The organism is Rhodovulum sp. 12E13 (assembly GCF_003340565.1).
In the GTDB taxonomy this organism is placed as follows: domain Bacteria; phylum Pseudomonadota; class Alphaproteobacteria; order Rhodobacterales; family Rhodobacteraceae; genus HLUCCA09.
The window spans coordinates 55,818-148,110 of sequence record NZ_QPLK01000009.1 but is presented as its reverse complement, the minus strand read 5'-3'; the positions used below and the strand labels follow the sequence as shown (position 1 = coordinate 148,110).

Sequence of the window (92,293 nt, the reverse complement as noted above, 5' to 3'; positions counted from 1 at the left end):
CTGCGCCCGCGCGATCCGGGGCCGCGGATCGCCCCGCCAGCCGGCGACGAAGGCCGCCAGGTCCTCCAGCCGGCCGAGCGCGCCGGGCGGCTTGGTCAGCTCCGCCTGCCGGGCGCGGGCGGCGGCGGCGGCGGCGGCGGCGAAGGCGGGCAGCCGCGGGGCGAGGGCCGCCACCTCCTCGAGCGCGGCGATCACGGGCAGGCCGGTCTGCGGGGCATCAGGCGGGGAAGTGCTCATTCGGTTTCACCTTCAGCGGGTATCCGGCGACCGCGAGCCACACCTCGTCGCAGGCGGCGGCGACCGTCTGGTTGGTCCAGCCGGCCGCGTCTCGATAGGCACGGCCCAGCGGCGTCTCGGGCACGAGCCCCGCGCCCACCTCGTTGGTCACCAGCACCACCGGCGCGCGCTGGCGCCCGAGCGCCGCCGCCAGCGCCTCCGCCTCGGCCCGCCAGTCCCGCTCGCCGAGCATCAGGTTGCTCAGCCACAGGGTCAAGCAGTCGACCAGCCGCGGCGGGCCGCCGTCGCTGTCGTCGAGGGCCGCGACGAGAGCGCGGGGCGCGGCGACCGTATGCCAGTCGGGGCCGCGGCGGGCCTGGTGGCGGGCGATGCGCTCCGCCATCTCGGCATCCAGCGCCTCGGCCGTGGCGACGTAGACGGCCGGCCGCCCGAGCCGCAGCGTCAGCCGCTCGGCCAGCGCGCTCTTGCCCGAGCGGGCGCCCCCGGTGATGAGGATCGACTTCGCCATCGCGCCGTGTAAGAGCAGGTCCGCTGCGCGATGGAAAGCCCGATGTCTCCGATTGACCCACGCGATCTCGGTCTCCTGCACAACGGCCCGGCCGAGACCGGCGAGCGGCCCGGCGGCCGGCGCGACGTGTCCGCCCGGCTCGAGCGAGCGGCAGCGCTGGCCTGCGACGGGTCGGCGCCGTCGCTCACGTGGCCGCGCGGCGCGGGCGATGCCCGGTCGGTGGGGCCGCTCGACGGACGTGTCTGAGCGGTGGTCTTCGTTGCGGGGCATTTCGGCGAGTGGCTGCAGGGCCGCCTCGGCCCGGGCGGGCCGGTCGCGCTGGTGACGCTGGCCTGCCCTGTGCGCGGCGTCCGCGCGACGCTGGAGACGGGCGCCCCGCCGGGGCTCGACCGGCCCGACGGCCTGCTCGACGCATGCCGGGCGCGGCGCTTCCTCGCGGCACTGGGCCGCCCCCTGCCGGGGCGCGTGCGCCTGGCGGCCGACCTGCCGCCCGGCGGCGGGGCAGGCATGTCCACCGCGGCGCTTGTGGCGCTCGCCCGTCTCCTGGGCGCGGAGGAGGAGCGCGTCGCCGCCGCCTGCCTGTCGGCCGAGGGCGCGACCGACCCGCTGATGCGCGCGGCCCCCGACGCGGTGCTCTGGGCGCCCCGGCGGGCCGTGGCGCTGCGCGCCCTGCCGCGCCCTCCGGTGGCCGAGATCGTGGGCGGTTTTCTCGGGCGACCGGAACCGACCGACCCGGCCGACACGCGCTTTCCCGACATCGCCGACCTCGCCGAGGACTGGGCGGCGACCCTCGCGCCAGACCGGCTGCGCCTCCCTGCGCGGCTTCGGGATGCGCCGGGGCGCAGGCAGGCGCAAGATCATCGGGGCGGGGGCGACGCCGGGACGATCTCCGCGGATCGACTGGCGCGGCTCGCCCGCATCGCCTCGGCCTCGGCCCTCCGAACGACCGCCCTGCGCGGGCCGGGCAACGACCCCACGGCAGCGCTCGCCGCCCGGCTCGGCGCGCTCGGCCATGCCCGGGCGCATACCGGCTCGGCGCGGGCGTTGATCTTCCCGCCGGGAGGGGTCCCCGCCGGGGCGGAGGCGGCGCTGCGCGGGGCGGGCTATGCTTGCGTGCTGCGCTTCCGCACGGGGGCGACGTGAGCCTCGCGGCGGCGATGCTGGTCGCGCTGGCGATCGACGCCGCGCTCGGCTGGCCCCCGGCGCTGTTCCGCCGCATCGGTCACCCGGTCACGTGGCTCGGACACCTGATCGCCGCGCTCGACGCCCGCCTGAACCGGGCCGACCGGAGCGAGGCGGCACGCGGGCGCGCCGGCGCGGTCACGGTGGCGCTGGTCGTGGCCGCGGCTGCGCTGCCCGCGCTGGCGCTGCAGGCCGCCCTGCCGGCAGGCTGGCTCGGCATCGCGCTCGGCGGCCTGCTCGCCTGGCCGCTCGTGGCCGCGCGGTCGCTCCACGCCCATGTGGATGCGGTCGCGCAACCGCTCGGGGCCGGGGAACCGGAGAGCGCCCGCGCGGCGGTCGCGATGATCGTCGGGCGCGACCCGGCGCAGCTCGACTCCGCCGGCCTCGCCCGCGCGGCGCTGGAGAGCCTCGCCGAGAACGCCTCCGACGGGGTCGTGGCGCCGCTGTTCTGGGGCGCCCTTCTCGGGCTGCCCGGCATCGCGGCCTACAAGGCGGTCAACACGCTCGACTCGATGATCGGCCACCGGACACCGCGCCACGCCGCCTTCGGCCGCGTCGCGGCCCGGCTCGACGACGCGGCCAACCTGGGTCCCGCGCGGCTGACCGGGCTCCTGATCGCGCTTGCCTCCGGCCAGCCGCGGGCCTCGCTCCGCACCATGGCGCGCGACGCGCGACACCACCGCTCGCCCAATGCCGGCTGGCCCGAGGCAGCGATGGCCGGCGCGCTCGGCGTGCGCCTGTCCGGCCCCCGTGTCTATGCCGACCGGGTGGCCGACGAGCCCTGGCTCAACGCGGGTGCGCCAGATCCGGCGCCGGGCGATGTCCGCCGCGGCCTGGCGGTCTATCTGCGGGCGATGGCGCTGGCGGCGGCGGCGCTGCTGGCCCTGGCGCTGGCGGGAGCGGGATGATGCGCATTCACGGCGGCGATCCGGGCGAGGGCATGGCGCGGCACGGCGGCACGCCCGAGGACTGGCTCGACCTCTCCACGGGCATCAACCCGGTGCCCTACCCGCTGCCCGACATTCCCGCCCGCGCCTGGGCTGCCCTGCCGGCGGAGCGGGAGATCGCCGCGGTGGAAGACGCCGCCCGCGCCGCCTACGCCACCCCCGCGCAGGCCGTCGCGCTCGCGGGGGCGCAGGCAGCGATCCAGCTCGTGCCGCACCTCGGCAGGGGCGGCGCGGCGCGCGTGCTCGGACCGACCTACGAGGAGCACGAGGGCGCGCTCGTCGAGGGCGGCTGGCAGGTGACGCAGGTGCGCGAGATGGCAGCGCTCGCGGGCGCCGATCTCGCCGTGGTGGTCAACCCGAACAACCCTGACGGGCGGCGGCATGCACCCGGCGAGCTGCGCGCGCTCGCCGGCCGCGTGGGCCTGCTGGTCGTCGACGAGAGCTTCGCCGACGCCGAGCCTGCCCTGTCCCTTGCCGCGCGGCTCGGCCCCGAGACGGACCGTCTTGTCGTCCTGCGCTCTTTCGGCAAGTTCTACGGTCTGGCCGGCCTGCGCCTCGGCTTCGCGCTCGCGGGCGACGCGCTGGCCGAGCGGCTGCGGATGCTGGCAGGCCCCTGGCGCATCAACGGGCCTGCCGTGGCGGTGGGGCGCGCGGCGCTGGCCGACACGGGCTGGCAGGATGCGACGCGCGCCCGTCTCGCGCAGGACGCCGCGCGGCTCGACAGGCTGGCGGCGGGGGCGGGGTGGCGCCTTGTCGGGGGCACCCCCCTCTTTCGCACCTACGACGTCGGCGACGGCACGGGGGCACAGGACCGGCTTGCGCGTGCCCGTATCTGGACCCGCGCCTTCCCCTACGCGCCGAGCTGGCTGCGACTCGGCCTGCCGGGGACAGAGGACGGCTGGGTGCGGCTGGCGCGGGCGCTGCGGGCATGACCCCTCACTCGGCCCCGCCTGTCGCCATCCATTCGGCCACGCCGGCGCCGACCGCGTCCCACACGGCGCGGCCAACCGCCTCTCCCACCGCGGTATGGGTGCCGGCATAGGGCATCGCACCGGGCGGGCAGGCCAGCACGATGCAATCGGTCCCCGTGCCCGTCGCCACGCCAGTCTCCATGACATGGCCCGCCTCCGTGACCGCCGCCGTGCGCGCCTGCACCGCAACGCTCAACGCCTCGACCTGCGCGGCCTCCGTCAGGGTGGCGTCGGTGGCGCAGACGAGGTTGATCGTGCCCCATGCGTCCGCCGCCGCGGCCCGGCGGCGCCCCACCCGCTCGGCATTGGTCAGGCCCACCGTCGCGCAGCAGGCGGCCCGGACGCCGTCGACCTCGGCCTCGGCCAGCCGGTAGCGCGCCACGTTGCGCGACGTCAGCAGCCCGACCGCGCCCTCCGCACCGCGCGCGGCGAGCTCCTTGCGCAGCCAGGCGGGAGCATCGAGGTCTTCCGTCAGGTCGGCGTCGCGCACCTCGCGCCAGAGCACCCGTGCGGCCGTGACGAAGCCGCCCCCGGCCGGCGCCCAGCTCAGGCAGCGCAACGGACCCGGCAGGCGCACCTCGAGCCACGGCCGGTCGAGCGCGACGTCGAGGCGCCACGCCGTCCGGGGGTCTCTCGCCATCGCCGGGGTCTCGCTTGCCATGCCCGCACCCTGCGACGCGGGCGCGGGCGCGGCAACGGTGCGCCGGCAGAGCGATGCGGCCAATAGCGCCGGCGACAGCCCCCTTTCGCGCCCATGCTTGTCAGGCTATGCTGACACTGCTCCGGTTCGAGCGGGCCGTCTTTCGGGTCGCTCGATGAAAAGGGAACGCGGTGCGGCGCTTGCCATGCAAGGGCCAAATCCGCGGCTGCCCCCGCAACTGTGAGCGGCGAGCGATGCCGGATTACGCCACTGGGGCGGCCCTCGAGGCCCCCCGGGAAGGCCCGGAGGAGCGACGACCCGCGAGCCAGGAGACCTGCCGGCGCGATCACCCTGTCCGGGCGCGGGGCGCGACCCAGACAACGGAAACCTTCCGTCGTGGTGATGAAAGTCGCCGTCCGCGGAAGGGGTGCGTCCCCTCCAACGACACGGAGAAACGAATCACGGCGCGTCCCCCGCGCCGGGAGGATGCACATGCACAGACTGCTCGCCCTGACCGCGGCCCCCCTGGCCCTGTCCGTCTCGCCTGCCATCGCGCAGGACCAGCCCTTCGCCCTCGACGAGATCGTCGTCACCGGCGCCTTCACCGCCCTCTCGCCGCAGCCGCTCGCCCGCACCGGCGCGACGGTCGACCTGCTCGAGGGCGAGACGCTCGAGGCGGCGCCCACCTTCGCCCTCTCGGACACGCTCGCCACGTTGCCGGGCGTGTCGTTTTCCTCGAACGGCGGGCTCGGCTCCAACACCACGCTGCGGATCCGGGGCCTCGATACCTCCTACATCGCCGTTCGGATCGACGGGATCGACGTCACGGACCCGGCAGGCACGCAGACCGCCTTCAACTTCGGCGGCCTGACGAAAGCGGGCCTCGGCCGGGTCGAGGTGATCAAGGGCTCGCAATCGGCGCTCTACGGCTCCGAGGCGATCGCGGGCGTCGTCGACATCGCCACCGCCCGCTCCGACGAGCTGGGCTTCAGCGGCCGGCTCGATGTCGAGGCCGGCAGCTTCGAGACCTATTCGGGTACCCTCGGCGTCACGCAGCGCACCGAGCGCGGCCAGCTCTCCTTCACCCTCGACCGCACGATCACGGACGGCATCTCGACCCGCGCGGGCGACGACGAGGATGACGGCTTCCAGCAGACCTTCGCCACGCTGACGGGCGATTTCGACGTGTCCGAGACCGTCACGCTCGGCTTCTCGGCGCTCTGGCGCGACGCCGAGCTGGAGATCGACCGCTCGGCGACCGACAATTCGGGCATCACCTACGCGATGCAGCGCGGCGGGCGCGTCTTCGCGCGTGTCGACGCCTTCGGGTTCGACCACGAGCTGTCCTACGCGGTCTTCACGTCGGACCGCGAGGACCCTGGCGGCTTCACCCGCGAGTTCGAGGGCGACCGCCGGCAGCTTTCCTATGTGGGCACCGGCGACCTGGGCAGCACCACGCTGTCCTTCGGTGCAGACTGGACGGAGGAGACGATCGCGACCGACAGCGTGTCGGGCGAGGACGCGACCGTGGCGATCTTCGGCGAGGCCGTGCTGCGGCCCACCGAGACGCTCGACCTCGCGGTCTCGCTGCGCCACGACGACAGCGACGATTTCGGCGGCCAGACCACCGGGCGCCTCGCCGCGGCCTGGCAGGCGACGCCCGAGACGACCGTGCGCGCCGTGGCCGGCACCGGCTTTCGCGCGCCCTCGCTGTTCGAGCGGTTCTCGGCCTTCGGCGACCCCGACCTCGAGGCCGAGGAGAGCCTGAGCCTCGAGCTGGGCGTCGAGCGCCGCTTCGGCGACGACAACGTCGTCAAGGCGACGGCCTTCTACACCGAGATCGACAACCTCATCCGGTTCGACCCGGGCGCCACCGCCTGCGGCACGGGCTTCGGCTGCTACGCGCAGGTCGAGGGCACGACGCGCACGCGCGGGCTGGAGCTGTCGGGCCGCTACGCGCTGGCGCAGGGCCGCGCGGCGCTGTTCGGCGCCTACACCTACACCGACGCCGAGACCGAGGCCGGCCGCCTGCCGCGGGTGCCCCGCCACGACCTCGTGCTCGGCATCGAGGGCGAGATCGCCGACCGGCTCACGGGCCGCTTCGACGTGCGGCACGTGGCCGACGTGGAGGCGTCGGAATTCGCGCCGGCGGACAACAAGGTGGGCGACTACACGCTGGCCAATCTCGGACTCGCCTACGCCCTGAGCGACACCGTCTCGGCCTCTCTGCGGGTCGAGAACCTGTTCGACGCCGATTACGAGACGGCGGGCGGCTTCAACCAGCCCGGCCGGGCGGCCTATGTCGGCCTGTCGACCTCGTTCTGAGCGCGCGGGGCGGCGGCCCCTCCGGGCGGCGGGCGTCGCGCTCGCCGCCCTGGTGGCGCTTGCCGGGCCCGGGCGCGCCGATGCCCCAGAGCGCGTCGTGTCGGTCAACCTGTGCACCGACCAGCTCGCGCTGATGCTGGCGGCCCCGGGGCAGCTCGTGTCGGTCAGCCGTCTGGCGCACGACCCGCGCAGCTCGGCCATGGCCGAGGCGGCCGCCGCCCTGCCCGCCAACAGCACCCTCGCCGAGGACGTGTTCCTTCACCGCCCAGACCTCGTGCTCGCCGGAACCTTCACCAGTCGCGCGACCGTCTCGATGCTGCGCCGGCTGGGCGTCGAGGTGGTGGAACTCGCCCCTGCCTATGCGCTCTCCGATGTGCGCGACCGGCTGCGCGCCGTCGGCCGGGCGCTCGGCCGCGAGGCGCAGGCGGAGCGGGCCGTGGCCCGCTTCGATGCCGATCTCGCCGCGCTGCGCACCGAACTGGCCGAGAGGCCGCGCGCCGCGCTCTACTACGCCAACGGATACACCAATGGCGACCGGACCCTGGCGGGAGCCATCGTCGCGGCGGCAGGCTTCGCCAACGTGGCGACCGAGCTGGGCCTCGCGCAGGGCGGGTACCTTTCGCTCGAGGAGCTGGTGATGGCGGCGCCCGATCTCGTGGTGACGGGCCGGGCCAGCGCGGGCGCGTCGCGCGCCGAGTCGGTGCTGACCCATCCCGCCCTCTCGGCCACCGGCGGCGGGCGCGCGTCGACGACCGACCGCGACTGGATCTGCGGCACCCCGCACGTGCTGCGCGCGGTCAGGCAGATGGCCGAGGCGCGCGCCGCGCTTGAGGCCGCAACGGACGAAACATCAGGGAGACACCGATGACCGACGAGACCGAGGCCGAGCGAGACGCGCGCCACGCCGAGAAGATGCGGCGCATCAAGGCCGCCCGCGCCGAGATGATGAAGACCAAGACCGAGGAGAAGGGGCTCGTCATCGTCCATACCGGCAACGGCAAGGGCAAGAGCTCGTCGGCCTTCGGGATGATCCTGCGCTGCGTCGCCTGGCAGATGCCCTGCGCGGTGGTGCAGTTCATCAAGGGCACGTGGGAAACAGGAGAGAAGAAGATCCTGCGCGAGCGCTTCGCGGACGAGGTCACCTTCGTCGTCTCCGGCGAGGGGTTCACCTGGGACGTGCAGGACCGCCAGCGCGACATCGCCGCCGCCCGCGCCGGGTGGGAGCGGGCCAAGGCGCTGATCCGCGACCCGGCGATGCGCTTCGTGCTGCTGGACGAGATCAACATCGCCCTGCGCTACGACTACCTCGACATCGACGAGGTGGTGGACTTCCTGCAAACCGAGAAGCCGCAGATGACCCATGTCTGCCTCACCGGGCGCAGCGCCAAACCCGAGCTGATCGCCGCGGCCGACCTCGTGACCGAGATGAGCATGGTCAAGCACCCGTTCGAGGACGGGGTGAAGGCGCAGAAGGGGGTGGAGCACTGATGGCCGTCACCGGTCGCCTTCCCCCGGCGAGCCCCTGCATCGGACACTGCGTGATGGACAGGCAGGCCGGGCTGTGCACCGGCTGCGCGCGCACCCTGGACGAGATCGTGCGCTGGGGCGCCGCGGATGAGGCCGAGCGCGCCCGCGTCTGGGCCGACCTGCCGGCCCGCGCCGCCCGCCTGCGCCTGACCCTGCGCCGACTCGACTGGCGCGGCGCGGAGTTGCTCGACGCGGTGGCGCAGCGGCTCGCCGGCGGCTGGACGCTCCGGGCCGGGCCAGCCGACGCGGCGGCCGAGATCGCCGGCCCCGTCGAGGAGACCGCCCGGAGCGACTCGGCCCTCACGCTGCGCACCGCCACGGCCATCCTGCGCCTCGAGGCGCCGCACTGGCTCGCTGCGTTCGAGATCGCACCGGCGGGTTCACGGCCCCGCCTCGCGCTCGCCCTGCCGCAGGGGCGCGCGGGCCCCGCCACCTCTGCGCAGGCGGACGGCCGCCACGTGGTCGCGGCGCCGCCCCTGCGTGCCGAGGTGGATGCGCCCTCGCTCGGCCACCACGCCGCGCCCCTGCCCAAGGGCTGGGCGCGCATCGCCACGCTCGACCCGGCCTGACCGCATGGGCCGCGCGCTGATGATCCAGGGCACCGGCAGCAATGTCGGCAAGTCGCTCCTGGTCGCCGGCCTGTGCCGGGCGGCCCGCCTCAGGGGGCTGTCGGTCGCGCCGTTCAAGCCGCAGAACATGTCGAACAACGCCGCCGTGACGGCCGATGGCGGCGAGATCGGCCGGGCGCAGGCGGTTCAGGCGCAGGCCTGCGGCCTCGCCCCCCATACCGACATGAACCCGGTCCTGCTCAAGCCCGAGACCGACACCGGCGCGCAGGTCGTCGTGCAGGGGCGGCGCCTCGCAACGGCCGAGGCGCGCGATTACGGCGCGCTGCGGCCGATGCTGCTCTCCCGCGTGCTCGAGAGCTTCGGCCGCCTCCGCGCCGCGCACGACCTCGTCGTGGTCGAGGGGGCCGGCAGCCCGGCAGAGGTGAACCTGCGCCCGCGCGACATCGCCAACATGGGCTTCGCGCGGGCGGCCGACGTGCCGGTGATCCTCGCCGGCGACATCGACCGGGGCGGCGTGATCGCCCAGATCGTCGGCACGCAGGCGGTGCTCGACGCAGGCGACGCGGCGCAGATCGCCGGCTTTCTCGTCAACCGTTTCCGCGGCGACCCGCGGCTGTTCGACGACGGCTACGGCCTGATCGCCGCGCGCACCGGCTGGCGCGGCTACGGCGTGCTGCCCTGGTTCGCCGATGCCTGGCGCCTGCCGGCCGAGGATGCGGTCGACCTCGCCCGCCCGCCCCGCGCCGAGGGGCTGCACGTCGTCTGCCCGGTGCTCTCTCGCATCGCCAACTTCGACGATCTCGACCCGCTCGCACAGGAGCCAGCGGTGCGGCTGACAATGCTCGGACCGGGCCGCGCGCTACCCGGCGACGCCGATCTCGTCGTCATCCCCGGCACGAAGTCGACGCGCGGCGATCTCGCCTTCCTGCGTGCGCAGGGATGGGATGTCGACATCGCCGCCCATGTCCGGCGCGGCGGCCGGGTGCTGGGCCTGTGCGGCGGCTACCAGATGCTCGGCCGGCGCGTCGCCGACCCCGAGGGCATCGAAGGCCCCGCCGGCGCGGATGCCGGCCTCGGGCTGCTCGACGTCGAGACCGTGATGACCCCCGACAAGCGCCTGACCGAGGTGTTGGCGATCCACGCCGCGACCGGCGCCTCCTTCCGCGGATACGAGATCCATGTCGGGCGCACCGACGGCCCCGACCGCGCCCGCCCGTTCGCCCGCGTCGAGGGGCGGGCCGAAGGCGCCGTCTCGGCCTGCGGCCGCGCGGCGGGCAGCTACCTGCACGGCATGTTCCGCGACGACGGCTTCCGCGCGGCCTATCTCGCGGGCTTCGGCGCGGCGGCATCGGGCCGCTACGACACCGACGTCGATGCCACCCTCGACGGCCTCGCCGGCCACATGGAGGCCCATCTCGACATCGGCGCGCTCCTCGCGGCGGCCCGGTAAGGCGGCGGGCGGCACGTCGGCAGCCGACCGCACCGAAGGACGACACCCTATCTCCAGGGCACGGCGCATCCCGCGAGGCCGACCAGGATCGGCGGGTCGCATCTGCGGGATGATCGCAGGCGATCGCCCGGACGGGGCCACGCAGGGCGCGGGCCTCTCGCGCGGTGCACCCGGCAGGCGGGCAGGGTCGCGCACGCGGCGTGCGCGCCTCCCTCTCGTGACAGGAAGGCCATCCTGATGTCGGCTCCCCTTCGCATGGCCCGGTGCTCCGTCCGCCCCACGACCGGAAGACTGGCAACCGACCTGCCTCTGCGCCGCGCAGGGCCTCGTTGGGCTCGAAGCGCCCGCCGGGCCGCGCAGACCTGCCCCGAGCGTGGACTGATCGATACGGCCTCGCCTTGCGCATGTTGGCCCGATGGGGTGCGCGCCGCCGCAATTGCCCCGTGCCCCCCGGATCGGTAAGACAAACCGACCAATCCGGCGGAGGGAGGCGCAGGCGTGGCCGTCATCACCAATATCGACGATCTCAAGCGCATCTACCGGCGGCGCGTGCCGAAGATGTTCTACGACTACGCCGAGTCGGGCAGCTGGACCGAGCAGACCTTCCGCGAGAACTCCTCCGACTTCTCGCAGATCTATCTGCGCCAGCGCATCGCCAAGGACATGTCGAACCGCACGCTGGCCACGCAGATGGTGGGCCACGACGTGTCGATGCCCGTGGCACTGGCCCCCGTCGGGCTGACCGGCATGCAGTCGGCCGACGGCGAGATCAAGGCGGCGCGGGCGGCCGAGAAGGCCGGCGTCCCCTTCACCCTGTCCACCATGTCGGTCTGCTCGATCGAGGAGGTGGCGCGCAAGACCACCAGGCCCTTCTGGTTCCAGGTCTACACGCTGAAGGACGACGACTTCATGCGCCGCCTGATCGCGCGGGCAAAGAAGGCCGGCTGTTCGGCGCTGGTCATCACGGTCGACCTTCAGGTGCTCGGCCAGCGCCACAAGGACGTCCGCAACGGCCTGTCGACCCCCCCGAAGCTCACGCCGAAATCCATCCTCGACCTCTCGACGAAATGGCGCTGGGGGCTCGAGATGCTGGGCACGAGGAACCGCTTCTTCGGCAATATCGTGGGCCATGCCGACGGCGTCTCCGACCCCGGCTCGCTCGCCTCCTGGACGGCCGAGGCCTTCGACCCGGCGCTCGACTGGACGCGCATCCGCCACCTGATGGACATGTGGGACGGCGGCCCGGTGATCCTCAAGGGCATCCTCGACGTCGAGGACGCCAAGGCCGCCGTCGCCGTGGGCGCCGACGCGATCGTGGTCTCGAATCACGGCGGGCGGCAACTCGACGGCGCACTGTCGTCGATCCGGGCGCTCCGGCCCATCGTCGACGCGGTGGGCGACAAGATCGAGGTGCATTTCGACGGCGGCATCCGCTCGGGCCAGGACGTGCTCAAGGCGATGGCCCTGGGCGCGAAGGGCACCTATATCGGTCGCGCCTGGACCTACGGCCTCGGCGCGATGGGGCAGAAGGGGGTGACGGCGGCGCTGGAGGTCATCAGAAAGGAGCTCGACGTGTCGATGGCCCTCTGCGGGCGCCGCGACATCCACGAGGTCGACCGCGACATCCTGCTGGTGCCGGAGGACTTCGAGGGGCGCTGGGCGGCGAACTGAGATCCTCGTTCAAGACCGGCACGCGACACCGGCACGCAGCATGCCTGTCCGGTATGGAAGGAAGCGGCCGGCACGGCCGAACGGGCGCCAGCGCCCCGATTGCCGCTTCCCTTCGCAAGCGATCCGGGCTATGCGCCCGGCTTCATCGTGAACCCTCGGGCATGCACCCTTGGAGGATGCCCGGCTGAAGGAGACAGACATGGCTGGAGAGATTCCCGATCTCGAAGCCCTGGAACGGACGGGGACAGGCAAGGGGGCCGCCCGTCAGGCTCGACGCGAGAACCTCGTTCCGGGGATCGTCTATGGGGGCGGCAAGGATCCGCTGCCCATCAACCTGCCCTACAATGCCCTGATCAAGCGGCTCAAGCAGGGCCGCTTCCTGTCGACGCTGTTCAACCTCAAGGTCGAGGGGCAGGAGGACGTGCGCGTGATCTGCCGTGCCGTGCAGCGTGACGTGGTCAAGGACCTGCCGACGCATGTCGATTTCATGCGCCTGCGCCGGACGAGCCGGATCAACCTGTTCATCCCCGTCGAGTTCATCAACGAGAAGGACGCGCCCGGCCTGCGCAAGGGCGGCGTTCTGACCGTGGTGCGCCCCGAGGTCGAGCTGATCGTGACCGCCGGCGACATCCCCGAGAAGATCGTGGTCGATCTCGCCGGCCGCGACCTCGGCGACACGGTGACGATCAGCCAGGTCGAGCTGCCCCAGGGGGCCAAGCCCACGATCGCGCGCGATTTCGTCATCGCCAACATCACCGCGCCGTCTGGCCTCGCCGCGGCGCAGGCGGAAGAGGCCGAGGAAGGTGCTGAAGGGGAGGCGGAGGAGGCCTGACCCCCCTCGCCCGCCGTCAGACGAGGGGGCGTGCCTCAGGGCGCGCCCCCGTTTCGTTTCAGGACAGGCTCTGCACCGATTCGAAGATCTCGAGCTCGGGCGGGCCGTCGTACATTTCCTTGTGCGCGCCCGCCCCGGCATGGGCGGCGCGGAATGCCTCCGACTTCGTCCATGCGGTGAATGCCTCCTCGCTCTCCCAAGCGGTATGGGAGGCGTAGAGGATGTGGCCGTCGCGCTCGGGCCCCTTCAGCAGGTGGAACGCGACGAAGCCCGGCACCGACTTGAGGTGGCTGTCGCGCGTCTTCCAGACGGTCTCGAACTCGGCCTCGTGCCCGGCCTTCACCCTGAAGCGGTTCATCGTCAAATACATCGCAAACCCCTCGTTCGACGCGTGGCTGGCCTCTCGGTAGCGCGTCGGCGCGAGGAGGGCCAGATGCCGCCCCCCGCTGCCCGGTCTGGCATCGCGCGGCACTTCGTTGCATGAGGGGGCCCGAGCGAGCCGGAGGGAGAGACGCCATGCGCCTGATCGTGGGTCTGGGCAATCCGGGCGGCCAGTATGCCCGCCATCGGCACAATATCGGGTTCATGGCGGTCGACCGGATCGCCGAGGACCACGGCTTCTCGCCCTGGCGGTCGAAGTTCCAGGCGCAGGTGGCCGAGGGGCGGCTCGGCGGCGACAAGGCGCTGCTTCTCAAGCCGCAGACCTACATGAACCGCTCGGGCAACGCGGTGGGCGAGGCGATGCGCTTCTACAAGCTCGAGCCGGCCGACGTGATCGTGATCCACGACGAGCTCGACCTCGCGCCGGGCAAGTGCCGGATCAAGCAGGGTGGGGGCCATGCCGGCCACAACGGGCTGCGCTCCATCCATTCGGCCATCGGTCCGGACTACCCGCGCGTGCGCCTCGGCATCGGACATCCGGGGCGGAAGGAGGCGGTGTCGGGCTACGTCCTGCACGACTTTGCCAAGGCCGACGCCGGGTGGCTCGACGACCTGATGCGCGGCATCGCCGACGGGGCAGACGCGCTCGCGGCGGGCGACTGGAGCCGCTTCCAGAACGCGGTGGCGCAGCGGGTGGCGCCAGCCCGTTCGGGCGGCGGCAACGCCGGCGACAAGGGCGGCGGCACGACGAAGGGCGCGGCGACGGGTGCGGCCGCCGGCGCGGCAGGCGGCGCGCGGCCGGACGACGGCCCCCCGGCTGAGCCGGAGACGGAGGACCAGCGCACGCCGATGCAGAAGCTGCTCGACCGGTTCCGCTGATGAAGCGCTGGCTGCGCCGGGCGGGCGTCGTCCTTCTCGCGCTGGCCGTCATGGCACTCGCCGGCGGCCTGTGGTTCCGCGAGGAGCTGTCGCGGCTCCATGCGGTGAACACGCTGTTCGACGAGGACAGCATCGTCGGCAACTTCTCGGCGATGGACTCGCTCTTCCTGACCACGCCCCTGCCGCGCGGCGACGGGCCGGTAACGCCCCTGCCCCCGGGCACCCCCCTCGTCCTGCCCGCCGTGGCCGAGGACTGGATCGCGGCGACCGACGTGACCGGCCTCGTCGTGCTCGACCGGGGTGCGCTGGTGGTCGAGCGCGCCCGCCTCGGCACCGCCCCCGACGACCGTCGCATCTCCTGGTCGATCGCCAAGAGCTTCCTCTCCGCGCTCTTCGGCCTCTCCGTGGCGCGGGGCGAGGTGGCGCTGGACGACCCCGTGACCGACCACGCCCCGGCCCTCGCCGGCTCGGCCTATGCAGGGGTGACGGTGCGCGACGCGCTGACCATGCAGTCTGGCGTCACCTTCGACGAGGATTACCTGGACTCGCGCTCCGACATCAACCGGATGGGCCGGGTCATCGCGCTGGGCGGCACGATGGACGGGTTCGCCGCCGCGCTCGAGGCGCGCGACCGACCGGCGGGGGAAGCGTGGGCGTATGTCTCGATCGACACCCACGTGCTGGCCATGGTGCTGCGGGGCGCGACGGGCCGGTCGCTGGCCGAGCTGATGTCGGAGCGGCTGATCGCGCCGCTCGGGCTCGAGGCCGAGCCCTATTTCCTGACCGACGGCGAGGGGGTGGCCTTCGCCCTCGGCGGGCTCAACCTGGCCCTCCGCGACTACGCCCGGTTCGGGCTGATGGTGGCGCAGGAGGGGCGGATCGGCGGTCGGCAGGTGGTGCCCGAGGCGTGGATCGAGGCGAGCACCACGCCACAGGCGGCGACCGCGCCCGGGGCGCTGCGCTACGGCTACCAGTGGTGGATCCCGTGGGACGGCCGGCCGGGAGAGGTGCTGGGGCGGGGCGTCTACGGGCAATACCTCTACATCGACCGGGTGCGCGACGTGGTGATCGTGGCGACCGCGGCCGACCGGGGCTTCCGCGCGCCGGGACGGCAGGCGGCGGCCATGGCGGCACTCCGCGCGATCTCGGACGCGCTTGAGGCTCGGAGGTGAGGCCCGGCGGCACCGGCGGACCGGGGGGCCAGCCCCCCGGAGCCCCCCGGAATACTTGCAGCAAGAAGAAGTGCGCGGACGCCGACAGGGTGGCCCGCGCGGCGCGGGTGCGGGCGGGCTTCGCCATGCAGGGGCGAGCCTGCGCGCGGCTGGGCTCGCCGTTCATGGCGCGGCTCATGGCGCTCTGTGCCGAGCGACTTGCGCCGGGCGGCGCGGTGGCGGACGCGGTACTGTTCTGGCCGGGCGATGCGGGGATCGCGGCCGACAACCCGATGCTGCGGCTTGCCGGCGGGTTGCACCGGCTGGTTCTGGCGGGGGCGGATGCGGACCTCGCGCGCGTCTACCCGCCGCACGAGGTGCCGGACGGGGCGCTGTGGTCGGCGGTGGAGCGGGCGCTCGCGCGCCACCAGGGTGCGCTGCTCGAGGCGCTCGGCCGGGCGCCGCAGACCAACGAGGTGCGGCGGGCGGCGGCGCTGATCCCGGCGCTCGGTATGGTCGCGGCGGCGACGGGCAGGCCGCTCGCGCTGTGGGAGCTTGGCTGCGCGGCGGGGCTGAACCTGCGCGCGGACCTGTTCCGGCTGGAGGCGTCGGGCAGGGCCTGGGGGCCGGCGGACGCCCCGCCCCTGCTGCGCCCCGGCTGGCAGGGGCCGGCGCCGGCACCCTGTCCTCTCGAGGTCATGGAGCGGCGGGGGGTGGACCTTGCGCCCTTCGACCCGGCCCTTCCGGAGGACCGGCTGCGCCTGCTCTCCTACCTCTGGCCGGACCAGCCGGAGCGGCGCGCGCTCACCGAGGCGGCCCTGGCACGCGCGGCGGAGGCGCCGGCCGATGTGGCGCGGGGCGACGCGGTCGAGTGGCTGCGGGCCGAGCTGCCGCGCCGGCGCGAGGGAATCGCGACGGTCGTCTTCCACACGGTGGCCTGGCAATATCTGCCCGAGGCGGCGCGCGAAAAGGGCGAGGCGCTGATCGAAGCGGCCGGCGCCCGTGCGACGCGCGACGCGCCGCTCGCGCGGATCGGGATGGAGGCCGACGGCCGGCGCACCGCCGGGCTGACGCTGACACTGTGGCCGGGCGGTGCGACTGTGGCGCTGGCGCGGGTCGACTTCCACGGGCGGTCTGTGACGTGGACGGGGCCGGTGGCGCTGCCGCGGCTGTGAGGCCCCTCGACAGCCCGCCGGGCGCCGCTAGTCTCGGGATGAAAGGAGGCGACCCATGGAAAAGGACCCCGCGGTCAACGTTTTCGGCGGCCCGCTCGCGCCGTGCTCGACCGATCCGGTGACCGGCTTCTTCCGCGATGGCCATTGCAATACCTGCGCGGCCGATCGCGGCAGCCATACCGTCTGCGCGGTGATGACGGCGGAGTTCCTGGCGCTGTCGAAGTATCTCGGCAACGACCTGTCGACGCCTCGGCCCGAGTTCCGCTTCCCGGGCCTGAAGCCCGGCGACCACTGGTGCCTCTGCGCGGCGCGCTTCCTGCAGGCACATGACGAGGGAGCGGCGCCGCAGGTCAACCTGGCGGCGACGCATCGCGGCGCGCTGGAGATCGTGCCGCTCGACGTGCTGGAACGACACGCGATCACGGCGGAGTAGCCGGCGCGGCGGAGCCAGCCGGGGCCGCATCGGCCGTGCCCGCATGCGCTCAGATATCGTGGCCGAGGGCGCTGGCGACGGTGAAGATGTCCTTGTCGCCGCGACCGCACATGTTCATGCAGATCACATGGTCCCGCGGCAGGCCCGGCGCCATGCGGGTCACGTGGGCCAGGGCATGCGACGGCTCGAGTGCGGGAATGATCCCCTCCATCTCGCAGCAGAGCTGGAACGCCTCGAGGGCCTCGGCATCCGTCACCGAGACGTAGCGCGCCCTGCCGACATCGTGCAGCCACGAATGCTCGGGACCGATCCCCGGATAATCAAGCCCGGCAGAGATCGAGTAGCCCTCGAGGATCTGGCCGTCGTCGTCCTGCAAGAGGTAGGTGCGGTTGCCGTGCAGCACGCCGGGCCGTCCGCCGGTGAGCGAGGCGCAATGCTCCATCTTCTCGTCGACGCCCTTGCCGCCCGCCTCGACGCCGACGATGGCCACGTCGGGGTCGTCGAGGAATGGATGAAACAGGCCCATCGCGTTGGAGCCGCCGCCGATCGCGGCGACGAGCGTGTCGGGCAGCCGGCCTTCCGCCTCGAGCATCTGGCGGCGGACCTCCTTGCCGATGATCGACTGGAAATCGCGCACCATAGCCGGGTAGGGGTGCGGGCCCGCCACGGTGCCGATGCAGTAGAACGTGTCGCGCACGTTGGTCACCCAGTCGCGCAACGCGTCGTTCATCGCGTCCTTCAGCGTGCCGCGGCCCGAGGTGACCGGCACGACCTCGGCGCCAAGGAGCCGCATGCGGAAGACGTTGGGCGACTGCCGCTCGACGTCGTGCGCGCCCATGTAGACGATGCACTTGAGCCCGAACTTGGCGCAGACGGTGGCGGTGGCGACGCCGTGCTGGCCGGCCCCCGTCTCGGCGATGATCCGGCTCTTGCCCATGCGGCGGGCAAGCAGGATCTGACCAAGCACGTTGTTGATCTTGTGCGCGCCGGTGTGGTTCAGCTCGTCGCGTTTCATGTAGACCTTGGCGCCGCCGAGCCGCTCGGTCAGCCGCTCGGCGAAGTAGAGCGGCGAGGGGCGGCCGACATAGTGGGTCCAGAGATGATCCATCTCGGCCCAGAAGCTCTCGTCGGTCTTGGCGCGCTCGTATTGCTCCTCGAGCTCAAGGATGAGCGGCATGAGCGTCTCGCTCACGAAGCGGCCGCCGAAATCGCCGAACCGCCCGTTCTCGTCGGGACCGGTCATGAAGCTGTTGATGAGGTCTTCGGGCATGTCGGGCTCCCTCCGCTGGCGCGCCAGAGGTATTGCAGCGCGGGCGTGCCGGCAAGCGCAAGGCGTTTCGAAACGCCTTGCACCACGCGGCTTGCGCGCCGCGTGACAAGCCGCGGCGCCGCGGCTTGGATCAAGGGCCTTCGAAGGCCCTTGCCTCAGGCGCGGACCCGACGGATCGGCAGACCGTTGCAGAACACGACGAAGTGCCGGCCGTTCTGCACCGCCTGGAAGCCCCGCCGCTCGACCTCGCGCAGGAAGGCGTCGCGGCCGACGAGGCGCTCGACGTCGCGCACCTGCCGCTTGACGACGCCGCCCTTGCGCGCCTCGCCAGAGGTGAACAGCTGCGTCAGCCAGATATCAGCGGTGATGTGCGGAGGAAGCGCGGCCATGACGAGACGCTCGCACATCATGGTGAACGCCGCGTTAACCCGGGGCGTCCGCCCGGGCGGCGCGCACGAAGGCGGCGATGCGTCCGGCATCCTTCACGCCCGGCGCGCGCTCGACCCCAGAAGAGACGTCGACCTGCCGCGCCCCGGTAAGGCGAATGGCATTGCCCACGTTGTCCGGCGTCAGGCCGCCCGCGAGCATCCACGGCTGCGTCCAGCGCCGGCCCGCGAGCAGGCGCCAGTCGAAGGACAGGCCGTTGCCGCCGGGCAGGTCGGCGTCACGCGGGGGCTTGGCGTCGATCAGCAGCTGGTCGGCCGCGTCGGCGTATTCGGCGATCTCGGGCAGATCCGCGGCGTCGGCGATGCCCACCGCCTTCATCACCGGCAGGCCGAGGCGGTCGCGGATCCCGGCCACGCGCTCGGGGCTCTCGCGGCCGTGCAGTTGCAGCAGGTCGAGCGGCACCGTCTCTACCAGTCCGTCGAGGAAGGCATCGGTGGCATTCACCGTCAGTGCGACCTTGGCCACGCCGAACGGCGCCTCGAGGGCGATCTCGCGCGCCCTGTCGAGGGGCACGTTGCGGGGCGAAGGATCGAAGAACACGAGGCCGACATAGCGCGCGCCGGCATCGGCAGCGGCGCGCGCGTCCTCGGGGCGCGTCAGGCCGCAGATCTTGACGGCGACGCCGCCTGCATCGGCCTGCGTCAATGGCTCAGCCGGCCTTGCGCGGCTTGTTTTCGATGAGCGCGAGCACGTCGTCCGACTGCTCGCCCTTCTCGCCTTTCAGTTTGGTCACCTCGCGCTTCAGGCTGCGCACCTGGTTCTGTCGCTTGGAAACCTCCTGCCGGTGCTTCGACTCGCGGATCCATTCCCAGATGAAGCCGATCAGCAGGCCGATGGCCACGCCCACGAAGGCGACGAAGTAAAGCGGCACCTCGAGCGACCAGGACCAGCCCGAGAATGTCTCGAGTTCGGGCGTCAGCAGCTTGAGGGTCACGAGCTGGCGGTTGGCCAGCGCGACCGCGAGCAGCACGGCGGCGAGCACGAAGAGGAAGGCATATTTGAGGAAGCGGATCATGGGCGGGCCTCGGGCGTCGTTCTTCTTGGTGGTTCGGTCAGGCGTCGGTGGTCTCGTTCAGCCGGTCGCGTAGCAGCTTGCCGGTCTTGAAGAAAGGCACATGCTTTTCGTCCACGTCGACCGCCTCGCCCGTGCGGGGGTTGCGGCCGGTGCGGGCGTCGCGCTTCTTGACCGAGAAGGCGCCGAAGCCGCGCAACTCTACACGGTCGCCCCGCGCCATGGCCTCGATAATCTCGTCGAAGATCGTGTTGACGATCTTCTCGACGTCGCGCTGGTAAAGGTGCGGATTCTCGTCAGCAATGATCTGAATGAGTTCGGAACGGATCATGGTTTCCCCCGTGCCGGCCGGTGAGGCCTAGGCGTTCTTGTTCACTATGCCGCGCGCAGACCATAGCCGGAAACGGCGCCCGCGGGAACGACGAAGCCACGCGCGCCTCGGGGAAATCCACAACTAAATGGCCGGAAACAGGCGACAAAAACCGTGATCTGCCGCAGGGGAAGGCTGCCGCGTGGAAATCGCCCCCACCAGGCGGATGGGGAGCGCACGCGATTCGCCGCCGTCGGCCGCCCGAAGGACGGGTGCCGCGCGACGGGCCGGCACCAAAGGAAAAGGCCCCGCGCCTGACGCGGGGCCCCTGTGAAATCGCCGGGCGGTGGCCTCAGCTCTTGTCTTCGCCCTTGAGCGCGGCGCCCAGGATGTCGCCGAGCGAGGCACCGGAGTCGGACGAGCCGAACTGCTCGACCGCCTCGCGCTCCTCGGCGATCTCGCGCGCCTTGATCGACAGGCCCAGCCGGCGCGACTTGCTGTCGATGTTGGTCACGCGCACGTCGACCTTGTCGCCCACCTGGAAGCGCTCGGGCCGCTGCTCGGAGCGGTCGCGCGACAGGTCGGAGCGGCGGATGAACGACTTCATGCCCTCGTATTCCACCTCGATGCCGCCATCCTCGATCGCGGTCACCTCGACGGTGATGATGTCGCCGCGCTTCACGCCGCCCACCGCGTCGGCGAACTTGTCGCCGCCGAGCGCCTTGATCGAGAGCGAGATGCGCTCCTTCTCGATGTCGGTCTCGGTGACGACGGCCTTGACCACGTCGCCCTTGCGGTAGTTCTGGATCGCGTCCTCGCCGCGCTCGTCCCAGCTCAGGTCGGACAGGTGCACCATGCCGTCGATGTCGCCGGGCAGGCCGACGAACAGGCCGAACTCGGTGATGTTCTTGACCTCGCCCTCGACCTCGGTGCCCTCGGGATGGGTCTCGGCGAAGACCTCCCACGGGTTGCGCATGGTCTGTTTCAGCCCCAGCGACACGCGGCGCTTCTGCGTGTCGATCTCGAGCACCATCACGTCGACCTCCTGCGAGGTGGACACGATCTTGCCCGGATGCACGTTCTTCTTGGTCCAGCTCATCTCCGAGACGTGGACGAGGCCCTCGACGCCTGGCTCCAGTTCCACGAAGGCGCCGTAATCGGTGATGTTCGTCACGCGGCCGGTATGCACCGAGCCGATCGGGAACTTCGCCTCGACGGTATCCCACGGGTCGGCCTGAAGCTGCTTCATGCCGAGCGAGATGCGGTGCGTCTCCTTGTTGATCTTGATGACCTGGACGCGCACCGTCTCGCCGATCGAGAGGATCTCGGAGGGGTGGTTCACCCTGCGCCACGCCATATCGGTGACGTGCAGCAGGCCGTCGACGCCGCCGAGATCGACGAAGGCGCCGTATTCGGTGATGTTCTTGACCACGCCATCGACCGCCTGGCCTTCCTGCAGGTTGGCGATCACCTCGGCGCGCTGCTCGGCGCGGCTCTCCTCGAGGATGGCGCGGCGCGACACGACGATGTTGCCGCGGCGACGATCCATCTTGAGGATCTGGAAGGGCTGCTTGAGGCCCATCAGCGGGCCCGCGTCGCGCACCGGGCGCACGTCGACCTGGGAGCCGGGCAGGAACGCCACGGCGCCGCCGAGATCGACGGTGAAGCCGCCCTTGACGCGGCCGAAGATGGCGCCCTCGACGCGCTGCTCGTCGGCATAGGCCTTTTCGAGGCGGTCCCACGCGGCCTCGCGGCGGGCCTTCTCGCGGCTGATCGAGGCCTCGCCGCGGGCGTTCTCGACCCGGTCGAGATACACTTCGACCTCGTCGCCCACCTCGATCTCGGGGGCCTCGCCGGGATTGGCGAATTCCTTGAGTTCGACGCGGCCTTCCATCTTGTAGCCGACGTCGATGATGGCCTGCCCCGCCTCGATGGCGATGACGCGGCCCTTGACGACCGACCCCTCGGTCGGCGTGTCGATTTCGAGACTTTCGTTCAGGAGGCTCTCGAATTCCTCCATGGATGCGTTCGCGGGCATGTGTCTGTTTCGGATCCTGGTTTGCGATGTTGCGGGCCGGGCGGTTGTCTCCGCCGGTCTGGAGATTGGTCTTTTCACGGGGCACCGGGAAAACACGAAGGGCCGGAGGGAGCCCCCGACCCTGCTCGTCGTCCCCGGCGTTGACCGCCTGCTTCTCTGACGCGCCGCTTTATACAGGCGCCGGCGCGGGGTGGCAAGCGCGGCCCGGGCGTATTTGGACCAGAAAGAAGCCGGGGACGCCGCGCTTGACCCAGCCGGCCGCACGCGGCTAGGGGCGCGGATCCGGAGAGAGAGCATGCCCGACAAGCGCCCCGACCGATCCCCACCGCCGAGCGTGCAGGCCGGCGCGCCGTGGCGCAACTTCCACGGCCGCCGCCACGGCAAGGCGCTGCGCGACAGCCAGCGCGCGTACCTGGAGCAGGATCTGGGCCGCCTGTCGCCCGGCCCCGTCACCTGGGAGGAGAACCCCGCGCGCCGGCCGATCGACCTCGCCGCCCTGTTCGGGGGGCGCCCGGTCTGGCTCGAGATCGGCTTCGGCGGGGGCGAGCACATGGTGCACCAGGCTGCGGCGCACCCGGAGGTGGGCCTGATCGGCTGCGAGCCCTTCGTCAACGGCGTGGCGATGCTTCTGGGCAGGATCCGCGAGGCGGGGGCCGACAACATCCGCATTCATCCCGGCGACGTGCGCGACCTGTTCGACGTGCTGCCCGACGCCTCGGTGCGGAAGTGCTTCCTGCTCTACCCCGATCCCTGGCCCAAGGCGAAGCACCACAAGCGCCGCGCGGTGACGCCCGAATACCTCGCGCCGCTCGCCCGTGTCATGGCGCCGGGCGCCGAGCTGCGTGTGGCGACCGACATCCCCGACTACGTGCGCCAGACGCTCGAGCAGGTGCCGCGCCACGGCTTCGACTGGACAGCCGAGCGGCCGGACGACTGGCGCCGCCCGTGGGACGACTGGGTGACCACGCGCTACGAGGCCAAGGCGCTGCGCGAGGGGCGGGTGCCGCACTACCTGACGTTCCTCCGGCGGCGTGCTCGGGGCTGACCCCCGACGCGGGCGGCGGTTCGCCGCGCGCCCGGACGGGGCACGGGGGAGACGCTCCGTGATAGGCTGAGCCACTCGCCGAGGGAGGGGGCGTCATGGCCGACATCCGCATCACCAATTGCCACGTGCACACCTTTACCGATGCGCACGTGCCGGAGTTCTTTCCGCATCCCGCCGCCTGGCCGCTCAGGCGCGTTCCCGGCCTCGCGCGCGGCGTCCGGGTCGCGCTCGCCTTCGCCGGGCAGGAACGGCTGGCCGAAGCCGTCGAGCGGCTGATCCGCTTTCGCCAGACCGGGGCGGCCGGCGCGCAGGCGCGCATCCTCGCCGAGATCGCGCGGCAATACCCCCAGGGCACCCGCTTCGTCGTGCTGCCGATGGACATGGCCCATGGCGGCTGGGGCGCGCCTGCGCAGGCCCTCGCCGCCCAGCACGACGAGCTCGCCGCGCTGGCGGCCGAAAGCGCGGGCCTGGTCCTGCCCTTCGCCACGGTCGACCCGCGCTCCGCGGACAGCGTGGCCGAGGCGCGGCGGGCGATCGAGACGCTCGGCTTCCGCGGGCTGAAGATCTATCCGCGCCTCGGCTTTCCGCCCGACCACGAGGCGCTCATGGGCACGCTCTACCCCCTGCTGGTCGAGCGCGGCCTGCCGGTGCTCAGCCACTGCTCGCGCGGTGGCGTCACGGGGCGGGGGCTGTCGGTGCGCCGGGCCGACGCCCTGACCGATCCGCGCGCCATGCTGCCGGTGATCGAGGCGCATCCCGCCCTGCGCATCTGCCTCGCCCATTTCGGCGGCCAGCGCGACTGGGACGCCTATATCCGCGAGGGGCTCGCGCCGGGCGACGCCGAGGCGCGGCGCCGGAACTGGCTCGCCTCGATCCTCGACCTGCTGCGCGCGCACGAGGGCGGGCCGCTCTGGGCCGACATCAGCTACACGCTGTTCGCCCGGCCGCACTACCTGCCGTTTCTCAAGGTGTTTCTCGAGGACGAGGCGGTGTGCGCCCGCACCCTCTTCGGGTCCGACTTCTACATGACCCGGCAGGTCGAGACCTCGGAGCGCGAGATCTCGGTGCGCCTGCGGCAGACGCTGGGCGAGGACACCTTCCGCGCCATCGCCGAGACCAACCCCGAGCGCTGGCTGGGCGAGAGGTAGGCCGCGCGCGCCGCCCGGATCGAGCCCGCGGCAGGCTGGATTCCGCCCACGCCCTGCGCTAGGGCGAGGCCCGCCCCCTCCGGAGGGGCCGAGCCCGCAAGGAGACGCCGCATGGCCGCGCACGGCACGCCCACGCCCCTGACCGCCCCCGCCTCGGGGCCCCTCACGGGCGAGGCCCATGTGCCGGGCGACAAGTCGATCAGCCACCGGTCGCTGATCCTCGGCGCGCTGGCCGTGGGCGAGACGCGGATCACCGGCCTGCTCGAGGGACAGGACGTGCTCGACACGGCGACGGCGATGGCCGCCTTCGGCGCCGAGGTCGTCCGGCACGGAGAGGGCCGCTGGTCGATCCACGGCGTGGGCACCGGCGGTTTCGCCGAACCCGAAGACGTCATCGATTGCGGCAATTCAGGCACCGGCGTGCGGCTCGTCATGGGGGCGATGGCGACCACGCCGATCGCGGCCACTTTCACCGGCGATGCCTCCCTGCGCGCGCGCCCGATGGGGCGCGTGACCGAGCCGCTGGCCCTCTTCGGCGCGGAGGCGCGGGGGCGCGCGGGCGGACGGCTGCCGCTCACGCTCACGGGCGCCGCCCTGCCCGTGCCGGTCGACTACGCCACGCCGGTCGCCTCGGCGCAGGTCAAGAGCGCCGTGCTGCTCGCCGGGCTGAACGCCCCCGGCGCGACGGTGGTGACCGAGCGGGTGGCGACGCGCGACCACACCGAGCGGATGCTGGCGGGCTTCGGCGCCGAGGTGACGGTCGAGGATACCGCCGCGGGCCACCGTATCGCCCTCATCGGCCGGCCCGAGCTGCGGCCCCAGGCCATCGCCGTGCCGCGCGATCCCTCCTCGGCCGCCTTCCCCGTCTGCGCGGCGCTGATCGTGCCCGGCTCCGAGATCGTGGTGCCGAATATCGGCCTCAACCCCACCCGCGCCGGCCTCTACACCACGCTGCAGGACATGGGCGCCGACCTCACCTTCGAGAATCCGCGCGAGGAAGGCGGCGAGCCGGTGGCCGACCTGCGCGCCCGCTACTCGCCCGCGATGCGCGGAATCACCGTGCCGCCCGAGCGCGCCGCCTCGATGATCGACGAATACCCGATCCTCGCGGTCGTCGCGGCCAACGCCGAGGGGGCGACCCACATGCCCGGCACCCACGAACTGCGCGTCAAGGAAAGCGACCGGATCGACGCGATGGCGCGCGGCCTGCGCGCCTGCGGCGCCCGCGTCGACGAGACCGAGGACAGCTTCACCGTTCACGGCGCGGGTCCCGGCGGCCTTCCCGGCGGCGCCACGGTCGCGGCCCGCCTCGACCACCGCATCGCCATGTCGTTCCTGATCGCCGGCATGGCGGCGCGGGCTCCCGTCACCGTCGACGACGCCGGCCCCATCGCCACCTCCTTCCCCGATTTCCGCCCGCTGATGGAGCGCCTCGGCGCCCGCTTCGAGGCCGCGACGGAGGACGCATGACCCCCGTCCGCCCGACGCGCAGCGCCCCGCCCTTCTTCTTGCTGCAAATATCCCCGCCGGAGGCCGGCCGGCCGGCCCGGCCCGTGGAGCGGCGGGCATGAGCTTCACCGTCGCCATCGACGGCCCCGCGGCGGCAGGCAAGGGCACCATCGCGCGGGCCGTCGCGGCGCGGTTCGGGTTCGCGCATCTGGATACCGGGCTGCTCTACCGCGCCACGGGGCGGCGCACGCTCGACGGCACCGCGCCCCTCGACGCGGCGCGCGCCCTGCAGGCCGACGATCTGGCCGACGAGGCGGGCCTGCGCACGCAGGAGGTGGGGCAGGCGGCGAGCCGTGTCGCGGCGATCCCCGAAGTGCGCGCGGCGCTGGTCGACTTCCAGCGCGCCTTCGCCACGCGGATGGGCGGCGCGGTGCTCGACGGGCGCGACATCGGCACCGTCATCTGCCCCGACGCGGCGGTGAAGCTGTTCGTCACGGCCACCGACGACGAGCGCGCCCGCCGCCGCCATGCCGAGCTCGCGGCCAAGGGCCACGCCGTGACGCTCGAGCAGGTGGCGGCCGACCTGCGGGAGCGCGACGCGCGCGACCGGGGCCGCACCGACGCCCCGCTCAGGCCTGCACCCGACGCGAAGGTGCTCGATACCTCCACGATGTCGATCGACGAGGCCGTGGCCGCGGCCATCGCCATGGTGGCCGACGCGCGAGACGATCGCCCGGGCGCCTGACCCGGTTGCGGGCGGCGCGGCACGCCCCCCCCGAGCGGCGCGCATGGCCATCGAGGCGAGAGACCGGCAGCAATGGTCAGCGAAATGGCCGTCGCGCTGTCGAGCAAGAGCTGCCGGGCGCTCGCGTTGCGTGCGGCGCGATCGGCGCGAGTGAGGGCCCCTGCCCCGCGCGCGCGGCCTCGGCCCGTCACGGCGAGACACGGCCGTCGGCCACCGCCCGCGAGAGGGCGAAGGGCCTGCCGGAACGGCCGGGTCAGGAGGCGAGCTGCTCCATCACCTCGTCGGAGACCTCGAAATTGGCGGTGACGCGCTGCACGTCGTCGTCGTCTTCCAGCACCTCGATCAGGCGCATCAGCTTCTGCGCGCCCTCGTAGTCGAGTTCGGTCGTGTTGAGCGGCTTCCAGACGAGTTTCGTCGATTGCGCCTCGCCCAGACGCGCCTCGAGCGCGCTCGAGACGTCGTTGAGATCGGTGTCGGCGCAGTAGATCGTGTGGCCGTCAGCCGTGCTCTCGACGTCCTCGGCGCCGGCCTCCATCGCGGCCTCGAGCACCGTCTCCTCGTCGGCGGCATCGGCGGCATAGACTATCTCGCCCTTGCGCTCGAACATGAATCCGACCGAGCCGGTCTCGCCGAGGTTGCCGCCGTGCTTGCCGAAGGTCGAGCGCACGTTGGAGGCGGTGCGGTTGCGGTTGTCGGTCATCGCCTCGACGATGATCGCCACGCCCCCGGGGCCGTAGCCCTCGTAGCGGATCTCCTCGTAGCCGTCGCCCTCGCCGCCCTGGCTCTTGTCGATGGCGCGCTGGATGACGTCCTTCGGCACCGAGTTCGCCTTGGCCTCCTTCACCGCGAGGCGCAGGCGCGGGTTCTTCTCGGGGTCGGGGTCGCCCATCTTGGCGGCCACCGTGATCTCCTTGGACAGCTTCGAGAACAGCTTGGAGCGCGCAGCGTCCTGGCGCCCCTTGCGGTGCTGGATGTTCGCCCATTTGGAATGGCCGGCCATGATCGTCTCTCTCGCGATGCCTGAATTCGCGTGCATATAAGGCGCGGGGCGGGGCGAGGGCAATCCCGCCCGCCCCGCGAGGGCACGCGCCCCCACGACGAGGCCGCCGCGCGACGGCGCCGGGCCCGCCCCGCGCCCGGCGTCAGAAGCCTATGGCGCAGCCGTCCTTGCGCGGATCGGAGCCCGCCATGTAGCCGCCGCCGGGCAGCCGCCGGATGAGCTGCGCGCCACCGAAGCCGAAAGCGTTGTCGGGCGCCTCGACCACGATCTCGTGCCCCATGGAGGAGAGCGCGGCGCGCGTGGCCTCGGGCATCGTCTCCTCGCAGGCGACGGTGCGGCCCTCGACGAAGCGCCAGCGCGGCGCGTCGGCGGCCGATTGCACGTCCTGCCCCCAGGCCTGCGTGCGCAGCACCATCTGCACGTGGCCCTGCGCCTGCATCGGCCCGCCCATCACGCCGAAGCTCATGTCGGGCACGCCGTCGCGCATGACGAAACCGGGGATGATCGTGTGGAACGGGCGCTTGCGCGGCCCCACCTCGTTGGGGTGGCCCGGCTCGAGGGTGAATCCCGCGCCGCGGTTCTGCAGGCTGATGCCGGTACCGGGCACCACCACCCCCGAGCCGAAGCCGGCATAGTTCGACTGGATGAACGACACCATCATGCCGTCCGCGTCCGCTGCGGTCAGGTAGACGGTGCCGCCGTTGAGGGGCGCGCCCGCGCCGGGGTCGCCCGCGCGGTCCGGGTCGATCCCGGCGGCACGCGACCGCAGGTAGCCCGGGTCGAGCAGCGCCTCGACGGTGACGGGGCGCATCGCGGAGACGTCGGCCACGTAGGCGTACAGATCGGCGAAGGCGAGCTTGATCGCCTCGATCTGCAGGTGCAGGGCGCGCGGGTCGTCGGGTGTCATGTCGTGCACGCCGCTCGCCTCGAGCATCCCCAGTGCCATCAGCGCGGCGATGCCCTGCCCGTTGGGCGGGATCTCGTGCAACTCGGCCTCGCAGGTGCCGGTGCGGATCGTCTCGACCCATTCGGGGCTGTGGGCGGCAAGATCATCCCCGGTCAGCGCCGCGCCATGCTCGGCGGCGAAGGCGGCGATGCGCTCGGCGAGCGCCCCCTCGTAGAAGGCGCGGCCGCCGCTCTCGGCGATCAGGCGCAGGCTCTCGGCCTGGCCGGGATGGGCGAATCGCGCCCCCGCCTGCGGCGCCCTCCCGCCCGGCATGAAGGCCTCGGCGAAGCCGGGCTGGTTGCCGAGCGCCTCGGCCCCCTTGGCCCAGAGCGCGCCGATCACCGGGGAGACGACGAACCCCTCCTCGGCGTATCGGATGGCAGGCGCGAGCAGCGTGGGCAGGTCGAGCCGGCCGAACCGCTCCGACAGCGCCGCCCAGGCGCTGACCGCCCCCGGCACGGTCACCGATTCCCACCCGCGGAACGGCATCTCCGACATCCCGGCGAAGCGCTCGGGCGTCCAGCCCGCGGGCGCTGCGCCGGAGGCGTTGAGCCCGTGCAGGCGCGTCCCGTCCCACAGGATGCAGAACGCGTCCGAGCCGAGGCCGTTGCCGGTGGGCTCGACCACGGTCAGCACGGCGGCGGCGGCGATGGCGGCGTCGACGGCGTTGCCGCCGCGCATGAGCATCGACACGCCCGCCTGCGCCGCGAGCGGCTGCGAGGTGGCGACCACGTTGTCGGCCAGCACTGGCGAGCGCCGCGAGGCGTAGAGCGAGTCATGGCGGATGAACATCAGGCGGGTTCCTTTCGGTCGTCTGCCTTGCGGCGTGCGCGCATGTGCGCCCGCACCGACCAGGCGATGGAAAGCACGGCCAGCACGAGGAAGATCAGGCTGACGGGCCGGGTGAAGAAGAGCGACCAGTCGGCGTCGGTCATAAGCGCGCGGCGAAGGTTGGTCTCGGCGATGGGGCCCAGGATGACGCCCAGCACCAGCGGCGCGAGCGGGAAGTCGAGCGCGCGCAGCGCGTAGCCCAGCACCCCCACGGCGCCGAGCAGGTAGAGATCGGTCACCCGGTTGTTCAGCGCGAAGGAGCCGACGACGCAGCACACCAGCACCAGCGGCACGATGGCCCATTTCGGCACCTCGGCCACCCGCAGGAACGCGCGCATGAAGGTCAGGCACACGACGAGCATCAGCAGGCTCGACACGACCATGGCGAGGAACATGCCGTAGACCAGGTCGGCGTTGTCCATGATCAGCCGCGGCCCCACCGAGATGCCGTGCACCATGAGCGAGGCCATCAGGATCGCATCGACCGCCGAGCCGGGGATGCCGAGCGCGATGAGAGGGATCAGGCCGCCGCCCGCCGTGGCCGAGTTGCCCGATTCGGAGGCGACGACCCCCTCGGGCGTGCCGGTGCCGAACGTCTCCGGCGTCTTCGAGGCGCGCTTGGCCTGGTCGTAGGCGACGAGGTTGGCGATCGAGCCGCCCGCGCCCGGCAGCGCGCCGATCGCCACGCCCACGACCGACGAGCGGATCAGGTTGACCGGGCGCATCACCACGTCGCGCATCGCGTCCCAGACGCGAAAATCGATGCTGCCGGTGACAACCTTCTCGCCGCGGCGGATGGCGCCCGCATCCTCCACCTCGGAGGCGAGTTGCGAGATGGCGAAGATGCCGATGAGCACCACGAGGAAGGGAAGGCCCGCCTGCAGCACCTCGAGCCCGAAGTCGAAGCGCGGCTGCCCCATCATCGGGTCGGCGCCCACGGTGGAGATCGCGAGCCCGATCAGCGCCGCGATCAGGCCGCGCGTGGCCGAGTGGCCGACGAGGCTGGCCACGATCGTGAGCGCGAAGACGATGAGCGAGAAATATTCCCACGGTCCCAGCCGCACCGCGAAGACGGCGAGCGGGGGCGCGGCGACGATCAGGACCGCGGTGGATATCACCGTGCCGAGAAACGAGGCCCAGACCCCGATCGACAGCGCGCGCCCCGGCTCGCCCCGCCGGGCCATCGGGAAGGCGTCGAAGGTGGTGGCCACCGCCGACGGCGTGCCGGGTATGCCGAGCAGCGCGGCCGAGATCAGGCCGCCGGTGTAGCCGCCCACATAGACGGCCAGCATCACCGCGATGCCCTGCAGCGGGTCCATCGCGAAGGTCAGCGGCAGCGTCAGCACGATCGCCATCGTCACGGTGAAGCCCGGGATGGCTGCGGCGACGATGCCCGCGATGGAGCCCACCAGCATGTAGATCAGCGTCTCGGGCGACAGCACCACGGCCGCGCCCTGCAGGAAGGCGTCCATCTCAGCGGCCCCGCGGCAGGAAGACGTTGAAGACCTCGGCGAAGAGCCAGTTCAGCCCGTAGGAGAACAGGAGCGCCAGCAGCAGCGCGGTGCCCATGGCGACCGGCGTCTTGGGCGCGAGCACGCCCTGCATGACCGCGAGAAAGACGAAGGTCGCGGGTGCGAAGCCGACCACGGGCATCACGGCGAGGTAGAGGCCCAGACAGGCGAAGAGGAAGAAGACGAGCCGCCGCGACACCGCCCAGTCGCGGATATCGGCCGCGAAGCGGGCGTAGGCGGCGCGCGGCAGTCGGCGCATCGTGGCGACGATGGCGCCAAGGAGCAGCGCCATCAGCGTGCCGTGCACGATCATCGGAAAGGCGCCCGCGCCAAGCCGTTCGAAACGCGACACGGGCAGCCCTGCCGCCTCGACGAACAGCGCCGCCGAGACGGCGAAGAGCGCGACGTAGGCGACGAGCCGGGCGACCTCGCCCGACTCGCCCGTCCGGTCCCTTTCAGCCCCGACGTCGCTCACGGCGCCAGCACCTCGGCGAGGCGTTCCACCGTGCCGGCCAGCGAGGCGAGGTAGGCCGTGTAGTCCTCCTGCCCGCGGAAGGCGACCTCGGCGCCGGCGTTGTTGACCTGCTGGACGAAGGTCTCGTCTTCCGACAGCTCCATCAGCGCGGTCTCGAGCGTGGCCTGCGCCTCGTCGGGCGCCCCCTGCGGCATGACGATGCCGCGGGTGATCGTCAGCTCCAGATCGGCGCCGAGCTCGGTCAGCGTGGGGATGTCTGGGGTCTGCGCCATGCGCTCGGTCGCGCCGGTGGCGAGAAACTTGAGGTCGCCGTTCTCGGCGAACTGCAGCGACGAGGCGACGTCGCCGATGGCGAGATCGAGGTTGCCGCCCACCAGCGCGCGGATGCGCTCGCCCGTGCCCTCGTAGCCCACGTAGGACCACTCGATGTCGAAGGCCTCGGCGATCATCGCGGCATGCAGGTGCGGCACGCCGCCGAGCGTGACGCCGATCGTCAGGTCGCCCGGGTTCTCCTGCGCATAGGCCACCATCTCCTCGAAGGTCTCGAAGGGCGCCTCGTCGGCGGCGACGAGGTATTGCGGCGACGAGGTCATCAGGGCGATCGGCTCGAAATCCGACCATTCGAGCTCGGTCAGGCCCGTCACGGTAGCGGTCAGCAGACCCTCGTGGACCTGGCTGATCGTGTAGCCGTCGGCGTCGCGGCGCGAGGCCTCGCGCAGCCCCACCGTGCCGCCGACGCCGGGCATGTTGATCACCGGCATCTCGACGCCGAGATAGGGCGTGACGTTGTTGGCGACGATGCGCATCAGCGTGTCGCTGCCGCCGCCCGGCGACCACGGCACGATGAACTCGACGGGCTTCTCGGGGTAGTCCTGCGCGGCGGCGGGCAGCGCGGCGGCCAGGCCGAGGCCCAGCGCGACGGACAGTGGCTTCAACATGCTCATGGCGGTCTCCCTGCGATTGGGTGATTGTGGCGTGGAGCATGGGAAACCAGCGCCTCTGGCGAAAGCGAATTGTTCTGGTCTTTTTCACAAGCGGTGCTTACGAAACAACTTGTGGATCTGCGCCAGCTCGACACCCTGATCGCCGTCGCCGAGACCGGCAGCTTTGCCGCCGCGGCCGCGCGGGTAAACCTGACCGCTTCGGCGGTCAGCCAGCAGATTCAGGCGCTTGAGGCCGAACTGGGCGCGCAGCTCTTCGACCGGCGCACCCGGCCGCCCCGGCTCAACGCGGGGGGCGAGGAAATGCTGCGCACCGCCCGCCGGATGGTGCAGGAGATGGCCGAGACGCGGCTCGCGATCTCGGGCGGCAGCACGGCGGGCGTGCTCAGGATCGGGGCGATCCGCACGGTTTCGATGCAGCTTGCGCCCCACGCGCTCGCCGGCCTGAGCCCACGCTACCCCGATCTCGCCTTTGCGCTGACGGTCGGCGTGTCGGAGACGCTGATCGCCGACGTCGCCGCGCACCGGCTCGACGCGGCGCTCGTGGCCGAGCATGTCGGCCTGCCCGCCGGCCTGTCGTGGACAGAGGTGCTCTCGGAGCCGCTGGTGCTGATCGCGCCGCGCGGCACGCATGACGGGTCGGACGCCGAGATGCTGCGCCGCCTTCCCTTCATCCGCTACCGGACGGCGGTGCCGCTGGCCCGCCAGATCGAGACCGAGCTCGCCCGCCTCGGCGTCGCGCCGCGCGAGGTCGCCGTGGTCAACACGATGCCCGCGGTCGTCGGCTGCGTCGCCGCCGGCATGGGCTGCGCGGTGGTGCCCAAGCTCGCGCTGATGGACACCGCCGGCGACCGGTTCGTCGCGCGCCCCTTCGGCGAGGGGCGGATCACGCGGCGGCTGGGGCTGGTGGAGCGGCAGGTGTCGTCGCGCGCCCGCGTGCTCGAGGTGTTCCGGGCCGAGCTCGGTCGCTGCGTCGAGGCGGCAGGGCTCGACCGGCCGTCGGCGGCCCTGCCGGTCGACACGCTTGCCGGCGTGCCGGGCGGACGGTGACGGCGGGGCTGCCGCCGCTCAGCCCGCACGCCGGGCGGCCGTCGCCGCCCGTTCGAGCGCCTGCAGGAAGCGCGCCCGGTCGGCCCTGGAGAAGGCCGCGCCGCCGCCCCGGTGAAAGGGATCTGCCGCCCGGATGTCGGCCATCAGGTCGCGCATGGCCAGCCGCGCGCCGATATTGGCCTGCGTCAGCGCCTCGCCGTCATGCCGGATCACCTGCGCCCCCGCCTCGAGGCAGCGGGCGGCGAGCGGCAGGTCGGCGGTCACGACCACGTCGCCAGGCCCGCAGCGCTCCGCGATCCACCGGTCGGCGGCATCGGGGCCCGCGTCGACGACGACGAGCGAGACAAGCGGGTTCTCGGGCGGCCGGATCCCGCCGTTGCAGACGAGCACCATCGGCAGGCCGAGCCGGGTGGCCACCCGCTCCGCCTCCGACTTCACGGGGCAGGCGTCGGCATCGACGTAGAGCGTGGTCATCGGCATCTCCCGCCCCTGGCGCGGGCGAGGTTAGGCGGCCCGGTCGCCGATGGCCAGCCGATCGCGCGCGGCGCGTATCGCCTCAGGCCCGAAGCGGGCGCCCCCGCGGCCCGGCGATCAGCCAGACGAGCACCCCGAGGACGGGCAGGAGGATGATGGCGATCGTCCACGCGGCCTTGGCCGCGGTCGAGGCGCTCGACGTCAGGGTCTGATAGATCGCGTAGATGTCGAGCACGAGCACGACGAGTCCCAGGAGGAATTCCATGGCGAGGCTCCGATGCGTGTTGCGTCGGGGGGATCAGCGCGGCGGCACCGGCCCCTGTTCCGCACTGAGGCATCTGTGACCGCCGCGCGGCGCCCGCCTCTCGCGCGATTGCGCCGTGGCACCCATGTCGTATAGATCGTCCAGGCGCGAGGGGAGGCCACGACCATGCGCATTCTCATCACACTGGCCGCCGCCGTCGCGATCACGGTCGGGCTGGTGCTGGCGATCGTGACCGCCGGGGCTGCGCTCGCGGCAGGTGCACGCACGGCCGTCGAGCAGACGCCGGTGACCGCGGGCACCCTCTCGAAGGTGGCCTTCGCCGTGCTGTGGTGCCTCGTCTTCGGGGTCTCCGCCGGCCTGATCGGAGGCCCGTGATGGCCCAGCGCTTCGGCGGCAGATACTCGCCCGGCGGCTCTGCCGGCAAGACGTCGGGGGGCGAGGCCGGCGCGGCGCGCCTGCGCCCCTCGTTCGGCCAGCCCGTACGCGGGCGGGGGCGGCGCAACCTGCTCTACCTCGCGCCCCTGCCGCTGCTCGTCACCGCCTTCCGGCAGGATGCGGTGGGCATGGCGGTCGACCTCGCGGCGGCCGGCGTCATGGCGGGGTCGGTGTTCGTGCTGTCGGACGGCCTGCGTGCCGAGGATGCCTACCGCGAGCGCAAGGTTGCCAGGAAGCCGGCCGTCCCCCGCAAGATCGTCTCGGCCGTCGGCATGGGGCTGGGCGTGTTCCTGGCCGCCTTCGCCCCGGAGGTGCCCGCCCTCATCGAGCCCGCGCTCTACGGTCTGATCGCGGTGGCGCTCATGCTCGCGACCTTCGGGCTCGACCCGCTGAGAGACAAGGGGGTGTCGTCCGACGGCTTCCAGTCGGAGCGGGTGGCGCGCGCGGTCGACGAGGCGGAGGCGCATCTCGAGGCGATGGGGCTGGCCATTCACCGCGCGGGCGACCGGGCGCTCGAACGGCGGGTCGAGGCGTTCCAGACGACCGCACGACAGATGTTCCGCACGGTCGAGGAGGATCCGCGCGACCTGCCCTCGGCGCGCAAGTTCCTCGGCGTCTATCTCGTGGGGGCGCGGGACGCGACCGTGAAGTTCGCCGACCTGTATTCCCGCACCGCCGACGCACAGGCCAAGGCCGATTACATCGCCCTGCTGGACGATCTGGAGAGCAATTTCGCGGCGAAGACGGTAAAGCTGATGGAAAGCGACCGCACCGACCTCGACATCGAGATCGAGGTGCTCCGCGAGCGGCTGACGCGCGAGGGCGTGAAGCCGATGGAGTGAACTTCTTTCGGAAGACCCCCGGTTGTCCATCCACGGAGAGACCCCATGTCCGACACCGTCCGCCAGAAGGCAGAGGCCGAGCTCGAGGAAGTCGAGGCCGTCACCAAGGCCCTGTTGCCGGAACCCGCACCCGCCGAGGCGGTGGTGCCCATGAAGGAGGCCGACGCGCAGGTGAGCGACGCGATCCGCAAACGCATGGACGAGATCGACATGGCCGACACGAACTCGATCGTGGCGTTCGGCTCGTCGGCGCAATCCGAACTGCAGGAGATCAGCCAGTCGATGCTCGCGGGCGTCAAGAACAAGGATGTCGGCCCCGCCGGCGACAGCCTGCGCGAGATCGTCTCGACCATCAGGGGCTTTTCTGTCGACGAGCTCGATCCCAACCGCAAGCGTTCGTGGTTCGAGCGGATCTTCAATCGCGGCGGAAATTCGATCTCGGAGTTCATGTCGAAATACGAGGATGTGCAGCTTCAGATCGACCGCATCACCGACACGCTGCTCGGCCACGAGCACACGCTGATGAAGGACGTCAAGTCGCTCGACGTGCTCTACGAGAAGACGCTCGCCTTCTACGACGAACTCGCGCTCTACATCGCCGCCGGCGAGGAAAAGCTGTCGGAGCTCGACGCCACGACGATCCCCGCCAAGGAGGACGAGGTCGAGGCGGCGGCCGAGAACGACCAGGTGATGAAGGCGCAGGAGTTGCGCGACCTGCGCGCCGCCCGCGACGACCTCGAGCGGCGGGTGCATGACCTCCGGCTGACGCGGCAGGTGACCATGCAGTCGCTCCCCTCGATCCGGCTGGTGCAGGAAAACGACAAGTCGCTCATCACCAAGATCAACTCGACCCTCGTCAACACCGTGCCGCTGTGGGAGACGCAGCTGGCGCAGGCGGTGACGATCCAGCGCTCGTCGGAGGCGGCCAAGGCGGTCAAGGAGGCGTCGGACCTCACCAACGAACTGCTGACCGCGAATGCCGAGAACCTTCGGCAGGCCAACAAGACGGTGCGCGAGGAGATGGAGCGCGGCGTGTTCGACATCGAGGCTGTCAAGCAGGCCAACGCGACGCTCATCGCCACGATCAACGAGAGCCTCGCCATCGCCGACGAGGGCAAGAAGCGCCGCGCCACCGCCGAGGCCGACCTGCAGAAGATGGAGGCCGAGCTGCGCGATACGCTCGCGTCCGCCAAGGCACGTGCGACCGGGGGCGGCTCCGGCGACGCCGCCGCCGCGCCCGCGCCGACCGGCTGAGGCGCATGGGCGAGGGCGTGCTCCGGGCGGGATGGGCGGCAGCCGTCGCGCTGGCGCTGGCGTCGTGCACGCCGGCCCCGGTCGGTGTGTCGCCCACGCCACCCTCGCGCCCCGACCGCGCCGCCGAGGCGTCTCTCCCCGCGCCCGAGCGCAGCTCCGAGAGCCGGGCGCTCGCGCGCTATTACGCGCGGGTTCAGTCCGACCTGTTGGCGCAGGGGCTGTTGCGCACCGACGGCGGGGGCCGCGACACGCCCTTCGACGCGCGGATGCTGACCGAGAACTTCGTGCGCATCGCGCTCTTCGACGAATATGTCGAGAACAACGGCGCGATGGTCGCGCGCCAGACCGAAAGTGACCTGCGCCGCTGGACGGGGCCGGTGCGGCTCGAGATCGAGTTCGGCGAGACCGTCCCGCCATCTCAGGCCCGCGATGACCGCGCCGCCCTCTCGACGCTGGCCGCGCGGCTGTCGCGCGTGACGGGCCACCCTATCCGCGCTGTGCGCGACGGCGGCAACTTCCACGTGCTGATGCTGCACGAGGACGAGCGGCGCGGTTATGCCGACCGCTTGCGTGCGCTGGTGCCCGGGATCGGGCAGACCGCGCTGCGCACCATCACCGACATGCCGCGCTCGACCTTCTGCCTCGTCTTCGCCTTCTCCGAGGGGGCGAGCCGCGAATACGTGCGCGCGGTGGCGGTGATCCGGGCGGAGCACCCCGATCTGCTGCGCCTGTCCTGCCTGCACGAGGAGGTGGCGCAGGGCCTGGGGCTGGCCAACGACAGCCCGGCGGCGCGGCCCTCGATCTTCAACGACGACGAGGAATTCGCGCTGCTGACCCGGCACGACGAGCTCCTGCTGCGGATGCTCTACGACGACCGGCTGCGCCCCGGAATGCAGTCGCACGAGGCCGCCCCGATCGCCCGCGCCATCGCCGAGGAGCTGGTCGGGGGCGAGACGTGAGGCGGCGCACGGGGGGCGCATGACCGCCGCGCTCGCCGCGCTGCCCATCGCCGTGGTTCTGGCCGGCATCGGCGCGCTGCGCCTGTCGGCGGCCCGTGCGGGCGGCATCGGCCTCGCCGTCGCCGCGGTGCTGGCGCTGACGATCTTCGACCTCGGCGCGGCGGCGCCGGGGGGCCGGGGGCCGGCGGCGGGCGGCACGCTGGCCGAGGCGCTGCACGCGACGGGCGTGATCCTCTGGGTGATCCTGCCGGCGCTCGCGCTGCACGAGTTCCAGCAGGCGACCGGCGCGGTGGGCCGCATCCGCGACGCGCTCGGGGGCCTGACCACCGACCGGCGGATGCAGGTGATCCTGATCGCGTGGTTCTTCGGCCTGTTCATCGAGGGCGCGGCCGGCTTCGGCACGCCGGTGGCGCTGGCCGCGCCGCTGCTCGCGGGCCTCGGCTTTGCACCCGCCCGCGCTGTGGTGCTGGCGCTTCTGGGCCACGCGGCGGGCGTGTCGTTCGGCGCGGTGGGCACGCCGACGCTGACGCAGGTCGCGCTGTCGGGCCTCTCGGGGCGCGAGATCGCGCTGACCGTCACGCTGATGCACGCCGCGCTGGGGCCATTCCTGCTGCTGGTCGCCCTCTGGTTCGCCGCGCCGGGGCCGCTGCGGCTGCGCGATATCGGCTGGGCGCTCGTCGCGGCGCTCTGCTTCTTCATTCCCTCGGTCGCGCTCGCCGGCCTGATCGGGCCGGAACTGCCGAGCCTTGGCGGTGCGCTGATCGGGGGGGCCGCCTTCGTCGCGCTGCTGGTCCGCTTCGGCCCTCGCACCGAGGCGCGGCGGCCGGAGGGCCTCGCGGCCGATCTCGCCCCCTATCTCGCGATCCTCGCACTCGTGCTCCTGACGCGACTGGTCGGCCCGCTGCAGGAGGCGCTGTCGGGTCTCGCGCTGGCGTGGGAGCTGCCGGGCGGCTTCTCGGGCGCCTTCGCGCCGCTCTATCACCCCGGCACGCTGCTCTTCGCCGGGCTGATCGGCGCGGCGCTGGCGACGGGGCGCGCCCGCGCGGTGCCCGGCGCCGTGACGGCGGCGGCAGCCCGCCTCGGCGCGGTCGCGCTCGCGCTCCTCGCCATGCTGCTGCTGTCGCGGCTCATGGTCCATGCGGGCATGATCGCCGCACTGGCCGACGCGGCGGCCGAGGCGGGGCGCTACTGGCCGCTCGTCGCGCCCTTCCTCGGCGTGCTCGGGACGTTCGTCACCGGCTCGGCCACCGCCTCGAACATCCTGTTCACCGAGCTCCAGCTCTCGGCCGCAGAGACGCTGGGTCTCGCGCCGGTGACGATGGCCGCGGCGCAGGGCGCCGGTTCGGCCATCGGCAACGTGGTGGCGCCGCACAACATCATCGCGGGCGCGGCGACGGTGGGCCTTGTCGGCCGCGAGGGCACGGTACTGGCGCGGACGCTCGCGCCGGGGCTGCTCTATGCCGCCGCGCTCGGCGGCATCGTCTACGTGCTGGCGTCCTGAGCGCCCCGTCGACGCGGGGCAAGGCCGTTGGAACGGCCTTGGCAACGCGCTTCCAAGCGCGTTTTCCCCGGTGGCCACCGGGGTCTCGCCGGGCCGCATCCGGGCCGCTATAGTCGTGGCGAACGCATCGAGGGGCGGCACCCATGGGCATCTTCGACTTCCTTTCCGGCCAGTTCATCGACGTCATCCACTGGACCGACGACACCCGCGACACGCTTGTCTGGCGGTTCGAGCGCGAGGGCCACGAGATCAAGTACGGCGCCAAGCTGACAGTGCGCGAGGGGCAGGCGGCGGTCTTCGTCCATGAGGGGCAACTGGCCGATGTCTTCACCCCCGGTCTCTACATGCTCGAGACCAACAACATGCCGGTCATGACGACCCTGCAGCACTGGGATCACGGCTTTCGCTCGCCCTTCAAATCGGAAATCTACTTCGTCTCGACGGCCCGCTTCACCGACCTCAAGTGGGGCACAAAGAACCCCATCATGCTGCGCGACCCCGAGTTCGGGCCGACGCGCATCCGCGCCTTCGGCACCTACACGATCAAGGTGACCGATCCCGCCCTGTTCCTGCGCGAGATCGTCGGCACCGACGGCGAGTTCACGATGGACGAGATCCGCTTCCAGATCCGCAACATCATCGTTCAGGAAGCCTCGCGCGTCATGGCCTCGTCGGGCATCCCCGTGCTCGACATGGCAGCCAACACCGGCGACATGGGCCGCCTGATCGCGGCGGAAGTGTCGAAGGTGCTGGCCGAATACGGGCTGGTCATGCCCGAGTTCTACATCGAGAACATCTCGCTGCCGCCGGCGGTCGAGGCCGCGCTCGACAAGCGCACCTCGATGGGGCTCGCGGGCGATCTTGGCAAGTTCACCCGGTACTCCGCCGCCGAGGCGATGAGCCAGGCCGCCCAGCAGCCGGGCGGCGGGGCGGGCATGGGCGCGGGCCTCGGCATGGGCATGGGGGTGGCGATGGCCAACCAGCTGTCGGGGCAGATGGCGCAGCCGGGGCCGTGGGGGGCACCGCAGGGCTCGCCCGCGCAGGCCGCCCCGCCACCGCCCCCGCCGGTCGAGCATGTCTGGCACGTCGCCGAGAACGGCGAGACCGATGGCCCCTTCAGCCGTGCCGACATGGGGCGGATGGTCAAGCAGGGGCGCCTCAGGCGCGAGACGCTGGTCTGGACTCCGGGGCAGGACGGCTGGCTGCCTGCCGAGGACGTGCGCGAGCTCGCCCAGCTCTTCACCGTGCTGCCGCCCCCGCCCCCGCCCCCGCCGCCATCGGGTGCCTGACACCTCATGAGCACGACCGGAACGGACCACGCGACCGCCGCCGAGGCCGAGCGTCTCTTCCCCTGCGACGCATGCGGGGCGGCGATGCGCTTCGACCCCGGCCGCGGGATGCTCGTCTGCTCCCATTGCGGCACGGAGCAGGAGACGAGCGGCGGCCCGTGGCGCCGGGCCACCATCCGCGAGCTCGACTTCGAGGCCGCCCGCGCCCGGACCCTGCCCGAAATCGAGCAGGAGGAGACGCGCGTCCTCTCCTGCACGAATTGCGGCGCGCGGGTCGAGTTCGAGCCCGGCCTGCACGCCGCCGAATGCCCGTTCTGCGCCACCCCCGTGGTGACCGGCGCGGCGACCGACCGGCACATCAAGCCGCGCGCCGTCCTGCCCTTCCTGCTCGACGAGCCCGCGGCGCACGAGGCGATGGAGACATGGTTCGGCCGGCTGTGGTTCGCGCCCTCGGGGCTCAAGGACTATGCCCGCCGGGGCCGGAAGATGACCGGCATCTACGTGCCGCACTGGACCTTCGACGCCGACACCAAGAGCGCCTATCACGGCGAGCGCGGCACGGTCTACTACGAGACCCGCACCGTGACGCGCGACGGCAAGCGCCAGACCGTGCGGGTGGCCAAGGTGCGCTGGACACCGAAGAGCGGCCGGGTGGCGCGCTTCTTCGACGACGTGCTCGTGCTCGCCTCGCGCTCGCTGCCCGAGAGCTTCGCCCGCGCCCTGCCGCCGTGGGACCTCGCCGCGCTCGAGCCCTACAACCCGGAATACCTGGCGGGCTTTCGCGCCGAGGCCTACACGATCGGGCTGGAGGAGGCGTGGGACGACGCCCGTGCCCGGATGGACCGCACGATCGAGCGCGACGTGCGCTTCGACATCGGCGGCGATCGCCAGCGGGTGCACCGGATCGACACCGACGTGTCCGGCATCACCTTCAAGCACGTGCTGCTGCCGGTGTGGGTGGCCGCCTACCGCTATCGCGGCCGGTCGTTCCGCTTTCTCGTCAACGGCCAGACCGGCCGGGTGCAGGGCGAGCGGCCGTATTCGGGGTGGAAGATCGCGCTGGCCGTCGCCCTCGGTCTGCTTGCGGCAAGCACGGTCGGCTACCTGATCGCCGTGAGCGAGGGGATGGCTCCGGCGCCTGGCGGTTTCTGACCCGCCCTGCCCCGGCGACGCGAAGAGCCGATCCGCCGCGCCGGTGCGTATTTGCGACAGAAAGAAACCCAGGCCCGATAACCCCGAATTAACCGTGATGCGCGAATGTGGCGGGGCGGTACAGGCTGGCGAGCCGATGACCGTACAGGAAGAAGCCGCCCCGGCCCGCGAGCCCGTCCGCCTGTAAAGCGGGGCCGCCGGTCGGGGCGCACCCTCCAGGGTTTCTTTCTGTTCCAAATACGCAAGCCCACCCCGCGGCGGCGCCGTCGCCCTCTCCGGCGCGCCGCGGGTCGGGCCGCCCAGGGCGTGCCTGCCCAGGCCGATCTGCGGGCTTGCATGCCCCCGCCCGAACTGCCTCAATGGCAGCGGGAGGGCGAGCCGCATGATCCTTTGCTCGGGCGAGGCGCTGATCGACATGCTCCCGCGCGAGAGCGCGCAGGGGGAGCCCTGCTTCGCCCCCGTGCCCGGCGGGGCCGTCTTCAACACCGCCATCGCGCTGGCCCGGCTCGGCGCGCCGGCCACGCTCTTCACCGGCCTGTCGCGCGACCTCTTCGGGCGCCGGCTCGCGGCGGCGCTGGAGGCCGACGGGGTGGATGCAGGATTGGCCGTGCGCTCCGACCGGCCCACGACGCTGGCCTTCGTCGATCTCAGCGACGGGCAGGCCAGCTACGCCTTCTACGACGAGGCGACGGCGGCGCGTGCGCTCACCACGGCAGACCTGCCGGACGAGGCCGCCCTCGCCCCGGTGCGGGCCGCCTTCTTCGGGGGCATCTCGCTCGCGGCCGAGCCCTGCGGCGAGGCCCACGCCGCGCTGATGACCCGCCTCGCCCCCCGCGCGGTGACCATGCTCGACCCCAACGTGCGTCCCACCTTCGTCGCCGACGAGGCCGCCTACCGCGCGCGGATCGGCGCGATGCTGGCGCAGGCCGACATCGTCAAGGTCTCCGACGAGGATCTAGGCTGGCTGATGGGACCGGGCGACGCGACAGACCACGCCCGCGCCCTGATCGGCCGGGGCGCGCGGCTCGTCTGCGTGACCGAGGGCGCGCGCGGCGTGACCGCGCACCACGCGGCGGGCCACCTGCACGTGCCCGCCCGCCGCGCGCAGGTGGTCGACACGGTGGGTGCCGGCGACACGTTCAACGCCGGCCTGCTGGCGGGGCTCGACGAGGCGGGTGCGCTGACCAAGGGCTGGTTCGGCACACCCGACGAGGACGTGCTGGAGGCCGCCCTGAAGCTCGGTGTCGCGGCGGCCGGGGTCACCGTCTCGCGCGCGGGCGCCAACCCGCCGACGCGAAGCGAACTCGCATGAGGGCGCTGATCCAGCGCGTCTCCCGCGCCGAGGTGCGCGTGGCGGGCGAGCGCGTGGGCGCCACCGGCCCCGGGGTGCTGGCGCTCGTCTGCGCGATGCAGGGCGACAGCGGGGCCGAGGCCGACAAGCTTGCCGCCAGGCTCGCGCGACTGCGGATCTTCCACGACGAGGCGGGCAGGATGAACCGCTCGCTGATCGACACAGGCGGCGGCGCGCTGGTGGTCTCGCAGTTCACGCTGGCCGCCGACACCTCGCGCGGCAACCGCCCCGGCTTTTCCGCCGCCGCCCCGCCCGAGGAGGGCCAGCGCCTCTACCTGCGCTTCGCCGAGGCGCTGGCCGGCCACGGCGTGCCGGTCGAGACGGGCCGCTTCGGCGCCGACATGGCGGTGGAGTTGATCAATGACGGGCCCGTGACGATCTGGCTGGAAATCCCGCCTGCCGGGTGAGCAACCGCCCGCAAAACGGGCACGACACCCGCGCGACCGCCCATCACTCAGGCAACCGCCGCCCGAAAATCAGGCGCGCCTTGCAGCCGGGCGCGAGCGAAGACAACCTGCTCCCATGTCCGACGCCCCGCGCTTCTTCGACGAACTCGCCGCACCGGGAGGGGCCCCGCGCCCACCCTACGCGGGCTACTGCGCGTGGTTCGACGGCGAGGACATCGCGCGCCTGCGCCGCAAGGCGGCCGATGCCGAGAGGTTCTTCCGCCGCACGGGCATCACCTTCAACGTCTACGGCGCGGAGGAGGCCGACGAGCGGCTGATTCCGTTCGACGTCGTCCCCCGCATCATCTCGGGCCGCGAATGGGCGCGGCTGACGCGCGGGATCGAGCAGCGCGTGCGGGCGATCAACGCCTTCCTGTACGACATCTACCACCGGCAGGAGATCGTGCGCGCCGGCCGCATTCCCGAGCGGCTGATCGCCCGCAACGAGGCGTTCCTGCCCCAGATGATCGGCCTCGCGCCGCCGGGCAACGTCTATACCCACATCGTCGGCGTCGATCTGGTGCGCACCGGCGAAGACGAGTTCTACGTGCTCGAGGACAACGCCCGCACCCCCTCGGGCGTCAGCTACATGCTCGAGAACCGCGAGACGATGCTGCAGATGTTCCCGGAACTCTTCAGCCATATCCGCGTGCAGCCGGTGCAGGACTATCCCACGCGCCTCGCCCGCTCGCTCGCGGCCTGCGCGCCAGCGGGCTGCCCGGGCCGGCCGGTGATCGCGGTGCTCACGCCCGGCATTCACAACTCGGCCTATTTCGAGCATTCCTTCCTCGCCGATCATGCCGGCGCCGAGCTGGTCGAGGGCAGCGACCTGCGCGTGGTCGACGGGCGGCTCGCGATGCGCACCACCCGCGGCTTCACGCCGATCGACGTGCTGTATCGCAGGGTCGACGACGCCTTCCTCGACCCGCTCAACTTCCGCCCCGACAGCGTGCTGGGCGTGCCCGGCATCCTCGACGTCTACCGCTCGGGCGGCATCACGCTGGCCAACGCGCCGGGCACCGGCATCGCCGACGACAAGGCGATCTATTCCTACATGCCCGACATCGTGGAGTTCTACACGGGCGAAAAGGCGCTTCTGCCCAACGTGCCGACATGGCGCTGCTCGGAGCCCGACGCGCTGAAATACGTGCTCGACAACCTCTCCGAGCTGGTGGTCAAGGAGGTGCACGGCTCGGGCGGCTACGGCATGCTCGTGGGCCCCGCCGCCTCGAAGAAGGAGCTCGCGGCCTTCCGCGCCAAGCTCCAGGCGCGGCCCGCCAACTACATCGCCCAGCCGACGCTCGCGCTTTCCACCGTGCCCGTGCTCACGCGCGCCGGTCTCGCGCCGCGCCATGTCGATTTGCGCCCCTTCGTCCTGGTCAGCCCGAAGGGCATCGACATCACGCCCGGCGGCCTCACCCGCGTGGCGCTCAAGAAGGGCTCGCTCGTCGTCAACTCCTCGCAGGGCGGCGGCACCAAGGATACATGGGTGCTCGAAGAATGACCGTGCCCGCCCCCCTGCCCCGCTCCGGGCTTCTTCTTGCTCCAAATATCCTCCCCGAAGGGCCGCTCCGGGTCGCAGCCCCCGGCCGGGGGGGAGGCGCCTGATGCTCGGCAAGACCGCGGGGGGCCTTTTGTGGATGTTCCGCTACCTCGAGCGGAGCGAGAACACGACGCGCCTGATCGAGGCCGGCTTCCGCATCGCGCTCACCCGTGCCTCGAACGCCGACGACGAATGGGCGAGCGTCCTCGACGCCTCCGGGGCGCGCGCCGCCCACGGGCAGCGGCACGCCACGGTCACCCAGGCCAACGCGGTCGACTTCCTGCTGCGCGACCCGGCCAACCCGTCGTCGGTGCTGGCCTGCATCGAGGCGGCACGGAACAACGCCCGCCTCGTGCGCACCGCCCTGTCGCGCGAGGTCTGGGAGGCGACGAACGAATGCTGGATGGAGGCGAAGCGGCTGCTCGCCCGTCCCGTGCGCGAGCGCGACCTGCCCGAGGTGCTCGCCGCCATCCGCCAGCAATCGGCGCTCGTGCGGGGCGCGCTGCACGGCACCATGCTGCGCAACGACATCTTCAACTTCGCCCGCATCGGCACCTTCCTCGAGCGCGCCGACAACACCGCGCGCATCCTCGACGTGAAGTATTACGTGCTCCTGCCCTCGATCAGCCAGATCGGCTCGCCCCTCGACAACGTGCAGTGGGAGAACATCCTGCGCTCGGTCGGGGGCCTGCGCTCGTTCCGCTGGCTTCACGGGGCCGAGATCACGCCGCTCGGCATCGCGCAGTTCTTGATCCTCGACGGGCGGATGCCGCGGTCGCTGGCGTTCTGCACCGCCAAGATCGCGGCGAACATGGGCTATCTCGAGAAGGAATACGGCGCCCGCCATCCCGGCCACGCTCTCGTCGAGGCGCTACTGGGGCGGCTCTCGGCGGCCTCGACCGAGGCGATCTTCGAGGCGGGGCTGCACGAGTTCATCCTCGATTTCCTGTCCGACGTCGCGGGGCTGGCGGCGCAGATCGAAACCGACTACCGGTTCTACGGCTGACCAGATGCGCCTCTCGATCCACCATACCACGACCTACGGCTACGAGCGGCCGGTCTCCTTCGGGCTGCAGCAGCTTCGGCTGACCCCGAAGAGCCGGATCGGCCAGTCCGTGCTGACCTGGCGCACGACGGTCGAGGGCGGCCAGCGCGAGCTCGACTACGACGATCACAACATGAACCACGTGATGCTCGTGTCCTTCTCGGGCGACGGCCACGCGCTGACGATCACGTCGGAGGGCGAGGTCGAAACCGCCGATACCGGCGGCGTCGTGGGCAAGCACGCCGGCTTCGTGCCGCTGTGGTACTTCCGCATGTCGACGCCGCGCACCCGACCGGGGGCCGGCGTGCGCGCGCTGATCCGCGGTCTCGCCGCCGAGCACGACGACGACATCGCGCGCTTCCACGCGCTCTCCGCCCGCATCCGCGAGATCGTGCCCTACGAGACCGGGGCCACCCATTCCCATACCGATGCGGAAGAGGCCATCGCAATCGGCGCCGGCGTCTGCCAAGATCATGCCCACATCTTTCTCGCCTGCGCGCGCGCGCTGGGAGCGCCCGCGCGCTACGTCTCGGGCTACCTGATGGTCGAGGGGCAGGTCCGCCACGACGCGAGCCACGCCTGGGCCGAGGTGCATGTCGACCCGCTCGGCTGGGTGGGCTACGACATCTCCAACGGCATCTCGCCAGACGCGCGCTACGTGCGGGTCGCCACCGGTCTCGACTATGCCGAGGCGGCGCCCGTCACCGGGGTCCGTGGCGGCGGCGGCGGGGACGAGACGCTCTCGGTCTCGATCGAGGTGCAGCAGCAATAGGGCGCGGGCCGGCGTTGCGTGGAAGGAGGCGGGCGGGATGACCTACTGCGTTGGGTTGCGGCTGGACCGGGGGCTCGTGTTCATGTCCGACACGCGCACCAATGCGGGCCTCGACAACATCTCGACCTTCCGCAAGATGGCCTCGTGGGAGGTGCCGGGCGAACGGCTGGTCACGGTGATGACGGCCGGCAACCTCGCCACGACGCAGGCCGTCGTCTCGCTGCTCGAGGAGCGGTCGAAGGCGGCCGGCGAGCGGCACCCGAGCGTGCTCGAGCAGCCCTCGATGTTCCAGGTGGCGCGCGAGATCGGCCGCACCCTGCGCGAGGTGATCGCCGAGAACCGGGGCGACGGCCCCGCGGCCGAGAGCGCCTTCAACGCAACGATGATCGTGGGCGGGCAGATCCGCCCCGGGCCGCCGCGGCTGTTCCTGATCTACCCGGAGGGCAATTTCATCGAGGCCTCGGCCGACACGCCCTTCTTCCAGATCGGCGAGACGAAGTATGGCCGGCCGATCCTGGTGCGGGCCTACGACCCGTCCATGCCCTTCGCAGAGGCGGTGAAGCTCCTGCTGGTGTCGTTCGACTCGACCATCAAGGCCAACCTGTCCGTTGGGATGCCGATCGATTTCCAGATCTACGCCGAAGGCAGCTATCGCCGCGGTCCCGAGGCGCGGATCGAGGCGAACGACAGCTACTTCGCGGCGATCTCGGAGGGCTGGGGCGAGGCGCTGCGCAAGGCTTTCGCACAGCTGCCCCCCTTCGACCTCGACGGGATGTGATCCTTGCCCGGTCGGCGTGGCGCCGGGCACAACGCCCTTCGAAGGGCGTTGTGCGCGCCTGCGGCGCCGCGACCCGCCCGCACACGGCAAGCGCTGTCGCGACAGCGGCCGGCGGCACGCAGCGCGCGGAAGGCGTTTCGAAACGCCTTCCCGTCCGGCCCTCAGCCGCGGCCCACATAGGGCATCGTGGTCGCCATCAGGGTCATCGAGAGCACGTTCGCCTCGGCCGGAAGCGTCGCCATCATCCAGACGGACTGCGCCACTTCTCCCACGTCGAAGCTCGGCGGCTCGGCCTCTCCGGCCGCGCGGGCGCGCGCCGCGATCCCCTCGACGATCTCCGTCCGCGCGTTGCCGATGTCGATCTGGCCTGCCGCGATGCCGAAGGACCGACCGTCGAGCGACAGCTGCTTCGTCAGCCCCGTGACGGCGTGCTTGGTCACCGTGTAGGGTCCCGCCCCCTCGCGCGGGGCATGGGCCGAGATCGAGCCGTTGTTGACGATCCGCCCGCCCTGCGGCGCCTGCTGCCGCATCTGCGCGAAGGCCGCGCGCGCCGCAACCACCATGCCGCGCAGGTTGACGTCGATCGCCCGGTCCCACTCGTCCAGCGGCACCTCGTCGGGCAGGCCGGGCGGGGTGAAGACGCCCGCATTGTTGAACAGCACGTCGAGGCGCCCCGTCGCCCCCGCCAGCCGCGCCACGGCGCCCTCCACCGCCTGCGCCTCGGCGACATCCCCCGGCAGCACATGGGCGCCCGGCGCAGCCCCGGCCACCTCGCGGAGCGCCGCCTCCCGGCGGGCGAACAGGCCCACCTGCCAGCCCTCGGCAAGGAAGCGACGCGCGACCGCAGCGCCGATGCCGGAGGAGGCGCCGGTGACGAGGATCGTGCCGCTCATGCCTTCTCCTCCGGGGCATCCAGCGCGAGCGCCGGCGCCCGCTCAACCTTCAGATCGCCGGTGCCGAGCGCCGTGCGCGGGCGGGCGAGCGCGTAGCGGCGCACCCAGAGCAGCCGCTCCTCGGCGCGGGTGATCGCGACATAGGCGAGGCGCTTCCACAGCGGCTGGCCCGCCTCGACTCGCCCAGCCCGGGCGGCGGCGTAGAGATCGGGCGCGAAGACCTGAACATCGGGCCATTGCGAGCCCTGCGCCTTGTGGATCGTCACCGCCGCGCCGTGCAGAAAGCTCGCGCCCATTCGTGCGGCGGTGGGGATTACCGGCTCTTCCTCGCCCGGGCTCTCGATGCGGATGATCGCCGCGACCGACAGGCGCGGGTCTTCCGCCCCGATCACGTGCAGCCTGGCGAAACCCGGGTTGCGCCCGGGGCCCAGATAGACCACCTGAGCGCCCTTGATCAGGCCGCGCGCCTCCAGGTCGAGCCGCTTCTTGCGATGCTTGAGCGGCAGCTCGATCCCGTCGCAGATTAGCGGCTCGCCCGGGATCAGCTCGTCGGCCGGGGCGCCGTGGGCGGCCCGGAACGCCGAGATCAGGCGGATTCGCGTGGCGTTGCGCCAGACCAGAACCGGCGAGCGCGCCATCAGGTCGGAATCGACCCGCCCCGCCAGTTCGACGCGCGGATCGTCGGCCGCCGCGTCCTCGACCATCCGCTCGAACGTCTCGAACGTCAGGTCGGGGTCGGCGAGCGCGTGGGCGAGATCGAGGATCGGGTTGTCGCCCGCCTGCCGGTGGATGCGGTGCAGGATCAGCTTGCGCCGTTCGGGCAGGCCCTCGAACACCATGCGCGCCTCGCCCTCGCCCGCCCCCTTGACGGGCGCGAGCTGCGCGGGATCCCCGAAGAGCAGCAGCGTGGGGAAGATCTCGCGCAGATCGTCGAGGGCGCGCGCGTCGAGCATCGAGGCCTCGTCGACGAGGCCGATGTCGAGCGGCTCCTCCCGCCGCTTCCAGCCGGTGATGAAGTCGGAGCCGCGCAGGCCGGCGGCGGCAAGGGCGCCGGGGATCGAGGCGTGCTGGTCGTAGAACGCTTTCGCCCGGTCGAGGGCGACGTCACTCAACGCCTCGGTCTCGGGCCGCTCGCCCTCGCCCGCGAGCCATGCGGCGATCTTCTCGTATTCGGGGTCGTAGACGGGCGTGTAGAGGATGCGGTGGATCGTGGTGGCCGGAACCCCGCGCCCACGCAGCACCGAGGCCGCCTTGTTCGTCGGGGCGAGAATGGCCAGCGTCCGGCGGTCGCGGCGCCGCCGTCCCTCCCACTCGGCCGAGATCACGTCGACGCCCACCTCCTTCAGCGCGCCGGCGAGGCGGGCGAGCAGCAGCGTCTTGCCCGAGCCCGCCTTGCCGATCACCGCCAGCACCGTGTCTCGCCCCTCGGCCCGCGGGGTCACGCCGCCGGCGTCGAGATCGACGCCCGCACGCGACAGCGCCGCGCCGATCGCGTCCCACGCGGCGGACTGGTCATCGGAAAAGGCGAGGTCGGGGGCGGCGGCGGGCAGGGTCATGCGTCTGACCCTATCCCGCGCAGGGCCGGGGCGGAAGCGCCCGGTGGGCTCAGGCCGATTTCAACTCGGGCGCAGGCGCGGCCGCGCCGCCGAAGCTCTGCGCGACCCACCGCAGCGAGGTCGCCCGGTCGATCCCGAGCCGACCGAGGATCTTCGGCCACGCCTCCGGCTTCATCTCCCACAGGCCGACGCCGATCCGCTCGGCGCCGAAGCCCGCCGCGCCGATCACGTCGGGCTCGACCCCGTAAAGGCGATAGATCCGCTCCATCCGCCCGTCGAACACGCCGACGAAGTGTTCGAGCGCCGCCCGTGCCATCATCTCGCCCGCGCCCAGCACGAGCGCCGCGGCGGCCTTGCGCGCAGCCGGGCCCTCGGCCCGGGGCGATATGCAGAACCGGGTGCATTCCCAGATCAGGGGGCTCTCGATCCGCACGCCGCCGGTCAGGTGGGCGAAGTGGTCGTTGACCATCGTGCGCCCGATCGTCGGCAGGAAGCGCATCGAGCCGCCATGGGTGCCGTCGGGGGCCTCCCAGATCACGTAGAGCGGGTCGAGCGCGTCGTAATCGTCCTGCTCCCAGCCGCGCGCGTCGACCGAGACGTCCCAGCCGAGGCGGGTGCGGAACTGCTCGGCGCGGTCGCGGAACATCGTGTCTGCGAGACGGGGAAAGCGGGCGAGGTCGTGGGCATAGACGTAGCGCAGCATGGGCGGGCTCCTTTCCGGCGGGACGCGGAAAGGGTTAAGCCACCGACCGTTTCGGAAGCGGAACTGCGGCGCGCGGGGCGTTTACCCCCAGTTCACCGGCACACGCGCCGCGCCGGTCAGACCACGATCAGGCCGCGCGAGAGCGCCCGGGCCACCGCGTGGGTGGTGTTGAGCGCGCCCAGCTTGTGCCGTGCCGCCTCGATGTAGACCCGCAGCGTATGCTCCGAGATGTCCATCTCGGCCGCCGCCTGGGCGCGGTTGAGCCCCTTGGCGATATGGGTCATCGCGGCCAGCTCGCGCGGCGAGAGCGTGGGCGTCGGCATGTCGAAGTCGCGCTCGAATGCGAGCGCCTTCCGGTTGAACTCGTGCGCGGTGAGGATGAGGTCGCGCTGGTTCTCGGCGATGAACCGGGACCAGGCGGTGTCGTCGCAGCCGTCCGCGGTGGTGAACAGCGCGAACTGTCCCGCCGGCCCGCGGATCGGGATGGAGTAGCCCTGCGGGCCGACGCCGAACTCCACCGCCTCCTGCAGCATGGTGCGCGCGGCGCGCGACGACCAGTCGAGCTCCTTCCAGTCGACCGGATCGAAGCGCTGCAGGCAGCCGATGATCACCGGGTCCATGCGCAGGTAGTCGCGCTCGAGGTAGTGGTCGACCCAGGACTGGCTGTAGGTGCCCGCGCCGAACCGCTCGCCGCGGCTGTTCACCCAGTGATACACGACGTGCGAGATGCCCAGCCCGTCGCGCAGCGACTCGGTGGCGCGCTGCAGGCCGCCGACATCGTCGGCCGCCTGCACGATCTCACATGCCGTCTCGAACTCCCTTCGCATCGCCCTCGAACGCACCCATCCCCAGCACGACCGGACGTACCCTTTCCCGCCGGGCGATTTCTTCCACCGCGACCTGTTGCGCGTCGTCGAGCCGCTCGGCGAGATCGAACAGCCCGTTGTCGCGCGCGAAGGTCCGCAGGTCCGTCAGCACGTCGAGTATCCAGTCGTTTCGCATGACACTACGCTTCCCGAGAGGTTAACGAAAGATGAACACAACCATAGCAGGAGCGCATGACGTGCGGTATTCGCCGATCTGCACTCGCCATTTCGGGGGAGGCGGGCACGGACACGGCGCTGAAATTCCACGTGACGCCACGATACGTTAACGAAAGGACACGCCGAAACGACGACCGCCGGCGCCCCTTCGGGCGCCGGCGGCGACTCGCCTCTGCGGTGAAGTGCCGCTGGGTCAGCCACCGGCCTCGACCACGTCTTCCAGCGTGCGCAGGCCGGTGCGGGGCGCCTGCACCAGCACCGCCATGTTGCCCGGCTTGTGCTCGTTGCGCAGCATCTGCATGTGCGCGGTCGGGATCTCGGCCCAGGGAAAGACCTCCGACATGCAGGGGTCGATCCGCCGCTCGATCATCAGCTTGTTGGCGGCGGCGGCCTGCTTGAGATGGGCGAAGTGGCTGCCCTGCAGGCGCTTCTGGTGCGACCAGACGTGGCGCACGTCGAAGGTGCAGTTGTAGCCCGACGTGCCGGCGCAGATCACCACCATGCCGCCGCGCTTGCAGACGAACGACGAGACCGGAAAGGTCGCCTGCCCCGGATGCTCGAACACGATGTCGACGTTGTTGCCCTTGCCGGTGAACTCCCAGATCGCCTTTCCGAAGCGGCGGGCCTCGGCGAACCAGGCGGCATACTCTTCCGACCCGACTTCCGGCAGCGTGCCCCAGCAATCGAAATCCTTGCGGTTGATGACCCCCTTGGCGCCGAGGCCGAGCACGAAGTCGCGCTTGTCCTCGTCGGAGATCACGCCGATGGCGTTGGCCCCCGCCGCCACGGCGAGCTGGATCGCGAACGAGCCGATGCCGCCAGAGGCGCCCCAGACCAGCACGTTCTGCCCCGGCTTCAGCTCGTGCGGATGGTGGCCGAAGAGCATGCGATAGGCGGTGGCGAGCGTCAGCACGTAGCAGGCGCTCTCTTCCCAGGTCAGGTGCTTCGGCCGCGGCATGAGCTGCTGCGCCTGCACGCGGGTGAACTGCGCGAACGAGCCGTCGGCGCTCTCGTAGCCCCAGATCCGCTGCGTGGGCGAGAACATCGGGTCGCCGCCGTTGCACTCCTCGTCGTCGCCGTCGTCCTGGTTGCAGTGGATGACCACCTCGTCGCCGACCTTCCAGTTCTTCACCTTGTCGCCGACGGCCCAGACGATGCCCGCCGCATCGGAGCCGATGACGGCGTAGGGCGCCCCGTGGCCCCTGAAGACCGAGACCGGCTTGCCGAGACAGGCCCAGACGCCGTTGTAGTTGACGCCTGCCGCCATCACGAGCACCAGCACCTCGTGGCTGTCGATCTGCGGCGTGTCGACCACCTCGACCTGCAGCGCCTGGTCGGGGTCGCCGTGCCGCTCCTGCCGCAGGATCCAGCCATACATCTTCGGCGGCACGTAGCCCATCGGGGGCATCTCGCCGATCTCGTAGAGCTCCTTTTCGGGGGCGTCGTAGGTGGGAGCGTCGGTGTTCTGGTCGAGCGCCATGGGGGCCTCCTGATCGTCCTCTCGCCGCGATGCAGAATCGCGCGGGCTGTCGCGCCCTGATAGGCACAAGCGCGCAACAATGCAATCCTGATGCCGCTTCCTGCGAAACTTTATGTCGCCTCGATTTCCGGGCGCCGGCTCTCGGGCAGACTCGCCGCGCGCCGGGGCGTGACGGAGGCCGCGTAGAAGCGCAGCAGCCGCGCCTCGTCCGGCTGGGGAACGATGCCGTCGGGCCCCTCGCGGACCAGGCCGCGCAGGCGAGCCATCGCAAGGCCCTCGGCCACGACCGCTTCGGCCGGGTCGTCTGCCCCCGCCTCGGCGAGCCAGCGGCCGACGCCGGCCGTCAGCGCCGCGCGGGAAAGCGGACCGTCGGCCTCGGTCAGGGCGCGGGCGACGAGCGGCAGCGGCAGGCGCGGCATCGCCTCCTCGATCCGCGCCATGAGTTCGGCGGCGAGATCCTCCGTCCGTGTCGGCGCGTCGGCCAGCGCCAGCGGCCGGCCCATCGCCACGCCGGCGCGGCCGAAGCGGCGGAAGCGGCCCCGAAGACGCAGGCGCAACATCTTGAGCGCGAAGCCGAGCACGGTGGGGATGCGCGCCCGAAAGCGCCGCTCTCCGCTCGCGGAGGCGGCGAGCAGCACCCTGTCCTCGAGCACGCGGTCGTAGTTGAGCGCCACGGGCACGAAGACGGCCGCGCGACCGCCTGTCTCGGCCCCCTCGCGGATGTAGTTGAGCAGCCCCAGCTTTGGCGACCCGAGCCGCCCGTCGAGCGACAGCCCCCCCTCGGGAAACAGCGCCTGCGTGACGCCCGCCTCGGCCGCCATCTGCACATAGCGCGCCAGCACCCGGCGGTAGAGCTGCCCGCGCGAGCGGCGACGGATGAAATAGGCGCCCATCGCCCTCACCAGCGCACGCAACGGCCAGACCCGCGCCCACTCGCCCACCGCGTAGGACAGCGCCGAGCGCTCGGCCACGAGGTAGGTCACCAGCACGTAATCCATGTTCGAGCGGTGGTTCATCACGAAGACCACCGTCGCGTCGGCCGGGATCGCCTTGAGCGCGTCCTCGTCCACGACCTGCAGCCGAACGTCGTAGAGCGAGGTCGACAGCCATCGCGCCAGGCGGATCGCGAAGCCGAAATACGCCGCCGCCGAGAAGGCCGGCACGATCTCGCGCGCGTAGCGGCGGGCGCGCTCGAAGGCGACGTTTTCGGGAATGCGCTCGCGCCGCGCCTCGGTCTGGACCGCCGCCATCACCTCGCTGTCGTAGGAGAGGCGCATGACCATGTCGTGCCGGCGGGCGAGCTTGAACGGCTGGATGGGGGTGTGCAGGCGCCGGTTGAGCTCGGCCACAGCCCGCTCGGCCCGCCGCCGGAAGAACCAGCGCACCGACGGGAACAGGAAATGCGAAGCGAATGTCACCGCCGCGAAGGCGAGGATCAGGAGAAGCGCCCAGAGCGGCAGGGTGACCGGTTGCGTCATGCCGCGACGGTGGCAGGCGGCGCGGGCGACGGCAATGCCCGGCGTTGCGCGGACGTGCCCGTAGCGCCGGCGTATTTGAAACAGAAAGAAGCAGGGGCGGGGGAACGGGGCGGCACCAAGGACGAGACCCGCTGCGGCGGCCCGTTCGCTGCGGCGCGGCAGATTGACAATGGCAGATTGTTAGCCCTATCTGCCGCGCAAAGAAAGAATGTTGCGCAAGATGCGGAGGCGAGAGATGGCCAGCAAGTTTACCACCGAGGCGGGCGACAAGGACGACACGCGCGCCGACGCGGCCGCCGCCCGCGAGCGCGACAAGCCCTGGCTCTTCCGCACCTATGCGGGCCACTCGACGGCTGCCGCCTCGAACGCGCTTTACCGGGGCAACCTCGCCCGCGGGCAGACGGGGCTCTCTGTCGCCTTCGACCTGCCGACGCAGACCGGCTACGACAGCGATCACGAGCTTGCCCGCGGCGAGGTGGGCAAGGTCGGCGTGCCGATCGCGCATCTGGGCGACATGCGCACGTTGTTCGAGCAGATCCCCCTCGAGCAGATGAACACCTCGATGACGATCAACGCCACCGCGCCGTGGCTGCTCGCCCTCTATATCGCGGTGGCCGAGGAGCAGGGCGCCGACGTCGCCAAGCTGTCGGGCACGGTGCAGAACGACATCATCAAGGAGTATCTCAGCCGCGGCACCTATATCTGCCCGCCGAAGCCGTCGCTTCGCCTGATCACCGACGTCGCCGCCTTCTGCTACCGCGAGGTTCCGAAATGGAACCCGATGAACGTCTGCTCCTACCATCTTCAGGAGGCGGGCGCGACGCCCGAGCAGGAGCTCGCCTTCGCGCTGGCCACGGCGACGGCCGTGCTGGACGACCTCAAGGGCCAGGTGCCCGACGAGGATTTCCCGATCCTCGTCGGCCGCATTTCCTTTTTCGTGAACGCCGGCATCCGCTTCGTCGCGGAAATGTGCAAGATGCGCGCCTTCGTCGATCTGTGGGACGAGATCACGCGCGCTCGCTATGGCGTCGATAACCCCAAGTTTCGGCGCTTCCGGTATGGCGTGCAGGTCAATTCCCTTGGATTGACGGAGCAGCAGCCCGAAAACAACGTCTACCGCATACTTCTGGAAATGCTCGCGGTCACATTGTCGAAAAGGGCGCGGGCGCGGGCTGTCCAGTTGCCGGCGTGGAACGAGGCGCTCGGCCTGCCGCGCCCGTGGGATCAGCAATGGTCGCTGAGGATGCAGCAGATCCTCGCCTACGAGACCGACCTATTGGAATATGACGATCTGTTCGACGGCAATCCGGCGGTCGAGCGCAAGGTCGAGGCGCTGAAGGAGGGGGCGCGGGCGGAGCTGGCCAATATCGACGCGATGGGCGGTGCCATCGAGGCGATCGACTACATGAAGGCGCAACTGGTCAGCGCCAACGCCGACCGGGTGAACGGGATCGAGACGGGCCAGACCGTGGTCGTGGGCGTGAACAAGTATGTCGAGTGCGAGCCCTCGCCGCTCGTCGACGAGCAGGGCGGCATCCTCGTGGTCGACGAAGGGGTCGAGGCCGACCAGGTGGCGCGGCTGAACGCCTGGCGCGAGGCGCGCGACGACTCGGCGGTGACCCGGGCGCTCGAGGCGCTGCGCAAGGCGGCCGAGACGGGAGACAACGTGATGCCGCCCTCCATCGCGGCGGCGAAGGCGGGCGTGACCACCGGCGAATGGGCCGGCGTGATGCGCGCGGTCTTCGGGCAGTATCGCGGGCCGACCGGCGTGTCGCGCAGCCCCTCGAACAAGACCGAGGGTCTCGACGATCTGCGCGCCGAGGTGGATGCCGTGTCGGATCGGCTGGGGCGGCGGTTGAAGTTCATGATGGGCAAGCCGGGGCTCGACGGCCATTCCAACGGCGCCGAGCAGATCGTTTTCCGCGCGCGCGACTGCGGAATGGAGATCGACTACGAGGGCATTCGCCTGACTCCCGACGAGATCGTGGCCGCGGCCGAGCGCGAGGCGCCGCACGTGATCGGGCTGTCGATTCTCTCGGGCAGCCACATGCCGCTTATGCGCGAGCTGATGGACAGGCTGCGCGCCGCGGGCCTCGGGCACATTCCGGTGATCGTCGGCGGGATCATTCCCGAGGACGACGCGAAAAGGCTCGAGGCGATGGGCGTCGCGCGCGTCTACACGCCCAAGGATTTCGAGCTGAACCGGATCATGGGCGATATCGTGCAGCTCGCCGATCCGGGGCGCGTGGCAGCGGAATGACAGGTCGCCGAAAAGGGGACTTTCCGCGACGGGGCTAATTGTCTTTTCGGAATTTGCCGATATGTGGTCTCCCGCATGGAAGGGAGACCGATATGAAAATCGACCTCGAAAAGATGAGCCGCGAAGAGCTGACCGACCTGCGCGCCCGCGTCGACGCGGCGCTCGAGTCGCTCGCCGACCGCGAGCGCGAAGAGGCACGCAGGGCCGCCGAGGAAGCGGCGGGCAAATACGGCTTTTCGCTTGCCGAGCTTGGCGTTGCCCCCTCGGGCAAGGGCCGCGGCCGGCGCAAGGCGCGTTCGGCGGGCCCGGTCAATCCGCCGAAATACCGTCACCCGACCGATCCGAAAAAGACCTGGTCGGGCCGCGGCCGCAAGCCGGACTGGATCAAGGAAGCCGAGCAGCAGGGCAACCTCGAGAAGCTCGCGATCTGAACCCGGCACTGGCGGGCGCGACAGCGTGACACTCGCCAGACCGACCGTCGCTCACTCCTCGGCGAACTTGTCCAGAAGGTCGTCGAGGGTGTAGCGTGTGCCGACCGGCCCCGACAGGTCGGGATCGTAGTCGGCATCCGCCGGCAGGCAGCCGGGGCCGCAGACCAGCGTGGCGATCCGGTTGACGCCGTCGACATGCCACAACCGGCCGCCCGGCGTCGCCACCCAGCCGTCGACCCCCTCGTAGTGGTCGGCCTGCAGATCGCGGGCCGACGGCACCTCTGTCCACAGGTCGGCGTCGAACGCGCCATGGGTGTGCCACGAGGCGAGCGGCTCTCCCCACGCGGGCCACGGGGCCATGCAGGTCTCCTTGTCTCCGTCCTCGGCCGCCGTGGCGCGCAATTGCCCCGCCGAATCGCGGTAGATGTAGCCGCAGATCTCGATATCGTCGGCGATCGACCGGGGCTGGACCGCCGTGAAGAGCGCCAACACCAGGGCACGTTCGATGGGGCTGAATCCGGGCTCGTAGGTGAAGCCGGGCTCGGCCGGCACCAGTGCCGGCGCGGACGCCACCAGAGCGGCGACGCCCCATGCCCCTGCCAAAGCCCTTTTCCGCATTCCCACCGTTCCCGCGACGCGATAGCGGTAGGGTCGCATGCGGGCGGCGCCCGGGCAACGGGTTTGAGCGGGGGCGACAGATGACGATCCATATCGGGGCCGAAAAGGGGCAGATCGCCAAGACCGTGCTGATGCCGGGCGATCCCCTGCGCGCGAAGTGGGCGGCCGAGACCTTTCTGACCGATCCGGTCTGCGTCAACGAGGTGCGGGGGATGCTGGGCTTTACCGGCACCTGGCGGGGAAACCGGGTGACCATCCACGGCTCGGGCATGGGGATGCCGTCGCTGTCGATCTACGCCAACGAACTGATCCGCGACTACGGGGCGCAGACGCTGATCCGCATCGGCTCCTGCGGGGCGATGCAATCCGACGTGCATCTGCGCGACGTGATCCTCGCGATGACCGCCTCGACCCTCTCGACGCCGTCGCGCGGCATCTTCCGCGAGTTGAACTATGCGCCCTGCGCCGACTGGAGCCTCCTGTCGGCGGCGGCCAGGGCGGCCGAGGCGCGGGGCACGGGGCTGCATGTGGGCGGTATCTACAGCTCCGACGTGTTCTACGACGAGCGACCCGATCTCAACGAGGAGATGACGCGCCACGGCATCCTCGCCGTCGAGATGGAGGCGGCCGAACTCTACACCGTGGCCGCGCGCCATGGCCGGCGGGCGCTGGCCGTGCTGACGGTGTCCGACCACCTGCTGACCGGCGCCGCGCTCGAGGCGCCCGAGCGACAGTCGGGCTTTGCCGAGATGGTCGAGATCGCTCTCGAGGCGGCGTTTCCGGGCGCCTGAGCGGCCGCCGTTCAGCCGGCGCGCACCCGGGCCACGCGGTCGACCGCGGCGCGGGCGTTTTCGGCGATGGCCTCCCACCGTTCGGCGGCGATGTCGGCGCGCGATGCGATCCAGGTGCCCCCCACCGCGCGGACCTGCGGCAACGCCAGCCAGTCCTTCAACGTGTCCAAGGTGACGCCACCGGTCGGGTTGAAGCCGATGCCGGTATGCGCATAGGGACCGGCGATCGCCTTGAGCATGGCCGGGCCGCCCGCCGCCATGGCGGGGAAGAACTTCACCATCGCGCAGCCCGCCTCCAGCGCCTGCTCGATCTCGGAGGGGGTCATCACGCCGGGGGCGAAGGGCAGCCCGGCCTCGGCCGCCCGCGCGCGAACCGCGCGGTTCAGCCCCGGTGCGAGGCCGTAACGGGCGCCGGCCTCCCGCGCCGCATCGACCTGCGCGGGCGTCAGCACGGTGCCGGCCCCCACCAGCATGTCGGGGCGCTGCGCCGCAACGGCCGCGATCGCGTCGCGTGCGGCCGGGGTGCGAAAGGTGATCTCGGCCACGGGCAGCCCGCCCGCGGCGAGCGCATCGGCGAGGGGCAAGGCGTGGGCCGCATCGTCGATCTCGATCACTGGCACGACGCCGTGCCGGCCCAGCTCTGCAAAGGTGTCCATCGTGCCCTCCCTCGCCTGTCGGCCCCTGCTAGCGCCGGCAAAGCGCGAAGTCGACCTTGCTTCGCGCCGCGAGGGATCACCCGGGCGCGGCGACGATCCGGTTGCGCTGTCGGCCCAGCCCCTCGACCTCGGCCTCCATCACCTGACCGGGCCGCAGCCACGGCGTGTCGGCGCGGCCGAGCGCGACGCCGGGGGGCGTGCCCGTCGAGATGACGTCGCCCGGCTGAAGGCTCATCACGTGGCTGAGGTAATGCACCAGATGCGCGACGCCGTAGACCATCGTCTCGGTCGAGCCGTCCTGCATCCGCCGACCGTCGATGTCGAGCGTCAGGCGCCGGGCCTGCGGGTCGCGCACCGCGTCGGCCGTCACCAGCCATGGCCCTAGGGGCGCGAAGGTGTCGGCCGACTTGCCCTTCGTCCACTGGCCGGCGCGGTCCATCTGCCAGCCGCGGTCGGAGACGTCGTTGACCACGCAGTAGCCCGCCACATGGGCCAGCGCGTCGGCCTCGGCGACATAGCGCGCCTCGCGCCCGATCACGACGCCCAGCTCCACCTCCCAGTCGGTCTTGTCGGCGCCGGGGGGCAGGATCACGTCGTCGGCCGGCCCGCAGATCGCGCTCGTCGCCTTGAGAAAGACCACCGGTTCCGGCGGGACGGGCTGGCCCGCCTCGGCCGCGTGATCGGCGTAGTTGAGGCCGATCCCGATCAGCTTGCCGACGCGGCCGACGCACGCGCCGAGGCGCGGCGCTCCCTCTACCGCGGGCAGCGCGGCGGCGTCGAGCGCGGCGAGGCGCGCGAGCGTCTCGGGCAAAAGCGCCTCGCCGGCGATGTCGGCCACCTCGCCCGACAGGTCGCGCAGCGTGCCCGAGTCGTCGATCATGCCGGGCGCCTCCGTGCCCGCCTCTCCGTAGCGCACCAGTCTCATCCTGATCCCCTCCCCTGACGTTTCGACGGGCCTAGCGCCCGCCCTGCGCCGCCGCAAGGCGCCCGCTTGCGCCGGCTGCCGTCCCGCCTAGGCTGCACGGGCACAAGGGAGGGGCGCGCATGGCCGATATCGTCGTTCTCGGCGTCTTCAACGCCGATACCACCTACCGCGCGCCGCGGCAGCCGGCGATGGGCGAGACGATCCTGGGCGAGAGCTTCGCCCTGCGGCCGGGCGGCAAGGGCTCGAACCAGGCGGTGGCGGCCGCGCGGGCGGCGGGCCGGAGCGAGGGGCGCGTGGCGATGCTGACGAAGCTTGGCGACGACGCCTTCGCCGACCTCGCGCTGGCGACATGGGCGGACGAGGGGATAGCACCCCATGCGCCAAGGGTGCCGGGCGGGCAGACGGGGGCGGCCTACGTCTTCGTCGAGGCGGGGACGGGCGACAATGCCATCATCGTGTGCCCCGGCGCGGCGGCGACGATCACGACCGGCGATGTCGACGGCTGGGCCGACGTGATCGGGGCGGCGCGCGTGCTCGTCACCCAGCTCGAGCAGCCGGTCGACGCGGCGCACCGCGCGCTTCGGATCGCCCGCGCGGCGGGGGTGACGACGATCCTCAACCCCGCCCCCGCCGCCGCCTTGCCCCTCGGGATGCTGGCGCTCTGCGACGTGGTCACGCCGAACGCCACCGAGGCGGGCGCGCTCACCGGCCGTGCGGTAGAGACGCCCGAGGGGGCCGAAGAGGCGGCCGCCGCCCTTTGCGCAGCGGGGGCGGGCGCCGCGATCCTCACGCTGGGCGCGACGGGGGCGCTCGTGCATGACGGCGACACGGCAGAGCTGGTGCCCGGGATGAGCGCCGGCCCGGTGGTCGAGACGACGGGCGCGGGCGACGCCTTCACCGGCGGGCTCGCCGTGGCGCTGGCCGAGGGGCGCCCGCTGCGGGAGGCGGCGCGCTTCGCCACGGCGACCGCCGCGCTGTCGGTGACGAAGGCGGGCACGGTGCCGGCGATGCCCGCGCGGCCCGAGATCGACGCGTTGCTGTGCGGGGCCGGGGCGCGGCGATGCCAATGATGCCGAGCGGCGCCTCGGGCGCCGGCCGGGTGCCGCCGTGAGGCTGCCGGACCGCGCCGTTTGCTCGACTCGTCGGGTGCAGCCGGGCCAGAGCCCTGCCCGCCCCCCGCGGCGGTGGCTCAGGCGACCGGGGAGAAGGCGGCGCCGCCGCGCGGGTCGCCCTTGATGCGCATCTCGGTCTGCGGGAAGGGGATCGTCAGGCCGCGGGCGTCGAAGGCCTCCTTCACCTGGCGCGTGAGATCCCAGTAGACATCCCAGTAATCCTCGGCGCGCACCCAGGGGCGGGCGACGAAGTTGACCGAGCTCTCGCCGAGCTCGTTCACCCGGATCACCGGCGCGGGGTCGGCCAGCACCTTGGGGTGGTTGCCGATCACCTGCTCCAGTGTCTCCTGCGCAAGCTCGATCGAATCGTCGTATCCGATGCCGAACACCAGATCGACGCGCCGCGTCTCGGAGGCGGTGGTGTTGACGATCACGTCGCCCCAGACCTTGGAATTGGGGATCACGATCACCTGGTTGTCGGGCGTCGTCACGGTGGTCGAGACGACCGAGACGGTCTTCACCGTTCCGCCCACGCCCGCGACGGTGACGTAATCGCCTTCGTCGAAGGGGCGATTGACCATGATCATCAGCCCCGCAGCCAGGTTGCCCAGCGTGTCCTGCAACGCGAAGGCCACGATGAACGAGGCGCCGCCGACCAGCGCGAAGAGCGGCGTGATGTTCACCCCCAGCGCGGCCAGCACCACCATCAGGCCCACGGCGATCACGAGCCAGTAGACGACCATGGCGAGGAAGCCCTGCAGCAGCTTCGACAGGTTCGGCACCCTCTGGAACATCCGCCGCGCCCAGGCGCGCACGATCCTGGCCACGATCAGCAGGCCGAGCAGCGACCCCACGATCACCGCGATGCGCACGGCAAGCTGGATTCCGCCCTCGGGCGAGACGAGCCAGTTGAGCACGTTCGACACGATCTCCTCGGGCTCGAGGTTGGCCGTTTCCTCGACCGCGATGGCCGATCGATAGGTGCGAAGCGAATCGATCAGCGCGGGGTCGCCTCCCTTGGCCTCTAGGCTCGACACCACGGCCGCGTAGCGCTCGAATATGGCGCCGCGCGCCTCCATCAGCGCGGCGCGGCGCTCAACATCGGCCTCGCTCGCCGCGCCGTCGGCCGCGCGCACGGCGAGGCTCTGCTCGACCACGGCGAGCGTCGCGTCGCGCGCATTGGCACGCCACGCCTCGGCCAGCGCGGTCAATTCGTCGACCGTCAGCGGCACGAGGCGCAGCCGCAGCTCGTCCAGCGGGATCGCGGGGTCGTCGAGCCCCTCGGGATAGGCCGGTGCCTCGGGCGGCGCGTCGGATGCCTCTTGCGGGGCCGCCTCTGCCGGGGCGGGGGCGTCGGCCGGGGCCTCGGCCGGCGCGGCATCCTGCGCGAGGGAGGATGGCACGGGGAAAACCAGGAGTGGAACGAACAGGGCGCAGATCAGGGCGAGGCGATGCATGGCGGAGCCTTCGTGCGGGGGTGGGGGCTGCTTGCGTCTTTGCCGGCGCCCGGGCAGGTCGCTCTGCCGATCGCCATCCGGCGCCGCTTTTAACATGCCGTCGGGGAAGGCCAACCGCGATTTTTCAGGGGTGGGGCGACAGGCAGGGCGCCGCGAAAAGGGGCAGTGCGACGCCAGAGAGCCCGTCTCGGCTGTCACCTCGCGTGCGTCCGCGGCTCGGCGGGTTCGCGCGGCGCTGAAATCGTGATCGGCGTGCCGCTTTCAATGTCGCAACGACACACCACCTCGTCGTGCATGAGCCTGAGCGCGCGGCGCCGGGCGATACCATGGATGCCGAGGTCGTTGCGCCGGCGTCGCTCGAGGCGCGGGCGGGCGGGCGACCGGAACGCGGCCGCAACGCCGGCCTCGATGGGCGGGGGACGCCCGGAGACCTCAAGGCGCGGCGGGGGCGTCGACCGTGGGAGGAGACGCGGAATGACGATGACCATCCTCGAGCGCGACCTGAGCTTCGCCGTCCTGCCGATGGGCGACGGGGCCGACCGGCCCGGCGAGTTCGGCAACACGATGCGGGCGCATCCGCTCGCGCGGCAGGAGTTGCCCCTTGATCCGCGCTACACGCTCTACAACCGGCGGCTCACCGCGATGTCGATGGGCGCGGTGCCAGCCGACGAAGCGTATTGGCGCCTGCGCCGCCACGCCATCCTGCGGCACACCGCCGAGCTGCCGATCGAGATCTCCGGCCCCGACGCGGTGCGCCTGCTCAACCTCGTCTTCACGCGCGACGTGGGCAAGACGCCGGTCGGCCGCTGCAGCTACCAGATCGCCTGCTACGACGACGGCGGCATGATGCTCGACGGCATCCTCGTGCGGCTGGCGGAGGACCGGTTCTGGTACGGTCAGGCCGACGGCGACCTGACCGACTGGATGCGCGCCCATGCCCGCGGGATGGAGGTGCGCGTTTCCGACCCCGATATCTGGATCAGCCAGGTGCAGGGGCCGGAGTCGCTGCGCATCCTCGCCGACGCCATCGACGGCCCCTACCCCGACCGCTTTCGCTACTTCGACGCGACCCGCGTCACCATCGCGGGGCAGGAAGTGGTCGTCACGCGCTCCGGGTTCACCAACGAGCTGGGCTGGGAGGTCTATCTCGGCCCCGATATCGACGTCGCGGCGGTCGGCACGCGGCTGCTGGAGGCCGGCGCGCCCTACGGCCTGACGCCCGTCGCCATCGGCGGCGCGCGGCGGATCGAGGCGGGGCTGCTCAATGCCGGCTCCGACTTCGACGCCTCGGTGACGCCCTTCGCCGCGGGCCTCGGCGGCATGGTCGACCTGGCCAAGCCCGACTTCATCGGCAAGTCCGCGCTGGCGGCCGCCGACCGGCGCCAGCGGACATGGGGCCTGCGCGTGCCGGGCGGGGTCGCCCGGATCGGCGACGCGCTGTGGCGTGGCGGGGTGCCGGCAGGCCGGGTCTGCTCGGCGGCATGGTCGCCCTTCCAGACGTGCGGCGTGGCGATCGTCCGTCTCGACGACCCCGCGCTCGGCCCCGGCACCGCGCTGGAGGTGGCCTGCCGCGACGGAGAGGTCCGCCCGGCCGAGACCTGCCCGCTGCCGATGTACGACCGCGAGCGCAAGATCCCGCGCGGCCTGGCCGTCGAGCGCCCCGAGCGGCGATAGAGGCGCGGAGGCGGCATCAGACACGCCGGCCGCTCTCGGCGAAGTGCATCTCGTCGCCCGGCTCCCCGGCGAGGCCGCAAGTGTGGCGCCCTCCTGGGGGGATCGGGTGCGCGCCGTCCTGCCGGACGGTGATCGCCTGCCCGTCGAGCCTGCGCAGGTGGATCAGCGTCTCGGCACCAGAGGCTCGGCATGGGCCACGCTGCCGCCGAGATCCGTCTCGGTCTGGCGCACGATCCGCACATGCTCGGGCCGGATACCGAGGCGCGCGCCCGCCGAAGTGGCGCCTGGGTCGCGCCGCATCGAGGAAATCGGTGGGCGGCGAGCCGATGAAGCCCGCCACGAATTCCGTCGGGGGTTGGCATAGACGTCGAGCGGGCGCCCCAATCTGGGCAGCGCGGCCCGCATTCATGACCACTAACGGTCGGCCAGCGCCATCGCCCGCCCTGGTCGGGGGTGACATGGAGCGAGGTCACGCCGAGATCGCGCTGCAGCGTCCTGATCTCGAGCCGAATCTGCACCCGCAGCTTTGCGTCGAGGTTCGACAGCGGACCGTAGAACAGGACCACCGCAGGCTTGCACACGATGGCGCGCCGGCGCCCGCGCCGCTACCCGGCATTCAGCACGCGCCCGAGAGGCGATTCCGCGTTGCGTGCCTCCCGGTCGAGACGCCGCAGCATCGCGGCGAGCTCCGGCTCCTGCACGCGGCGCGCGGCGGCCTCGGGCGAAAACCACCGACGCTTGCGCTCGCCGCGCTCCTTCCATGTCCGCTTCAGCTTCTCCACCCGCATCGGGTAGACGCACACCCGGCAACGCAGCACCGACCCGTCGTCGAGCCGCTTGTCGTAGGTGTATTCCCCGATGCCCTCGCGGCCGACGAAGCCCTTGGCGCCGGCCTCTTCCAGCGCCTCGATCTCGGCGGCCTGCCACGGCTTGGCATCGTCCATCAGCCAGCCCTTCGGCACGATCCACCGGCCCGTATCGCGCGACGTGACCATGAGGACGGTGAGCCGGCCCTTCCTGTCTCGCGCGATGGGCAGCGCCGCCGTCTGATGCCAGTCTCGACACATCTGCATGACCTTGCCGCATCTCCCGCAGGGCCGGGGTTCCGCTGCCCGGCTTCCGAAACAGCGCAGTTATGCGGCCACGAGTCCCGCCAATCAACAACAACCGGTGCAATGGTTGGGAATTCCCGCGTTTTTCCACGCGAGAGGGGCGGACGCGATGGACGAGACAGCTCTTGCCGAAGACGAGGCGCTGCATCCGCGCCTGCGCAAGGACGGGCGCCGCGCGCAGATCGTTCTGGAGCTCCGGCTGCGCCCGCACGTCCGGGTCGGCGAACTGGCGCGACGCTTCGGCGTCCAGGCCGAAACGGGACGCCGCGACGTCGAGGCGCTCTCGGCCCAGGGGGTCGTCTCGCGCGCGCACGGCGGGGCGACGACCCCGGCGCATGGCCGCCGCCCCGGCCTCGACGAGCGCAGCGCCGCGCCGGTGGCCGAGCGCGAGCGGATCGGTCGGCGCGCGGGAGAGCTCGTGCGCCCCGGCGAAACCGTGATGGTCGACTCCGGCTCCACCACGCTGCAATTCGCCCGCTTCCTTGCCTGTCGCGGCACGCCCTGCACCGTGATGACCAACAGCCTGCCCATCGCCATGATGCCGGGCCACGCCGACGTCGACGTCGACGTGATCCTCTTCCCCGGCGACTACCTGCCCGACAAGGCGGCGACGGTCGGCACCGAGGCGGTGGATTTCCTCGAGCGTCACCGGACCGATCGCTGCATGACAGGCGCCTCGGGGCTGAGTGCCCACGGCCCGGTCGAGGCGATGCGCGGGTTGGTTGCGATCAAGCGGGCCATGATCCGCCGCTGCGGCGCCGCGCACCTGCTCGTCGACAGCGAGAAGGTCGACCGCCCCGGTCCCGCCAGGGTCGCCCCGCCGAGCGAACCCGGCAAGGCGGCGGTCAATGCCCGGCCCGTAGCCGCCCGGCGCGCCGCCCTCGACCGCGCGGTGGTCGGGATTCTGCCGGCCGAGGGAGCGGACCGGTGACCGGGGCGGCGACCGGCCAGTGACCGGGCCAGTGACCGGAACGGGGGCGCCCGCCCGGCTCATCGGCCCGTGAGCACGGCGCTCGGGTTGCGCTCGAGCCGCCGGGCGAGCGAACGCACGGCCTCTGCCGCGCGGCTGACCTCGCGCAGCGCCGCCTGCGCCTCGCGGTTGAGGCGGCCGGTCTCGCCCAGCGTCGCAAGCACCGCCTCGGCCTGGCCCAGCACCGACGCTGTCCGGTCGACCAGCGCGGGAAGGTCTTCCGCCGTCGCGGCCACGCTGTCGGCGGCGCGGCGAGCCGAGGCGAGCGTCTCGTTGACGTTTTCCACCGTGCCGCCCCCGCGCAGCTCGGCCAGCGCCGCCTCGACCTCGCGCAGCGCGTCGCCCAGCTGACCCGGCAGGGCGCGCGCGCCCTCGGTGCCGAGCACCTGGCGCGCCGCCTCGGCCAGCGCCGTCACCTCGTCCACCAGCGCCTCGACCTCGAGCGTCTCGGCACGCGCCGCCACCACGTCGAGACGCTCGACCAGCTCCGGCACGCCCTCCACCGAGAGGCTGACGTCCTCGGCCGCCTCGGCCGCGGCATCGAGCGCGGCGTTGAGGCGGTCGACCGACCCCTCAGATTCGATCCGGGCGAGAACGGCGCGGGCGTCGGTGGTGGCGACGTCGAGCGACTCGAGCGCCGAGCCGAGCTGGCCGGGCAGCGCCTGCGCCGCCTCGGTGCCGAAGATGCCGCGCGCATCGGACAGGAGTGCATCGGCCTGCGCCACGAGGTCCTGCAGCGCGAGCCCCTCGGCCTGGGCCGCGACCGTATCGATCCGCTCGATCAGGGCCGGCACCCCCTCGACCGCCGCGCTGACATCGCGCGCGGCAGTGCCGGCCTGATCCAGCGCGGCGGTGACGGTGGCCACCGTGTCCTCGGTGCGCACCTGCGAGAGCAGGGTCTCGGCCTCGCCCACCGCCCGGTCGAGCGCACCGAGCGTGTCCGACAGCTGCCCCGGAAGCGCCTGTGCCGCCTCGCTGCCGACCAGGCCGCGCGCGTCGGTCACCAGGGCGCCGGCCTCGTCGACCAGCTCCTGCAGGGCGAGCCCCTCGGCCTCGGCGGCGACGGCGGTCAGACGCTCCACCAGCTCGGGCACGCCCTCGGCCGCTGTCCCGATCTCCTCGGCGGCGAGACCCGCCCGCTCGACGGCGTCGACCACGCGGGCCACGCCCTGCCGCTCCTCGAGGTCGGCGAGCGCGGCCCGCAGGTCGGTGGCGATTCCGCCGAGCTGCTCGGGCAGGGCCTGCACCGCCTCGCTGCCGACGACGGCGCGCATCTCTTCCACCAGGCCCACCACCTCGCCGCTGGCGCGCTGGATCTCGCCGTCCTCGACCAGCGCGCGGGCGCTCTCGAGGAAGCCCACCGCGTTGTCGAGCACGTCCTCGACGGGCAGCGCCTCGATGCGGGCGATCAGCCCCTGCGCGGCGCCCGCCACGTCCTGCACCTCGGCGGGCGCCGTGGGCAGCACGGGGAAGGGCTGCGCCTCGCGGTCGAACGCGGCCGAACCGGGGGCGTCGATCTCGACAATCTCCACCTTCAGCCCGCCGGTGAAGAGCGAGGCGTTGGTCAGCCGGGCGCGCAAGCCCTCCTCCACCCGCTGCGCAAGGAAGTCGAGCACCTCCTCGCGCACATCTTCGGCCCCGTCCTCGGACACGTCGCCCATCGTCAGCTCGTCGAGCCGGATCGACAGCGTGGCGACCAGCCGCACCCGCCCGTCGCCGAAGCGCTCGGGGTCGACGGTGCCCGACAGGTCGACCACCTCGCCGATCTCGAGGCCCCGCAGCGTGACCGGCGCCCCGGTCGACAGGCCGGCCACGTTGTCCTCGAAAACGGCGGTCAGGTTGAGCCGCGGCACGTTGGCCTCTTCGGCGGCGAAGACCGAGGCAACCGCCGCGTCGCGGTTGGGGTAGATATCGAAAGCGGCACCCTCGGGCACCGGCTCTCCCCCCGACACGACCACCTCGAACGCGAGCCCGCCCCGCACCAGCGACGACAGCGAGGCGAAGTCGAGCGAGGCACCCTGCGGGCCGACGTTGAAGGAAAACCCCGACGCAGACCAGAACCGGACGAGATCGGTCAGCAGCCGGTCATGCGGCGCCTCGACGAAGGCATCGGCGAGCACGGTGATGCCGTCGGTGGCGATGCGGGGCGGCCCGACGTGACCCACCTCGAGCCCGCGATACAGGATCGGCGCGCCCTCGGTCAGCCCCCGCCCGTCGTCGGAGCGCAGCACGATGCGCGTGCCTTCCATGTCGGGGCGCGCGACGGGCACCTCGCGCAGCCCCTCGAAGCGGGTGACGAACTCGCCCGGATCGGCATCCCAGCTTCCCTCGATGTAGACGCCGGAGAGCACCGTGTTGAGGCCCTGCACCCCTTGCGCCGTCACCTGCGGGCGCACTACCCAGAATTCGGCGCTGTCGTCGACATAGGGCGCCACCTCCTCGTCGAGGCGGACCGTCACGAGCACGCGGCCCAGCCCCTCGGTGAAGCCGACCTGCTCGACCTGGCCAACCGCGATGTCACGGTAGCGCAGCTCGGTCTCGCCGGCGGCGATGCCCGAGCCGTTGGCGAAGGTGATCTCGATCGTGGGGCCGCGATCGGAATAGGCCTGCCACGCCATGGCCAGCGCGATCAGCAGCGCGCCGAGAGGCACCAGCCACACCACCGACACCCGCTCCCACAGGGAGCGGCGGGCGGGCTGAACCTCGGCCTCGGGCACGGGCCTGTCGGGGTCGGCCGGACCGCTCATTGGGGCGTTACGCTCATTCGGCCGCCGGCCGCGTCTCTGGGGCGCCTGCGGGCACCGGGGCCCCCTCGATGCGCTGCCGCGCGGCGGCGACGGTATCGGCGCGCATGCTGTCGTCCCGGGCATCGAGCGCGGCGACGCTGTCCCAGATCTGGCGGCTGTCGAAGCTGCGGGCGGCGAGCATGGTGAAGATGACCGAGAGGGCGAAGGCCAGCGCCGCCGGCCCCGGATTGATCTGAGCGACCACCGAGAGCTGGACCAGCGAGGCGAGGATCGCCACCACGAAAACGTCGATCATCGACCACCGCCCGATGAATTCCACCAGTTCGTAGAGCTGCATACGGCGCAGCGCCGGCCCCCGCCAGCCCCGCTGGACCGCGAGCGCCAGATAGCCGATCGCCGCGAACTTGCCGATCGGGATGGCCACCGAGGCGAACAGGATCACGAAGGCCACCGCCCACGCGCCGTGCAGCGCCAGGTCGACCGCGCCGCCGACGATGGTGTTGTCCTGCGTGCCGAACAGGGTGCGCGTTACCAGCATGGGGTAAAGGTTGGCCGGGATGTAGGCCATCAGGCCCGCCGTCCACCACGCCCAGACACGGCTCATCGACTTGGCGTCGCGGCTGACGAGACGCTGGCCGCAGCGGCCGCAGCGCGCGGTCTCCATCGGCCAGACCCTGGCGCAGTGCGGGCAGCCGACGAGGCCCGCCTCGCGCGCGCTGACGGCGCGGATGTCGAGATTGGGCGCGCTCACGGGGTCAGCCCTTTCGGCGTCTCGGCGGGCGAGGCGGCGTCGAGCGCCTTCCAGATCGTCCAGCGGCAGGTGAAGGTATCCTGCAGGAGCGTGATGAGCACCAGCGCCGAGAACATCCAGAAGGCCGGCCCGATCTCGACGCGGGCGAGGTCGACCACCTTCACCAGCGCGACGCCCACTCCGAGGATAAAGATCTCGGCCATCGACCAGGGCCGGAGCTCTTCCGCCCACCGGAAGGCGCGCCGCCCGCCGGGCAGCACCCCGCGGCCCGTGAGCAGGGGCGCGAGCGCGTAGGTGGTCAGCAGCACGCGCGCCATCGGGACGCCGATGATCGTGGCGGTTACGGCGAGCGACAGCCAGACGAGCTCGGGCCCGGAGAAGGCGAGCGCGGCGTCGAATATAGACGAGGCGTTCGAGAAGCCGCGCACCCGGATCTCGAGGAACGGCAGGAAGAGCGCCCCCACGAGCAGCACCAGCACCGCGAGGCCCAGCGCCACGATCTGCAGGATTGCGCCGGGGCGCGGCCGGATCAGCACGGTATGGCAGCGCGCGCAGGTCGTCCGCCCGCCCGGCTCGGGCTCGCGCACGCGCCAGAGCGCGTCGCAGGCCGGGCAGGCGATATAGTCGTCGAGGTCGTGGGGCGGCCGTGTCTGCGGCATGGTCCCTCCGGTGCGCTTGCACCGCAACCTAGTCTTCCCTGCGCCCAGATACAAAGACCGGTCCGGGGCCGGCGGCCGGAGTCGCAGGTCGATCGGTGCACGGCAATGCCGGTGCCGCGCGGGGAACGGGCCGGCGCTCTCCGCCGTGCGAACCGGCAACACCCGATCCGGCACAGGGTTGCGCCCCGTGCCCGGCGAATCCGGGCTGAACGGGGGGCCGGGCCGCTCGCGCCTTCCCCTGCCCCGCCCCTTCGTCTAACGCTGACGCCGAACGGCCGCCAACGAAGCCGGACGGGAGGAGAGGCCATGCACGACCACGAGCACGACACGGAGACGCCCGCGCCAGAGGCCCCGACGCCCGGCGTCGAAGATCCCGGCGCCTCGGCGGTCTCGCCGCCATTGCATTATCACGAGCATCCGCAACCGGGAAAACTCGAGATCCGCGCCACCAAGCCGCTCGCCAACGGCCGCGACCTCGCGCTGGCCTATTCGCCGGGCGTGGCCGAGGCGAGCCAGGCGATCCACGCCGACCCGCTCGCCGCGACGCGCTACACCGCACGGGGCAACCTCGTGGGCGTCGTCTCCAACGGCTCCGCCGTGCTGGGCCTCGGCAATATCGGCGCGCTGGCATCGAAGCCGGTGATGGAGGGCAAGGCCGTGCTCTTCAAGAAATTCGCCAATATCGACTGCTTCGACATCGAGGTGGGCGAGCCCGACCCCGAGAAGCTGGCCGAGATCGTCTGCGCCCTCGAACCCACTTTCGGCGCGATCAACCTCGAGGACATCAAGGCGCCCGACTGCTTCATCGTCGAGCGGATCTGCCGCGAGCGCATGAACATCCCCGTCTTTCACGACGACCAGCATGGCACCGCCATCGTGGTGGGGGCAGCGGCGACGAACGCCCTGCGCGTGGCCGGCAAACGCTTCGACGAGATCAAGGTCGTGAGCACGGGGGGCGGCGCGGCCGGCATAGCCTGCCTCAACATGCTCCTGAAGCTGGGCGTGCGGCGCGAAAACGTGTGGCTCTGCGACATCCACGGCCTCGTCTACGAAGGCCGCACAGAGGACATGACGGAGCAGAAGGCGGCCTATGCGCAGCAGACCGACCTGCGCACGCTCGATCAGGTGATCGAGGGGGCCGACCTGTTCCTCGGCCTGTCGGGGCCCGACGTGCTCAAGCCCAAGATGGTGGCAAAGATGGCCGATCCGCCGATCATCTTCGCGCTCGCCAACCCCACGCCCGAGATCCACCCCGACGCGGCAAGGGAGGTGAAGCCCGACGCGATCATCGCCACGGGCCGGTCGGATTACCCCAACCAGGTCAACAACGTCCTGTGCTTTCCCTTCATCTTCCGCGGCGCGCTCGACGTGGGCGCGACCGAGATCAACGACGCCATGCAGATCGGCTGCATCGAGGGGATCGCCGCGCTCGCCCGCGCCACGACGAGCGCCGAGGCGGCCGCCGCCTACCAGGGCGAGCGGCTGACCTTCGGGCGCGACTACCTGATCCCCAAGCCCTTCGACCCCCGCCTGATCGGCGTCGTGGCCTCGGCGGTCGCGCAGGCAGCCATGGACTCGGGCGTGGCGACCCGACCGATCGACGACATGGAGAGTTACCGTGCCCGCCTCGACGGCTCGGTCTTCAAGTCGGCCCTGCTCATGCGCCCGGTGTTCGAGGCGGCGCGCCAGGCCGCCCACCGCATCGTCTTCGCCGAGGGCGAGGACGAGCGGGTGCTGCGTGCGGCGCAGGCGATCCTGGAGGAGACGACCGAGCAGCCCATCCTGATCGGCCGCCCCCGCGTGGTGGAGAGCCGCTGCGAGCAGCACGGGCTGACGATCCGCCCCGGCCGCGACTTCGACCTCGTGAACCCCGAGGACGATCCCCGCTACCGCGAATACTGGGAGACATATCACCGGATCATGTGCCGGCGCGGCGTGACGCCCGACCTCGCCCGCGCGATCATGCGCACCAACACCACCGCGATCGCGGCCGTGATGGTGCAGCGCGGCGAGGCCGAGAGCATGATCTGCGGCACGTTCGGCCAGTTCCTGTGGCATCTCAACTACGTGCGCCAGGTGCTCGCGCAGTCGGGGCGGCGGCCGGTGGGCGCGCTGTCGATGATGATCCTCGAGGACGGGCCGCTGTTCATCGCCGACACGCAGGTGCACCAGACGCCCAGCCCCGAGGAGATCGCCGAGAGCGCCATCGGCGCGGCGCGGCACGTGCGTCGTTTCGGCCTCGAGCCCAAGGTGGCGCTCTGCTCGCACTCGCAGTTCGGCAACATGGACAGCGACTCCGGCCGTCGGATGCGCGCGGCGCTCGAGATCCTCGACGCGCGCGAGGTCAACTTCGAGTTCGAGGGCGAGATGCATGTCGATTCCGCGCTCGACCCCGCGCTGCGCGCGCGCCTGCTGCCCGACAGCCGGCTGGAGGGGGCCGCGAACGTGCTGATCTTCGCCACGGCCGACGCCGCCTCGGGCGTCCGCAACGTGCTCAAGATGAAGGCCGGGGGGCTCGAGGTGGGGCCGATCCTGATGGGGATGGGCAACACCGCCCATGTGGTGACCCCCTCGATCACCGCGCGCGGCCTGCTCAACATGTCGGCCATCGCCGGCACGCCCGTGGCGCATTACGGCTGACGTGGGATCGGAATTAATGACCACAAGTCATTCGTCCGGCGACGGGGCCGATTAACGCACGACAAACCCGATCCGCGATAAGCCCCGGTTATGCATTGTGCTTCATTGGCACGGTTTGACGCAGAGGGGGGCTGACGGTGGAAGATTTCATCAACAGGATCGGCGAGCATGCGCCCGACCCCATCCTGATTACCGAGGCCGCCACGATCGACGCGGCCGAGGACGGGCCGCGCATCGTCTGGTGCAACCCGGCCTTCACCGAGATGACGGGCTATACGCTCGACGAGATCGCGGGCCAGACGCCACGCCTGCTCCAGGGCCCCGACACCGATCGCGCCGAGCTCGACCGCATTCGCGCAGCTCTGGCGGGGGGCGCGCAGGTACGGGCGACGCTGCGCAACTACACCAAGGCGCGACAGCCCTACGACGTCGAGGTGTTCATCACACCGGTGCGCGACGCTGACGGCGAGACCACCCACTTCATGTCGGTCCAGCGCGACGTGACGGAGCGCGCCCGGCGCGAGCGCACCCTCGCCGCCCAGGCCGCCGCGCTCGAGGCCTCGCAGCGGCAGTTGCAGGAGGAACAGACGCGCCTCGCCGGGCTCGCCGCGGTGGCCGAGCACGCGCAGGAGCTGATCACGATCACCGATCTCGAGTTCCGCATCCTCTGGGCCAACCCGGCCTTCGCCGCGCGGGCGGGCTTCCCGGCCGCCACGCTGCGCGGCCTGCAGCACTGCGACATCGTCTCGAAGACGGGCGAGACCTACCCGTCGCGCCACGTGGCCGCAAAGGCCGTGCTGCAGGGCAGCTATCATAGCGGGCTCACCCGCAACATCGACCGCGAGGGCAAGACCTTCTGGACGGACGTGCGCATCTCGCTGCTCCGCGACGAGCAGGGGCGGCCGGAGCGCTTCGTCGTCATCGAGCGGGACGTGACCACCGAGGTCCGCCAGCGCGACGAGATGGCCCGCCGCTCGCAGGATGCCGCCCGCGCCGCGGCCGTCGACCCGCTGACCGGACTGCTGACGCGGCAGGGCTTCGAGGGGGCCCTGGCGCTGCTGTGCGCCGATTGCGAGATGCACGACCACGGGGTGGCGCTGCTGCTGGTGGATTTGGACCAGCTCAAGGCGATCAACGACACGCTGGGTCACGCCGCGGGAGACGAGGCGCTCGCCACTGTCGCCGGCCGGCTCGAACGGCTGTTCTCGCCCGACGTGCTCGTGGGGCGCGTCGGTGGCGACGAGTTCGGCATCGCCATGACGCTGCGGACCGACAAGCGCGACCTCGCCGCGCTCGGCGAGCGAATCCTGCACGAGGCCGGGCAGGCCATCGCCATCGGCGAGGCCGCCCAGCGGATCGGCCTGTCGGTGGGCTACACATGGGCGAGCCACGCGCCCTTCGACATCGGCCGCATGATGATCGAGGCCGATATCGCCCTCTCGGCCGCCAAGGCCGATCCGGCACGGCGCGTACACCCGTTCGACAGCGGCCTGGCCGCGCGCCAGTCCCGCCGCAAGACGCTGGCCGACGAGCTGCACGTCGCCGTCGAGAACGGCGACTTCGTATGCCATTACCAGCCTCAGATCGACGCGCAAACGGGCGCGCTGGCGGGCGTCGAGGCGCTTGTGCGGTGGGAGAACCCGCGCCTCGGCCTGCTCGCCTCCGACGAGTTCGTGCCACTCGCCACCGAGCTGTCGCTCGAGCACAGGATCGACCGTGCGGTGATGGAAATCGCCCTGCAGGACCGGGCGCGGTGGCTGGCCTACGGGCTCGCGGTGCCGAAAGTGTCGGTCAACATCTCTGCCCTGCGGCTGCTGCAGCCCGATCTCGACAGGGAGCTCGCCGGGCTCGACCTGGCGTCCGGCGCGCTGTCGTTCGAGCTGCTCGAATCGATCTCGCTCGAAGTCGCCGACGACCGCATCGCCTGGTCGCTCGACATGCTGCGCGAGCAGGGGATCAGCATCGAGATAGACGATTTCGGCACCGGCCGCGCCTCGTTCAACGGCTTGCTGCGCGTCGGGCCCGACCGGCTGAAGATCGACCGCAGCCTGATCGCGCCGGCCGACGTCGATACGACGCGCCGCCGGATCTTCGAGTTGCTGGTCGAGGCGGGGCGCACACTCGGCATCTCCGTGACCGCCGAAGGCGTGGAGAACGAGGAACACGCCCGCATCGCCCGGCAGGCCGGCTGCTCGGTCCTGCAGGGCTATCTCTACGACGGCCCCCTCGCCCCGGCCACGCTGCTCGCCCGCTACGGGCCGATGCAGATGCAATCGGTCTGAGCCCGGCACACCCCCGCGGTTGACACCGAACCGCAGCAACATCATTACCCCGGGACGCCAGAAAAATACGGCATATTACCCGGGAGGAGCGCATGGGCATCGCCGATACGGCAGAGGCGGCGGGAGAGAAGGCCGTGGGCCGGGTGCGGGAGGAAGCCGGCGGCGTCACGGAGGTGCTCGCCAACATGCTCGGCGCCACGATCCGCCCCGGCTGGCATGCCGGGGCGCTGACCGAGGGCGACGTGCTGCCGCCGCTCTGGCATTGGGCCGGCTTTCCCGAGGATACGCCGATGGAGCGGCTGGGGCCGGACGGTCACGCGGCGCCCGGCGCCTTCCTGCCCGACCTGGGCCTCGGCCGGCGCATGTGGGCGGGCGGCCAGCTGCGCTTCCGGCGCCCCCTCCACATCGGCGAACGACTGACCAAGCGGTCGGAGATCACCGGGGTGGAGTGGAAACGGGGCGGTTCCGGGCCGTTCGCCCTCGTCTCGCTCGAGCACGCCATTTCGGGCGAGGGGGGGCTGGCGATCGAGGAGAGCCAGCAGATCATCTATCTCGCCATCCCCGACACCTATCGCCCGCCCCGGCCGCGCCCCGCGCCCGAGGGGGCGGTGTTCGACGAGGTGGTGGCGGTCGATAGCGTCCGCCTGTTCCGCTACTCGGCGGCCACGTTCAACGGCCACAAGATCCACTTCGACCGGGAGTTCACCACGCGGGTGGAGAATTACCCGGGGCTGATCGTGCACGGCCCCCTCCAGGCGACGTTGCTGATCGAACGGGCCGTCCGGCACCGGGGCGGGGCGCTTCCCGTTTCGCTGTCGCACCGGGGCGTGCACCCGATGTTCGAGCACCACCCCCTGCGGCTGATCGGGGTGGACGAGGGGGCCGCGATGACCCTGTGCACCGCGACCCTGCCCGAGCATGGCGGGCACCAGGGCATGCAGGTCACGGCAGAGTGGGCCTGATGGGCATTCTCTCGGGCATGCGCGTCGTCGAGGGCTCGGCCTTCGTGGCGATCCCGCTGGCGGGAATGACGCTGGCGCAGATGGGCGCCGAGGTGATCCGGTTCGACCGGATCGAGGGCGGGCTCGACGCCGGCCGCTGGCCGGTGACGCGCGACGGGCGCTCGCTGTTCTGGGCCGGGTTGAACAAGGGCAAGAAGTCGGTCGCGGTGAACATGAAGTCCGAGGAGGGGCGGGACCTGGTCACCCGGCTCGTCACCGCGCCGGGCGAGGATGCGGGCCTGTTCCTGACCAACCTGCGCGTGCGCGGCTGGATGGATCACGCGACGCTCTCGGGCTACCGGCCCGATCTGATCACCGTCACCCTGCTGGGCGACCGGCACGGCAACCCGGCGGTCGACTACTCGGTGAACCCCGCGCTCGGCTTTCCGATGGCGACGGGGCCCGAGGGGTCGGACGAGCCGGTGGCGCATGTCCTGCCCGCGTGGGACTGTATCGCGGGCAACCTCGCCGTGTCGTCGCTGCTCGCGGCCGAGCGCCACCGGCTGAAGACAGGCGCGGGCCAGGAGGTGGTGCTGGCACTCAAGGACGTCGCGGCGGCCATGCTCGGCCATCTCGGGATCGTCGGCGAGGTGCTGGTGAACGGTGTCGACCGGCCAAGATCGGGCAATGCGCTCTACGGCGCCTACGGGCAGGATTTCGTGCTGGCCGACGGGGCGCGCGTGATGGTGATCGGGCTGACCGACCGGCAGTGGCGCGGGCTGGTCGCCGCGACCGGCACGGGCGAGGCGATGGAGGCGCTCGAGCGGCGGACGGGCCTGCCATTGAGGGACGAGGGCGCGCGCTTTCGCCTGCGCCACGAGATCACCGCGCTGCTCGCGCCATGGTTCGCCGCGCGAGGGCTGGCGGAGGTGGCCGAGGCGCTCGACGCACAGGGCTGCACCTGGTCGGAGTTCCGCAGCTTCGCCCGCGCGGTGCGGGAGGATCCCGACCTGTCGCCGGACAACCCGATGATGGCACAGGTGGAGCAGCCCGGCATCGGCACCTACCCCGTGCCGGGCACGCCGGTCAGCTTCGGCGCGCATCCGCGCGAGGCGCCGGCGCGCGCGCCGCTGCTCGGCGAGCACACCGAGGAAGTGCTGGCCGACGTGGCGGGCCTGTCGTCGGGCGAGATCGGGGCGCTGATGGATCGCGGGGTGGTGGCGGGGCCCTGAGACACCCCGCAGGCGCCGCAGACCCGCCGGCCCGCGCAGGCAGCGGCGCGGGCCGGCGGCCCTCCTCCTCCCCGTGGTCTCTCGCCTGACCCGCGCCTCCCGTGCGGGGGTCAGCGGCAGCGTCGGCGACGCGGGTCGGGGAGAGGGAAAACGCGCGGGCTGACCGACTTGCCAGTCTTGCCGCACGGCGTCGACGGGTTGGCGGGCGTCGCCTTCCTGTCTCCCATCCGGGTCTCTCCCTCCCCGGGCCGGCACCGCGCCGCCCGCAGGCGGAGAGGTGGCATGGGCCACGGCCACGCGCTCGCCGGATTTCGACGGGCCGCGTCGGATTCGTGCCGGGAGCGCGGCGTTTTCAGGCGTGCGAGCCATATCTGAGGGGCGAGGCGCGACAGACGCGACAGGGATGCCCCCGCCGCCGGGCCGCGGCGGACGGCGCGCCTCGCCTCAGGCCCCGTCGCTGCGATAGGCGGTCAGTTCCGTGCCGCTCCCGGCATCGGCCTCCGTCAGGTGGACGGCGTAGCCCCAGAGCCGCTGGACATGACGGAGCACGCGGCGCACCTCGAGCGGATCGAGCACCCGCCCGTCCTGCACGGAATGGCGCAGGTGCAGCACACGCTCGCCGCGCAGGTCGGCCCCGGTCACCTCGATCGCCGGCGTCTGGGCGGCAGGGTCGTACTGGTCGGCCAGCGCGCGAACGATCCGGCGATAGCCCTCGTCGTCGTGGATCGCCTCGACGCGCAGGGCTGGCGCTGCGGCATCGTCGCAAAGGGAGAAGAGGCGCCACTCGCGGATCAGCCGGGGCGAGAGATACTGGCGCACGAAGCTTTCGTCGCGGAAGTCGGCCCAGGCGCGGCGCAGTGTCTCGACGGGCCGCCCGTTGCCGGCGATGTCGGGGAACCACGCGGCGTCTTCCTCGGTGGGCTCGGTGCAGACGCGGACGATGTCGCGCATCATGGCAAAGCCCAGCGCATAGGGGTTGAGGCCGCCATAGCCCTGCGAGTCGAACGAGGGCTGTGCCACCACCATCGAATGCAGGTCGAGAAACTCGAGCATCGCGCCGTCGCCGATCCGGCCGCGGTCGCGCAGGCGCTGCATGATCTCGAAATGGCACCAGGTGGCGCACCCCTCGTTCATCAGCTTGGTCTGGCGCTGCGGCTCGAAATAGGTGGCCAGCCAGCGCACGATCCGCAGAAGCTCGCGCTGCCATGCATCGAGCAGCGGCGCATGGTTTTCGAGGAACAGCAGAAGGTTCTCCTCGGGCAGGCCCATCGCGCGCCGCTCGGCCGCCGCCGTGCCCTCTTCGGGCGGCTCCGCGCGGGAGGGCACGGTGCGCAGCCACAGGTCCTGCGCCTCGAGCCTTTGCTGCCGCGCCCGCTCGGCCAGTCGCGCGCGTGTCGCCACCGGGTCGGGCCGCTCGCCCCGCCCGGCGCGGTCGACCCCGTGGGAGAGGAGCGCGTGGGCCGCGTCGAGCACCTTCTCCACCGCCGGCCGCCCGTGCCGCTCCTCGCATTCCATGACGAAGCGGCGGGCGTGGCGCAGCTCGTCGAGCACGCTGTCGGCCTCTGTCCACTCGCGGAAGACGTTGTTGTGCCGGAAGAAGTGGTTGTGGCCGATGGCGGCGTGGGCGATCACGGTGGCCTGCGCGGCCATCGTGTTGTCCTCCATGATGTAACAGAGGCTCGGGTTGGAGTTGATGACGATCTCGAGCGCGAGCTGCTGGAAGCCCTTGCGGTAGAGCATCTCCTGCCGGGCGAAGCGCTTGCCGAACGACCAGTGGGGATACATCACCGGCATGCCGGTGGCGGCGTAGGCGTCGAGCATCTGCTCGGAGCTGACGACCTCGAGCCGCGTCGGGTAGGGGTCGAGGCCCAGCTCGCCGCGCGCGACCTCCTCGATGGCGTCGTGGGTGCGCGCGAGCGTCTCGAAACTCCAGGCCGGGCGGTCGAAAAGCAAATCGCCCGTGGCCGTGCCGGTGGCGGGCGCCTTGCTGCTCGCCGCCCGCTTCGCTGCCGCCTTTCCGGTCGCGGTGCGTGCCGTCTTTCTTCCGCGCTTCTCGCTCATTCGGCCACGCCCTCGCGGCGGAACAGGTCGCGGAACACGGGGAAGATGTCGCGCGGCTGGGCGATGCGGCGCAGGGCGAGCGCCGGGTGCATCTGCGCAATGGGGGCGTAGCCCTGCCAGAGATCGCTCTCGCGCGGGATGGCGAAGCCGGGCTGGCCGCGCTGCGACAGGATCTCGACATAGGCCATGTATTGCACCGACGGCAGGATATCGTCGGTAAGCAGCTCGATGCAGGTCTCGACATCGCCCGGCACGTCGTCGCCGTCCGACGCCTGCGCGACGTAGAGGTTGTACTCGTCGGGGGGAAAGCGCGCGTCGCGGATGCGGATCATCTCGCGCAAGGCCGACGAGACGACCGTGCCGCCGGTCTGCCTGTCCTCGAAGAAGGTGCGCTCGTCCACCTCCTCGGCGCGCTGCGTGTGGCGGATGAAGACGACCTCGACATGCTCGTAATGCCGCTCCAGGAAGAGATGAAGGAGCAGGAAGAAGCGCTTGGCCAGCCCCTTCATTTCATCGTCCATCGAGGCCGACACGTCCATCAGGCAGAACATGACGGCGCGCGCCACCGGCTCGGGCCGCCGCTCGAGCCGGTTGAAGCGCAGGTCCATCGGGTCGAGCCAGGGCACCGCGGCACGCTTGCGGCGTGCGCGGTCGAGCGCCTCGCGCAGCTCGGCGATGCGGGCCTCGCGCGACCGGCCGTCGGCGGGCACGATCTCGCCCGCCTCGAGCCGCGCCAGCTCGGCCTCGAGCTCGGCCACCGCTTCGGGCCGGGGCCGGCCGAGGGCGGCGCGGCGCACCATCGAGCGGCGCAGCGAGCGCATCAGGTTGAGGCGGCTCGGCGGGCCCGACGGGGTGAAGCCCGCGCGGTAGGGCTTCGAGCTTTGCTCGGCCTTGAGCTTCTTCTTCACGAGATCGGGCAGCGCGAGATCCTCGAACACGAGGTCGAGGAACTCGTCGCGCGTCAGCACGAAGGCGAACCCGTCCTCGCCCTCGCCCTCGGCGCTGCCCTCGCGGCCCCCTGCCCCGCCAGCACCGCCGCGGGGCCGGGGGATCGTGTCGCCCTCGCGGAACTCGCGATTGCCCGGCAGCACGCCCACGCGGCGGCCGGTGCTCTCGTCGCGGCGGAACTCGGGCTCGTGGATGTCGTCGCCAGGGATCACCACGCGCTCGCCCGAACTCGTGTCCTCGATGCTGCGCTCGAGAATGCTGTCGCGCACCGCCTTGCGCAGCCGCGAGCGGGCGCGGTCGATGAATCGCTGGCGGTTGCCGAGGTTGCGGCCCGACGGGTTCTGCCGGCGGTCGACGATATGCATGGAGCCGATCGGTCGTCCCTTTCCTTCACCCGGCGGAAGCGGCCCGGCGCGGGCGCGTCAGCCCGCGTCGCGCATCCGCATGTACCATTCCACCAGCCGGCGCACCTGGCGCTCGGTGTAGCCGCGCTCGACCATCCGGGCGAGGAAGGCGTGGTGCTTTTCCGCGCTTTCCTCGTCCTGCTTGGACTCGAACGAGATCACCGGCAGCAATTCCTCGATCTGGCTGAACATCCGCTGCTCGATCACGTCGCGGATCTTCTCGTAGGAGGTCCAGCGCGGGTTCTTGCCTTCGTTGTAGGCGCGCTGGCGCAGGGCGTATTTCACCACCTCGTTGCGGAAGTCGCGCGGGTTGCGGATGCCGGCGGGCCGTTCGGTCTTCTGCAGCTCGCGGTCGAGCACTTCGGGGTCGAAGAGCTGGCCGGTATCGGGGTCCTTGTAGTCCTGCCCCTCGACCCAGGCATCGGCGTAGGCGATGTAGCGGTCGAACAGGTTCTGGCCGTATTCCTCGTAGCTCTCCAGATACGCCTTCTGGATCTCCTTGCCGATATACGCGGCATAGCGCGGCGCGAGCTCTTCCTTGATGAGCGCCACGAAGCGGGCCTCCGTCTCGTCATCCATCTGCTCGCGGCGGAGCGCCTGTTCGAGCACGTACATCAGGTGCACCGGATCGGCCGAGATCTCGGTCGTGTCGAAGTTGAACGTCTCCGACAGCACCTTATAGGCGAAGCGGGTCGAGGTGCCCGACATGCCCTCGTCGATGCCGGCGGCGTCGCGGTATTCGAGCACGGTGCGCGCCTGCGGATCGGAGCCCTTGAGATCCTGGCCGTTGTAGATCTGCATCTTGGCGTAGAGCGACGAGTTCTCGTGCGGCTTGAGGCGGGTCAGCACCGAGAAGCGCGCCATCATTTCGAGCGTGTCGGGGGCGCAGGGCGCCTCCGACAGTTCCGACTGGGCGAGAAGCTTGCGGTAGATCCGCGCTTCCTCGTCGACGCGCAGGCAATAGGGCACGCGGATCAGGCTGATCCGGTCGAGGAACGCCTCGTTGTTGCGGTTGCCGCGGAAAGCCCGCCATTCCGACTCGTTCGAGTGCGCCATGATGATCCCCTGGAAGGGGATCGCGCCCAGGTTTTCCGAGCCGACATAGTTGCGCTCCTGCGTGGCGGTCAGCAGCGGGTGGAGCATCTTCTGCGGCGCCTTGAACATCTCGACGAACTCGAGCAGGCCCTGCGTGGTCAGGTTCAGCGCGCCGGAATAGGAATAGGCGTCGGGGTCGTCTTGGCTGAAGAACTCGAGCTTGCGGATGTCGGGGCGACCGACGAGCGTCGAGATGTCCTGGTTGTTCTCGTCGCCCGGCTCGGCCTTGGCCACGCCGATCTGGCGCAGCTTCGACGGGTGAAGCTGGACGACCGTGAAGCGCGAGATGTCGCCGTCGAACTCGTCGAGCCGCTTGATAGCCCAGGGCGAGCACATGCCGGGCAGACGGCGGCGCGGGATGCCGAATTCGCGTTCCAGACGCGCGCCGTCGCGCTCGGGGTCGAACAGGCCCAGGGGGCTTTCGTAGATCGGGCTGACGCGGTCGCCGGCCTTGAGCACGTAGATCGGCCGCTCTTCCATGAGCTGCTTCATCCGCTCGGCGAGCGAGGATTTGCCGCCGCCCACGGGGCCGAGCAGATAGAGGATCTGCTTGCGCTCCTCCAGCCCCTGCGCGGCGTGGCGCAGGAAGGCCACGAGCCGCTCGATCGTCTCTTCCAGCCCGTAGAAGTCGTCGAAGGCCGGGTAGCGGCGGATCGTGCGGTTCTGGAAGATGCGGCCCAGCCGGTCGTCCTTCGACGTGTCGACGATCTCCGGCTCGCCGATGGCGGCGAGCAGGCGCTCTGCCGCGCTGGCATAGAGGGACGGGTCGTCGCGGCAGGCGGCGAGGTAGTCTGGCAGACTCATCTCGCGCATCTGGCGGCGCGTGAAGCGGGTGTGGAACTCGTCGAAAATGGAGGGCTCGCTCATGGGCGATCGCTGCTCCGTTCGGGTTGCCTTCTGGTCGAGACGCGGAGCCGGCCGGCCTGTTCCAGGCCCCGTCCCGCCCTGCGCCTGGAGTCTGTGCGCCGCCGCCCCAAGGCGCGGCGGCTCGGTCGCGGACGCCCGATACCGGCACGCTGCGGAGTCACGGCACAGCCGTCAACTCACGAACAAGAGGGTAGCACGGCGGGGCCGTTCAGCAAGGCGCGTCCTCGACGGCCCGCCCGGTGCGACCGGGCCGGGCCGAGGGCAGCCTGTCCCGAGGCCGCGCGCGCGGCCACGCGCCCGCGCCGACGGTGATCGGAGCGAAATGCCCCCCGCCTGCGAGCGCGCGCGGTCCGAACGCCGGCCAACGGCCCGCGACTACATCGCCGAAAGGAAAAGGGCGCGCGTGTTCTCCGGCGTCATCGCCACCGGGTTGCCGCCGACGCTCGGGTCTGCAAGCGCCATCGTGGTCAGCTCGTCCACCCGGCTCGCATCGACCCCCATTGCGGCGAGGCCCGCGGGCATGGCGAAGAGCGCGTTCAGTTCCTCCACCCGCGCGGCGACGCCATCGAACCCGCCCGGAATGCCGAGATAGGCCGCCGCCTGCGCCAGCTTGTCCTCGATCGCCGGGCGGTTGAAGGCGAGAACGGCGGGCATCACCACCGCGTTCGTCGTGCCGTGATGGGTGTCGAACACCGCGCCGACCGGGTGCGAGAGCGCGTGGATCGCGCCCAGCCCCTTCTGGAAGGCGACCGCGCCCATCGCCGCGGCCGCCATCATCTGCCCCCGCGCCTCGATGTCCGCGCCATCGGCAAAGGCGCGCGGCAGGAACTCGTTGACCAGCCGCAGCCCCTCGAGCGCAATGCCGTGGCTCATGGGGTGGAAGTGCGGCGAGCAATAGGCCTCGAGGCAATGAGCGAAGGCATCCATTCCCGTGCCGGCCGTGATCCACTGCGGCATGCCAACGGTCAGCTCGGGGTCGGCGATGACGACCGAGGGCAGCACCTTGGGGTGGAAGATGATCTTCTTCACGTGGGTCTCGGAATTGGTGATGACGCTCGCGCGCCCCACCTCAGAGCCGGTGCCGGCCGTCGTCGGCACGGCGACGATGGGGGCGATGCCCGCGGGGTCGGCCCGCGTCCACCAGTCGCCGACATCCTCGAAATCCCAGACGGGTCGCGTCTGACCGGCCATGAAGGCGACCATCTTGCCGAGATCGAGCCCCGAGCCGCCGCCGAAGGCCACGACACCGTCGTGCCCGCCTGCGCGGTAGACCGTCAGCCCCGCCTCGAGGTTCCTCTCGGTCGGGTTGGCATCGACCTCGGCGAAAAGCGCCCGGCCGAGACCGGCGGCGTCGAGGATGTCGAGCGCGCGCGCGGTGATCTCCAGCCCCGCAAGGCCGCGATCCGTCACCAGCAACGGCCGCGCGATGCCCGCCTCGGCGCAGGCGGCGGGCAGCTCGGCGAGGCGGCCCGCGCCGAAGCGGATCGCGGTGGGGTAGGACCAGTTGGCCGTCAGGCTCATCCCTTGACCTTTCTCAGATGGTAGGAGCGTGGGCGCGTCACCGCGTGGTAGCCGAGCACCGACATCGCGCCGCCGCGCCCGGTATCCTTGCAACCCGTCCAGCACACCGCCGGGTCAACGTAATCGGCGCGGTTGAGGAACACGGTGCCCGTCTCGATCCGCCGGCCGAGGGCCAGCGCACGCTCGGGGTCGGCCGTCCAGAGCGAGGCGGTCAGGCCGTAATCGCTGTCGTTCATCAGCGCGAGCGCCTCGTCGTCGCCCTCGACCGGCATGATGCCGACGACGGGGCCGAAGCTCTCCTCCCGCATCACGCGCATCGAGTGGTCGACGCCCACCAGAACCTGCGGCATCAGGTAGGCACCGCCGTCGTCCTGCGGGAAGTTCTGCCGCTCGATCAGGGGCGTGGCGCCGGCTGCCACCGCCGCTTCCGTCTGCTCGCGCACGGTGGCCGCGAAGCGGGCGTGGGCCATCGGCCCCAGCGTCGTCTCCGCCTCGAGCGGGTTGCCGAGGCTAAGCCTGTTGACGAACTCGACGGCCCGTTCAACGAACCCGTCGTAGTGGCGCCGGTGGACGTAGATGCGCTCGATCCCGCAGCAGCACTGGCCCGAGTTGAACATCGCGCCGTCCATCAGCACGTCGACCGCCCAGTCGAGATCGGCATCCTCCATGACATAGCCCGGATCCTTGCCGCCAAGCTCGAGCCCCGTGGCGGTGAAGGTGCCGGCGGCGGCGCGCTCGATGGCGCGGCCGCCCGCGACCGACCCGGTGAAGTTGACGAAGTCGAAGGCGCGGGCGGCGATCAGCCGCTCGGTGCCCGCATGGTCGAGCACCACGTTCTGGAAAACGCCTTCGGGCACGCCGCCCTTGTGCAGCGCCTCGGCGATGCGCTCGCCCACGAGCAGTGTCTGGCTCGCATGTTTCAGAACCACCGCGTTGCCCGCGATCAGCGCGGGCACGATCGTGTTGAGCGCGGTCAGGTAAGGGTAGTTCCACGGCGCGATCACGAACACGACGCCCTGCGGCGCCCGCTCGATCCGCCGCTCGAACGTGGCGGAGCTTTCGGCGATCAGCGGCGCCAGCGCCTCTTCGGCGATGCCCGCCATGTACTCGGCCCGCTCGTCGATGCCGCCGAACTCGCCGCCGTAGCGCACCGGGCGGCCCATCTGCCACGCCAGCTCCTCGACGATGGCATCGCGCGCATCCTTCAGCGCGGCGACGCCCGCGCGCACCTTGTCGATGCGCTCGTCAAGCGGCAGGGCAGCCCAGCCCCCCTGCGCCGCCCTTGCCCGCGCCGCGGCGGCATCGGCCGCCTCGGTCGAGAGCGCCGGCCGTTCGGCATAGACCCGCCCGTCGACGGGCGAGACGCACTGGATCGTCCTGGTCATCGGTATCTCCCGTGGGGTCAGGCCCGCTCGAAACCACGCTTCACGTCCCAGTCGGTGACGACTCGGTCGGCCTCGGATATCTCCCAAAGCGCGGCGCGATGGTAGTGGTCGATCACCTCGTCGCCCATCGCCGCGCGCAGCATGGCCGAGCCCGCCATGGCCTCGGCCGCGTCGCGGAGCGTCCGGGGCACCTCGCGGGCGTCTTGCGCCTGATACATGTCGCCCGAGAGTTCCGGCTCGAGCTCGAGGCCCCGCTCTATGCCGTCGAGGCCCGCGGCGAGCTGGCCGGCAAGGGCCAGGTAGGGGTTGAGGTCGGCGCCGCCCACGCGGCACTCGACGCGCACGGCCTTCGTTCCCTCCCCGCAGACGCGGTAACCCGCGGTGCGGTTGTCGGTCGACCAGACCGCCTTGGTCGGCGCGAACAGGCCCTCGGTGAACCGCTTGTAGGAATTGACGTAGGGCGCGAGGAAACAGGTCGTCGCCGCGGCGTGCTCCAGAAGGCCCGCGAGGTAGGATTTCATCGTGGCCGACATGCCGTGCGGCGCGTCCGGGTCGAAGAAGGCCGGCGTTCCCCCCTTCCACAGCGACTGATGGACATGCGAGGACGATCCCGCCCGGTCGGTCGCGTATTTCGCCATGAAGGTGCAGGCGCGGCCGTGGGCGTTGGCGATCTCCTTGCAGCCGGTCTTGACGATGGCGTGCATGTCGGCGGTGTCGAGCGCATCGGAATAGCGCACGTTGATCTCTTCCTGCCCCGCCTCGGCCTCGCCCTTGGAATTCTCCACCGGGATGCCCGCGCCGTAGAGACCGTTGCGGATGGCGCGCATCACGGTCTCTTCCTTGGTCGTGCCCATGATCGCATAGTCGAGGTTGTAGCGCCCGAGTGTCTGCAGCTCGCGGTATCCCTCGTCCCACAGCGCGTCGAAGCTCTTCTCGAACAGGAAGAACTCGAGCTCGGTGGCGAACATCGCGTCGAATCCCATCTCGCGCGCCCGCGCCACCTGCCGCTTGAGCACCGCACGGGGCGCGTGGGGCACCTCCTCGTGGGTGTGGTGGTCGAGCACGTCGCACATCACCATCGCCGTGCCGGGCAGCCAGGGCACAAGGCGCAGCGTGGCGAGGTCGGGCTTGTGGACGTAGTCGCCGTAGCCCCGTTCCCAGCTCGACGCGGCATAGCCCGGCACCGTGACCATCTCGATATCGGTGGCCAGCAGGTAGTCGCAGCCATGCGTCTCGTCGTGGCCGCCATCGACGAAATGCGCGGCGTGGAAGCGCTTGCCCATCAGCCGCCCCTGCATGTCGGCGATGCAGGTCAGCACGGTGTCGATCTCGCCGGTGGCGACGGCGCCCTGGAGCGCCTCGAAGGTCAGGTTGGCGGGCATGCTGGGGTCTTTCGGTATCGCCGCGTCGCGCGGCCTCTGTCACGCGGAAGGGCGGAGCGCGCATGGCGCCCCGCCCCATGCTCTGCCGGAGCCGAGGCTCAGCGGTAGGGGTAGCCTGCGGCCTCCTGCGCGGCGGCATAGTCCTTGAAGATCTGCACCACGCGGCCGGCGCGATCCGACGAGGCGGCGATCTCGTCCCAGAACTCGGAGGCGTCGCGCACGACCTGCGCCCATTCCTCGGCCGGGATCGAGGTCAGCTCCATCTTCTCGCCCTGGGTGCGCAGCTGCGCCTCGCCGCCCCAGTACCAGACGGCTCGGTAGTAGTGTGACTGGTCGATCGTGGTGCGGTAGAGCTGCTGCAGGTGCGGCGGCACGGCGTTCCAGCTTTCCGTGTTGGCGAAGTAGGAGCCGAACCACGCGCCGGTGACCGAGTTGGTCAGGGCGTAATTGCACACGTCTGCCCAGCCGACCTCGTAGGCCTCGGTGAAGCCGCACCAGGCCACGCCGTCGAGCTCGCCGGTGCGCATCGCCACTTCCACGTCGTCCCACGGCACGGTCACGGGGATCAGGCCGTAGCGGCTGAGGAAGCGGCCCGCCGTCGGCACGCCGAACACCCGCAGGCCGCGCATGTCCTCGAGCGAGCGGATCGGCTTGTCGACGGTGAAGACGTGGAGCGGATCCCACGCGCCGGTCGACAGCCACGTGACGTTCTCGACCTCGGAATAGGCCTCGTTCCAGATCTCGTCGAGGCCGTAATACATGAACATCGACGCCACATCGAGGCTGTAGCGCGTGGCGAAGGGGAAGTAGCCGCCGAACACCGAGATGTCGACCGGCGAGGCCATCGTCGCCTCGTCCGACTGCACGGCGTCGAGCGTGCCGTTCTGAAGCGCGCGGAACAGCTCGCCCGTCGGCACGAGCTGGTCGGCGTAGTAGAGCTCGATCTCCATCTCGCCGTTGGCCGCGGCATTGAACGCGTCGACCTGCGGCTTGATGACGTGCGCGCCGAGCGGGGCGCCCGAATAGGTCTGCAGGCGCCAGCGGATCGGGGCCTGCGCCTTGACGATGGCGGGCGCGGCCAGCGTGCCGGCGGCGGCCGCGCCGGCGCCGAGGCCGGCCTTCTTCAGAAAGCTCCGCCGCGTGGCGAGGATACGCTCGGAGGGGGATTGGGTCTTGGGGTCGGACATCACGTCACTCCTCTGCTGATGGGGCCGGCCTCTTGGCGGGCCGTTCTGGGGTCGCTCGACATCTCATCGCACGTTCACGGTCTGGGGCAGCCAGAGCGCGATCGGCGGAAAGATCATGACCAGCGCGATCGTCGCCGCCATCATCAGCACGAAGGGCCAGATCGAACGGTAGATGTCGAGCAGGCGGATCTCGGGCGGAGCGAGCGAGCGCATCAGGAACAGGTTATAGCCGAAGGGCGGCGTGATGTAGGCGATCTGGCAGGTCATCGTGTAGAGGATGCCGAACCAGATCAGCGTGTTGTCGAAACCGAGGTCGAGCAGGCGCACCAGCGGCACGTAGAGCGGCGCGACGATCACCAGCATCGCGGTGTCGTCGAGGAACATCCCCATCACGATGAAGCTGAGCTGCATCATGACGATCACCTGCCAGGGCGTCAGCTCCCAGTTGTTGATGAACAGGTCCTCGATGGCGCGCACTGCGCCCAGGCCGTCGAACACCGCGCCGAAGGCGAGCGCCGCGAGGATCAGCCACAGGAACATGCACGAGATGGCCAGCGTCTTCTTCGCCGTCTCGTGCAGCAGGCGAAAGCTCATCCGCCCCTTGGCGATGGCGGCGAGCGTGGCGGCCGTGGCGCCCACCGCCGAGCTCTCGACGAGGCTGGTGATCCCCATGACGAACAGGCCCGTCATGGTGAAGAAGATCAGGAACGGCAGGATGCCCGCGCGCAGGAGCTTGAGCTTCTCGCCCAGCGGCATGTTCAGATCGGCGTCCGAGACGGTGGGGGCGAGGTGGGGCTGCAGGCGGCAGCGCACGTAGATGTAGATGCCGAACATCGTCGCCATCAGCAGGCCGGGGAAAACGCCGGCCAGCCACAGCTGGCTGACGGGCTCGCGCGCGATCATGCCGTAGAGCACGAGCACCACCGAGGGCGGCACGAGGATGCCGAGCGAAGAGCCGCCCTGCACCACCCCCGTTATCAGGATCTTGTCGTAGCCCCGGCGCAGCATCTCGGGCAGGGCGATGGTGGCGCCGATGGCCATGCCGGCGACCGACAGCCCGTTCATCGCCGAGATGATGACCATGAGCAGGATCGTCCCGATGGCGAGCCCGCCCGCCATGCGCCCGAACCAGACGTGGAGCATGCGGTAGAGGTCTTCGGCGATGCCGCTCTCGCTGAGGATGTAGCCCATGTAGATGAACAGGGGCAGCGTCAGCATCGGGAACCAGTTGAACAGCTTGAAGGCCTGGCTGAACGGAATCTCGATGCCGCCCGTGCCGTAGAGCATCAGCACCATGCCGGAGGCGACGAAGCCGATGGCGGCGAACACCCGCTGCCCGGTGAGCAGCAGCACCATCATCGAGGCGAACATCAGGAGCGCGGTCGCCTCGTTGGTCACGCGGGCGCCTCCTCGCGCAGGGTCGCCCAGTGCTTGAACACCAGCGAGACGGTCTGGAGCAGCATCAGCACGATGCAGGCCACCATCAGCGACTTGATCGGGATCATCGAGGGGTTCCACATCGAGAACCGCCGCTCGCCCGTCTCGATGGCGTAGTTCAGCGACGAGATCGAGCCGAACAGCAGCACCGACAGGTAGAAGGCGAGGCAGACCATCGTGATCAGGTCCATCCGCGCCTTTCCGCGCCTCGACAGGCTCTCGTAGAAGAGATCCATCCGGACGTGATTGTCGTTCTTCAGCGTCACCGCCCCGCCCATGAAGTAATAGGCGGTCAGCGTGAACTGCGCGGCCTCGATGGCCCAGTGCACGGGGATGTCGATGACGTTGCGCGTGACGGCATCCATCAGCAGGATGCCGATCATCAGGAAGATCAGGTACATGGCGACGATGCCGACCCAGTCGGACAAGCGGTCGACGACCCGCACGTATGTCGCGATTGCCTGTTTCACGCCCCGCCCGCCCCTCAGCACCTGACCTCGACGCGCGCGCGCTCCAACGCGGCGGCGAGGTGCCCCTCCGGCCGTTGATCGGAGACCAGCACGTCGATCTCGTCAAGTCGGCAGACGCGGAAGGCCGCGCGCCGCCCGTGCTTTTCGGCATGCGCCAGCACGATGACGTGGCGGGAATGGCCGATCATGGCATGGGCGATCTGGGCCTCGTCGAAATCGGCGTCCATCGCGCCCGCCTCGGCGTCGATCGCGGCGACGCCCAGCACCGCGTGGTCGGCCTGAAAGCGGCCGATCTGCTCGATGGCCATCGGGCCGACCGTCTCGGCATTGTCGGCCGACCACGCACCGCCGAGCACGAAGACCCGCACGCCCCCCGATGCGCCGAGCCGCTGCGCGATGCGGACCGAATTGGTGATGACGGTCAGCCCGTCGAGCTGCGACAGCTCCTCGGCGCAGGCGAGCGTTGTGGTGCCGGTATCGAGAAAGATCGTGTCGCCGGGGGCGATTGCGGCGGCCAGCGCGCGGGCGATGGCGGCTTTCGCCCCGGCCTGCTCCATCTGCCGCTCCTCGAAGCTGCCCTCGGTGGCGAGCCGGATGCGCCGCGCGCCACCGCGCACCTTGTGCAGCGCGCCGGTCGAGGCGAGGTCGTGCAGGTCGCGCCGGACCGTCTCGACCGATACCGAAAAAGCCTCGGCCAGCGCCTCGACCGAGGCGGCGCCGTCCTGCCGGACGATCTGGAGTATCCTGTCCTGCCTGTCCCGCGGTTTCACGCTCACCCCCTGTGGCGCCCAACGAAGCCCGGCACGGGTGCCCGTGTCAACGCCCATTCCGTTCTCGGATTGCCCGTTTCGGCATCATTGCTGCGCCGAGTTTGACGGAACGGGCAGCGCGTGCCATCTATCGGATGACCCAGCCCGAGAGGAGGTCGAGCCATGCCCAGCGAGCCCGCCCCGCCGCGCGGCCCCTTCGACGTGGCGATCGTCGGCGGCGGCGTCGTCGGCTGCGCGCTCGCCCGGCGCTTCGCGCTCGCCGGCGCCGCGGTCGTGCTGATGGAAAAGGCGCCCGACATCCTCGACGGCGCCTCGAAGGGCAACAGCGCCATCCTGCACACCGGCTTCGACGCGCCGCCGGGGTCGCTCGAGGCGGCCTGCATCGCCGAGGGCTACCGGGAATACGAGGAAATCCACGCGCGCCTCGGCCTGCCGCTGATCCGCTCGGGCGCCCTTGTCGTCGCCTGGTCCGACGAGCAGGAGGCGGCGCTGCCGTCGCTGATGGAGCAGGCCCGCGCCAACGGGGTGAGCGACGTCGCCCCCCTCACCCGCGACGAGACGCTGGCGCTCGAGCCCAATCTCGCGCCCTCGCTCCGCGCGAGCTTTCGGGTGCCGCGCGAGGGGCTGATCGACCCGTGGTCGGCGCCGCTCGCCTACCTCACGCAGGCGATGGCGCACGGCGCCGAGGTGTTGCGCGGCTGCGCGGTGCAGGGCGGGACGCGGGAGGGCGACCTGTGGCGGCTCGACACGACGCGCGGGGACGTCTCGGCGCGGCTGGTGATCAACGCCGCGGGGCTTTACGGCGACCTTCTCGACGAGGCGCTGATCGGCCGGCGCGACTTCACCATCCGTCCGCGCAGGGGCCAGTTCGTGGTCTACGACAAGCCGGCGGCGGCGCTCGCGGGCCACATCCTGCTGCCGGTGCCGACCGCCTTGACCAAGGGGATCGTCGTCTGCCGCACCGCCTGGGGCAACCTGCTGGTCGGACCCACCGCCGAAGAGCAGGAGGACCGTGCCACCGCCCCCCTCGACCATGCCACGCTCGACGCCCTGCGCGCGAAAGGGGAAGAGATCCTGCCCGCCCTCGCCGGGCATGACGTGACGGCCGTCTATGCCGGCCTGCGGCCCGCGACGGAGGAAAAGGATTACCGCA

At 71.4% G+C, this 92,293-nt stretch carries 87 protein-coding genes and 1 riboswitch (1 of these 88 running past the window's edge); of the genes, 44 read left to right on the top strand and 43 right to left on the bottom strand.

What is annotated here, in order from left to right:
- Both DLJ49_RS10450 and cobU read right to left on the bottom strand, forming a co-directional pair.
- Positions 1 to 237: nicotinate-nucleotide--dimethylbenzimidazole phosphoribosyltransferase (locus tag DLJ49_RS10450; protein WP_199533345.1), on the bottom strand; the 237-nt coding region annotated here is incomplete at its 3' end.
- Positions 218 to 745 carry a bifunctional adenosylcobinamide kinase/adenosylcobinamide-phosphate guanylyltransferase gene (gene cobU, locus DLJ49_RS10445; RefSeq protein ID WP_115393485.1) on the bottom strand — a complete coding sequence of 176 codons (528 nt, stop codon included), beginning with the start codon at positions 743 to 745 and terminating at the stop codon, positions 218 to 220. The genes cobU and DLJ49_RS10450, both read right to left, overlap by 20 nt.
- Before the next feature lie 42 nt (positions 746 to 787).
- Between cobU and DLJ49_RS10440 the strand changes: the two genes are divergently transcribed.
- Genes DLJ49_RS10440 through cobD form a run of 4 tightly spaced genes read left to right on the top strand, consistent with a single transcriptional unit; the run spans position 788 to position 3,806 of the window.
- Entirely contained in the window at positions 788 to 991 is a 204-nt protein-coding gene (locus DLJ49_RS10440) for a hypothetical protein (RefSeq protein ID WP_115393484.1), read from the top strand.
- A gap of 3 nt (positions 992 to 994) precedes the next feature.
- The gene (locus tag DLJ49_RS10435) at positions 995 to 1,888 is read left to right on the top strand and encodes a propanediol utilization protein (RefSeq protein WP_115393483.1); all 894 of its coding nucleotides are present in this window, start codon (positions 995 to 997) and stop codon (positions 1,886 to 1,888) included.
- A 14-nt stretch (positions 1,889 to 1,902) separates the two neighbouring features.
- Positions 1,903 to 2,835 carry an adenosylcobinamide-phosphate synthase CbiB gene (cbiB, locus tag DLJ49_RS10430; protein ID WP_115393499.1) on the top strand — a complete coding sequence of 311 codons (933 nt, stop codon included), beginning with the start codon at positions 1,903 to 1,905 and terminating at the stop codon, positions 2,833 to 2,835.
- Positions 2,835 to 3,806, top strand: coding sequence for a threonine-phosphate decarboxylase CobD (cobD, locus tag DLJ49_RS10425; protein ID WP_115393482.1), 972 nt, complete (start codon positions 2,835 to 2,837; stop codon positions 3,804 to 3,806). Before cbiB ends, cobD begins: the two co-directional genes overlap by 1 nt.
- Positions 3,807 to 3,810: 4 nt before the next feature.
- Here the strand turns inward: cobD and DLJ49_RS10420 are convergent, their stop codons facing one another.
- Positions 3,811 to 4,506, bottom strand: coding sequence for an adenosylcobinamide amidohydrolase (locus DLJ49_RS10420; RefSeq protein ID WP_233488942.1), 696 nt, complete (start codon positions 4,504 to 4,506; stop codon positions 3,811 to 3,813).
- A 105-nt stretch (positions 4,507 to 4,611) separates the two neighbouring features.
- Positions 4,612 to 4,842, top strand: a riboswitch (cobalamin riboswitch).
- 135 nt (positions 4,843 to 4,977) lie between these two features.
- On the opposite strand from DLJ49_RS10420, the gene DLJ49_RS10415 reads away from it, so the two are divergent.
- From DLJ49_RS10415 to DLJ49_RS10385, 7 genes are all read left to right on the top strand, one after another.
- Entirely contained in the window at positions 4,978 to 6,810 is a 1,833-nt protein-coding gene (locus DLJ49_RS10415) for a TonB-dependent receptor plug domain-containing protein (protein WP_158547444.1), read from the top strand.
- Positions 6,785 to 7,678, top strand: a complete 894-nt coding sequence (locus DLJ49_RS10410; RefSeq protein WP_115393479.1) for an ABC transporter substrate-binding protein — start codon at positions 6,785 to 6,787, stop codon at positions 7,676 to 7,678. Before DLJ49_RS10415 ends, DLJ49_RS10410 begins: the two co-directional genes overlap by 26 nt.
- Positions 7,675 to 8,298, top strand: a complete 624-nt coding sequence (gene cobO, locus DLJ49_RS10405; RefSeq protein ID WP_115393478.1) for a cob(I)yrinic acid a,c-diamide adenosyltransferase — start codon at positions 7,675 to 7,677, stop codon at positions 8,296 to 8,298. Before DLJ49_RS10410 ends, cobO begins: the two co-directional genes overlap by 4 nt.
- Positions 8,298 to 8,906, top strand: coding sequence for a DUF1289 domain-containing protein (locus tag DLJ49_RS22865; RefSeq protein ID WP_199533344.1), 609 nt, complete (start codon positions 8,298 to 8,300; stop codon positions 8,904 to 8,906). The genes cobO and DLJ49_RS22865 overlap by 1 nt, the downstream gene beginning before the upstream one ends.
- A 4-nt stretch (positions 8,907 to 8,910) precedes the next feature.
- Positions 8,911 to 10,356, top strand: a complete 1,446-nt coding sequence (locus DLJ49_RS10395) for a cobyric acid synthase (protein ID WP_115393477.1) — start codon at positions 8,911 to 8,913, stop codon at positions 10,354 to 10,356.
- A gap of 498 nt (positions 10,357 to 10,854) precedes the next feature.
- Positions 10,855 to 12,027, top strand: a complete 1,173-nt coding sequence (locus DLJ49_RS10390; protein WP_115393476.1) for an alpha-hydroxy acid oxidase — start codon at positions 10,855 to 10,857, stop codon at positions 12,025 to 12,027.
- Positions 12,028 to 12,226: 199 nt separating this feature from the next.
- A complete protein-coding gene (locus tag DLJ49_RS10385) occupies positions 12,227 to 12,859 on the top strand; it encodes a 50S ribosomal protein L25/general stress protein Ctc (RefSeq protein ID WP_115393475.1) in 633 nt (210 codons plus the stop codon).
- Positions 12,860 to 12,917: 58 nt separating this feature from the next.
- Here the strand turns inward: DLJ49_RS10385 and DLJ49_RS10380 are convergent, their stop codons facing one another.
- A complete protein-coding gene (locus tag DLJ49_RS10380) occupies positions 12,918 to 13,229 on the bottom strand; it encodes a heme-degrading protein HmuQ (protein WP_115393474.1) in 312 nt (103 codons plus the stop codon).
- A gap of 146 nt (positions 13,230 to 13,375) precedes the next feature.
- Between DLJ49_RS10380 and pth the strand changes: the two genes are divergently transcribed.
- The 4 genes from pth (at position 13,376) to DLJ49_RS10360 (ending at position 16,878) form a co-directional block, all read left to right on the top strand.
- The gene (gene pth / locus DLJ49_RS10375) at positions 13,376 to 14,119 is read left to right on the top strand and encodes an aminoacyl-tRNA hydrolase (protein WP_115393473.1); all 744 of its coding nucleotides are present in this window, start codon (positions 13,376 to 13,378) and stop codon (positions 14,117 to 14,119) included.
- Positions 14,119 to 15,291, top strand: a complete 1,173-nt coding sequence (locus tag DLJ49_RS10370) for a serine hydrolase domain-containing protein (protein ID WP_115393472.1) — start codon at positions 14,119 to 14,121, stop codon at positions 15,289 to 15,291. Before pth ends, DLJ49_RS10370 begins: the two co-directional genes overlap by 1 nt.
- An 89-nt stretch (positions 15,292 to 15,380) precedes the next feature.
- On the top strand, positions 15,381 to 16,445 hold the full coding sequence (locus DLJ49_RS10365; RefSeq protein WP_233488940.1) for a DUF2332 domain-containing protein: 1,065 nt from the start codon (positions 15,381 to 15,383) through the stop codon (positions 16,443 to 16,445).
- 55 nt (positions 16,446 to 16,500) lie between these two features.
- Positions 16,501 to 16,878 carry a DUF2237 family protein gene (locus DLJ49_RS10360; protein WP_115393471.1) on the top strand — a complete coding sequence of 126 codons (378 nt, stop codon included), beginning with the start codon at positions 16,501 to 16,503 and terminating at the stop codon, positions 16,876 to 16,878.
- A 49-nt stretch (positions 16,879 to 16,927) separates the two neighbouring features.
- Here the strand turns inward: DLJ49_RS10360 and trpB are convergent, their stop codons facing one another.
- The 6 genes from trpB to rpsA all read right to left on the bottom strand — a co-directional run bounded on the left by trpB (position 16,928) and on the right by rpsA (position 22,252).
- Positions 16,928 to 18,148, bottom strand: coding sequence for a tryptophan synthase subunit beta (gene trpB, locus DLJ49_RS10355; protein ID WP_115393470.1), 1,221 nt, complete (start codon positions 18,146 to 18,148; stop codon positions 16,928 to 16,930).
- A 155-nt stretch (positions 18,149 to 18,303) separates the two neighbouring features.
- Entirely contained in the window at positions 18,304 to 18,537 is a 234-nt protein-coding gene (locus DLJ49_RS10350; protein ID WP_115393497.1) for an N-(5'-phosphoribosyl)anthranilate isomerase, read from the bottom strand.
- A gap of 34 nt (positions 18,538 to 18,571) precedes the next feature.
- Positions 18,572 to 19,240: a phosphoribosylanthranilate isomerase gene (locus DLJ49_RS10345; protein WP_115393469.1), complete on the bottom strand. Its 669-nt coding sequence runs from the start codon at positions 19,238 to 19,240 to the stop codon at positions 18,572 to 18,574.
- Between the two features lie 4 nt (positions 19,241 to 19,244).
- Entirely contained in the window at positions 19,245 to 19,610 is a 366-nt protein-coding gene (locus tag DLJ49_RS10340; protein ID WP_233488937.1) for a LapA family protein, read from the bottom strand.
- 37 nt (positions 19,611 to 19,647) lie between these two features.
- Positions 19,648 to 19,938, bottom strand: coding sequence for an integration host factor subunit beta (gene ihfB / locus DLJ49_RS10335; RefSeq protein WP_115393468.1), 291 nt, complete (start codon positions 19,936 to 19,938; stop codon positions 19,648 to 19,650).
- Between the two features lie 331 nt (positions 19,939 to 20,269).
- On the bottom strand, positions 20,270 to 22,252 hold the full coding sequence (gene rpsA / locus DLJ49_RS10330; RefSeq protein ID WP_255566618.1) for a 30S ribosomal protein S1: 1,983 nt from the start codon (positions 22,250 to 22,252) through the stop codon (positions 20,270 to 20,272).
- On the opposite strand from rpsA, the gene DLJ49_RS10325 reads away from it, so the two are divergent.
- The 4 genes from DLJ49_RS10325 (at position 22,251) to DLJ49_RS10310 (ending at position 26,342) form a co-directional block, all read left to right on the top strand.
- Positions 22,251 to 23,000 (top strand): tRNA (guanine(46)-N(7))-methyltransferase TrmB, encoded by a 750-nt coding sequence (locus tag DLJ49_RS10325; protein WP_115393466.1) that lies wholly within the window; start codon positions 22,251 to 22,253, stop codon positions 22,998 to 23,000. The genes rpsA and DLJ49_RS10325 overlap by 2 nt on opposite strands.
- A 95-nt stretch (positions 23,001 to 23,095) precedes the next feature.
- Positions 23,096 to 24,148 carry an amidohydrolase family protein gene (locus tag DLJ49_RS10320; RefSeq protein WP_115393465.1) on the top strand — a complete coding sequence of 351 codons (1,053 nt, stop codon included), beginning with the start codon at positions 23,096 to 23,098 and terminating at the stop codon, positions 24,146 to 24,148.
- A gap of 111 nt (positions 24,149 to 24,259) precedes the next feature.
- Positions 24,260 to 25,618 carry a 3-phosphoshikimate 1-carboxyvinyltransferase gene (gene aroA, locus DLJ49_RS10315; RefSeq protein WP_115393464.1) on the top strand — a complete coding sequence of 453 codons (1,359 nt, stop codon included), beginning with the start codon at positions 24,260 to 24,262 and terminating at the stop codon, positions 25,616 to 25,618.
- 97 nt (positions 25,619 to 25,715) lie between these two features.
- Positions 25,716 to 26,342 (top strand): (d)CMP kinase, encoded by a 627-nt coding sequence (locus DLJ49_RS10310; RefSeq protein ID WP_115393463.1) that lies wholly within the window; start codon positions 25,716 to 25,718, stop codon positions 26,340 to 26,342.
- 253 nt (positions 26,343 to 26,595) lie between these two features.
- Here the strand turns inward: DLJ49_RS10310 and DLJ49_RS10305 are convergent, their stop codons facing one another.
- The 5 genes from DLJ49_RS10305 to DLJ49_RS10285 all read right to left on the bottom strand — a co-directional run bounded on the left by DLJ49_RS10305 (position 26,596) and on the right by DLJ49_RS10285 (position 32,049).
- On the bottom strand, positions 26,596 to 27,342 hold the full coding sequence (locus tag DLJ49_RS10305) for a YebC/PmpR family DNA-binding transcriptional regulator (protein ID WP_115393462.1): 747 nt from the start codon (positions 27,340 to 27,342) through the stop codon (positions 26,596 to 26,598).
- A gap of 142 nt (positions 27,343 to 27,484) precedes the next feature.
- Positions 27,485 to 29,080 carry a gamma-glutamyltransferase family protein gene (locus DLJ49_RS10300; protein WP_115393461.1) on the bottom strand — a complete coding sequence of 532 codons (1,596 nt, stop codon included), beginning with the start codon at positions 29,078 to 29,080 and terminating at the stop codon, positions 27,485 to 27,487.
- Entirely contained in the window at positions 29,080 to 30,591 is a 1,512-nt protein-coding gene (locus DLJ49_RS10295) for a tripartite tricarboxylate transporter permease (protein ID WP_115393460.1), read from the bottom strand. The genes DLJ49_RS10300 and DLJ49_RS10295 overlap by 1 nt, the downstream gene beginning before the upstream one ends.
- A gap of 1 nt (position 30,592) precedes the next feature.
- Positions 30,593 to 31,105, bottom strand: a complete 513-nt coding sequence (locus DLJ49_RS10290; RefSeq protein ID WP_115393459.1) for a tripartite tricarboxylate transporter TctB family protein — start codon at positions 31,103 to 31,105, stop codon at positions 30,593 to 30,595.
- Positions 31,102 to 32,049, bottom strand: a complete 948-nt coding sequence (locus DLJ49_RS10285) for a tripartite tricarboxylate transporter substrate binding protein (RefSeq protein ID WP_115393458.1) — start codon at positions 32,047 to 32,049, stop codon at positions 31,102 to 31,104. The genes DLJ49_RS10290 and DLJ49_RS10285 overlap by 4 nt, the downstream gene beginning before the upstream one ends.
- A gap of 111 nt (positions 32,050 to 32,160) precedes the next feature.
- On the opposite strand from DLJ49_RS10285, the gene DLJ49_RS10280 reads away from it, so the two are divergent.
- Positions 32,161 to 33,096: a LysR family transcriptional regulator gene (locus DLJ49_RS10280; RefSeq protein WP_115393457.1), complete on the top strand. Its 936-nt coding sequence runs from the start codon at positions 32,161 to 32,163 to the stop codon at positions 33,094 to 33,096.
- Between the two features lie 18 nt (positions 33,097 to 33,114).
- On the opposite strand, the gene DLJ49_RS10275 is transcribed toward DLJ49_RS10280, so the two are convergent.
- Together DLJ49_RS10275 and DLJ49_RS10270 are read right to left on the bottom strand one after the other, a co-directional pair.
- Positions 33,115 to 33,570, bottom strand: a complete 456-nt coding sequence (locus DLJ49_RS10275) for a YaiI/YqxD family protein (RefSeq protein ID WP_115393456.1) — start codon at positions 33,568 to 33,570, stop codon at positions 33,115 to 33,117.
- Positions 33,571 to 33,652: 82 nt separating this feature from the next.
- Positions 33,653 to 33,835 (bottom strand): PLDc N-terminal domain-containing protein, encoded by a 183-nt coding sequence (locus tag DLJ49_RS10270; RefSeq protein WP_115393455.1) that lies wholly within the window; start codon positions 33,833 to 33,835, stop codon positions 33,653 to 33,655.
- 165 nt (positions 33,836 to 34,000) lie between these two features.
- Between DLJ49_RS10270 and DLJ49_RS10265 the strand changes: the two genes are divergently transcribed.
- The 13 genes from DLJ49_RS10265 to DLJ49_RS10205 all read left to right on the top strand — a co-directional run bounded on the left by DLJ49_RS10265 (position 34,001) and on the right by DLJ49_RS10205 (position 47,202).
- Positions 34,001 to 34,210 (top strand): hypothetical protein, encoded by a 210-nt coding sequence (locus DLJ49_RS10265; protein ID WP_115393454.1) that lies wholly within the window; start codon positions 34,001 to 34,003, stop codon positions 34,208 to 34,210.
- Positions 34,210 to 35,112 (top strand): 5-bromo-4-chloroindolyl phosphate hydrolysis family protein, encoded by a 903-nt coding sequence (locus tag DLJ49_RS10260; RefSeq protein ID WP_115393453.1) that lies wholly within the window; start codon positions 34,210 to 34,212, stop codon positions 35,110 to 35,112. Before DLJ49_RS10265 ends, DLJ49_RS10260 begins: the two co-directional genes overlap by 1 nt.
- A gap of 45 nt (positions 35,113 to 35,157) precedes the next feature.
- Positions 35,158 to 36,366, top strand: coding sequence for a toxic anion resistance protein (locus DLJ49_RS10255; protein ID WP_115393452.1), 1,209 nt, complete (start codon positions 35,158 to 35,160; stop codon positions 36,364 to 36,366).
- Between the two features lie 5 nt (positions 36,367 to 36,371).
- Positions 36,372 to 37,325: a DUF2927 domain-containing protein gene (locus DLJ49_RS10250; RefSeq protein WP_115393451.1), complete on the top strand. Its 954-nt coding sequence runs from the start codon at positions 36,372 to 36,374 to the stop codon at positions 37,323 to 37,325.
- A gap of 19 nt (positions 37,326 to 37,344) precedes the next feature.
- A complete protein-coding gene (locus DLJ49_RS10245; RefSeq protein WP_115393450.1) occupies positions 37,345 to 38,826 on the top strand; it encodes an L-lactate permease in 1,482 nt (493 codons plus the stop codon).
- 143 nt (positions 38,827 to 38,969) lie between these two features.
- Positions 38,970 to 40,115, top strand: a complete 1,146-nt coding sequence (locus DLJ49_RS10240; protein WP_115393449.1) for an SPFH domain-containing protein — start codon at positions 38,970 to 38,972, stop codon at positions 40,113 to 40,115.
- Between the two features lie 6 nt (positions 40,116 to 40,121).
- Complete coding sequence (locus DLJ49_RS10235; RefSeq protein ID WP_115393448.1) at positions 40,122 to 41,267, top strand: TFIIB-type zinc ribbon-containing protein; 1,146 nt, start codon at positions 40,122 to 40,124, stop codon at positions 41,265 to 41,267.
- Positions 41,268 to 41,649: 382 nt separating this feature from the next.
- Positions 41,650 to 42,579, top strand: a complete 930-nt coding sequence (locus DLJ49_RS10230; protein WP_115393447.1) for a carbohydrate kinase family protein — start codon at positions 41,650 to 41,652, stop codon at positions 42,577 to 42,579.
- On the top strand, positions 42,576 to 43,025 hold the full coding sequence (gene dtd, locus DLJ49_RS10225) for a D-aminoacyl-tRNA deacylase (protein WP_115393446.1): 450 nt from the start codon (positions 42,576 to 42,578) through the stop codon (positions 43,023 to 43,025). The genes DLJ49_RS10230 and dtd overlap by 4 nt, the downstream gene beginning before the upstream one ends.
- Before the next feature lie 115 nt (positions 43,026 to 43,140).
- Positions 43,141 to 44,568 carry a circularly permuted type 2 ATP-grasp protein gene (locus DLJ49_RS10220; protein WP_115393445.1) on the top strand — a complete coding sequence of 476 codons (1,428 nt, stop codon included), beginning with the start codon at positions 43,141 to 43,143 and terminating at the stop codon, positions 44,566 to 44,568.
- 103 nt (positions 44,569 to 44,671) lie between these two features.
- Positions 44,672 to 45,613 carry an alpha-E domain-containing protein gene (locus DLJ49_RS10215; protein ID WP_115393444.1) on the top strand — a complete coding sequence of 314 codons (942 nt, stop codon included), beginning with the start codon at positions 44,672 to 44,674 and terminating at the stop codon, positions 45,611 to 45,613.
- A 4-nt stretch (positions 45,614 to 45,617) separates the two neighbouring features.
- On the top strand, positions 45,618 to 46,424 hold the full coding sequence (locus DLJ49_RS10210; RefSeq protein WP_115393443.1) for a transglutaminase family protein: 807 nt from the start codon (positions 45,618 to 45,620) through the stop codon (positions 46,422 to 46,424).
- A 37-nt stretch (positions 46,425 to 46,461) separates the two neighbouring features.
- The gene (locus tag DLJ49_RS10205; protein WP_115393442.1) at positions 46,462 to 47,202 is read left to right on the top strand and encodes a proteasome-type protease; all 741 of its coding nucleotides are present in this window, start codon (positions 46,462 to 46,464) and stop codon (positions 47,200 to 47,202) included.
- A gap of 161 nt (positions 47,203 to 47,363) precedes the next feature.
- Here the strand turns inward: DLJ49_RS10205 and DLJ49_RS10200 are convergent, their stop codons facing one another.
- The 7 genes from DLJ49_RS10200 to DLJ49_RS10170 form a co-directional block, all read right to left on the bottom strand.
- Complete coding sequence (locus tag DLJ49_RS10200) at positions 47,364 to 48,095, bottom strand: SDR family oxidoreductase (protein WP_115393441.1); 732 nt, start codon at positions 48,093 to 48,095, stop codon at positions 47,364 to 47,366.
- Positions 48,092 to 49,651 carry an AAA family ATPase gene (locus tag DLJ49_RS10195; protein ID WP_115393440.1) on the bottom strand — a complete coding sequence of 520 codons (1,560 nt, stop codon included), beginning with the start codon at positions 49,649 to 49,651 and terminating at the stop codon, positions 48,092 to 48,094. Before DLJ49_RS10195 ends, DLJ49_RS10200 begins: the two co-directional genes overlap by 4 nt.
- A 49-nt stretch (positions 49,652 to 49,700) precedes the next feature.
- Entirely contained in the window at positions 49,701 to 50,354 is a 654-nt protein-coding gene (locus tag DLJ49_RS10190) for an acyl-homoserine-lactone synthase (protein WP_115393439.1), read from the bottom strand.
- A 116-nt stretch (positions 50,355 to 50,470) separates the two neighbouring features.
- Entirely contained in the window at positions 50,471 to 51,181 is a 711-nt protein-coding gene (locus tag DLJ49_RS10185) for a helix-turn-helix transcriptional regulator (RefSeq protein ID WP_115393438.1), read from the bottom strand.
- Entirely contained in the window at positions 51,153 to 51,332 is a 180-nt protein-coding gene (locus DLJ49_RS10180) for a hypothetical protein (RefSeq protein ID WP_199533343.1), read from the bottom strand. Before DLJ49_RS10180 ends, DLJ49_RS10185 begins: the two co-directional genes overlap by 29 nt.
- 258 nt (positions 51,333 to 51,590) lie before the next feature.
- On the bottom strand, positions 51,591 to 52,877 hold the full coding sequence (gene ccrA, locus DLJ49_RS10175; RefSeq protein WP_115393436.1) for a crotonyl-CoA carboxylase/reductase: 1,287 nt from the start codon (positions 52,875 to 52,877) through the stop codon (positions 51,591 to 51,593).
- Positions 52,878 to 52,987: 110 nt separating this feature from the next.
- Positions 52,988 to 54,355, bottom strand: coding sequence for a 1-acyl-sn-glycerol-3-phosphate acyltransferase (locus DLJ49_RS10170; RefSeq protein WP_115393435.1), 1,368 nt, complete (start codon positions 54,353 to 54,355; stop codon positions 52,988 to 52,990).
- Between the two features lie 235 nt (positions 54,356 to 54,590).
- Between DLJ49_RS10170 and DLJ49_RS10165 the strand changes: the two genes are divergently transcribed.
- Both DLJ49_RS10165 and DLJ49_RS10160 read left to right on the top strand, forming a co-directional pair.
- The gene (locus DLJ49_RS10165; RefSeq protein WP_115393434.1) at positions 54,591 to 56,615 is read left to right on the top strand and encodes a protein meaA; all 2,025 of its coding nucleotides are present in this window, start codon (positions 54,591 to 54,593) and stop codon (positions 56,613 to 56,615) included.
- A 92-nt stretch (positions 56,616 to 56,707) separates the two neighbouring features.
- Positions 56,708 to 57,046: an H-NS histone family protein gene (locus DLJ49_RS10160; protein ID WP_115393433.1), complete on the top strand. Its 339-nt coding sequence runs from the start codon at positions 56,708 to 56,710 to the stop codon at positions 57,044 to 57,046.
- 51 nt (positions 57,047 to 57,097) lie between these two features.
- Here the strand turns inward: DLJ49_RS10160 and DLJ49_RS10155 are convergent, their stop codons facing one another.
- Positions 57,098 to 57,703 (bottom strand): DUF4329 domain-containing protein, encoded by a 606-nt coding sequence (locus DLJ49_RS10155; RefSeq protein ID WP_115393432.1) that lies wholly within the window; start codon positions 57,701 to 57,703, stop codon positions 57,098 to 57,100.
- Between the two features lie 41 nt (positions 57,704 to 57,744).
- On the opposite strand from DLJ49_RS10155, the gene deoD reads away from it, so the two are divergent.
- Positions 57,745 to 58,455, top strand: a complete 711-nt coding sequence (gene deoD / locus DLJ49_RS10150; protein ID WP_115393431.1) for a purine-nucleoside phosphorylase — start codon at positions 57,745 to 57,747, stop codon at positions 58,453 to 58,455.
- Positions 58,456 to 58,466: 11 nt separating this feature from the next.
- Here the strand turns inward: deoD and eda are convergent, their stop codons facing one another.
- Together eda and DLJ49_RS10140 are read right to left on the bottom strand one after the other, a co-directional pair.
- Entirely contained in the window at positions 58,467 to 59,111 is a 645-nt protein-coding gene (gene eda / locus DLJ49_RS10145) for a bifunctional 4-hydroxy-2-oxoglutarate aldolase/2-dehydro-3-deoxy-phosphogluconate aldolase (protein ID WP_115393430.1), read from the bottom strand.
- A 76-nt stretch (positions 59,112 to 59,187) separates the two neighbouring features.
- Positions 59,188 to 60,036 carry a fumarylacetoacetate hydrolase family protein gene (locus DLJ49_RS10140; protein WP_115393429.1) on the bottom strand — a complete coding sequence of 283 codons (849 nt, stop codon included), beginning with the start codon at positions 60,034 to 60,036 and terminating at the stop codon, positions 59,188 to 59,190.
- A gap of 119 nt (positions 60,037 to 60,155) precedes the next feature.
- Here DLJ49_RS10140 and DLJ49_RS10135 point away from each other — a divergent pair, with 119 nt between their 5' ends.
- Positions 60,156 to 61,106, top strand: a complete 951-nt coding sequence (locus DLJ49_RS10135; protein ID WP_115393428.1) for a ribokinase — start codon at positions 60,156 to 60,158, stop codon at positions 61,104 to 61,106.
- Positions 61,107 to 61,225: 119 nt separating this feature from the next.
- Here the strand turns inward: DLJ49_RS10135 and DLJ49_RS10130 are convergent, their stop codons facing one another.
- Complete coding sequence (locus DLJ49_RS10130; RefSeq protein WP_115393427.1) at positions 61,226 to 62,605, bottom strand: mechanosensitive ion channel family protein; 1,380 nt, start codon at positions 62,603 to 62,605, stop codon at positions 61,226 to 61,228.
- A gap of 474 nt (positions 62,606 to 63,079) precedes the next feature.
- On the opposite strand from DLJ49_RS10130, the gene DLJ49_RS10125 reads away from it, so the two are divergent.
- Entirely contained in the window at positions 63,080 to 64,279 is a 1,200-nt protein-coding gene (locus tag DLJ49_RS10125) for an aminomethyl transferase family protein (RefSeq protein WP_233488935.1), read from the top strand.
- Positions 64,280 to 64,441: 162 nt separating this feature from the next.
- On the opposite strand, the gene DLJ49_RS21760 is transcribed toward DLJ49_RS10125, so the two are convergent.
- Positions 64,442 to 64,579, bottom strand: coding sequence for a hypothetical protein (locus tag DLJ49_RS21760; RefSeq protein ID WP_158547443.1), 138 nt, complete (start codon positions 64,577 to 64,579; stop codon positions 64,442 to 64,444).
- Positions 64,580 to 64,884: 305 nt separating this feature from the next.
- Entirely contained in the window at positions 64,885 to 65,352 is a 468-nt protein-coding gene (locus tag DLJ49_RS10120; protein WP_233488933.1) for an NUDIX hydrolase, read from the bottom strand.
- A 148-nt stretch (positions 65,353 to 65,500) separates the two neighbouring features.
- On the opposite strand from DLJ49_RS10120, the gene DLJ49_RS10115 reads away from it, so the two are divergent.
- Positions 65,501 to 66,322, top strand: a complete 822-nt coding sequence (locus DLJ49_RS10115; protein ID WP_115393426.1) for a DeoR/GlpR family DNA-binding transcription regulator — start codon at positions 65,501 to 65,503, stop codon at positions 66,320 to 66,322.
- Positions 66,323 to 66,381: 59 nt separating this feature from the next.
- Here the strand turns inward: DLJ49_RS10115 and DLJ49_RS10110 are convergent, their stop codons facing one another.
- The 3 genes from DLJ49_RS10110 to DLJ49_RS10100 all read right to left on the bottom strand — a co-directional run bounded on the left by DLJ49_RS10110 (position 66,382) and on the right by DLJ49_RS10100 (position 70,518).
- On the bottom strand, positions 66,382 to 69,108 hold the full coding sequence (locus DLJ49_RS10110) for an MlaD family protein (RefSeq protein WP_115393425.1): 2,727 nt from the start codon (positions 69,106 to 69,108) through the stop codon (positions 66,382 to 66,384).
- A 13-nt stretch (positions 69,109 to 69,121) separates the two neighbouring features.
- Positions 69,122 to 69,772: a paraquat-inducible protein A gene (locus tag DLJ49_RS10105; RefSeq protein ID WP_115393493.1), complete on the bottom strand. Its 651-nt coding sequence runs from the start codon at positions 69,770 to 69,772 to the stop codon at positions 69,122 to 69,124.
- A gap of 83 nt (positions 69,773 to 69,855) precedes the next feature.
- Positions 69,856 to 70,518, bottom strand: coding sequence for a paraquat-inducible protein A (locus tag DLJ49_RS10100; protein ID WP_115393424.1), 663 nt, complete (start codon positions 70,516 to 70,518; stop codon positions 69,856 to 69,858).
- A gap of 306 nt (positions 70,519 to 70,824) precedes the next feature.
- Between DLJ49_RS10100 and DLJ49_RS10095 the strand changes: the two genes are divergently transcribed.
- The 4 genes from DLJ49_RS10095 to DLJ49_RS10080 all read left to right on the top strand — a co-directional run bounded on the left by DLJ49_RS10095 (position 70,825) and on the right by DLJ49_RS10080 (position 77,613).
- The gene (locus DLJ49_RS10095) at positions 70,825 to 73,158 is read left to right on the top strand and encodes an NADP-dependent malic enzyme (RefSeq protein ID WP_115393423.1); all 2,334 of its coding nucleotides are present in this window, start codon (positions 70,825 to 70,827) and stop codon (positions 73,156 to 73,158) included.
- Positions 73,159 to 73,295: 137 nt separating this feature from the next.
- Positions 73,296 to 75,440, top strand: a complete 2,145-nt coding sequence (locus DLJ49_RS10090; protein ID WP_115393422.1) for a sensor domain-containing protein — start codon at positions 73,296 to 73,298, stop codon at positions 75,438 to 75,440.
- A 92-nt stretch (positions 75,441 to 75,532) separates the two neighbouring features.
- Positions 75,533 to 76,402 carry an HTD2 family dehydratase gene (locus tag DLJ49_RS10085; protein WP_233488931.1) on the top strand — a complete coding sequence of 290 codons (870 nt, stop codon included), beginning with the start codon at positions 75,533 to 75,535 and terminating at the stop codon, positions 76,400 to 76,402.
- Entirely contained in the window at positions 76,399 to 77,613 is a 1,215-nt protein-coding gene (locus DLJ49_RS10080; RefSeq protein WP_115393491.1) for a CoA transferase, read from the top strand. Before DLJ49_RS10085 ends, DLJ49_RS10080 begins: the two co-directional genes overlap by 4 nt.
- A 444-nt stretch (positions 77,614 to 78,057) precedes the next feature.
- On the opposite strand, the gene DLJ49_RS10075 is transcribed toward DLJ49_RS10080, so the two are convergent.
- The 10 genes from DLJ49_RS10075 to DLJ49_RS10030 all read right to left on the bottom strand — a co-directional run bounded on the left by DLJ49_RS10075 (position 78,058) and on the right by DLJ49_RS10030 (position 91,140).
- Entirely contained in the window at positions 78,058 to 79,674 is a 1,617-nt protein-coding gene (locus DLJ49_RS10075; protein ID WP_115393421.1) for a SpoVR family protein, read from the bottom strand.
- Positions 79,671 to 80,987, bottom strand: a complete 1,317-nt coding sequence (locus DLJ49_RS10070; protein WP_115393420.1) for a YeaH/YhbH family protein — start codon at positions 80,985 to 80,987, stop codon at positions 79,671 to 79,673. Before DLJ49_RS10070 ends, DLJ49_RS10075 begins: the two co-directional genes overlap by 4 nt.
- Positions 80,988 to 81,044: 57 nt before the next feature.
- Positions 81,045 to 82,988 (bottom strand): PrkA family serine protein kinase, encoded by a 1,944-nt coding sequence (locus tag DLJ49_RS10065; protein ID WP_115393419.1) that lies wholly within the window; start codon positions 82,986 to 82,988, stop codon positions 81,045 to 81,047.
- A gap of 375 nt (positions 82,989 to 83,363) precedes the next feature.
- Positions 83,364 to 84,509, bottom strand: a complete 1,146-nt coding sequence (locus DLJ49_RS10060; RefSeq protein WP_115393418.1) for an iron-containing alcohol dehydrogenase — start codon at positions 84,507 to 84,509, stop codon at positions 83,364 to 83,366.
- On the bottom strand, positions 84,506 to 85,894 hold the full coding sequence (locus tag DLJ49_RS10055; RefSeq protein ID WP_115393417.1) for an aldehyde dehydrogenase family protein: 1,389 nt from the start codon (positions 85,892 to 85,894) through the stop codon (positions 84,506 to 84,508). Before DLJ49_RS10055 ends, DLJ49_RS10060 begins: the two co-directional genes overlap by 4 nt.
- A 17-nt stretch (positions 85,895 to 85,911) precedes the next feature.
- Positions 85,912 to 87,276, bottom strand: coding sequence for a glutamine synthetase family protein (locus DLJ49_RS10050; protein ID WP_115393416.1), 1,365 nt, complete (start codon positions 87,274 to 87,276; stop codon positions 85,912 to 85,914).
- Positions 87,277 to 87,374: 98 nt separating this feature from the next.
- Complete coding sequence (locus DLJ49_RS10045) at positions 87,375 to 88,463, bottom strand: twin-arginine translocation signal domain-containing protein (protein WP_115393415.1); 1,089 nt, start codon at positions 88,461 to 88,463, stop codon at positions 87,375 to 87,377.
- A 63-nt stretch (positions 88,464 to 88,526) separates the two neighbouring features.
- Positions 88,527 to 89,861, bottom strand: coding sequence for a TRAP transporter large permease (locus tag DLJ49_RS10040; RefSeq protein ID WP_115393414.1), 1,335 nt, complete (start codon positions 89,859 to 89,861; stop codon positions 88,527 to 88,529).
- The gene (locus DLJ49_RS10035; protein WP_199533342.1) at positions 89,858 to 90,370 is read right to left on the bottom strand and encodes a TRAP transporter small permease subunit; all 513 of its coding nucleotides are present in this window, start codon (positions 90,368 to 90,370) and stop codon (positions 89,858 to 89,860) included. The genes DLJ49_RS10040 and DLJ49_RS10035 overlap by 4 nt, the downstream gene beginning before the upstream one ends.
- A gap of 14 nt (positions 90,371 to 90,384) precedes the next feature.
- The gene (locus DLJ49_RS10030) at positions 90,385 to 91,140 is read right to left on the bottom strand and encodes a DeoR/GlpR family DNA-binding transcription regulator (protein ID WP_115393489.1); all 756 of its coding nucleotides are present in this window, start codon (positions 91,138 to 91,140) and stop codon (positions 90,385 to 90,387) included.
- Between the two features lie 162 nt (positions 91,141 to 91,302).
- Here DLJ49_RS10030 and DLJ49_RS10025 point away from each other — a divergent pair, with 162 nt between their 5' ends.
- A protein-coding gene (locus tag DLJ49_RS10025; RefSeq protein ID WP_115393413.1) for an NAD(P)/FAD-dependent oxidoreductase crosses the window boundary here: on the top strand, positions 91,303 to 92,293 show its 5' portion. 407 nt of this gene lie beyond the right edge of the window; only the first 991 of its 1,398 coding nucleotides appear in the window; it begins with the start codon at positions 91,303 to 91,305; its stop codon lies beyond the right edge, outside the window.

Coding starts and splice junctions, on each gene's coding strand:
- DLJ49_RS10370 (WP_115393472.1), top strand. CDS start 14,119: ATGAAGCGCTGGCTGCGCCGGGCGGGCGTCGTCCTTCTCGCGCTGGCC.
- DLJ49_RS10140 (WP_115393429.1), bottom strand. CDS start 60,036: ATGAGACTGGTGCGCTACGGAGAGGCGGGCACGGAGGCGCCCGGCATG.
- DLJ49_RS10165 (WP_115393434.1), top strand. CDS start 54,591: ATGGCCAGCAAGTTTACCACCGAGGCGGGCGACAAGGACGACACGCGC.
- deoD (WP_115393431.1), top strand. CDS start 57,745: ATGACGATCCATATCGGGGCCGAAAAGGGGCAGATCGCCAAGACCGTG.
- DLJ49_RS10420 (WP_233488942.1), bottom strand. CDS start 4,506: ATGGCAAGCGAGACCCCGGCGATGGCGAGAGACCCCCGGACGGCGTGG.
- DLJ49_RS10220 (WP_115393445.1), top strand. CDS start 43,141: ATGTCCGACGCCCCGCGCTTCTTCGACGAACTCGCCGCACCGGGAGGG.
- cobD (WP_115393482.1), top strand. CDS start 2,835: ATGCGCATTCACGGCGGCGATCCGGGCGAGGGCATGGCGCGGCACGGC.
- pth (WP_115393473.1), top strand. CDS start 13,376: ATGCGCCTGATCGTGGGTCTGGGCAATCCGGGCGGCCAGTATGCCCGC.
- cbiB (WP_115393499.1), top strand. CDS start 1,903: ATGCTGGTCGCGCTGGCGATCGACGCCGCGCTCGGCTGGCCCCCGGCG.
- DLJ49_RS10255 (WP_115393452.1), top strand. CDS start 35,158: ATGTCCGACACCGTCCGCCAGAAGGCAGAGGCCGAGCTCGAGGAAGTC.
- DLJ49_RS10125 (WP_233488935.1), top strand. CDS start 63,080: ATGACGATGACCATCCTCGAGCGCGACCTGAGCTTCGCCGTCCTGCCG.
- DLJ49_RS10340 (WP_233488937.1), bottom strand. CDS start 19,610: ATGATCCGCTTCCTCAAATATGCCTTCCTCTTCGTGCTCGCCGCCGTG.
- DLJ49_RS10230 (WP_115393447.1), top strand. CDS start 41,650: ATGATCCTTTGCTCGGGCGAGGCGCTGATCGACATGCTCCCGCGCGAG.
- DLJ49_RS10295 (WP_115393460.1), bottom strand. CDS start 30,591: ATGGACGCCTTCCTGCAGGGCGCGGCCGTGGTGCTGTCGCCCGAGACG.
- DLJ49_RS10095 (WP_115393423.1), top strand. CDS start 70,825: ATGCACGACCACGAGCACGACACGGAGACGCCCGCGCCAGAGGCCCCG.
- DLJ49_RS10440 (WP_115393484.1), top strand. CDS start 788: ATGTCTCCGATTGACCCACGCGATCTCGGTCTCCTGCACAACGGCCCG.
- DLJ49_RS10115 (WP_115393426.1), top strand. CDS start 65,501: ATGGACGAGACAGCTCTTGCCGAAGACGAGGCGCTGCATCCGCGCCTG.
- DLJ49_RS10215 (WP_115393444.1), top strand. CDS start 44,672: ATGCTCGGCAAGACCGCGGGGGGCCTTTTGTGGATGTTCCGCTACCTC.
- cobO (WP_115393478.1), top strand. CDS start 7,675: ATGACCGACGAGACCGAGGCCGAGCGAGACGCGCGCCACGCCGAGAAG.
- DLJ49_RS10110 (WP_115393425.1), bottom strand. CDS start 69,108: ATGAGCGGTCCGGCCGACCCCGACAGGCCCGTGCCCGAGGCCGAGGTT.
- DLJ49_RS10245 (WP_115393450.1), top strand. CDS start 37,345: ATGACCGCCGCGCTCGCCGCGCTGCCCATCGCCGTGGTTCTGGCCGGC.
- DLJ49_RS10210 (WP_115393443.1), top strand. CDS start 45,618: ATGCGCCTCTCGATCCACCATACCACGACCTACGGCTACGAGCGGCCG.
- DLJ49_RS10170 (WP_115393435.1), bottom strand. CDS start 54,355: ATGACGCAACCGGTCACCCTGCCGCTCTGGGCGCTTCTCCTGATCCTC.
- trpB (WP_115393470.1), bottom strand. CDS start 18,148: ATGCCCGAAGACCTCATCAACAGCTTCATGACCGGTCCCGACGAGAAC.
- ccrA (WP_115393436.1), bottom strand. CDS start 52,877: ATGGCGCTCGACCAGAACACCGACGCTCCCACCTACGACGCCCCCGAA.
- DLJ49_RS10100 (WP_115393424.1), bottom strand. CDS start 70,518: ATGCCGCAGACACGGCCGCCCCACGACCTCGACGACTATATCGCCTGC.
- DLJ49_RS10380 (WP_115393474.1), bottom strand. CDS start 13,229: ATGTATTTGACGATGAACCGCTTCAGGGTGAAGGCCGGGCACGAGGCC.
- DLJ49_RS10185 (WP_115393438.1), bottom strand. CDS start 51,181: ATGCGAAGGGAGTTCGAGACGGCATGTGAGATCGTGCAGGCGGCCGAC.
- DLJ49_RS10200 (WP_115393441.1), bottom strand. CDS start 48,095: ATGAGCGGCACGATCCTCGTCACCGGCGCCTCCTCCGGCATCGGCGCT.
- DLJ49_RS22865 (WP_199533344.1), top strand. CDS start 8,298: ATGGCCGTCACCGGTCGCCTTCCCCCGGCGAGCCCCTGCATCGGACAC.
- aroA (WP_115393464.1), top strand. CDS start 24,260: ATGGCCGCGCACGGCACGCCCACGCCCCTGACCGCCCCCGCCTCGGGG.
- DLJ49_RS10350 (WP_115393497.1), bottom strand. CDS start 18,537: ATGGCCGCGCTTCCTCCGCACATCACCGCTGATATCTGGCTGACGCAG.
- DLJ49_RS10265 (WP_115393454.1), top strand. CDS start 34,001: ATGCGCATTCTCATCACACTGGCCGCCGCCGTCGCGATCACGGTCGGG.
- rpsA (WP_255566618.1), bottom strand. CDS start 22,252: ATGCTCTCTCTCCGGATCCGCGCCCCTAGCCGCGTGCGGCCGGCTGGG.
- DLJ49_RS10260 (WP_115393453.1), top strand. CDS start 34,210: ATGGCCCAGCGCTTCGGCGGCAGATACTCGCCCGGCGGCTCTGCCGGC.
- DLJ49_RS10235 (WP_115393448.1), top strand. CDS start 40,122: ATGAGCACGACCGGAACGGACCACGCGACCGCCGCCGAGGCCGAGCGT.
- DLJ49_RS10300 (WP_115393461.1), bottom strand. CDS start 29,080: ATGTTCATCCGCCATGACTCGCTCTACGCCTCGCGGCGCTCGCCAGTG.
- ihfB (WP_115393468.1), bottom strand. CDS start 19,938: ATGATCCGTTCCGAACTCATTCAGATCATTGCTGACGAGAATCCGCAC.
- DLJ49_RS10120 (WP_233488933.1), bottom strand. CDS start 65,352: ATGCAGATGTGTCGAGACTGGCATCAGACGGCGGCGCTGCCCATCGCG.
- DLJ49_RS10065 (WP_115393419.1), bottom strand. CDS start 82,988: ATGAGCGAGCCCTCCATTTTCGACGAGTTCCACACCCGCTTCACGCGC.
- DLJ49_RS10275 (WP_115393456.1), bottom strand. CDS start 33,570: ATGACCACGCTCTACGTCGATGCCGACGCCTGCCCCGTGAAGTCGGAG.
- DLJ49_RS10325 (WP_115393466.1), top strand. CDS start 22,251: ATGCCCGACAAGCGCCCCGACCGATCCCCACCGCCGAGCGTGCAGGCC.
- dtd (WP_115393446.1), top strand. CDS start 42,576: ATGAGGGCGCTGATCCAGCGCGTCTCCCGCGCCGAGGTGCGCGTGGCG.
- DLJ49_RS10205 (WP_115393442.1), top strand. CDS start 46,462: ATGACCTACTGCGTTGGGTTGCGGCTGGACCGGGGGCTCGTGTTCATG.
- DLJ49_RS10075 (WP_115393421.1), bottom strand. CDS start 79,674: ATGAGCGAGAAGCGCGGAAGAAAGACGGCACGCACCGCGACCGGAAAG.
- DLJ49_RS10105 (WP_115393493.1), bottom strand. CDS start 69,772: ATGGAGACCGCGCGCTGCGGCCGCTGCGGCCAGCGTCTCGTCAGCCGC.
- DLJ49_RS10195 (WP_115393440.1), bottom strand. CDS start 49,651: ATGACCCTGCCCGCCGCCGCCCCCGACCTCGCCTTTTCCGATGACCAG.
- DLJ49_RS10250 (WP_115393451.1), top strand. CDS start 36,372: ATGGGCGAGGGCGTGCTCCGGGCGGGATGGGCGGCAGCCGTCGCGCTG.
- DLJ49_RS10305 (WP_115393462.1), bottom strand. CDS start 27,342: ATGGCCGGCCATTCCAAATGGGCGAACATCCAGCACCGCAAGGGGCGC.
- DLJ49_RS10060 (WP_115393418.1), bottom strand. CDS start 84,509: ATGAGCCTGACGGCCAACTGGTCCTACCCCACCGCGATCCGCTTCGGC.
- DLJ49_RS10190 (WP_115393439.1), bottom strand. CDS start 50,354: ATGCTGCGCTACGTCTATGCCCACGACCTCGCCCGCTTTCCCCGTCTC.
- cobU (WP_115393485.1), bottom strand. CDS start 745: ATGGCGAAGTCGATCCTCATCACCGGGGGCGCCCGCTCGGGCAAGAGC.
- DLJ49_RS10310 (WP_115393463.1), top strand. CDS start 25,716: ATGAGCTTCACCGTCGCCATCGACGGCCCCGCGGCGGCAGGCAAGGGC.
- DLJ49_RS10385 (WP_115393475.1), top strand. CDS start 12,227: ATGGCTGGAGAGATTCCCGATCTCGAAGCCCTGGAACGGACGGGGACA.
- DLJ49_RS10050 (WP_115393416.1), bottom strand. CDS start 87,276: ATGCCCGCCAACCTGACCTTCGAGGCGCTCCAGGGCGCCGTCGCCACC.
- DLJ49_RS10130 (WP_115393427.1), bottom strand. CDS start 62,605: ATGCATCGCCTCGCCCTGATCTGCGCCCTGTTCGTTCCACTCCTGGTT.
- DLJ49_RS10070 (WP_115393420.1), bottom strand. CDS start 80,987: ATGCATATCGTCGACCGCCGGCAGAACCCGTCGGGCCGCAACCTCGGC.
- DLJ49_RS10160 (WP_115393433.1), top strand. CDS start 56,708: ATGAAAATCGACCTCGAAAAGATGAGCCGCGAAGAGCTGACCGACCTG.
- DLJ49_RS10135 (WP_115393428.1), top strand. CDS start 60,156: ATGGCCGATATCGTCGTTCTCGGCGTCTTCAACGCCGATACCACCTAC.
- DLJ49_RS10155 (WP_115393432.1), bottom strand. CDS start 57,703: ATGCGACCCTACCGCTATCGCGTCGCGGGAACGGTGGGAATGCGGAAA.
- DLJ49_RS10270 (WP_115393455.1), bottom strand. CDS start 33,835: ATGGAATTCCTCCTGGGACTCGTCGTGCTCGTGCTCGACATCTACGCG.
- DLJ49_RS10410 (WP_115393479.1), top strand. CDS start 6,785: ATGTCGGCCTGTCGACCTCGTTCTGAGCGCGCGGGGCGGCGGCCCCTC.
- DLJ49_RS10045 (WP_115393415.1), bottom strand. CDS start 88,463: ATGTCCGACCCCAAGACCCAATCCCCCTCCGAGCGTATCCTCGCCACG.
- DLJ49_RS10285 (WP_115393458.1), bottom strand. CDS start 32,049: ATGAGCATGTTGAAGCCACTGTCCGTCGCGCTGGGCCTCGGCCTGGCC.
- DLJ49_RS10085 (WP_233488931.1), top strand. CDS start 75,533: ATGGGCATCGCCGATACGGCAGAGGCGGCGGGAGAGAAGGCCGTGGGC.
- DLJ49_RS10240 (WP_115393449.1), top strand. CDS start 38,970: ATGGGCATCTTCGACTTCCTTTCCGGCCAGTTCATCGACGTCATCCAC.
- DLJ49_RS10415 (WP_158547444.1), top strand. CDS start 4,978: ATGCACAGACTGCTCGCCCTGACCGCGGCCCCCCTGGCCCTGTCCGTC.
- DLJ49_RS21760 (WP_158547443.1), bottom strand. CDS start 64,579: ATGCGGCGCGACCCAGGCGCCACTTCGGCGGGCGCGCGCCTCGGTATC.
- eda (WP_115393430.1), bottom strand. CDS start 59,111: ATGGACACCTTTGCAGAGCTGGGCCGGCACGGCGTCGTGCCAGTGATC.
- DLJ49_RS10320 (WP_115393465.1), top strand. CDS start 23,096: ATGGCCGACATCCGCATCACCAATTGCCACGTGCACACCTTTACCGAT.
- DLJ49_RS10395 (WP_115393477.1), top strand. CDS start 8,911: ATGGGCCGCGCGCTGATGATCCAGGGCACCGGCAGCAATGTCGGCAAG.
- DLJ49_RS10360 (WP_115393471.1), top strand. CDS start 16,501: ATGGAAAAGGACCCCGCGGTCAACGTTTTCGGCGGCCCGCTCGCGCCG.
- DLJ49_RS10055 (WP_115393417.1), bottom strand. CDS start 85,894: ATGACCAGGACGATCCAGTGCGTCTCGCCCGTCGACGGGCGGGTCTAT.